We start from the raw sequence: 113,493 nt of genomic DNA, 5'->3' as shown, positions 1-113,493 counted from the left end.
CAGGTCGTCCTCGCCCCAGGGGCTGTACGCCCAGTCCGCCAGCAGCCCCGGGTCGCCGCGTGCGATCAGCGAGGCTCGCAGCTGATCGTCGAGTCGGCGCCGCAGCCGGACGACGGACGGTGCCTGCGAGCCCGGCAGCAGCGGCCCCGCGTACGCGCTGAGCGCCGCCGCCAACGCACCGGACGCCAGTCTGCGCGCCACGCCGTCGAAGTCGGCGTCGACCGCAGCGGCGAACCGGTAGGGGCGGGAAAGCAGCAGTTCGGGGCCGATCAGCCTTCGCAGCCGGGAGAGTTCGGCCCGCAGCGTCACCGGGGTCACCGACTCGTCCTCGTACAGCTCGACGAGCAGCTCGTCGCCTCCGAGGCCCTCCGGGTGACGGGCGAGTGCCACCAGGATCTCGCTGTGCCGCCTGCTGAGCCGGATCTTGCGGCCCCTCGCGACGAGCAGCGCCTCGTCCCGGCCGAGCGCGCTCAGCTGTACGGAGTCCCCAGCTGGTTCGGGTGCGAGCAGGGCGAGCTGGGACTCGGCGGCGCGCGCCACCGCCTGGACGAACGCCAGGCTGTGCGGATGGGCGAGCCGGTTGCCGCCGGTGATGTCGACGGCGCCCAGCACCCGTCCTGTGTGCGGGTCGTGCAGCGGCGCCGCGGCGCAGGTCCACTGCTGGACCGGGCGCAGGAAGTGCTCGGCGGCGAACACCTGGACCGGACGATCCACGGCGATTGCCGTCCCCGGCGCGTTCGTCCCGGCCACGGACTCGGACCAGCGGGCACCCTCCAGGAAGTTCATCCGGCCGGCGCGTCGGCGGGTCGTCGCGTGCCCTTCGACCCAGAGCAGTCGGCCGTGCGCGTCGCACACCGCAAGGAGATGTTCGCCGTCCGTCGCGTACGCACCCATCAGTTCACGGATCACCGGCATGGCGCGGGCGAGGGGATGTCCCTCCCGGTACGGTCCGAGTTCGTCCGGGCCCAGCTCGACCAGGGCCGCACCGTCCGGGCTGACCCGGGCCCGCGCGGAGCGCCGCCACGACTCGCCGACCACGGAGCGTACCGGCCGTTCCAGCCGTCCCGCGGTGGTGAACACCTCGTGTGCTTGGCGCAGTTCGCCGAGCCGTTCGCCGGGGTCCGCGTCGGCGGTCAGCGCCACCCAGGGGTCCGTCAACTCACTCTCCCGTCCGGGGACTCGTGCACCCCCATCGTCGTCGCAGCCGGGCTCCGCGACAACCTCGGTGCGGAGAGTCATCGGATCCGCCGCGGGGTCAGCCGGTGCTGTAGAGGTTGACGAGGCGGATGTAGCGCACCCAGTCCCAGTTGGGGCCGGGATCGGTGTGGTCGGTGCCCGGGACCTGGGCGTGACCGAGAATGTGCGTGCGATCCTTGGGGATGCCGTAGCGGTCGCAGACCGACGCGGTCAGCAGAGCGGACTGCTCGTACAGGGCGTTGGTGAAGTACGTCGGCTGGTCGACCCAGCCCTCGTGCTCGATGCCGACGCTGCGGGTGTTGTAGTCCCAATTGCCCGCATGCCAGGCGATGTTCTGCTCCCGTACGCACTGCGCGACGTACCCGTCCGCCGAGCGCACCACATAGTGGGCGGAGACCTGCTTCGCCGGATTCTGGAAGATGCCGATCGTTTCCGAGAAGGTCTCCTGCGTGACATGGATGATCACGTACTGCACCGGATAGGCCGAAGGGCGCGTCGAGGCCGTGTAGTTGGACGTGGAAGCGGGCGTCCAATGCGCGACCGGGTAGTCGGTGCTGCCCGCCTCCGCTGAAGCCATGGCACGGGTGGAAGCCGGCAGCATAGCCGCCGCGGCGGCCGCCGCAGTACCCTGAAGAATCCTTCTGCGATGCATCGACGCTCCTGTGGGGGAGGGGAACGGGGAGACGGTGTACGGGGTCAGGGGGTGGGGAGCAGGGTAGCGGTTTTGCGGAGGTGTCGGTGCAGTCCACGATGAGGATCGCCCGCCGGCAGCCACTCCTTGCGAATCTTCGAAACGCAGGTGTAGTTGGTGTCGCAGACGTTCGCCAGCGGTGCTTCACCGGCCTGGCTGACCAGTTGGTACGCGTCGGGCTCGGAAAGCCCGTAGTCGCGTGCCAGCCACTGCACCAGGTCCAACTGTGAGATGCGGAAGGCGTTTTCGAGGGGGCGAGCGGAACCGGTCGAGAGGAGATGGGTGTCCGGCTCGATCCGCGGCCACGGCGTCGCCACTCCCTTCAGCAGCTCGACCAGGGCCACGCTGTTCATCGCGCACTCCACCGCGACCCCACAGGTCTCGCCCTCGCCCTGACGGGCGTGTCCGTCGCCCAGACTCAGCTGCGCGCCCTCGACATTGACGCCCAGATAGCTGGTGACCCCGGCCCGCATCTCGGGCGTGTCCATGTTCCCGCCGTGTGCGTCGGGAACCAGCGCGGATCGCACCTCCAGATTGGCCGGAGCCACCCCGACCGTGCCGTGCATCGGATTCATCGGCAGCTCGACCTGGATGTCGCTGTCCCGGGCGCTGAACAGGCAGGTGCAGCGGGCCCGGTCCAGCTGCCACATCCACACCACCTCCGGCAGCGGGGCCTGCAACGACGCCGTCGTATGGGTGGAGGTCAGGGCCCCGAACAGCGGCACGGTCGTGGACGCCGCCCAGTCCCTGGCCGGTTCGATCGACACGAAGTGCACCGCTACGGTGTCGCCCGGCTCCGCCCCCACCACATGGAAAGGACCGGTCTGCGGGTTGAGGAACGGGAACTCGCAGACGGCGGAGACCAGGTCCTTCTCGGAGCGCACCCGACGACCCGCGAAGCAGTCCTCCGTGTACACATCCAGGAAGGTGCCGGGCTCGATCCGGGCCACCGGCGCCGCACCGCCGAAGGTCCAGGCGTACTCGCCCTCCTCGGGGCGCACGGTCAGGATCCGCGGGTCGCTCATCGCTGTTCTGCTCCTGTTCCGATATCGACGACGGCCTCCGGGGCCTCGTCCAGATGGATCCGTCCGGTCTGGGTCACCCGCTCCGGATGTCTGCGCACCAGCACCACCAGTACAACGACGCCGATGAGCATCCAGATACCGACGACCGGCCCCGCGTACGAGACAGGGGCGCTGAGCTCCGAGACGAAGTCGAACGCCGGGATCCCCGCGGCTGTCAGCAGCGCCGGTATGAACGCCGCGATGCCCAGTACCGGGAAGAGAAGATGAAGTACGGGGTTGAACGCCTCGCGACGCCGGCGCAGGAAGTACCCGGCGCAGGCCAGGTTGACGACGATGTACACGCCGATGATCACGGTGACGATGACGGTCGCCAGGAGGACGAAGGCGGTCACCGGGTCATAGCCGAAGCCGAGCCCGAGCGCCGCGCCGACCGCGATCACGAACTGCACGGCCACACCGGTGACGGGCGAGCGGTGGCGCGGATGAAGCCGCGCGAACGCGTGCGGGAACACGCCGATACGGCCGAGCGCGAAGGCCGCGCGCGTCGACACGTTCGCGCACGCATTGGCCTTGGCCACGGTCGAGTTGACGACGGCGAGAAAGAGCAGGACCCAGAACAGCCCGAACGAGGCGCGCGCCACGCCTTCCCATGACGCCGCCCCCGAGGCGCCGAACCCGGCGAACCGGTCGGGCCCGAAGTACACGGATACGCTGGAACGTGCCGATCGGCCCTGGCGGGTGGCGTTCGAAAGCAACAGCCTCGGCGGAGTGCTCGCCGCGGTACGAGCCGGGCTCGGCGTCGCGGCGCTCATGCCCGCGAACCTTGAACCGTTCATGGACTGCCATGACGCGGACGCCCTGCCCACCCTGCCGGACGTCGAGCTCGGTCTCGCACGGCACCCACGGACCGCAGGTGATCCGCTGATCGATGCCGTTGAGACTGCGCTACGACGCATGATCTGAGTTTCGCGGCCGGCCAGCGCGCCGGTTGCCGTCCAACCCACAACAGGAGCTGGCCAGGTGCCGATACGTCGATCGGTACTCGGGGACGCTGAGCTTCCGCTTCTTGAGCACCGCGAGGATGTCGCCGACGGTGCGGTTGCGGTACCGGAGGCCGTGCAGCGCCTACCCGGGGCGTCTGCCTGGGCGGTAGTCTCGTGCACCTCGCCAGACCCGAGCCGTCCCGGCTGCCGCCCGGCCCTGTCGTCAAACCTTGGCGAGCTCAAGCGGTCAGCGCATCGCCGCTGTTCACGAGGTCAGCGTAGATCTCTGCCGGAGTGCGGTAGCCGTGGGTCCGCTGATGGAGACCATGCCGCGGATGACGCTCCGTCCGGTAGGCCGGCGGGCGGCCTACCGGACAGCGCATGGGCCGTGCGGACCGCAGCTGCTGGGTGAGGCTGCGGTCGATCGCCTGGCGGCGGCGCGGATCGTAGAGCGAGAGATAGATCCAATGCCGTGACTCTGTTGGTGATCTCGTGAGGGATGCTGACAGGTCGTCTGTTCGGCGGTTCGCTGGAGTTGGGCGGGGTGGTTCCAAGGAGAGGGGGCCGGAGATGTCCATACGGGCCACGAGCTACCAGCGGATTCCGACGCGGACGGTGTTGACGGCGTGGGCGGCGTGTCCGAAGGGCACGCCGGCGATGCTGATGCGGGACCGGCTGGATGTGGTGTTCGAGGACGATGAGTTCGCGGACCTGTATCCGAAGGACGGGCGGCCGGGCTTGTCGCCGGGGCAGTTGGCGCTGGTGTCGGTGCTGCAGTTCGCGGAGAACCTGTCGGACCGCGCGGCCGCGAACGCGGTCCGCACCAGGATCGACTGGAAGTACGCCCTGGGCCTGGAGTTGGACGATCCCGGCTTCGACCACTCGGTGCTGTGCGAGTTCCGGGCCAGGCTGGCCCAGGACGACGCGGCCGACGGGCTGCTGCAGGTGATGCTGCATCGGCTGACCGAGGCCGGACTGCTTAAATCCGGCGGTCGGCAACGCACGGATGCGACCCATGTGCTGGCGGCGGTGCGCACGCTCAGCCGGCTGGAGCTGGTCGGCGAGAGCCTGCGGGCCGCCCTCGAGCAGCTCGCCCAGGCGGACCCGGACTGGCTGCTGCCGCTGGTCGAGCCGGAGTGGGACAAGCGCTACGGGCGCAAGATCGAGATCGGCAAGGTGCCCGGCGGGAAGGCCGGGGTCACCGCCCTGGCCGAGACCTTCGGCCGGGACGGACACAAGGTCCTGGCCGCCGCGTGGGCGGCCGACGCCCCTCCCCGGCTCCGGGCGTTGGCACAGGTGGAAATCCTGCGCCAGGTCCGGGTGCACCACTACTTCTGGGATACCCGCGGGCGGCTGCGCTGGCGCGACGGCCACGCGCCGCGTCGCAGCCAACCCGCGATCTGCTCGGGCGACCAGCAGAGGGCGAGCTTCGCCTCTACCCGGTATCTGGGGTGCCACGGGATAGCAACATCGACGAGACCCCGAGCTCCTGCTTGGGGCCTCGTTGGGTGACAGGAGGCGGAAATGGTCCCCCGAGGCCTTATGGTGACTGATCAGCTCGCCTATAGGCCGTCACGGCGAATATCATGATGTTCCATTCCATATGGGATCGTCGGATGCGGGACGCCCCCCTAGCCGCTGAACCCCGGCACTTGAATGCGTGATGCATTTGCGGGCCACTGCGGTGAAGGCCTCACGCCGGCGGTCGATCGCATCGCGCAGAGCGAACCAGTCTTCGGGGGCCGCGAGACCTCGCCGGAGCACGATGTGGGTGTTCCAGAACTCCTCGTCGATCGCGTGGGCCGCTTCGACGATCTCGCGGTCGGCGATCAGAGCAACACCTGCAAGCGCTTCGTTCCAGGGCTTCCAATCCACGGCAGCCGACACGGGCGGCTGCTGGAGCGCGCCAGGAAGGGCGCCAGCCAGGGCGATCAGGAGGCCGGAGGACTCACGTAACACCTCAGCACATGCGTCCGCTTGACGACCGTGGGCCCAATGGTTGCGCTGACTCCTGCTGGTCAGGACCGTTCCGGCGGCAACGCCCAGAAGGGTGGTTGCGGCAGTCCCCGCTGTTGTCACGATGAAAACCCAGACGTCTGTCATGTCGTAAGTCTGGACAGGCGGGGGCCGTTGGGGAAGGTGTCTCCGGGCACCGCCGAGTCTTCCGGGCGCGACTGGCGATCCATCCAACAGCGGGGGCGAAAGCGGTCGTTTGGGCCCCCTACTCTTCCGGCTGTGCATTCGTGCAGGTGGGCAGGGAGGCCTCACGACCTTGGGGGAAATTGAGGTCGGGGCGTGTTGGCCTGGCGGTTTGGCTGGTGGGTGATCAGCAGGCCGTGGTGCGGACGGGCAACAGTTCGGTGCTCGTGCGACGTCGGGTCGCTCGTCGGGCTGCGCGGTCGGAGACCAGGCCGGCGATGGCGAGGTGGGTCTGCGCGTAGTCCTCTCGGCGTCCGGTGTAGCGCTGGAGCGGGTGCCACTGCTTGTACTCGGCGTTGGTGTGCTCCACTACGATCCGGGCCGATGACTGTCGGCGTCGTGTCTCACGCCAGGCACGCTTGTCGCCGTCGGGGGCGTCCTTGGCCGGTTTCTTCGGCGGGGCGCTGACCTGGGACGGGAACTCCTTGGCCAGGCCCTGGTATCCGGAGTCGACCTCGGCGCGCACGTCGGGGTGGAGGCGGAACTGTTCGGCGATGCCCTCGGTACGCACAGCGGTCTGGTCGTGTATGCGGCCCGGGCGGACGACGCCGGAGAACAGGGTGCGTCCCTGGTGGTCGCTGAATGTGGTGGTCTTGATCGTGTTCTGCTTCTTCTTGCCCGAGACGAACGCCTTGCGTCCGGGGCGGCCCGCGCGTGGGCGCCTGACCTGGACTTCCGTGCCGTCCCGTCTGATGTCGACGCCTTCGGCGTCCGCGTAGGCGAACAGGTCGTCCAGGGTGCGGATGCGCGGACCGGGGCGGTCGGGGACGGCGAATCCCCGTGCGGCGAGCAGAGGCCTGACCGCACGGATCGCGGCGGAGACAGTGGAGCGGTCCACGTCGAACAGCTCGGCCAGAGCCGCGTGCGGCAACCCGAGCCGCAGGTGGACGAGGGTGACGGCGAGCCGGTCGGTGAAGACCAGCGGTTGTTTGCGTCCGGCACCGGCAGCCCGCTAGCGGGCTCCGCCTCGCATCTCGTGCAGGACGGACTCCCGTGCCGCCGCCCGTTGCGGGGCGAGTTCTTCGAGCAACTCGCCGAAATGTGCCCGGGAGACCCCGGACAGGGCAGGATGGGTACAGGCCGTACGGGCCCAGGCCAGTCTCACAACTCACCCAACTCGTACGGCCCTTCTCATGTCACGGCCGAACCGGGTCCGTATTCCCCCCAAGGTCGTAACCACTGGGCATCCCTATCAGCCCCCGGGCCCCGATGGCCGTGATGGTTGCAGCCTTCTCGTAGCGTGTGGCGATGCCGAGCTACCGCTTTCAGCGGTTGCCGTCTTGCCGCCGAGTCATGAGGAGCTGGAAATCGCATGTCGCAGCCGCCCGTGCCGCCCGCGGCCCCAGGGCCCCGCGCCCCAAGGTCCTCCCGGATTCGGCCCCGCTCCTTACGTGGGCGGTGGATATGGCGCCCAGCCGCCGTACGGTCCCGTGCCGCCACACCTTCAGCAGCCCCCCGGCCCCTCGGGCCGGCCGGGGGGTGGCAGACGTCGCCGGACACTGTCATCAGCTCGGCCGCGTTGCGGGCGAGGCGCTTGAGCTCGTGGACGGTGAAGATGACCGGCGTCTCGGGTGCGGCCTCCTTGAACTGGCGGGCCAGGGCGAGCGCCTTCTCCAGCTCCGGCCGCACCTTGATGCGGGTGCTGATCTGCTCCTTGAAGACCTTGTGGCACTCCGCCCGGTGGAGGGCTTCGAGCTGGCTCGCCAACTCCTGGCGGGCGGTCGACGTACGGGCGTACCCGACTCTCAACGGTCGCTCGGTGCGGGGCGCGGGCACGATGGCGAGCGCGGGGCCCTGCTTCCACGCGCGGCCGGGGAGCCGGTCGGCGGGGACGGGGATCTCCAGTTCCTCGCGGAGCGCGGGTCGAGGACGAAGCGCGGGGACGAGGACGAAGCGCGGGGTGTGATACTTCGCGGCGGTCTTTCCGCCCCGGGTGCGGCAGGCGCTGCCGGCGGGCGCGTCACAGTTCGGGGCCTGTCGCAGAACTCTCACAGATGAACATTTATGAGAATGACGGTGTGTGACGCCCGGGCGGCGGCGGAGATCACCGCCGCCGAGCCCGGCCACCGCGACTCACCCCGGGCCGGGCTGGGACCAGGTTGTGCTGTGACCGGCCGCGGGCCCGGCCGTAATTCGCTTGCCCTGGCCACGGGGCAACGCTGCACTGTGGCCAGACACCACGAGTCGTGGTGCCGGTATTTTGAGGAGGCAGAGGCAGCAATGGAGATTCGTTCCACGGCCGATGAGGACCTTGACGTCTTCGTCGACACAGTCCATGCCGCGTTCGGGCGCTTCCCGGAAACCCCGATCGAGGGCGGCGGACTCTGGTGGTCGGCGCTCGAAATGGACCGCTGCCTGCTCGCCCTGACGGCGGACGGGCGGCCCGTCGGCACCGCCGCCGCGCACTCCTTCGAGCTCACCCTGCCCGGTGAGACCCTCGTCCCGGCCGCCGGGGTGACCGCCGTCGGCGTCCTGCCCTCGCACCGGCGCCAGGGCGTGCTCAGCGCGATGATGCGGCATCAGCTCGCCGAGTTGCGGGCCCGCGGGGAGTTCCTCTCCGTGCTGCTGGCCTCTGAGGCCCAGATCTACGGCAGGTTCGGCTACGGACCGGCGACCTACACGGCGCGGCTGACGGTGCCGCGCCACGAGTCCGCCCTCGCCGTTCCCCGGGCGCGCGGAGTGGCCGACGCCCCAGCGACCGGCTCGGACAACGGCTCGGTCGAGGTGCTGCGGCGTGCCGAGTGCGGCGAGATCCTGGAAGAGGTCTACGACCGGTATCGCCGCGCACAGCCCGGCGCGCTGTCCCGGCCGCACCGCTGGTGGGCCTTGCGCGCGGGGCAGCCCCCGATCTCGCCGGCGCCGCGCTACGTCGCCGTCCACCGTGACGCCGACGGCGTCCCGGACGGGTACGCCAGCTACTCGATCGGCGAGCCCGAGACCTTGACGGTCGACGAGACCATCGCCACCGACGACGCCGTCTTCACGGCCCTGGCCCGGTTCGCACTCGGACACGACCTGATCTCTCAGGTCGTGTTCAAGCACGTCCCGCCCGAGCACCCGCTGCGCTGGCAGTTCGCGGACTTCCGCGCCGGCGAGGTGAGCGGCGACACCGACTGGCTCTGGGTGCGGCTGCTGGACGTCCCGCGTGCGCTGACCGCGCGCGGCTGGTTCATGGACGGCGAGCTCGTCCTCGACGTCGAGGACCCGTTCCTCGGCGAGCATGGCCGCTACCTGCTGACCGTCAGGGACAGCAAGGCCGACTGCGTCCCGACGGACCGGGAGCCCGACCTGTCCCTGGACGTGAGCGACCTGGGCTCGGTCTACCTCGGCGGCACCGCCCCGAGCACGCTCGTGCGTGCCGGACACATCCGGGCCCACCGCCCGGGCGCGGCCACCCTCGCTGACGCCCTCTTCCGCGCCGAGCGCTCCCCGCACTGCCTGCACTGGTTCTGACTGCGCGCTCGCCGACCCTGCACAAGTCTCGTCAGTCGGGCTACAAGCTGGTCGCCCTCCAGGTGCGAGATGCCCGACAATCGCGGTGCGGTCCCGGGCGGCGTAGGCGCGCAGCAGATCGAGTGCCCGCCACACGACCTCGTTCATGCGCGGGTCGGTGAGGTCCTGAAGGTCCTTCATCGTCGCTCCGTGGTGGTGCGGGCGGCGGTGTCCGCCGGGGTTCGGGGGTTGGCTGTGTCGGTTTCTGAGGGAGTCGTTTCGGCGTGACTTCTGGAGTCGTTATTGCGGCGAGAATCAAGATCAATGTCAGTGACTTTCGATGTTCAGAAGTTTTTTCTGTCTCGCTCTCCGGCTCCACCGCGTCTGGGCCTGACGTCCGTGAGAGGTGCCCTTGGCTTCTGAGGCTCGCCCGATCTGAGCAGAACACCGCGTCATCCGAGGGCGCGCGGCCCATACCGCGCGCCCGCCGCGGCGGCTGTGAAAATCGCTGGCCGATTGTCGGAACGCGGTGATAGAGATTCAGGGTGACAACGACACTTGAGTTCGCCGTCCTGCTGCGACTGATCGACGAACGGTCGACCGCCTTCCGCGCCGCGGTCGCCTCCGCGCCCAGCCTCGACGTGCAGGTGCCGACCTGCCCCGAGTGGACGCTGTTCGATCTGGCGCAGCACATCGGCGAGGGGCGCCGCGACTGGGCCGCCACCGTCGCCGCAGGGCCTGCTCCGGCCAAGTCCGCAGCGGAGGGCGCCCCGGCTGCGCCTCGGGAGCGCGAGGCCCTGCTGGCCTGGTTGGCGGAGTCCACGGAGCAACTGCTGGACGCATTGCGGAAGGCCGGCCCGGATCGCGGTTGCTGGACGTGGTGGGGGACGTCGCAGTCGCCGCAGACCTCCGGTGCCGTAGCTCGGCACCAGCTCCAGCAGATGGCGGTGCACACGTACGACGCCCAGATCACCGTGGGTGCCCCGCAGCCGCTGCCGGACGAGGTGGCGCTCGACGGTGTCGACGAGTTCCTGTCCACCTGCGTCGCAACGACAAGTGCCTGGCCGCACAAGCCCGCTGTCGTCGACTTCCACGCCTCCGAGGGTCGCTCCTGGCGCCTCTCGCTCTCCGCCGACGGCGCACGGACCGCCCGCCTCCCCGGGCCCGGCACCATGCTGGCCACCGCTGCCGGCCAGGACCCGGACACGGCCTCCGCCTCCGCTCGGGGCACGGCCAGCGAGCTGGTCCTCATCCTGCACGACCGTATCCCGATCAACTCCCTGAAGCTCGACGGCGACCGACGTCTCTTCGAGCAGCTCAGCGCCTGGGACCCGGATGAGTAGGACGTGACGATGCGCCACCTCGTACGCCCCGGGGCATGCCTCCCGCCAACGGCTACAGCCACGCCGTGGTGGCCTCGGGGCCGCTGGGGGAGCAGACCGTCACGGCTGCGAAGCGGCTGACCAAGGCGGCGGCTCACAAGCTGATCGGTGCGCCTGGTCGGCACCTGACGCCGTCAGTTCTCCGCGTCGTCCTCGTCGTCATCGAGTCCGGCCGCGTCCGGGTCGCGCAGCGGGCGCAGGGTGCCGCCCGCCGGCGGGGTGGGGGTGAAGCTGTAGCGGCCCAGGACGTTGAGGTTGCGGTGCTCGAGCGGGGACAGCCGGGCCATGTCCTCGTCACGGATCTCATGGCCCTCCGCGCGGAGCTGGGCGACGGCGGCGTCGAAGTAGCGGGTCGTCCAGAGCACCACGGCGTTCAGGGCCAGGTGGCGGAGTCTGGAGCCGTTCCCCTCTGGACAGATTCTGGCGAGCGCAGCTGACCTGTCATCAGAACGGCCCGCCACGGGCCCGATAGAGGCATGATACTGGTAGGAGCCGTTGTTCGACTGGTCTGTATCCGTACTTCGTGCTCTTGGATCCCGTCACGGTCCGTAGCGGTCAAGCCGGTGGGAATGGAAAACCCAGTCGCTGTTGACACAAGGTTTCTGAAATCCTGACTGGCATGACCCCGGACCCCGTCGACCAGGCTCGACGTCTTGCGTGTGACCGTTTTCCCGATGCGCTCGTCGTGTTCCTTGCCGGGTCGACGGCTGCGGGGCGAGCTACTGCAAGCAGTGACCTGGACGTCGCGGTGCTCGTCGGGGACGGTGGCGAGACCTATCGGGAGACGATCCGGTTCGAGGGACGTGTTGTGGAGCTCTTTATCCACACCCGTGCCGGTCTCGTGGACCTCTTCGCAGCGGACTTTGCCGCACGTCGTGCTGTCCTGCAGAGCATGTATGCCACCGGTCTCGTCCTGGTAGATGCGAATGGTGAGGCCGGGCGTGCCCGTGCCCTGGCCGATGCGGACCTCCGTGATGGTCCGCCGGCGCTGGAAGCGGAGACGGTCGAAACGAAGAGGTATGGGCTGACGGACGCGCTGGACGATCTCGCCGACGCTGGCGACCAGATCGAGCGCCTTGCGGTGGCCGGGTTCGTTCTCAACGCCGCGGCCGATCTGCTCTGCGACTACCACCACGCGTGGATCGGCGGCGGGAAGTGGCTGCCGCGGCGTCTCCTGGAGGCGGACGCAAAGCGTGGGGCCGCCCTGCTCAAAGGGCACCTGCACCTGTGTAAGTCGGGAGACCCAGGACTCATGATCGACGCGACTTCCGGGATCCTCGACCTGGTCGGCGGGCCTCTTCGCGAGGGCTATCGCAGGACCTGGCGCGGTGTTATCGAATCGGTTGCTGCTGTCTCCGGGCGTTGACGGGCTGAGGCCGTTGACGGCATCGGTGGCTATCGAGTGTGGCCACCGGGGGCGTACTTCTTCCAGGTGCCTCCGGCTTGGGCTGCGACGGCCTCGGCGTGAACGGTGTGGTAACCGAGCATCCCCGCGACGACCGACGGCGGTGCCTGAAGGACGAGTTGCCGCAGGGTGGCGGTCCGGCCGTTGAGGGTGGGGACGCCTGCGGCGGTGAGTCGCTTGCCGAGGGTGGCGGGGTCCACGGGCTGTCCAGCCCGGCGTCCGGGAAAGAGCCAGTCGCTGGCGGGAAGAGTGCCGCCTGGCCGGTTCGGGCGTCAGTCACGTATGTAGCCGAGTAGTAGCTCGGCGAAGGGCTCGGGAACCGGTGTGGGTGTATCACCCAGGAGGAGTGCGACCTGGTCACCATCGTGCTGGACGTCGTGGACGGTGAGCCGGACGAGCCGACGGACGGGCTGGGCATAGAGGAGGATCAGGGCAGCCGCGATCCGTTCAATGAGCGGGAGATCGTCGCTGGTCATGATCTTGCGGATCAGGGCGATGCGGTGGTGCTGGCTGATCGGGGCCGGGTTCTCCGTGCGGATCGTGGGGACCTTCAACCGGGGCATGACCTGGTGGTCCATGCTCCAGCGCAGGAACGCTTGGACGACGCGGCGGGCGGTGGCGTCCTTGGCGAACCAGGCGTCGAGGTCGGCCTGGGTGCACTCGCCGACGACGCGGTCCCGTTCGGCGAGCCAGACGAGGAAGGCGGCTGCCTGGATGAGCTGGGTGCGGGCGGTTTTGACGGCTCCGGGTCCGAGGGGCCGCTTGGCGGCGGTGGCCCGGAGCTTGCGCAGGAGGTGCCAGGTGGCGAAGCGGTTCAGGAGCTGGCGGTGTTCGACGTCCTCGATGGTGTCGAGCCATTCGGGCAGTCGGCGTTCGAACAGCAGGAGGTGCCGGTCGCGGTGCGGCAGGACGCCGGTGTGCATGAGCAGGTCACGGACGTGGGCCACCGACCGCCAGGGCGACAGCGTGCTCAATCCCTTGTGAGTGAGGGGCACTTCGCCGAGGGCGAGGGCGCGCAGGATCTTCTGGACGTGCGGTTTGCCGACCCAGGTCAGCGTTGCTTTGGGACGGGGCACGGACCTAACCTCGTCGAAGAACGACACGAGCTCGGGCCGGACGCGGCCGGCGCCGTCGTCCAGGAGTCCTTCCAGCCGCTCGGCCAGGACGCAGTTCCCGCATACTCCGAGCAGGTGGCGGCGGGCCTCCCGGCCGCAGCGCTCGCAGTGGAACTCGCCCAGGCCGCCCGCGCAATCGGTGCACCACCGGCCGCCGTCCGGTGCGATGCCCGGGGTGAGCCGGTCGACGCCGCAGCCGACGCACTGCCTGTAGGTCTTCGTGCACCGCGGCGCCATTGACTCTGTCGGTGATCTTGGTGTTTCCCAGCGCGCGAGCATGATCGGCGGGCATGCTCAGTGCTGTTTCGAAGGCCGGTACAGCTGCCGAGGTGTCCGTTGTCGCTCCATCCCCGCTCCGGTGAGCAAGTCCCGCCTCCGACCGCGCAGATCGCACGGGCAAGCAATCCGACCGGTACGACGGCGATCTGGGTCAGAGACCGGCTGGACGGGTTGTGGTGCGACGAGGACTTCGCCGGCTGGTATCCGCGCGACGGGCGTCCCGGGCTCTCGCCTGCCCAACTGGCCACCGTCTGTGTGCTGCAGTTCCTGCTTGGTCTGTCGGACCGGCAGGCAGCGGAAGCGGTCCGCTGCCGCATCGATTTCAAGTACGCCATGGCCATGGAGCTGGACGATCCCGGCTTCCACCACAGCGTGCTGGCCGACTTCCGCGAGCGCGTCGCGCAGGACGACCGCGCCGACCGACTCTTGGATCTGGTGCTCGCCCGTCTGAAGGAGGCCGGCCTCGTGGGCGAGCGCACCACGCAGCGCACCGACTCCACCCACGTCCTGGCCGCGGTGCGCGACCTGACCCGGCTGGAACTGGCTCACCGAGGCGGTCCGTGCCGCGCTTGAAGAAGTGGCCCGCACGGCTGGGCATCTGCTGACCGGCCTGGTCGACGAGGACTGGGGGCGCCGCTATGGCCGCCCGGTCCGCCTGGGCAAGAACCCCACCCGGCCCAAGACCAGGATCCTCGCCGCCGGCAACGACGCCTGCCGACTGCTGGAGCGACTCCACCGGGACGGGTCCGCCTACCGGCGCGGCTTACAAGCCGAGGCCCTACGGCAGATCGTGGTGCAGCACTACTACCGCGACACGGCAGGCCGCCTGCGCTGGCGCACCACCGACGACGACGGGCTACCGCCCTCCTCCTCGGCGATCGTCTCTCCCTACGACATCACGGCGCGCTACGTGCGGCACGGGCACATCATCAGCTGGAAGGGCTTCGCCGCCCATCTCACCGAGACGTGTGCCTCTGACAGCGTCAACGTGATCACGGACGTGGCCACCACGTCGGCCGCCACGAACGACGGCCAGGCCCTGCCCGGCATCCACACACGTCTGGCGCGTCGCGGGCTGCTGCCTGCCGAGCACCTGGTCGACGGCGGCTACACCTCTCTGGTCCACCTGGAACGAGCCGACCGCGAACACCAGGTCACCGTCACCGGGCCGCTACCGGGCAACCCCACCCGCCAGCACCGCAGGAACGAGGGCTTCGACCGGGACGACTTCCACATCGACTTCGACCGCCGACAAGTCACCTGCCCCCAGGGCCAGGTCAGCGCGGGCTGGCACGGCCCCTACCCGACTTCCTCGCCCACCGCGGCGCCCCTGATCGTGGCACGGTTCACCAAGAGCCAGTGCCAGCCGTGTCCGGACCGCCCCCGGTGCACCGGTTCCCGCGAGAGCGCCCGCAACGTGGGCTTTCCCCCGCGAGAACTCCGCGACCTGCAAGTCCGTGTCCGCAGCGAGCAGCAGACACCCGAGTGGAAGGCCCGCTACGCGGTCCGCTCCGGCGTGGAGGGCACCATCAACGAGTTCGCCCACGGACACGGCATGCGCCACTGCCGCTACCGACGACAGCCGAAAGCCCACCTGCAACACGTACTCACAGCCATCGCCGTGAACATCGAACGACTCAGCACTCGGTCAGTGACCCAGGAAACCCCTTCACCGAGACCGCCGACCGCCTTCCAGACCTTCCTGGACCAGCAGGGAATTCCCCGATCGAAGTCCTGGCGCACCCTCGGCACCTAACCTCGACCATCCAAGATCACCGACAGAGTCAAGCTGTGGAATAGGCTCGGAGCGCCCGCACACAGCTGCTGGCCTTGCTCCCGAGCGTCGTCTGATCCACCTTCCGATCATGCCCCTCCGAACAGACCCTGGGCTGTCCGCCGACGCGGAGCCTCGTCATCGGGGACGTCCGGGAGGCGAAGTGGAACGGCACCCCAAGGCGGTCGGTCAGGGCACGGCCCGCCTCAACGGCGGCGGTGCCCGGCCGCGGGGTCGCCAAGGCGGTGGTGGACGGTCGCCGGGTGGCCTTCTCCGAACGTCGTCAGTACGCCCCGAACGACCAGAAGACGCCCACCTCGTCGTCGGTCACCGCGATCAGGCCCAAGTCCTCGAAGAAGTCGAGGCCGTTGAGGTACTCAGAGGTGAGGAAGCCATGGGATTCCGTGCCCTGGAGGCCTGCTGCGAGGAAGTCCTGGGCCGGGTCAGAGGCGGCGGCCGTCGCGTTGGTCCAGTAGCGCGTGGTGGGCCCGTACCGGTCGAGCAGGGTTCGGGCATCCGCCAGCACGGCGTCCCGGTCCGGGCGGGAGCGGACGGGGGCGGGCTCCGACTGCCATTCCTCGGCCATGATGGCGAGCGCGGCGACCGCCGCCTCCGCCTCCACGGGGTACAGGCGGTCGGGGAACTCTGATGCGTCCGGGGGGTCGAAGGGGTACGCGGGCACCACGTGGCGGGCGGCGTTGGTGCGGTCCCAGTCCAGTCGGACCCAGCCCCGGGGGTCAGGGACCGACCGGTGCAGCACGGCGTGGACGTCGTGCGCCCAGTCCTCGTGCCGCCGGGGGCCGGTAGCCGCGAAGGTGTACGTGTCGTTGAGCAGCCGCAGCGCCGCCGCGTTCCAGGGACAGCGACGGCAGCGGAACTCCGCCAGCAGACCGCCGACTTGGCGGGCAAAGGTGTCCTTCGGCTCGCAGGGGATGCGCTGGAGCTGGTCGAGGGCCCAGTGGGCGAGCTCGCCCCCTCCTTCCGCTGCAAGACAGACCGGCCCCTGCGGGAGCGGGAGGTCCGTTCCGTCCCAGAGCGCCTCCAGGTGCGCATCGAGCAGGTCCAAGGCGGTCCGGTCGGCAGGCAGTGACATTTCGCCACTCTAGGCCGTCTCTTTCGGGCTGTGCCGGCCCGGGGTGATCGGCAAGACACGCGCTGCGGCGAACGATCCGGAGGAGCGACGACACCGTGTCTCAGCCGGCCCGAGGCAAGCACGGTGCTGTCGAAACTCGGGTTCTGGCTCACGTTTTGTGGAATCGGCGGTGATGGTGCGGAACGACCTGGAGACGCACGGAACATCGCAAGTCACGCGGTCGACCAGCAGCCGTGTGCGGGCGCTCCGAGCCCATTCCACAGAACTTGAGCCAGATCCAAGTGGGGCTCTGGCTCAACTTCCGTGAAGTGCTGACTGACCGTGATGTCAGCGGTGTGTGGTGGGATGTCCAGACTCTGTCGATGACCTGCTGGGAGACCTCCTGATGTCCGCGTACTCGTCTTTGGCCCATGCTCTGGCCGAGGCTTTGGTCGACGTCCTGTGGTTCATCGAAGGCAGCGAAGACGAGGAGATGGACCCGGACGACGCCGTCAAGGTGCTGGAGGGCGTCGCCCACCTGGTCAGCAAGCTGTCGAGTGACCAGCGGGGCGAGTTGATCGACCTGCTCGGGACAATGGCCGAATCCGAGACCGATCCGGCTCGGCGCGAGTTCCTGGAAGGGTTCCCGGAGGGTTGCGTGCTCCTCTGAGATGTCACCTGACCTGAGCGCTATGAGTAGAGCAGGACGCGCTTTCGAAGGAGATGGAACTCGGCGCGACCGAACATCTGGGTTTGAGCATCTTGATCCGGTTGACGTGCCCTTCGACGACGCCGGAGTTCCAGGACAGAGTGAGGCCGGCTATCACGGCGTCGCGGTCACGGTCGATGCCAGCGGCCAGTGTATGGAGGCTGGGTAGGTCGTCCTGCCTGACCGCGTCGAGCCAGTCCGGCAGCCGCTCGACTTCGCGCTCGGTGAGCATGGTCGCGAAAGAGCGGACGTGTCTGGTGAGAGCGTCGAGCTCGGGACAGTTGGCCAGGACAACTTTGAGCCGTAGGTGTTCAATCTCGGTGAGGGATTCCGGACCGCTGAGATTACGTGATCGTCAACACCGACCACCCGCGGGGACGGTATCTGCGGATCGGGCAATGCGTGGACCAGCCGCAGCAGGGTGCTGCGGCTGACGGGCACACCGAAAACGCGGGCTATCCGGGCGCCGGCCCGGCCGGCGAGGGCGAGACCGATCGAGGCCAGCGTCGAGCGCAGGCGTTCAGTCCACCGGCTGTGCCTCCGGGTCAGCCCTGACAGCTGCTCGACGAACGTACGCCGCCGTCCGCACCCAGCGTTCTGGCAGAAGAACCTGCGGACTCGCAGGCAGAGGACCACTCGCCGCCCCGCGCTCGACATGTCGGCAGGGAACCGCAGGTAGGAGCTGTGTAGTGGGCTCGACCGCCTCCCACAGTCGGGCCACTCCGCCCCAGCCGCTGTGCTGTGTGCGTCGATCCGTACCGCCTCGTTGTTCACGTCCACGGACAGCACCGCTATATCCGCGATCGACGGGAACAGCAGCTTCTCCAGCCGGAGCGTCGTCTCCTCCACGGCCCTGAACCGGCACCCATGCCGCGACTGGTGCTGATCATTTTCAGGCAACATCCCAGGGACCGATCCGATCGGCAGATGTCACTCAGCGTGCTCGCTTCACTCAAGTTGAGCCAGAACCGCGACTCGTGTACAAAATCACTCCCGGTGCGCCGTTGATCTGCGGCGGGAGTGCTGGCCCGCCTCGGCTTGCTGCGCGGGGCCTGCCTATGCTGCCGCTATGGGTCTGGATCTCACGCTGTTCATGGCGGACTGGGAGCAGTTGAGCGCCATCCCCGTCGAAAACCGGGTCCAAGCACTGGACGACACGACTTGGTCACCGGAGCTCGACGTCGAGTACCAGCGGTATGGACTGGCCGGCGGCTGGCTGTGGCCCCCGGATCGGGGGTCTGCATGGTGCGCCGAGTACGACTTCTTCACCACCACCGGCGCCTATGTCCCGCATGCCAGAGTGGGCGATGCATGGGCCGACATGCGGCTCCTCGTCGACGCATCCGTGCGCGAGGTGATGGACACCTTTCTCGTCGGTCTGATCTGGGATGCGGATCCGGCCGACGATCCTGCGCTGACTGGCGGCGGGGGCTTCTTTCCGCCGGCCACCGACCGCGGGCGCCTGCGCGTCCTTCTGGTGTGCCCGCCTGAGGCAGTACCCGGCAAGGCCCGTGCCTGGGGGCGAGTGGAGTCCCACCTCGAGGAATTGCGCGAGCCGTTCGCCGCCGAGTGCGAGGGCTGGGCAGGCCGCCCGGACACCTTCGAGGAGTTCACCGCGCTTCTGCGTGAATGGGGCGACGTGTCCACGGAGGCTGCCTGCCGCGGTTGGGGGCTGGTGGGTCTGCCCTAGCCGTCAGCAGTGAGGGGCAGTCAGGGTTCGGAGCATGCCCCGGATCACTGCCGGCGGCGGGGGCTAATCTTGTGAGTTCTTCCCTGAGCGCCTTTCTGCTCGACCCCACGGTCACCCGCGCCTTCGCCGGCTCCCGCGACGACGAGTTGATCCAGGCCATCCTCGGTAACTTCCGAGACGACATGGCATCGGACGACGATTGGTTTTCCTCCGCCATCGCAAACGGCGCCCCAACCGCCGCCGAGGCGCTGCACGCGGTGGTGTACGGCGGGCCTTTTGACGAGAACCGGCAGCATGCCTTTTGTGGTGCAGCCGCACGTTCGGTGCCGCGTCCGAACGGAGATCAGCTCGTCGATCGTCGTCATCAGGCGATCACCTGTCGGCGTACACGTCGAAGTGCCCAGGCAGGTACACACGAACATGCCCACCACGTCGCACACGATGACAATCCAGGGGCCGCCTTCGTGGCCGGCGAAGCCGGCACCGTCCTACGGCTCCGGCGGTATGGCCGGCGCGGGAAGGTCGAGAACGCGGGCGAGGGCGGCTGTGACGGGAGCGCAGTGGCCAGGCAGGTGCCTGGAGGCCCAGTCGGCTGCCAGCGTGAGGAAGCCGGCCAGGTCGCGCTCGGCACCGGTGAGCAGGTGGCGCAGCTCGGTGACGCACAGCTCGATCACCGGACTGTCGCCCTGCTCGGCGTTGACAGTGAGCCGGACGGTGTCGCCGAAGCGCTCCGCAACCCGTGACACGGGGTCGTGGCCGAATCCGAGCAGGCTGCCGTCGTCGACGAACTGGTGCCAGTCGCGCCAGTCCTCCAGCCCATCGCAGCAACCGGGCAGGAAGGTGATGCCTGTGGAGTTGTCGGTGACCCGCAGGCCGCCGGCCGCGAAGAGGTTGTCGAAGGTCAGCAGTCCGTGAAGGAACGAGTCAAGTGCGGCGGCCGGGCGAGGCGAACGATCGGCGTCGGGGTCGATGTCATTGCAGCTGGCGATGCGCATCACCGCCGTCCCGACCTCAGCGCGTGAGAGCTCACCGCTGAGAGGCAGGAAGCCGAACGACTTGATCTCGGCGACAGGCCAGAGGTCGAAGCCGTCAGGTGCGTATATCTCCAGGACGGGCTGCAGCACGATCACTCGGCGAAGTGTTCCGCACCCCCGCCCCTATCGCCTCCCGATTACGCCGAGCACCCTCGTCTCGGCCATGGGAGCTGAGCACCTTCGCTTGTACCGTCCTGAGCAGACGCGGGTGTACGCCGACATCACCGTCCACGACAGCTGTCGCACAGCGATCCGGCCGGTCGCAGCAGTGCTGATCAGGGACGACGCTGACTGACAGACAAGTCGATCCACAACCAACCAGACAGAAAGGCAGTGCCATGCGCATGCCTTGATGCCGTCGACCGTGCCGTGGACGGTCGGCTCGTCGTCCGGGCCGGCAGCGAAGTGGACGGGCTTGTCGTCGGTGGCGCCCTTGACCCGGGCGCAGTACGTAGGTGTCGGGGCTGGGCTCGAAGCCCTTGTCGCACGGCTCGCAGCAGCCCTGAGTGCGCAGCGGTACTGGCGCAGAGCACTTGTTCCGTAGCTGTCGTATTCCTGGGAACAAGCAACGCAGAGTGGCGATGCAGCCCAGCCTCAACGGCTGGACACTGGCAAGCGGGCTGTCTCGAACTCGCTGTGTGCCTGCGGCAGACGGATAACCAGTGGAGCACTGGTCAAGCTGATGACAAGGTGACGCTTATGCCGTCGCCCGTGGTCGAACAACTGCTCCGTGAACTGCACGCATCACTCACACTGCGCAAGCGTCCTGAGGATGTGGCCCGGCTCATCCAAGATCTTCACGCCGCACAGGGCACCGATCTCGATACAGCGACCGAGGCGGCGCTCGCCAAGGCCGCCGAGCACTCGCTGCGCAACCTCTGGCACGGCTATACCTCCATGCTGGAAGAGTTCGCCCGTCCCGTCGGCGCGCAACGCCAGCTCGCCCGAGCGGCGAGCCTGTTCACGAGCGTGCCGGAACTGTCGGGCAGCGCCGGGGACGATCCCGCCCGGATCGAGGCGGTGATCCGGCGTGCAGGCGAGGAGATCGGCCGATCGTACGGACAGAACGACTTTGGCATGGACCGCCTCAACCGGGTCGAGCGCACGGCGGCGGGCCTCGGCGCGATCTCAAAACGCCAGTACAACAAGCGCTTCCGGCTTCTGCGCCGGATGGAAGCCAAACTGGCCCGACTCATCCACGAGCAGCACCGCCGCGAAGTGACGATGACCGGCAAAGGGGCGCTTGCTCACGCCCTGCCGTACGAGCTGTTCGCCACTGACTTGGACACGGCAGCCTTCATCGCCTACATCACGGCGCGTGGCTACATGCGCAGTGTCTTCACCAACGGCCGGCAACGTCAGGCCTACGACGAGGTCGCAGAGGCCTTGTTCCAGCGCCTGCGGGACGTTCCCGAGCGGACTTGCTGGCACGCGGTCGCGCATGTGTACCCTACGGCCGAAGTGCTGGCTCATGTGTCCGACCAGGACCTTACACAGTTGCTGGTTCGGTGGAACCGTTTCCTGCGCCAGGTCGCCGACCTGCTGGAAGACGCCTGGGACCGGCACCCGATGGAACGCGACACGATGATCGTGCGCCGCGGCAACGACTCGTCGACGTGGAACCAAGCTGCGCAAGCATGGAACACGGCCCGGGCACATTGGTTCGCGCTGCTCAGCGAGTTGGGCCAAGACGAGATCCTGGATCGTGTCTGCCCTGGCAAGGTGCCCCGCCTCATGGCTGCCGATGTCGCGTACTGGCACCGCATGAGCGGCGGCGGACTGCACCCGGACACCTACGTCTGGGCGGAGCTTCCTCTGCCCTGGGAAGTCCTCCGGGCTGAGAAGGAATGCCCACGCTCACTCGTCGAAGCAGTCTGCGCCCGGCATCGGGTGGACCCGGTGGCCAGCGCCTGGACCGTCCCCAGGCTGGCAGCTGAAGCCGTGTCTTTTCGGCGCACGCCCGAGTTGGTGCACGGAGTCGCCGTGGCGGACCCACTGATGGCCAGCGCGCTTCGGTCAGCAGGAGTCTTCTCCGGCAAGGACAAACGTGCTGCCGCTCACGAGTGGTGGTGATCGACGGCAATGAACGCACGGGGCTGGGCCTGCAAATCAGTTGACCCAGGCGGCAGCCCCAGCAATGATCACAGCGGCGACGAGGAAGCTCTGCGGAGGAGCGCCCGGCTCTGATCCCGGGTGGACGCAGGTTCGAATCCTGCCCTCGTCGCCCCTTCGCGTACTCGCCCCAAACAGCCTGACCAGCCGATTACTCCAGCCACTGTTTGTTGGCGGAGTGCACTTGCTCCGTGGGTGCGGTATTCCGGTACGGGCAGCGGCAGAGGCCCTGACGGCCGGGAAACCTGTTGGGCGCTGTTCGAGTCCGTGGGGGATGCTGCACGCGTGATTGAGCGAGATGCTGCGGTTCGGATCGTTGAAGAAGAGCTGGAACGCGACTATCAGCGTGAGCTGGCGGCGGGACTAGATCCGATGTGCATGGCTGTGGCGCACGTAGAGCAGCACGAGCTGGTCTGGGTGGTCTCCTGGACGTCCGAGGAGTACCTGCGGACCCGGAATCCTGACTTCATGCTCGCCGGGAATGGGCCGTACTTGGTTGACCGCCTCGACGGGGGTCTCCACCAGATCGGTGTCGTCTCTGCGGTAACTGAGGCCTGGGAGGTTGACTACCGAGTTCGCATACGAGGTCAGGCCGTACGGACCGCGGTGGACGACCTGCATGATGAGGTTCGGGCAGTGGCGGTTGCTCGCGGACGGATCCATGCCATGCACACCTTGCGACAGAGGCTGCCGGTGCTGACGCACACCCAGGTCATCCAGTATGTGACCGCCTTGCAGGACGGAGAGGCTCCGGAAGATCTCGTCGAAGTCGCTAGCAGAGAGCTGGTGCCGCCTGTCGATCCGGTTCTGTCAGTGCGGACCATCCGCAGGCCTGAACAGTGCTGAGGCACGCTGGCCTCACAGCGGCGTTTCAGGTCTCCTTGCGGCACGCGATGTAGTCGAACCAGTCGCGCTTCGCGTAGGCGGTCCATCGCGTGGCGTTGCTGATGCTCGTTCCGGTGAGGTCCGCAAGCACGGATGCGGGCGCTGCCGGCGGAGCCAGGCGATGTCGACTATCGGCAGACCCTCCGTCTTCGGGGGTCGTAGGCGGTCAGTCAGCGCTACTGCTCGGTTACGGTGAACTCGCGGAACGTGGCCAGGCCGGTGGCGCCGCTGCCGCCGTTGGCCGCAGTGAAGAAGACACCGATGTCCTGCCGCGCGGCGGCGGTGGGCACGGTCACGCCGGCCACCGCGGTCCACGTCGTCCGATCGGCGCTGCACTCCGCGTCGAACCGGTCTCCGGTCCGGCTGAGACGCAGCCAGACCGGCGCGGTCCAGCCGGCGGAGGCCAGGACCGTTTCCAGCTTGCCGTCTCCGTTGCGGTCGGCGCTGACCGCGCAGCCGTGCGCCGGTGTGACCGCGAGATTGAGAAAGCCGGTGGATCCATTGGTGGCCAGGGAATTTCGCACCACGATGCCGGCTCGGGCCCACTGCCCGGTGGAGTCTTCGGTGGTGACGAGCACCGTCGCGGTCGCCCCGTCGGCGAAGCCCCCGGGCAGGTAGATCGCGCCGAACTGATGGGTACCGCCCCACATGTCACGGCCACCACCATGGATGCCGAGCTCGTCGCCGGCGGCCACGAACGTGGCGGCGTTGAAGTTCGCGACGGCGTACGGGGCGCCGACCGGCGCTCCGACAAGGATCCGCTTCGGCACTGTGACCCGCCCGCCGCGCAGGCCCACCCGATAGTCCGCGGTGATGGAGAGGGTTGTCGCGACGCCGTCCGGCCGCCAATCGGCCGGCGCGGTCAGTCGCCACGTGACGTCGGCGCTCGCCCCACCGGCGAGAACGGGCGATGTGGTCGGGCCGGCCGCGGCGACCGTCACCCCGTCGGGCGCCGTCGTACTGACGGCGAGACGGTCCGCATCGGACAGCCCACTGCGGTTGGTGACTGTGCCGGAAGCGGTCAGCTCGCCGCCGGCGAGCAGAACGGGCCGGTCGGTACTGAGCTCGGCGTCGACCTGATGGGTGTCTGCGGCCAGGACCCGCCACACCTCGGCGGCCAGGCCGTACTCGTCGCCCCGCGGGTGCTGCGGGTAAACGGTGTGGTCGCGCGCCCAGGCGTCAGCGAGCGCGAACCAGTCGGGCGGCACCGGCGGCCGGCCGGTGCGCAGCGCGGTGCGCAGCACGGTGAAGTACGCCGCCCAGCGTGGCCGGTACACGTCGCGAATCAGGCCGTCCCACTCCCGGTTCGCGTAGTCGTGCAGGCCGCCGGTCACCGAAGCCGACCGGTCGCCCCAGACGGTGAGGATGCTGCGCTGGTCGAACTCCAGTTGATCGGCCTCGGCCTGATCGAGGCCGGCCTCCCGGGCCCGGGCGAGCCTGGGGCCGAGCAGGTACTCGGGCCGGGTGGACACGAGCCGGGCGAGCAGGTTCATGAAGCCGAGCCAGGTGTCGGTGAGTTCGTCGAACGTGGCCCGGTCAGCGTTCTGGTACGCGCCGTGGATCCGCGGCAGCAGGATCCGCGCGCGGTTGGTCAGAGCCTGCCGGGCGACGTCCACGAGGTCGTGGCGGTAGGCGTCGGAGCGTCTCAGCGACGGCGAGACACGCAGCAGCGCGGTCAGCGCGGTGTCGAAGTCGGCGCCCTCGTAGGTCATCGTGGTCGGCGACCAGCCGGCGCCGGTGGTGGCTGACAGGGACGGCTGCGCGCAGAACAGGCTGTCCTGCGGCTCACCCTTGTTGCTGGTGCCGGCGTATGCGGTGCGCGCGAGCGCCGACCAGGCGGCGGCGGCATGCGCGTCGTGACCGCCGTACCGGCGGGCGGCATAGTCGGTGAAGTAGTTCTGCGCGTCGACGCGTTGCGTGGTCCAGGCAAGTGAGGTGAACACGTCGAGGGCGGCGTCGTTGTTGTCTGCGGCCTCCGGCATCAACGCGATACCGGCGAGCGCGCTGTTCGGCTTGTCGCGCCAGTCCCGGTACTTTGCCAGCCAGCGGTCCGCCGCGCCGCCCAGGGTCGTCTTGCCGCCGAAGTTGAAGATCGTACCGAACGCGTACGGAGTGCCGGACCAGTCTTTTTCCCGGTCCACCGCGGGCGGTCGTTCGCTGAGCCCGTCGACGATGAGCATGCGCGAGGTGTCGACCGCGGCGAGCGTCTCGGTGCGTGGATTGTCCTGCCAGCCGAGGATCACCCAGATGGCGTCCGGGTGCGCGGCCCGCAGTGCGGTCTCCACCGCGGCCGACGCTTCGCCGACCGGTACCGGTCCAGGAGTGCCACCTTCGTGCAGCAGGTCGAGCTTGTACATCGAGGTGGTGCCGTAGCGTCGCGCGGAGTGTCGGTAGAACGCTTCGGCGATTCGGGCGAAGTGCTCGTCTCGCGGATCGATCCAGTCCGGGCGCTTGAAGCCGCACCAGGTGCCCTGCGGCACGATCGCCGCGCCGGGGTTTTTGTCGGCGAACGACGGTGGCACGGTCCCGTAGTAGCCAGGCAGTACCGGGGCCATGCCCAGGGCGCGAACATGGTCGATGATCTGTCGGCTCAGGGCGGCCCGCCGTTCGCGCAGTCCGCCGGAGACGGGACCTGCGAACCCGGTCATGTTCTGCAGCAGCCACCATGGCTGGTGTGCCGCTCCGGGTATCCAGGCCCGCAGTTCCGCGTCGGTGTAGCCGAACTCGCGGAACGTGTCGTGGTACACCGCGTCCGCGCCGAGATACAGCAGCACCTCGTTGCAGCCGTGAAGGGCGAGCAGATCGATCTCGCGTTGCCAGTACGTGAAGTCGCCGTACGGTTCTGTGTAGCCGTCGTTGGTGTCGTTGAGGGCGAACCGGTGCGGGACATCGGCGCGGCCGACGAGGGGCTCGGCGGGCGCGGGGAGCTGCCCCGGCAGATCGAGGTTGTCGGCGACCCACCAGGCCCCGCGGTACTGGCTGCCGAGGTAACGCTGGAAACCGGCGAGCATGGTGGCCGGGCTGGTGCCTTCGATGACCAGCGCGCCTGTCCTCCCGCTGACCCGGTACGTGTCGGCGCTGTCGCTGATCGGCCGGAGGCTGATCTGGTCGGCACGGTTGCCGATGAGCCGGCGCAGCGCCGCGGCGGCCGGAGCAGGGTCGAACGGGCCGTCGGCCGCGGCGGCGGCCGGACCGGGAACGAGGCCGGCGCCCAGAGCGGTTGACATGGCGAGCAGGAATGTGCGGCGGCGAGTCATGCAAGGGCTCCTCGGTCTGCGGCAGGGAGGTTGGCGGGAGGCGCAGACTGATTAACGTCGGCGCGGGGGTCGGGCCATCCGGACGAGTCTTTCCGTATGCGTTGAGGGGGAGCCGCTGCTACCGCTAGTCGGCCGGCCAGGGCACCTGCGCCGACTTGTAGTAGTTGACGCCGAGCGCGTCCCAGCGCGGGCCCTGTGCCGCGAGGCGCACCTTGTACGTGTCCCAGTCGTGCGTGGCCTGCGGCGACCAGCCCAGCTCGGCGACGCCGGGCAGCCTCGGGAAGGCCATGTACTCGACCTGCGCGGAGGTCGAGAGGGTCTCCGACCACAGCGGCGCCTCCACGCCCTGGACGGACGAGGCGGGCGCGCCCGGGATGTAGCTGCCCGGGTTCCAGTCGTAGGACCGCTGGACCTCGACGTAGCCGGCCCAGGCGAGGCCGAGTGGGGTGTCCTTGTTGTACTTCATGTCGAGGTAGACCCGGTCCGCGGGCGAGAGGACGAGCCCCGTCCCGTTCTGCGCCGCCGCCGCGACCTGTGCCTTCTCGGCGGCACTGGTCCCGTCGAGGCCCCAGTACTGGGCGATGGCGCCCTTCGCCGGGTTCGCGCCCGTCAGCTGGTGCCAGCCGATCACGGTCTTCCCGTACGTGGCGACGATCGGCTGCACCTTGTCCATGAACGTGACGTAGTCCTCATGGCTGGTGGAGTGCGCTTCGTCTCCGCCGATGTGGAGGTACTTGCCAGGGGTGAGGGCGGCCAGCTCGCGCACGACGTCGTCCACGAAGTCGTACGTGATGTCCTTGTTGACGCACAGGGAGCTGAAGCCGACGTTCGTGCCGGTGTAGAGCGGGGGCGCTACGCCGTCGCAGTTCAGGTACGCGTAGGAGGCGAGCGCGGCGTTCGTGTGGCCCGGCATGTCGATCTCGGGGACGACCTCCAGATACCGCGAGGCGGCGTACTGGACGATCTCCGTGTACTGGTCCTTGGTGTAGTAGCCACCCTGCCCGCCGCCCACCTGGGTGGAGCCGCCGTACTCCGCGAGGCGCGGCCAGGAGTCGATGGCGATGCGCCATCCCTGGTCGTCGCTCAGGTGCAGATGCAGCTTGTTGATCTTGTAGAGGGCCAGCTGGTCGATGTAGCGCTTGACCTTGTCGACCCCGAAGAAGTGCCGGGAGACGTCGAGCATCGCGCCGCGGTAGCCGTACCGCGGGCTGTCCTCGATGGTGCCTCCGGCGATCAGCCACGGGCCGGGCTGCTTGCTGCTCTTCTCCACCGCGGCGGGCAGCTGCTGACGCAGGGTCTGCACGCCGTGGAAGAGGCCGGCGGGCTTGTGCGCGGTGATGGTGATGGAGCCGCGCCCGGACTGGAGGCGATAGCCCTCGGCCCCCAAATCCTTGGCGTCGCGGCTGAGTTCGAGGCGGATGCCGTCGTGCCCGTCCTCGTCCGTGACCGGCAGCCGGTAGCCGGTGGGGGGCCGCAGGACCCCGGCGAGATAGGCCGCGACCTGCCGCGCGTCCCGCGAGTCGTCCTCGACCCGGATCAGGGTGTTCGAGGTGATCGCGTACGCCGGTCCGCCCGCCTCGACGGACGCGGGGGCGGGCACGACCTGGCCCAGCGGCGTGGTGGCCTGTGCGGCGGATCCGTTCTGGGCGGGGGCGGCGCCGACGGCGGACACTCCCGCGGCCGCGACGAGCAGCATCGAGCCGAACAGCCGGGTGGCCCTGTGATGCTGCTTCTGGTGCTGTCTCACAAACGGTCCCTTCGACGAGCGACGAGGTCGTGCTTCGCGGGGGGTTCACATCTGTGGTGCCGAGCAACCGAACAGTCACCATGGGTACCGTCCGCCCCATGAGCAGGTCAAGGGTGTAGACCAATTCTTACGGGGGTGGGTGACAGAATCCCAGCATGGCGGACATCATGTGCCGCGTCGGCCGGCAAGCCGACCGACGCGGCACCGTGATGCCGAAGGCACCCTCCGCGCCTTGCTGATAGGTGCTCAAGCCGGTGCCCGAGGCGGTTCGGCGGGCCTCCCAGAAGGTGGTGAAGGTGTGGTGGGCGGGGGGCGGCAGCTGCTGGTCGTCCGTCGGGGCCGGGGTGATGTCCCGGCAGTGCGCGCGGAGCGCCGTGGCAACGATGGTGGTGGCGGTGTGGGGCTGGGTCGGCTGTCCGTGGAACGTGCGGGCGACGTACCGGCGCGCTTCGGTGAGCAGATGGCGGTGCGAATCTTCCTGGGGTGAAAGGCGGAAACGGTCGCGACGACGTCCAGGGCTGCGATGCGCGACGGTGTACTCGAGGAGGGTGCGGGTGTGGAGGGTGCTGTAGGTTCTCGTCTCTGATGTCCCGTGGCACGGCGTTGACGTGCATCGATGCGGCTGTCCCACTCGGTGTCCTCCCGGTCTCCGTCTCACTTCCGTGTCCTTTTCGCACTGCCCGACGACAGTTGGGACAGGCCTCGGCCGCTCCTTCGGTACCTTCCAGACCGCATCTGGCCAGAGGCACGTCTTTGGGCCGGGCCCGTCCAACCCGCCCGAAGACCGGTCCGTGAACCAGTTCCCCAGCGTTGGTTCCACCTGTAGGGGAAACCCCCTCGCCGAGAGGGGGGTCTGCCCCAATGCACCGCGCGTGCCGGGAACGGCAGAGTCCAGCCATGACCTTCACTCGAATTCGTGGACGCCTCTCCGCCTCCACTGCACTCGCCCTGACGTGTGCGGGTGCCGTCCTGGCAGGGGCAGGGGCAGGGTGTGCCGACAATGAGAGCTCCTCCTTACCTGCCGCCCTGGCCGCTCACCAGCAGCCCACGGAGCGCGGCTCGGTGATCTCCGCGACCCCTGTGGTGGACATGGACGCCAAGGAGGTCACGGCCCGCCTGGAGAAGACCGGTATCCAGGCGGCACAGGTCCGCTACGGCGTACGGGCCCACCGAGTCGTGTACCGCACGGTCGATATGAAAGGCAGGCCCACCACGGCCAGCGAGCTGGTCGCGATACCCAAGAACGGCGAACCCGGCCTACGGGTCGTCTCCTGGCTGCACGGCACCGAGGTGTACCGGGGAGAAGTGGCCTCGGTGAATGACGAGTCCACAGACCGGGCCACGGCGTTGCTGTTCGCCTCGACGGGCCTCGCGGTGTCCGCCCCGGACTACCTCGGCCTCGGTGAGGGCCCCGGATCTCACCCGTACGGGGACCCTGAGGCGACCGTCACGGCCTCGGTCGATGCGCTCCGGGCGGCTCGTACGTTCGCTCAGCGCAACGGTCGCTCCCTCGACCGGCGAGTACTCATCAGCGGGTTCTCCCAGGGCGGACCCGCCACGATGATGGTCGGGCGGGCCCTGCAGCAGGGCACCGACCGGTACTTCCGCCTGGGTGCGCTCGCCCCGATCGCCGGCCCGTTCGATCTGAGCGGTTTCGAGGCCGCCGCAGCAGACGACAAAATCGCCCGGTCATCGCTTTACCTCGCCTACTTCGCGACCGCGTGGAACCGGATGTACGGCCTGTACGACACGCCGGGCCAGGCGTTCCGCGCCCCGTTCGACAAGACGGTGGAAACGCTGTTCGACGGCGACCACAAGGCGTCGGAGATCGCGGCCGCACTCCCGATGACGTCGAAGGAACTGTTCACCGACGAGTTCCTCCAGAGGGTGCGCAACCCCACGGGAAAACTGCGCCACAGGCTCCAGGCACTGGACACCACCTGTGACTGGCGGCCAGAAGTCCCGGTGCACCTCTTCCACGCCAAGGGCGACAAGGACGTCTCCGTCACGAACTCCCAGTACTGCCAGCGCCAGTTGACCGCCAACGAGGCCGATCAAGAGCTCAGCGACGTCGGGGACTTCGACCACGGCACGACGGTCCTAAAAGCTGTGCCACAGGTGGTACGCGAGTTCAACACCGCCCGCTGAACCAGATCGGCGGTGGGTGACGTCCAAACTGTCATACGACGGGCGAACGATAAGACAGGAGTTCGTCTCACTGCCTTGTCCTTAGTGCTCCAGCTGTAGATACCGATCATGCTTGGGTCGCGGCCTGACGTTTGTAGTGGCTGGCCTGGGAACGGGCTTGATGACGACGCCTCCAGTGGGACCAGCGAAGCCAGTGACCAGCCTCGTGGACGGGTCGGGCGACAAGGGTCAACGCACGGCGTTCGAATGGGACCTGCAACGCGACTTCCACCAATGGCTGCTGTCCGGCCAGCTGCAAGGCATCGTGCAGGTAGAGCCGACCGACGTCGGCATGGGGCGAGCCGACGTCATGGTCGTCTTCGGATCCGCGGTCAACACGGGTGGACATGAGGCCTCCTGAGGCATCAGCAGCTGACGGCGGTCAGGCTCTGCCCACGCGCAACGCCCGGTGACGTCGAGCTGAACACAAGGGAAGTACGCGACGAAGTGCAGGAGCGATCCCTGTCCCCGAGCGGGCTAGACTCTGGCCGACGGATCTCGGCTGACAGCCGCCAGGAGGCCTGTGACCAGAGGGTTCTGGTCGCTACGTCGCCAGGCGACGGCGACCTGCGTGCGGGCCGTGCGGGGCTCGATCCTGCGGAAGGCGACGCCTTTGAGACGGATGCGCCCGATGCTCGCCGGGGCCAGTGAGATGCCCAGGCCGGTTTCCACCAGGGCGCAGACGGTCTGCCATTCCACCGCGTACTGGGCCACGTCGGGCGTGAAGCCCGCGGCTGCGCAGAGGCCGGTGATTCGGTCATGCAGGCGTGGGCCCACCTCGCGAGGCAGGAGTACGAAGGGCGAATCCGCCAACTGCGCAAGCGGAACCGTTCGTTGATGTGCGAGAGGATGAGCGGACGGGAGCACCGCCACGAAGGGTTCGGTCAGGACCGTCCTGAAGCCGAGCTCCGACTCGTCGGCGGGGGGCTCGCGCAGCAGACCGATGTCGATGGCCTTGTCGCGCAGGGCGGCGATCTGCGGAGCCGTGGTCATCTCGTGGATGTCCAGCCGCACGTCGGGGAACCGCTCCCGGAAGGTGCGCAGCAGCCCCGGCAGAACGGTCAGGGCGAGGGAGGCGGAGAACCCGATCCGCAGGCGGCCGGCTCGGCCGCCCCCTACAGCCCGGGCCGCGGCCAGGCCGTCCGCGAGGTCGCTGAGGGCCCGTCGGGCGGCGGGCAGAAGTTCCCGCCCTGCCGGGGTGAGGGTGACGCGTCCCGGTTCACGGCTGAACAGTGCGTGGCCGACCTTGTCCTCCAGGCGTCGGATCTGCTGGCTCAGCGGCGGCTGCGCAATCCCCAGGCGCACGGCCGCGCGGCCGAAGTGGAGTTCCTCGGCGAGCACGAGGAAGGCGTGCAGTTGGGGCAGGGGAAGTTCGGGTCTCTTCATACGCCTAGAGATATCAGGCCATGCCCATCGTCGTATTAGACGTATCCGTGCTGGTCACTTAGCGTTCGGTGCATGACAGAGCGACGTGTGATTCTCAGCGGCTCGACCTTTGAGGAGCAGATCGGCTATGCCCGCGCAGTGATCGACGGCGACTGGGTGCATGTGTCCGGGACGACCGGCTTCGACTACACCACCATGACGATCTCCGACGACGTGGTGGAGCAGGCGGAACAGTGCCTGCGCAACATCGAGGCCGCGTTGGCCGAGGCGGAGTGCACCGTCGCCGATGTCGTGCGGGTGCGGTATCTGGTGCCCGAGCGGGCCGACTTCGAGCCCTGCTGGCCGGTTCTGCGCCGGTATTTCGGCGAAGTCCGGCCGGCCGCCACGATGCTCATGTGCGGCCTCGCCGACCCCCGTATGAAGATCGAGGTCGAGGTGTACGCGCGGAGGACCACCGTCTGACCGCCCGGGGAATGATCGGCAACCGGTCCGTGGGCGTCGGTGTCCGGATCTCACTGGGCGCTGGGTGTGCGCGGAACGGCAGCGGTGCCGGGGGTGCCGACGGCCAGCTCCCGAGCGGGGCCAGTGACCGGGCGGAGCCGGAACCCGGCTCGGCGTGATGGACGACCAGCAACTGGCCGTCGGTGCCGGAGACGGCGAGTTCGGCGCGGTACAGATCGAGGTCGCCCACCTCGGGGCGGCGCGGGTGGGCGACTGCCGCATCGCGTCGGCGCACCTTGTGGTGTGCCCACAGGCTCCGGAAGTGATTGCTCTCGAGAGAGAGCTCCTCGACGAGGGCCGCCAGGCGTGGGTCGTCGTCACCGCCGCTACCTGCGCAGACGCCCGATCAAGCACACGATCCCCGGGCCGAAGGACCAGCGGGCCGTGGCCACGGCGGCGTCCGATCATGGCTCTGTCAATGACCCGCCGGCCAGGACCTGACCTTCGCCGAGCGCGCCCGCCAGCACTGCCGCAGGATCGTCGTCCGCCGGGCCCGCCGGGTTCCAGCGACCACGCTCCTTGCGGTACGGCCACCAGCGACCGTCCCGTCCGTACCGCAGCTGTACGCCGCCACCCGCAACGGTCCAGCGGTTGCCCGCCGCCCGCAACTGCGGGCGCTCGCCGTCCTCCCATCCCTCGGCGAGCCGCGCACGGGCCTTGGCGAGGGACTCCGGATCGGGCGCCCATTTCTCGTCGAGCACTGCGAGTGCGGCCGCCCCGCCATAACCCCAAGCTCGCACCGCCGCGTCGAGTTCGGCCCGCTGCCGCCCCGATCCGGTGCTCAGCCGTGTCACGATCCAGGTCTCGGGACGAGCGTCGGCGATCAGCCGTACCGCGTCCTGTTCAGGCGTCAACTCGTGCTGCACCGGCTGCTGTTCATGGCCCCACGCAAGGGCGTCCGCCAGCATCCGGTAGGCACGTACCGCACTGTCCGTCACCAGGACTTCCAGTGCCGCCGGGTCGAGACCGGGCTCCGGTTCGGTCTCCGTGTGCAGCGACGGGGCGGGACCGGGCTCCGCGGGCAGCGGCGGGGGAGCGGGCAGCGGGGGCAGGATGTCTCGCGCGGCGAACGTCTCGTCCGCCCGTACGCCGCGCACCCTACGGTTCTCCGCAGCGGAGGACTCCGCGGGTTCCCGCTGCGCGGCACGGACCGCGATCCGCACCTGGAGCTCGTCGAGCAGCCGCCGTTCGCCGCGCCCGCGGATCAGCAGGAGTACGAACGGATCCTGGTCCAGCAGCCGCGCGACCTGGTAGCAGAGGGCGGCGGAGTGCGGACAGTGGTCCCATGCCTCGCACGTGCACTCAGGATCCAGATCTCCGATGCCCGGCAGCAGATCGACTCCGGCCGCCGCCGCGTCCTCCACCAGATGCGGTGGCATCTCCCGGTCGAGCAGTGCGGCGATGTGGCCGGCCCGGTCGACGGCCATGTCCAGGAACCGGTCCCATTCCTCCTCGCTCAGCTGCTGAAGCAGCACATCACTGCGGTACGCGGTCGAGTCCCGGTCCTGGACGACCGCGGTGATCCGGCCGGGCCGTACGGAGACCGCGCCGACCCGCCCCTCGCGGGCGAACCGGCGCCCCTGCTTGACCTGTTTGCCGTCCAGTGCCGTGTCCTCGAGGGCCTTCAACCATGCCCGGCCCCACCAGGACCCGGCGAAACCGCGGCCCCCCGTCGGCGACAGGGCGGCGAAGGTGCGTTCCTGAGCCGGTGCCGACTCTTCATCGGCCATGTCGTCGGACTCGTACCCGTCGATCCCGTATGCGTCGTTCTCATAGCCGTCACTCATCGCGCGCCCCCTCGCAACTCCACCAGATTCGCCAGTTCCGCATCGGTCAGTTCTGTCAGCGCCGACTCGCCGGAACTGAGCACCGCATCCGCGAGACCCTGTTTGCGGGCCACCATGTCGGCGATCCGGTCCTCGATCGTTCCCTCGGCGATCAGGCGGTGCACCTGCACCGGCTGGGTCTGCCCGATGCGGTACGCGCGGTCGGTGGCCTGTGCTTCCACCGCCGGGTTCCACCAGCGGTCGAAGTGCACGACATGGCCGGCCCGGGTGAGGTTGAGGCCCGTCCCCGCCGCTTTCAGCGACAGCAGGAAGACGGGGGCCTCGCCGGCCTGGAACCGGTCCACCATGGCCTCGCGTTCGGCGATCGGCGTGCCGCCGTGCAGGAACTGGGTACGCACTCCGCGCGCTGCCAGATGCTGTTCGAGCAGCCGTGCCATCTGTACGTACTGGGTGAACACGAGCACGCTCGCATCCTCCGCGAGGATCGTGTCGAGCAGTTCGTCCAGGAGCTCCAGCTTCCCCGAACGGTCCGCGATCCGCGGCCGCTCCTCCTTGAGGTACTGCGCCGGGTGGTTGCAGATCTGCTTCAGCGCCGTCAGCAGTTTCATCACCAGGCCGCGCCGGGCGAACCCGTCTGCGCCGGAGATCTCGGCCAGGGTCTCCCGTACCACCGCCTCGTACAGACCGGTCTGTTCCGCCGTCAGAGACACCGCACGGTCCGTCTCCGTCTTCGGCGGCAGTTCCGGAGCGATGCCCGGATCGGACTTGCGCCGCCGCAGCAGGAACGGCCGGACCAGCGCGGCGAGCCGTTCGGCCGCCGCCGGGTCGCTGTCGCCCTCCACGGCACGCGCGTACCGGGTGCGGAACGTGCCGAGCCGGCCCAGCAGCCCGGGCGTCGTCCAGTCGAGGATCGCCCACAGTTCGGAGAGGTTGTTCTCCACCGGGGTGCCGGTGAGTGCCACCCGCGCTCGCGCACCGATCGTCCGCAGCTGCTTCGCGGTCGTCGAGTACGGGTTCTTGACGTGCTGCGCCTCGTCGGCGACCACCATGGACCACCCGGCCTCGGCGAGCCTCGCCGCGTCGAGCCGCATCGTGCCGTACGTGGTGAGGACGAACTCGCCGTCCACCAGGCCCTCCAGGCTGCGGGACGCGCCGTGGAAGCGGCGCACCGGCGTGCCGGGAGCGAACTTCTCGATCTCCCGTTGCCAGTTGCCCATCAGCGAGGCCGGGCAGATCACCAGGGTCGGTCCGGCAGCCTCGTCGACGCTCTGCCGGTGCAGATGCAGGGCGATGAGCGTGATGGTCTTGCCCAGACCCATGTCGTCGGCCAGACAGCCGCCGAGGCCGAGCGAGGTCATGGTGTGCAGCCAGTTCAGACCGCGCAGCTGATAGTCCCGCAGCGTCGCGGCGAGCGCGGCGGGCTGACCGACCGTCTGCTGCTCGCCCGACTCGGGATCGGCGAGCCTGGACCGCAGCCGGGCGAGCCAGCCGGTCGCCTGTACGTCGACCCTGCGGCCGTCGACCTCGGTGGAACCGGTCAGTACGGCGCCGAGCGCGTCGATCGGGGTGACCTTGCGGTCCTGCGCCTCGCAGGCGCGGCGCGCCTCCTCGGGGTCGATGAGCACCCACTGGTCGCGCAGCCGGACGATCGGCCTGCTGGCCTCGGCCAGGCGGTCCAGTTCGGCGCGGGTCAGCTTCTGGTCGTCGAGTGCGAACCACCAGTTGAACGCCAGCAGCGCGTCGGCGGACAGGAACGACGGGGTGTCCGACGCGGACCGCCCGTTGCGGGATTCGCCGTCGCCGTCGCCGTCGCCTCCGTTCTCGTCGTCCGGCGGGCCGATCACCGCGCGTGCGGTGAGGGTACGGGCGAGCTCCTTGGGCCAGTGCACCTGGACCCCGACCGCGGCGAGCGCCCGCGCGGCAGGGCCGAGCAGTTCGGTGATCTCCTCATCGGCCGGATCGACGGAATCCGGTACGGCGGCGGACAGCAGCGGGGTCAGCGGCGGCCAGGCGCGGGCGGCGCGGCGTAGCGAGAGGAGGGCGTCCATCCGGGCCCGAGGACCGAACGCCGCCGCGGTCGGTGCGTTGCCCGCCCAGACGTCGGCGGCATCGGCGACCAGTGTCGGATCGCTGACGCTGTGGATCTGCAGGACCGCACGGAAGGACGGCCCGACGCCCGGCTCGGTGTCCTTGTGGGCCCCGGGAGGACCGGTGAGCTCGATGTGGGCCCCGGGAGGACCGGTGAGCTCGATACGCAGCGAGAGCCGCACTCCCGCGTCGTGCCCGGCCGCGACATCAGCGGCCCAGCCACGACGGTCCGGCAGCTGCTGCGGCGTGTCGACAGCGAACGCCGGGCTGCCGGTGGCGAACACCGCTGCGGGCGTGCGCGGCAGGCCGTCCGCGACCGCGTCCAGGAATGCGCGCAGCAGCCGCTCCGGCTCCGGCAGCAGCACGGGCTCGGCGTCCTCGTCGAGCGGCACCGCATGGGCGGCGGGGGGCATGGAGGCCGCGAGGTCGCGGATCCGGTCGAGATCGGCGGCCGTCAGGGGACCGGTCCGCCAGGCGTCGTGGTCCGTGGCGCTCAGCCCCGGCAGCAGCAGTCCGCGGGCGGCGAGTTGGAGGGCGAGGAGTGCGGCAGCGCCCCAGAACGCCGCCGCGGGATGGGAGTGCGCGGCCGCCCGCGCACGGGTCAGAACGGGCAGGGAGTCGCGCACGGGCAGCAGCAGGGCCGGAACACGGTACGGGCGGGCATCGGCCCCGACGACGGTCAGTTCCCCGACCGTCCCCGGGGCATCGGGCGGGCTGCTGCCGTCCGGATGGCAGAAGGCGACCCGGCCGGTGCGGGCGGGGTCCGAGGGCAGGAAGACGACGGAGCAGCGGGAGAGCGCGGAGATCTCGGCGGGGGACGGCGCGGGAAGCCTGTGCACGGCGATGTCGGATTCCTCAAATTTGACTAGTGGATGCCAAGGTCGCCGAGGATACCCCACGACGGCGGTGTCCGGGGGTGCGGTCGCCGTGATCCACGTCACTTCCATTGAGTTGGTTTCAACCTGAAGTTGCTGGTCACGGGGCTGGCGTGGGACGTGGCTGGGGTGCTCGCACCGGTCGGAGCCTTGATCGGCAGTGGGTGATCGTCGGTCAGCGCTGGACCACGGCGCTCGTCAGCACGAGGAGTGCCCGCAGTAGCGTGGTCGCGTGTCGGGCGTTCATACGGATCTTGGTGAGGATCCGCCAGTTCTTCAGGTCGGCGAAGCCATGCTCGTTGGCCGCACGTTCGCGGCTGACCAGCCGGTTTGCTTTTTTCTGGGCGTCGGTGAGTGGGTGGCCGCGGGGCGCCCGGCGACCAGTGACGATGACCGGGTCGTCGGGGTCGTCGTCCAGGCCGACGAAGGCGAGGTCGGCCAGAGCGCCCAGGCTGGCTTCCCGCAGGCTCATTCGCACGGACACCCCAACTCCCGCCGGGTCCCGTGCGTTACGCCTCGATCCGGACGCGGCCGGTCATCGGGGCGGCCTCGCCGGGGCGGTGAACCGGCCGGCGGGGGTACGGTGCAGCCAGCCCCGGTCCGCCGGGCGCTTGAGCTTGTCGCGCACCGGCTCGACCTGCCCGGGCAAGGTGCCCTTGCCGAGCTTGACGCTGACGTCCTTGGCCGGGACCGGCTCCGACGCCGCGGACACGATTGTCACGATCGCCTGGTAGTCGGCGGGCAGCGCTCTCTCGGTCATGCCCGGCTCGCGGTGCGGGACCAGCAGCATGCCGCCCGCGCCCGGAGCGGTCGTGACCCGTTCCAGCTCCTCGGCCATGGCCGGGTCGTCGGCCTGCCCACTCTGCTCGGCCTCGATGAACTGCCCGATCACTACCTCGGCGGCCTCCAGCCGGGCCACCTCGGCATCGATCTCGGCGAGCTCCTTACGCAGCCGCTCGGCACGGTCCGCCAGCACGACCTGGCGCTGCATCACCCACACCAGCACATCCGCAACAAGCAGCCCCTTCCCGCCATCGGCTCTCTTCGGAGCCTATGAGGCACTCGGGGGCCCGACCCGGCGTAGCTTCACTGGATTTTCCCCACCTTTCGTGTCTGTCGGCTGTCGGGTGCAGCCAGCCCCCCTCTGTGAGGAGGGGGCCTGCCCCCCGGAATCCCGGGTGGTGGCGCCATGGTTGGCGTGCGGCCCCTGCCCGTACGTTTCAACAGGTCAGAGCAGATTTCAAGCCTCCCAGAGACCGGAGACGCCATGCCCGAGGCCGTAGTCACCGTCGCGGACCGCACCCGCGACCGTGCCCGCAGTGCGGACAGCGCCGGAGGAGCGCGAGACGCCCCAGGCACCGGAACTGCCGCACCGGCGGGATTCGAGCGGGGCGCCGGAGCTTCCGGGAGCGACTTCGCGCCTCTCCTGCGGGCCGTCAAGGCACACGGACTCCTGAAGCAGCGCACCGGTTGGTACGCGGCACGCATCGCGGCCAACCTCCTCGCCCTGGGCGCCGTGACGACCGGCCTGGCCCTCCTCGGCAACACCTGGTGGACCCTGTTGCTCGCCCTGCCGTTTGCGGTCTTCTGGGCCCGCACCGCATTCGTCGGCCATGACGCCGGCCACGCCCAGATAACCGGCGACCGAAAGACGAGCCGGTTCATCGGCCTGATCCACGCCAATTTGCTCCTCGGCATGAACGAGGCCTGGTGGAACGACAAACACGTACGCCACCACGCCAACCCCAACCACATCGACAAGGACCCGGACGTCGGCGTCGGCGCCCTCGTGTGGACCCAGAAGCAGGCGGCTCAGCGCGAAGGCTTCGCCCGCTGGCTGACCCGTAACCAGGCCCGGCTGTTCTTCCCGATGCTGCTCCTCGAAGGCATCGCCCTCAAGATCTCCGGCTTCCAGTACCTGCGGCAGCAGCCGGTCCGTGAGCGGGCCCTCTCGGCAGCCCTCCTCGTCACCCACCTCGGGTTGTACGCGACGCTGCTCCTCACCGTCATGTCTCCCGGCAAGGCAGTCGTCTTCGCACTCGTGCACCATGCACTCTTCGGGCTCCACCTGGGCATGGCCTTCGCGCCGAACCACAAGGGCATGGAGATGCCCGATCCCGACGGCGAGCGCTGGGGGCATCTCCAGCGGCAGGTCCTCACCTCGCGCAACGTGCGCGGGGCCGCCCTCACCGACTGGTTCCTCGGCGGGCTCAACTACCAGATCGAGCACCACCTCTTCCCGAGCATGCCCCGCCCCCATCTGCGTCGGGCACAGCCCCTGGTACGCGCCCACTGCGAGGCGCTCGGTATGCCGTACGCGGAGACCGGACTCGTCGAGTCCTACCGGCAGGCGCTGCAGCACATGCACGAGGTCGGCGAACCGCTGAGGTGACGCGGCGGGAGGCCCGTCGCTGCGGGCTGGAACCGATGGGGACGCGGAGGCGTTCTCACAGCAGGAGCGGCGTGAGCCGCGTAGGAGGCGTGGACGATGTCGAAAAGCGCAAAGATTGCCATCGGGGGAGTCGTCGCGGCAGTCATCCTGATGCCGTTCATCGGGTTCTGGCTGTCGCTGCTGGTGCTGATCGGAGTGCCTGCGGTGGCCTACCTGATGCTGGATCCCTCCCAGCGGCGCAGGCTCCGCAGGATCACCCGTAAGGAAATAGGCCGCTGAAAGGGATTCTTCGTAGATGAGCGGGACCGTCACCGTGGTGAGCAGTAACGGGGTGTACTCATTCACCAAGCCGAACCGCCAGACCATCACCCTGCTGACCGGACTCGGAGTGGAGGGAGATGTGCATGCGGGAGTCACGGTGAAGCACCGCTCCCGCGTCGCACAGGACCCCACCCAGCCGAATCTGCGCCAGGTTCATCTCATGCACGAGGAACTCTTCGACGAGCTGCGTGCAGAGGGCTTCGAGGTCGCTCCCGGTGACCTTGGGGAGAACGTCACCACGCGTGGCGTCGATCTCCTCGCGCTGCCCGTCGGCACGCTGCTGCGCCTCGGCGACGAGGCCGTCGTCGAGGTCACCGGCCTGCGCAACCCGTGCCTGCAGATCGACACCTTTCAGGTAGGGCTGCTCAAGCGGGTCGTCGGCCGTGACGAGGCGGGCAACATCGTGCGCAAGGCCGGGATCATGAGCATCGTCAGGACCGGCGGGGTGGTCCGGCCAGGCGACCCGGTCGAGGTCGAACTGCCCGCCGAACCGCACCGGCCGCTGGAGCGCGTGTAGCGGCCGACGGGGCGCCGCGGGCAGCCGGGCCGCCAAGGAGGACGGCGGAGCCCCTGGCGCAATCGCAGGCGACTCGCGAGCCTGCGGCGCAGGCCGAGACGGAGTCGGCGCTGCGGGCCCTCGGCCTCGGCCCGGCCGCGGAGCGGGCGCCGAGAATCAGGCCGGTCGCACGGCGAGCGCGTCGAGCGCCTTCAGCAGACCGGGCAGCTCCGCCCCGCGGCCGACAGGCAGGACCTCGCCGGGTTCCTCGTCCAGCAGGATGAACGCGATGTCGTCCGTCCGGGCGACCAGGGACCAGCCGGGGCCGTCGGCTCGCAGGGTGCGGGCTTCGCCGGGGGCGAAGGAGGAGCGGATACGTCCGGGCGGCGGCGGGTTGTCCACGTAGGCGTGGGCTTCTGCCAGCGCGCGTCGGACACCGGGATGGACGCCGGAGGGCGCGGCGTCGCCGGCGTCGGTATCGGCAGCGACAGTGGCAGCGGTGTGGGCGGAGGCGTCCGCGTCGGCAGTGGCAGTGGTTTCGGCGGAGGCGTCCGCGTCGTTGGCTCCGTCGGTATCCAGGTCGCCTGCGCCCTCCTCGTCCGCAGAGTCCGCAGGGGCCGACGCGTCCTCGCCCTCTGCGTCATCGGCGTCGCCCGCGACATCCGCCTCCGCGAACGCTGTGGCGTCGTCGATCTGCTCGCGCCACGCCGCCCACTGCAACGCGATCTCGTCTGCGCCCAGCCGCCGCTGCGGAGGCCCCCACGATTCCGTGTCGGGAGGGCTCAGCGGTGGCAGCTCGGTTCCCTCGGCCTCCGGGTCCGGCAGCGGGTCGTGCGGCGCCGGCACCCCCGGCGCGGCGACCGCCAGCGCCAGCGGCCAGCCTGGGAGCGCGCAGACCACCGAACGGTCGTCGGGGGAGAGGTCGTACTCCATACCGCAGTCCCAGGAGGCGATCGCGACGGCAACCAGGGACACGTCATCGACGACGACGGTCCACCGGGCCCCGCCGTCGTCCTGCCCGAGGACCAGCCCGTAACCCTCGGCGTACGGTTCGAGGCCGAGTGCCGCGCAGGCCGCCGGGTAGTCGTCCCCGAGCACGCTCGGGAACTGCGCGGGTGTCAGCAGCACCGCGGTCAGCACATACAGTGCGTCTTCGTCGGCGACTGTGTCGTCCGTCCCGGCCACAGCACCCTCCTCGTCCCTCATCGTTTTCCGTCGGCGCACCTTAACCAGTGGGTAACGCGGCCGTCGAGGCCCTGACAAGGCAGGACCCACCGCGCCGTCGGCAAGCGGACGTCGCGGTTCAGTCGGCGGGGAGGCCGAGCAGCGTACGCGCCACGGACTGCGGCGACTGGCCGGTCTCCCGCGCCAGCGCGGTGACCGCCCGGCAGGCCAGTTCGTTCACGCCGAAGGAGAGCGCCTCGGGTGACACCCAGCCGCTCGCTTCGTCCATCCGGTCCTGGTCGTCGTCCACGCAAGCCGAGACATAGGTGGCGGCCGCGTCGAACAGATTGTGCTGTTTGCGCTGCCGTTCCTCGCGCGGCGGCGCGGGCCGCTCACCCTTCCGGCCGGTTGACACGGCCTTCCGCAGACTGCTGAGCATGTCGATCACGGGGGACCGCCTTCCGGGGGGTCGTGCACGCATGGTGCGGTCGTACATATTTACGGTCTTCCCCTTCCGCGTAAAGTTTGACCTTCGATCGAGGAATGGGGGCAGCGCGGTGAAGCGATACGACCGGCTGCAGGAGATCAGGCGGCTCGATCCGGAGCAGGACTTCCTGGAGATCTACCGGCTCGCGGCGACGTACGAGTTCCCCTGGGACATCACCCGTGCGCTCGAACTGGCCCTGTATCGCACGTATGCGGTCCCCAGCGTCGGCCGACTCCTCGCCGAAACGGCTGAGCTGACGGATCGTTCGCAGAAACGGTACGACGACACCGCGCTGCTCCTCGACACCGTGGTGGAGCACGGCTTCGACAGCGACGCGGGGCGCACGGCGATCCGCCGGATCAACCAGATGCACCGCAGCTACGACATCAGCAACGACGACATGCGCTATGTGCTGTGTACGTTCGTCGTGGTCCCGAAGCGCTGGATCGACAGCTACGGCTGGCGCCGCCTCTCCGGTCACGAACTGCGGGCGTTCGCCGTCTACTACCGCACTCTGGGCGCGCACATGGGCATCAAGGACGTGCCGCAGACCTTCGAGGAATTCGAACGCACCCTCGACGCGTACGAGGACGAGCACTTCGGCTGGGACGAAGGGGCGCGCAGCGTCTCGGACGCCACGCTGACACTGATGGGCTCCTGGTATCCGGGCCCGCTCGCACCCGTCGTACGCAAAGCCGGCCTCGCACTCCTCGACGATGCGCTGCTGCGGGCGTTCCGTTACGAACGACCGGGCCCCGTCGCACGCCATCTCACCCGCGGCGCGCTGCGGCTGCGGGCGAGGGCCGTGCGACTGCTGCCGCCCCGGTCCACCGCGCACTATGCGCGCCAGAACCCGGAGATCAAGGGCTATCGGGACGGTTACGAGGTCGGCGAGCTCGGTACCTTCCCGACCCCCGGCGTCGGCGGCTGTCCGATTCCGCACAAGCGGAGGCCGGGCGCCCCGGTCGAGTGAGCGCGTGCGTATGTGAGCCGGGCCCAGGTCAGCCCGTCCGCACGGCGAGTGCGAGGAACCGTGTGTCCTCATCGGTGTACGAGACCAGTTGCCAGCCGGAACGTGCGAGCAGCCGCCGGAGGTTGGGCTCGGCCCGCAGATCGTCGTCCGTGATCTGCCGGCCGTGGCGTGCGGCCAGCGCGGCCCGGCCGATGGGGTGGAGCAGCGCCAGCTGCCCTCCGGGACGTACGACGCGGGCCAGCTCCGTCAGGCCTGGCCCGGGGTGCGACAGGTGCGAGATCAGCCCGGCACCGAACACCGCGTCGAGCACCCCCGCCCGCAGCGGCAGGCGGGCGACGTCGGCGAGTAGCAGCTGACCACTGCGGTCGCGTCCCGCCTGTACCGCCGCGTCCAGCATCGCCGGTGTGAGATCGGCGCCCAAGACCGTACCGTGCGGCCCGACGGCGGTCCGCAGGGCGGGCAGCGCACGTCCCGTACCGCAGCCCGCGTCGAGGACGGCGTCGCCGGGGCGCAGCCCGAGGGCTTCGACGGCGGCGGCGTAGGCCGGACCGTCGTCCGGGAAACGGGTGTCCCAGTCCGCGGCGCGGGCGGTGAAGAAGTCCTGGACGTGTGTGTGGTCATCGGCCATAGGGACATGATCGCGCACCGGCAACCGGAGTGAAACGGAGTGAACTGGACGGAAGTGGCGTGCATGTTCGAGCACGGCCCGATCGTTCGGGATCATCTCTCTGTCATATTCCGGCAGCTTTCGAAATGCGCCCCGAACGTGCGCCGCCATGGCGACTAGCGTCCCCGATCCATGGGACACCTGGACCACGCCACCTTCGGCTGGCTGACACCTGCACTGTCGTACGCGATGGCAGCGATCGGCGCGGCGCTCGGACTGAGCTGCACCGTGCGCGCACTGGACACGAGCGGCCGTTCGCGCCGCAACTGGCTGTTCACGGCCGCCTCCGCCCTTGGCACCGGCATCTGGACGATGCACTTTGTCGCGATGCTCGGCTTCGGCGTGACCGGCACCGAGATCCGCTACAACGTGCCGCTGACCTTGCTCAGTCTGCTCGGCGCCATGCTGGTGGTCGGCTGCGGCGTCTTCGCCGTCGGTTACAGCCGCGACCGGACCCGGGCGCTGGCCGTCGGAGGGTTCGGTACCGGCCTCGGCGTGGCCAGCATGCATTACCTCGGCATGGCGGCGCTGCGGCTGCACGGCACGATCCACTACGACCCCCTGCGGGTCGTCCTTTCTGTGGTTATTGCCGTCGTTGCCGCGACGGCGGCTCTGTGGGCAGCCCTCAACATCAAGTCATCGCGCGCGGTCGCACTGGCCTCGCTCGTCATGGGCGCGGCGGTCAGCAGCATGCACTACACCGGAATGATGGCCGTCGGCGTCAGCGTCGCCCCCTCCGGCAGCGAACTTCCCGGGGCCACGACGATGCAGTTCATTTTTCCCCTCGCCGTCGGCCTGGGCTCATACCTCTTCCTGACCTCGGCGTTCGTCGCCCTGTCGCCGACGGCCCGGGAGCACGCCGCCTACGTCTCCGCCGAGCGCACCACGGAACCGGCGGCCGACGCGGCCTCGACGCGCCTCGCGCAGCGCGGACGTGATCCCCGCCCACGGCGCGGCTCCCGCGGCCCCGACGTCTCTCCGTCCGCGACGCCCTGACGCCACAGCACAGTCCCCCTTTCGCCCCTGCCCAGCTCCACACCCGGAACGAGGAGGCCATGCGCCCACCCCGCACGACCCCGGACCCCGGCACGACGACCGCCGCCCGGCCCGGTTCCGCGCCCGCGGCGCGCGGACGCCGCGCGCACGCGGGACCGCCGGCCGACGAGAGCGCCGAACGCGACGCACGTCTGCTGCTGACGCAGCAGACGTCCGGGCCACGTGGACGCCGGACCCTGCGCCCCAGGACTGTACGCGCGAAGATCATCTCGCTGCTGGTGGTGCCCGTCGTCTCGCTGCTGGCTCTCTGGGGCTTCGCCACGGTCAACACGGCCCAGGACGTGGCACGGCTGCGGCACCTGCAACTCGCGGACGAAGAAGTGCGGGCCCCGATATCCACCGCTGTCACCGCCCTCCAGGCCGAACGCAGAGCCGCCCTGATCCAGACCGCAGAGCCCAGCAGCGCCCACGCCACCGCACTGGAACAGCAGACCAAACGCACCGATACCGCGCTCGCCGCGCTGCGACTGGACAAGGACCACACCATCGCCGATACCGGCCGCCTCCCGGCCGGGGTCGCCGACCGGCTCCACCGGTTCCTCGACCGTACGCACGAACTGCGCGCGGACGGGGGCACTGGGAGCCAGGAGCGCGACGAGAGCGCCGTGTACGACCGGTACACCCAGGCAGTCACCGCGGGCTTCGGCGTCTCCGGCGCCCTCACCGGAATCCAGGACGCCGCGCTCGGGTCCGACGCCCGCGTGCTCCTCGAACTGGCCCGCGCCGACGAGATGCTGGCCCGCGAAGACGCACTGCTCGCCACGGCCGCCCTCACCAAACGCCTCGACGGCCGCCAACTGGTCCAGTTCACCGGGGCGGTGGAGACCCGCAGGAACCTCACCGAGACCGCGGGCGCCGATCTCCCGGCCACCGAACGCACGGCCTGGCAGACGGTCACCGCCCGGTCTGCCTACCACCGGGTCGAGGGTGCCGAGGACACGGTGCTCACCGCGCGGCCCGGCCGGGAAGCCGCCCAGGCAGTGCCCGCCGCCGACTGGGATCCGGCCGCGGCGAGCGTACGGAGCCAATTGCGCACCATCGGCACCGGAGCCGCAGAGCGCGCTGCGGACCGCGCCGACCCGCTCGCCCGGGGACTGTTCAGCCCGTCCGGAGCGGCTGTCCTCTTCGGCTGCGTCGCCGTCGCGGCCTCATTAGTGATCTCTGTGCGCATCGGTCGTGAGCTCGTCGTCGAACTCGTCAGCCTGCGCAACAGCGCCCTGGAGATCGCCCGCCGCAAACTGCCCCGTGCGATGCAGCGGCTCAGGGCGGGCGAGGAGCTCGACATCCAGGCCGAGGCACCTCTCGGTCCGGCCTCGCACGACGAGATCGGCCAGGTCGGGGAGGCCCTCGGCACCGTGCACCGGGCCGCCCTCAGCGCCGCCGTCGAACGCGCCGAACTTGCCGACGGCATCTCCGGGGTCTTCGTCAACCTCGCCCGCCGCAGCCAGGTGCTGGTCCACCGCCAGCTCAACCTCCTCGACAGCATGGAGCGCCGCGCGGACGATCCCGGCGAACTCAGCGACCTGTTCCGCCTCGATCACCTCACCACCCGGATGCGGCGGCACGCGGAGAGTCTGATCATCCTGTCCGGTGCGGCCCCCGGGCGCGCCTGGCGGATGCCCGTACCGCTGACGAATGTCGTACGCGCGGCCGTCTCCGAGATCGAGGACTACGCCCGGGTGGAGGTGCGGCAACTTCCGGATGCCGCGGTCAAGGGCACGGCGGTCGCCGACCTCACCCACCTCCTCGCGGAACTCGTCGAGAACGCGGCGCAGTTCTCGCCGCCGCACACGAAGGTCCGGATCACCGGCGAACCCGTCGGCAACGGCTACGCCCTGGAGATCGAGGACCGCGGACTCGGCATGGGCAACGAACTCCTCGGCGAGGCCAACCGGCGCATCGAGCAGGCGGAGGCACTCGATCTTTTCGACAGCGACCGGCTCGGCCTCTTCGTGGTCAGCAGGCTCTCGGTCCGGCACCACATCAAGGTCGAGCTGCGCACGTCGCCGTACGGCGGAACGACGGCAGTGGTCCTGCTGCCGACCGCACTGCTGCAGGGCGCGCTCCCGGCGGGCGGGGAAGAGGCCGTAGCGGACAAGGCATCGGTCGAGCCCCAGCAGGAAAGCGACGGTGTGGCGTTCGGAACCGGTCCGGGCCCCCGTGCGGTGCGTTCGAAGGCGGCGACCGCGTTCCCCGCCCCGGTTCCGGTGCCGGCGCTGGAGTCGCGGACGGGTCCCACCGCCGGAGTCACCACGCTGCGCCAACGCTCCCGCAGAGCGGTCGAGGACCGGAGCGATGAGCAGGCCGAGGCCGGAACCCGCGGGATCCGGGAGAACGCGGAAACCCGCCAGAACCTTGAAGCCCCCGCGAGCAGGGAAGCCCGGGTAACCCACAAGACCAAGGGAGAGGGCGATAGCTCACTTCCCCGCCGGGTCCGGCAGGCCAACCTCGTTCCGCAACTGCGGGAGGAGCCCCGGCCCGAGCCGACCCGAATCGACGACGGAAACGGCATGGACGGACCGGCCGAGCGCACTCCGGAACAGGCCAGGGACCGCATGACCGCCTACCGCAACGGCTGGGTACGCGGCGGCGGCGCCGCCCCAGGCACGGCGGCGCCCCGCCGAACCACCACCGAACTCCGTCCCCGCAGCGAAGGAGACCAGGCATGATCGCGAACGAGCGGACCGAGGCGCGCAGGCACTCGGGCGAACTCGACTGGCTGCTGGACGATCTGGTGGCCCGGGTCGGCGAAGTCCGGCACGCCGTGGTGCTCTCCAGCGACGGTTTGGCCGTGGGTGCCTCCAGTGCCCTCAGCCGCGAGGACGCCGAGCACCTGGCCGCGGTCGCCTCCGGTTTCCACAGTCTCGCGAAGGGCGCCGGACGGCACTTCCAGGCCGGGGAGGTGCGCCAGACGATGGTTGAGATGGACGAGGGCTTCCTCTTCGTCGTAGCCGCCGGGGACGGTTCCTGCCTCGCCGTTCTGAGCACAGCCTTCGCCGATATCGGACTGGTCGCCTACGAGATGGCCCGGCTCGTCAAACGGGTCGGCGAGCACCTGCGTACCCCGCCGCGGTTCTCCGTGCCCCCGTCCCCGGCCGGCTGAGAGGGCGGAGACAGCAGTGGACATGACCAGCGAGGGCCCCGGATTCATCGAGAGCTTCCCGGACCCGCCCGAACTGCCAGGCAGCCAGTGGTACGACGCCGAAGCAGGGCCCTTGGTCCGCCCGTACGCCATGACGGGCGGGCGGACCGAACCGGGCCCGGGCGGAGTGCACTTCGACCTGATCGCACTCGTCTCCGCCGCCGACCAGGCATCGGACAGCTCCGAGGATTCCCAGCTGGGCCCCGAACACCGCGCGCTGCTCACACTGTGCCGCTCCGAGCAGTCCGTCGCGGAACTCTCCGCCGACGCCGACCTCCCGGTCGGCGTCGTCCGGGTACTCCTCGGAGATCTGCTCGAAGCCGGCCATGTGCGGGTCAGCCGCCCCGTACCGCCCGCGCAGCTGCCGGACGAGAGGATCCTTCGCGAGGTGATCAACGGACTACGGGCACTCTGAAATCGCCGCTCAGGAGCGCGACTTCGAGCGATCAGACATTGACGCCGTAGTCGGACGCGATACCGGCCAGCCCCGACGCATACCCCTGTCCCACCGCGCGGAACTTCCACTCCGTACCGTGCCGGTACAACTCGCCGAAGACCATGGCCGTCTCCGTGGAGGCGTCCTCGCTCAGGTCGTAACGGGCCAGCTCCACGCCGTTCGCCCGGTTCACCACGCGGATGAACGCGTTGCGGACCTGGCCGAAGCTCTGCCCACGGCTCTGCGCCTCATGGATGGAGACCGGAAAGACGATCTTTGCCACGTCCAGCGGTACGCCGGCCAGGTCCACGTTGATGGACTCGTCGTCGCCGTCGCCCTCACCGGTCAGGTTGTCACCGGTGTGCTGCACCGAACCGTCCGGGCTGGTGAGGTTGTTGTAGAAAACGAAGTGCAGGTCCGAGAGGACCTTTCCGGCGTCGGAGCACAGCAGCGCGCTGGCATCCAGGTCGTGATCGGCGCCCGTCGTCGTCCGTACGTCCCAGCCCAGGCCGACCGTCACTGCGGTCAGCCCCGGTGCCTCCTTCGACAGGGAGACGTTGCCGCCCTTGGCCAGGGTCACACCCATGAACTTCCTCCGTTGGTCCAGTGATCCATTGATCAGCGCTTCATCCGCCGTTACCGCGTCAACGGCGGTTCTTCACCCAAGGTTCCCTGATTGCGCAAGCCATGAAATGACGGGCCCGGCGCGTACCGACCTTGCCGCACCCCCGGCTCACTGCGGGTCGGTCTCCTTCATCGCCTTCGCCTCACTCTTCAGGATCCGCAGGGATTTGCCCAGGGCGCGGGCGGTGTCCGGCAGTTTCTTCGATCCGAACAGCGCGATCAGAACAACCGCGACAATCAACAGGTGCCAGGGCTCAAGGCCGTTGCGCAGCATCTGGGTTCCGTCCTTCTTCTCGGACTCCCGGAATTGGTAGATCCGGTCGGCTGTGGGTAGGTCTGGTGATCCATTCGCGCAGCGATACTTGCTACGTTGCGCAACTGTACAACCGTGGGGCGGGGTCGGACGTCTTCCTCCATGGAAGCCGGAACCGAACGGACGAGGTGACCAATGACAGACAGTCGCAAGGTGGCGGCGGGCGGGGGACGGGGCAGCAGGCTCCGGCGCACCGCCATGATGGGACTGTCGTTCCTCGTCCTGCTGGTCGCGGGGGTCGGCTGGGGCTACCTCAAACTGACCGGCCAGATCGACACCTTCGGCGCTGACGGGATCTCGGGCGACCGGCCACCCGCCTCGTCGAACGGGCAGAACGTCCTTGTCATCGGATCGGACACACGCTCCGGCGCCAACAGGAAGCTGGGTGGCGGGAAGGGCACCGTGGGGCGCTCCGACACCGTGTTCCTGCTCCATGTGTACGCCGACCACCGGCACGCCGTCGCCGTGTCCATCCCCCGTGACTCCATGGTCGACATCCCTGCGTGCAGGACACCCGGTGGCGAGTGGACGGCACCGCAGCACCACGTCATGTTCAACGGGGCGTTCTCGGTGGGTGAGACTGCCGAGGGAAACCCGGCCTGCACCCAGAACACTGTGGAACACCTCACCGGCCTGCGCGTCGACCACACCGTCGTCGTGGATTTCTCCGGCTTCTCCGCACTGACCTCCGCCGTCGGCGGAGTCCCGGTCTGTCTGCCGCAGGACATCTACCAGCAGGACCTCAGCCCGAACCGGCCCACGCGCGGCGCACTGGTCTTCGCCAAAGGGCCGCAGACCGTCTCCGGGCACCGGGCACTCGACTACGTGCGGATCCGGCACGGCATCGGCGACGGCTCCGACATCGGACGGATCAAAAGGCAGCAGGCTTTCATCGGCTCTCTCATCAAGAAGGTCAAGTCCCAGGGACTGAACCCGACCACCCTGCTGCCGCTCGCCGACGCGGCGACCGACTCGATGACTGTGGACCCCGGACTCGGATCGGCCGACCGGCTGCTGAAGTTCGCCATGTCGATGAAGAACATCGATCTGCGCAACACCCGGTTCGTCACCGTACCGTGGCGTTACGAGGGCGCCCGCGTCGCGATCGTCGAACCGGAGGCCCACGCTCTCTGGGCGGCGCTCAAGGCCGACCGGACGATCGACGGCCAGGACGCCAGCGGTCAGGGCAAGGGCGGCCGCAGCGCCAAGAGGCCGGACGACGCGTCACTGTCGCCCGCCGCCCCTGCCCCCGTCTCCGGTACGGGCATCAGCCTTGCCGTCTACAATGGCACCACGGTCAACGGCCTTGCGGCCCGCGCCGCCGAACTCCTGCGCGCCCACGGCTTCACCGTCACCGGTACAGCCACCGCGAGCAACCAGGACCGCATGTCGACCGTCATCCAGTACGGGCTGGGTCTGGAGGCCGAAGCGGAGACCACCGCGCGCCTCTTCGCCGGGGCACGGACCATGGCGTCCGGCACCGTGGGCATCCAAGTGATCCTCGGGACCTCGTACGCAGAGAATCCGTCGCCCGCTGCCGAGGCCACGCCGACACCCAGCGCAGCTCCTTCCACCGTCGGCGACGGGGCGCGGTCGGCCGACGAAGACCTGTGCAAGGACCTCTCGTACGGCTGACCGAGCGCGATCAGGCTCCCGTCCGGAGCTGCAGGGCGGGGTGACGCGGCGGTGCGAAGCCGAATCGACGGGATGCTTCTCGACCGGCGAGGACTCCCCGGTGAGAGCGGACTGATACACGGTCAGCCCGCTCGCGCGGAGCAGCCGCACATCAGCGGGCACGAGATCTCCCGGGCCGAGCCTGATCACATCGCCCGGCACCAGTTCCGCGACCGGCAGCTCGCGGGCCGACGGCGCCGCCTCCGGACCGGTGCGGCGCAGTACGGTCCCGGTGGTCGCCACCAGCTTCCGCAGCGCCGCCATCGCCCCGTCGCCCGGTGCTCCTCCGTGGAGCGCAGCAGACAGCTGACCACCACGAGCACCAGAGCCACGGATGCGGTGCCCCACGCGCTGACCGCGGCGGAGAGCAGACCCAGACAGAGCAGAACCGAGGTGAACGGGTCCCGCAGGCTGCGGACGAAGCGCTGCGACCAGGAGGCCGGACGCCAGGCCGGAAGGGTGTTGTCGCCGAGCCGCCCGAGCCGTTCCTCCGCCTGCGTCTCCAGAAGTCCGCGCGGTCCGCTGTCCAGAGAACGCAGCACCTGCAACGACGTCAGCCTCGTCCGGCCCTGCCGCAGTCGCGTCGGTGGAGGCGATCCGGCCGACGCCGTGCTCGCTGTCGGTACGGCGAGGGACGGGGGAGAGCCGTCGAGATCGCTGTGGCCGGGCCCTGCGGCGGCGCTGCTCTCAGGCACCGAGCTCACGGAGGCGTACCGGCCGCGCAGGAGCGTGCCCGGCCCGTGCAGCGAGCTGGCCGACCATCAGCCGCACCACCGTCACCACATCAGGATCGTCGACCAGATACACCTGGCGGCGGCCTTCGCGCCGCGAGCGTACGAGACCAGCGAGCTTCAGTTTTGTCAGATGCTGGCTGACCGAGGGCAGCGTCCCGCCCACCCGCTCCGCCAGCCCGGTCACATCGCTCTCGCCCTGGGACAGCGCCCATACGATGTGCAGGCGCGCAGGCGTCGCCAGCAGACCGAAGGCGGCGGCCGCCTCCGCCAGCACCTCCGCGGGCGGATCCACGAAGTTGCCGCCGGCACCTGTCGACACTCTTGCTCTCCTGTCCACCCGGACCGTTTCCCGCGCCCCGAAGCGACAGTGTAGGCGGCAGTCGTGGTCGGCCCCAGGATCGAGGCCCCGACCCCCTGGATCGGTTCCGGCGCGAACCCGGTTCGAATTCGGCTCGAATAGTGACCTCATGCAGACATCGAACGATCCTTGTTCGGCCACTAAGGTCAAAAACCGATCACGTTGCTCGGGACGGACGGCTGCTTGCCATGCTGTCCACCGTACTGCTGCCCACAGATACCGAACCGAGCCCGTTGAGACGGCTCTGAACTGCGTTTTTACGTCTTGAGGCTCACGGGTGAGAGAAGTGATCGATGCCTTCCGAGCACGCTGGCAGAACGGGCGGGGAGACCGTCGAGGGAACGGCCGGAGAGGTCGTGGACACCGACGCGCTCGCATTGAAGATATTGGTCGCCGGCGGATTCGGGGTCGGCAAGACGACTCTGGTCGGTGCGGTGAGCGAGATCCGGCCGCTGCGGACGGAAGAACTCCTCAGCGAGGCCGGACAGTCGGTCGACGACACCGGCGGAGTCGATCACAAGACCACCACCACCGTTGCCATGGACTTCGGACGTATCACCATCCGGTCCGGTCTCTCGCTCTATCTGTTCGGCACACCGGGACAGGACCGCTTCTGGTTCCTCTGGGACGAGCTCTCCCAGGGAGCACTCGGAGCGGTTGTCCTCGCGGACACCCGGCGGCTGGAGGACTGCTTCCCAGCCGTCGACTACTTCGAACACCGCCGGATCCCCTTCGTCGTCGCCGTCAACTGTTTCGCGGGCGCCCGCGCCTACGGCGAGCGTGAGGTGTCCCGTGCGCTCGACCTGGACCTGGGCACACCCGTCGTGCTCTGCGATGCACGGGACCGCGACTCCGGCAAGGAAGTTCTCATCCGCATGGTGGAGTACGCGGGCCGCATGCACACAGCCCGGCTCCTCGACTCGGTCGGCTGACCCCTGTCCGGACGATGAGCCCGAAACGGAGGGGCGGTTGCCCCAACGTGCCGTGTGCGCAAGGCTTACGCGTAAACATGGGGCACGGGCAACGTATGAGCGGGGAGGAGCGGGGAAATGGCGCTGGACAGGGAACTTGACTGGCTCCTCGACGATCTCACCGGCCGGGTCGAGCACATACGGCACGCGCTGGTGTTGTCGAACGACGGCCTGGTGATGGGGGCGAGCACGGGCCTGGCACGTGAGGACGCGGAGCATCTCGCCGCGGTCTCGTCGGGGCTGCACAGCCTCGCGCGAGGCTCGGGACGGCACTTCCGGGGAGGAAGAGCCAGGCAGACGATGGTGGAGTTCGACGAGGCGCTTCTCTTCGTGACGGCCGCCGGAGAAGGCAGCTGCCTCTGCGTGCTGACCGCGGCCGAGGCCGACGTCGGTCAGGTTGCCTACGAGATGACACTGCTCGTGAACAGAGTCGGAGAGCACCTGGGGGTCACCGCGCGTCAGGGCGCCAGCGGAGAAGTCAACCGGCTCTGACGGTTCGGGTCCCCTCTCGACTGCGCCTTTCGCCCGGCTGTGGAAGTTGTCCACAGGCCGGGCGAAAGGCGTTCTCCCCGGTTACTCTGATCACAGAGAGTCACCGCAGCTATACGGGGGGATGGCCATGGCCATGACGGACGCGACGCGCGCCGCAGCACCGCACGCAGGATCTCGGCGTTCACAGAACGCCCCGACGGACATCGACCTGACGGACATCGACCTGACGAGGGTCGATCCGTCGAAAACTGATGCGACAGAAGTCGACCGGACGGAAGTCGGCGCGACGGTGGCCACAGGGAGGGCGGCGCAGGAGCTGAACCTGAAGCGCGGGGAATTCGAGCTCGCCGTGCACCTGGGCATCGTGCGGATCGCGGCGGAGGAGGCTGGTGGCAGGCCCAGGGTGAGTCGGGAGGAGATCGACCGGCTGCGGTCGGGGGACGGGTTCCCGGACGCACTGCGAGAACGGGTGCGGACGGTGGGGACAGCGGAGGGCGCGCGGCTCCTCGGCATCAGTCCGGTCCGCTTTACCAGGCTGGCCAGGGCCGGATGCATCACGCCTGTCGCGTTCTACCTCAACCGGTACCGGGCGATTGTCTGGCTCTATCTCGCCCAGGAGCTCCTCGGGTTCGCGGCCGGGGCACCGCAGCTGCTGACCGGGAACAGCCCAGCCTGGATGCGGACATGTCTGGGCGCAGGAACCGACTGGCGGACGCGCAACTGGCGCTCGCACCGGATCGAGCGCCTGCTGAGCCGCACGGAGGATCCCTGGGCGCGGGCTGCGGTGCTTGCCTGCGCGCTGGACCCGGTGCAGCTGGCAGAAGTGGTTGACGATCCGTACGAGCGTGCGTACCTCAGGAAGGTCCAGCCCGGTCCGGTCTTCGGGCCACCCGGATCCGTCGCCGCTCGCGACACCATGACGCACCTGATGCGCGCCGACGACCCGGACGAGATCCTCTGGCGCCGGGTCAATCTCGTCCTGGAGCTGGACAGCGCGCGCGAGGCCCGTCCGGCACCTCATCCGGGGGACGACCGGCGACCCGAGCGGGACTGCTCGGTCCCCGGCCCTGTCTCTGTCATCGTCCCTCCTCCTATGCGTGATTCCGGCCCTGTCCAGGTAGCCGGACTGCTCGCCCGGCTTGGCCTGCGGAGGCGTGAGGCCCTGCGCAGGGGAGGCGAGGAACGAAGCTCGGGCGAAGACCGTTGAACGAGTGGGCAGACGCGGATCACGGAGACGGCCGAGGAACATGTGGGGAGGGTCATGGCGGAGAACAAGCAGCGGATGCTGGCCGGCGACTGGTACATCGCGGACGATCCGGAACTGAGGGCGGACACCGAACGGCGGATCGAACTCTGCGAGGCGTTCAACGCCGCGGCGCGGGCAACTCCCGCCGCACGGCGGAAGATCCTTGAGGAGCTGCTCGGTTCGGTGGGTGAGGGGGTCACCATCCGGGCACCGTTCCACTGCGACTACGGTTCGTTCATCACCATCGGACCGCGCACGTTCATCAACTTCGGAGCGGTCTTCCTCGATGCCGCGCCCATCACGATCGGTGTCGATGTGCAGATCGGCCCCAACGTGCAGCTGCTGACCCCCAGCCATGAACTGGACACCGAGCGCCGCAGAGCAGGCTGGGAGAAGGCGGACCCCGTGACGATCGGGGACAACGTCTGGCTCGGCGGAGGCGTGATCGTGTGTCCCGGCGTGACCATCGGGGCGGACACTGTTGTCGGTGCAGGATCCGTTGTCACCAAGGACCTTCCGTCGTGCGTGCTGGCGGTGGGAAATCCGGCCCGAGTCATCCGTTCTCTCGCACGGGGCGAGGGAGCGGCGGAAGGAGAAGGAGGCGTGGCTGCCGGGCTCGGCGGATAACGGCTCGCGCAGGGACGCCGGTACCGGCCGCGGCCACCCTGGCAGCGTCCGGCGGCACCGCGGCGGAACCCGTCACCGAGGGCGCCGCGACCCCGTCGTGACCGGCAGGTTCACCCGGCCGGAAGAAGCAGCCGATCCGGTACTGCCGCCGACGAGCGACCGGCCGGGCAACGTCACCGGATCGCGGACTTCGTCATCGACGGGGTACTGATCACGACACCGGGCGACGCTCTCCAGGCCGGGCGCCGATGCACCGCCGCGGCCCACCGAGCGGCGCGAGCATCGAAATCCATGAGGCTCAGCCATAGAAGAATGCGCTTTTGTGACCCCCGTGCAGGCCGCAGGATGGCTGCGAGCCGGCTTCCGGGGAGGAACGCATGACGTCAGCCATCGAAACGGGTTTGCTGCCCTGCACGTCCGAGGTCCGTCCAGAAGGGTTGGCTGTCGGAGGGGTCCTGCTCGCCGACCTGGCACAGCGCTTCGGAACACCCCTCTTCGTGTACGACGAGGAGCATCTGCGCCGAAGTTGCCGGGAGGCGATCGCCGCCTTCGGCCGGGACAATGTCGCCTACGCCTCCAAGGCGTTCCTGTGCACGGCCATGGCTCGACTGGCCCATGAAGAGGGACTGTTGCTCGATGTCGCCTCCGGTGGTGAGCTACGGGTCGCGCTGCACGCGGGTGTGCCGGCCGGGCGGATCGTGCTGCATGGGAACAACAAGGACGAGGCGGAGCTGCGCACGGCCATGTCCGCCGGGGTGCGACACGTGGTGGTCGACAGCTTCGACGAGATGGACCGCATCGAGCGCCTGCGGGCCAATGAACACCTGCCACCGGCCCGAGTGCAGTTGCGCGTGGCGCCCGGTGTCGCCGCCGGCGCTCACGAGGCCGTCCGGACCGGTGGCAACGACTCGAAGTTCGGCTTCGGCCTCGCCGGCGGAACCGCCGCGGCCGCCGTACGGCGGGCCTCCGGCTCCTCGGCGATGATCCTGGAGGGCGTCCACGCACATGTGGGTTCCCAGGTCCTGGACACGGCGGAACTCGCGGCGGGCGCCGCGGCCGTCGCACGGTTCGCTGCGGAGTCACGGGTGCGCCGGCTCACCGTCGGCGGCGGCCTGGGCGTCGCCTACGAGGCGGGGCAGACCCCACCGTCGTTCGCTGACTGGGCGGCCCGGGTGCGCACCTCGGTGCGCGACGCGGGCTGGGGCGACGAGGTGACCGTGGAGCCCGGCCGGTCCATCGCCGCCCGTGCGGGGCTGACCCTCTACCAGGTGGGCACGATCAAGCACATCGCGGGCGTGCGGACCTATGTCAGCGTCAACGGCGGTATGAGCGACAATCTGCGCCCCGCCCTGTACGGCAGCCGGTACGAGGCGTTCCTGCCGCGCTGCCCGCACGCGCCTCGACCGTTGCGGGCACGGCTGGTCGGCAAGCACTGCGAGAGTGGCGACGTGATCGCCGACATCGCCGCCCTGCCCGCCGATGTGGGCGTGGGAGATCTTCTGGCCACGCCGGTCACCGGCGCGTACGGATACGCCATGGCCTCCAACTACAACAAGTTGCCGCGCCCCGCTGTCGTCTTCGTGGCGGACGGGCGTGCCCGCACCGTGGTGCGCCGCGAGACCGAGGAGGATCTGCTGCGTCTGGACGTTGACGTGGACGTGGACGAGGACGCCGGGCTCCTGGCGCCTGGCGCCTGCGGCGACGGTGCGGTCCGGTGCCGTGGCGGCGCAGTGCGTCGGCACGGCCTAACCTGACCCGATGCTGAACAGTGCCCGCCTGCTCGTCCTGCTGGAAATAGCCCGCACCGGCACCATCGTTGCCGCGGCCCGGGCACTGCATCTGAGCCCGTCCGCGATCTCGCACCAACTCGCCCGGCTGGAGCAGGAGCTCGGGGTGGCGTTGGTGGAACGTCAGCCGCAGAGCCTGCGGCTGACGGCAGCCGGTGCGCGACTGGCCGAGCACGCGCAGGCCGTCGCCGACCTGATGGCCGTCGCACAGGACGACCTGCGGGCGCACTCCGAAGGCGAGGCCGGTCTCCTGCGGCTGGGCTTCTTCGCCTCCTCGGGCCTTGAGCTGCTGCCCCGGGCGCTGTCGGCGTTCGCGGCGAAGCGGCCCCAGGTCGAACTCGAGCTGATCCTGGGGCAGCCGCACGAGCTGGTGCCCGATCTGGAGGCGGGCCGGCTGGATGCCGCGGTCGTCTTCGAGCATCCGATGGACCCCTGGTGCCGACAGGCGACCGTGAGTGTGGAGATGTTCTTCGACGAGCCGCAACTGGTGGTCCTCCCCCTGCGGCACCGCCTCGGGCGGTGCCGCGCGGTCCGGCTCGCCGCCCTGGAGGGGGAGAGCTGGATCGGCACGCACGGCGGCCACACGGGCGAACCGGTTCTTGAGCGCGCGTGTGCGGCCGAGGGGTTCCGGCCCCGGGTCCGCTGCCGCAGCGATCATTACCAGGTCACGATCAACCTGGCTCGCGCGGGCATGGGTATCGCACTCGTCCCGGCTCTCGGGCTCGGCGACACCACGGGCGTGCACGTCTGCCGACTGGACCACCCCCAACTGCACCGGCGCATCGGGGTCGCCACCCGGCCCACCAACCGCAACCCGCTGCTGCGGATCTTCCTCGCGGAGCTGCGCTCGGCCGCAGAGGAGATCCGGTCACTGCTGGAGATGCAGTGGTCCTGACCGGCGGACCGTGCTGCCGGCTGCTCCCGATGGGCGGGGCCGCACCCCCTGTGCCGGCGGGCGGGGTGTGCCCCGCACCTCACTCGGCAGGCCCGCGTCGGGCACAGGAAGCGAGAGTCCGGCCGACGTCCCGTATGGCATGCACCGCGGCCCGCTCGGTGCTCGGGCCCAGCACCGTGTCCCAATGCGCCACCACCGCATAGGCCAGTCGGCGCCGCCCGACGATGACACCGGCGTCGGCGCGCACCCCGGTGTCGGTGCCGGTCTTGTTGGCGACCAGAAGCCCGTCGGGCAGCGGGTCCGGGAAGCCCGGGGCGTAAGGGTCGTGATCCACCAAGGCGGGGACCAGGCTGTGGTCGGTGTTGGCGCGCATCCAGTGCAGCAGCCCGGCGGAGGCCGCCGGGGAGCTCATCGTGCCGCGTACCGCATGGGTCACCAGTCGCGCCAGGTCCTGTGCGGTGCCGGTGGCGAAGACGGGGGGCACGTCCGGGCCCCGGATGTCACGGACCTTGTCGTGCAGCGCGAGGCGGTCGAGCCCGAGATCCTCCGCCAGCCGGGCCGTGGACTCGCGCCCCACCAGGCGCAGCAGTGCGTTGGTGGCGGTGTTGTCGCTCACCGAAGCGGTCAGCCAGGCCAGGTCCTCGACGGTCCAGCCGCGCCTGCTCATCCGGCGCAGCAGACCGGTACCGTCCGCCATGTCCTCGTCGAGGACGTCCACAGTTCGGTCGGCGAGCAGCTCCCCGGTGTCCAGCCGGCGTGCGACCTCGGCGAGCAGCAGCAGTTTCGAGGCGGACGCGACCGGCAGAACGGTGCGCTCGTCGACCCCCACCGTCTCGCCGCCGTCGATGTCGACGGCGGCGACAGCCAGGGTGAGCGGCAGCGCGGCCGAGCGCCGCGCCGCCGCGGCCACTTGGGCCAGACTCATCGGATCCTCACCACTTCTCCCGCCCGCACCGCGGTCGGGCAGCCGCCTCTTGCTGCGACCCGTCCCGCCACCACGACGGCATCGATGCCTTCCGGTGCCAGCAGGGGACGGTCGAAGGTGGCGGTGTCGCGCACCGACGCCGGGTCGAGCACGACCAGATCGCCGAGGGCGCCGTCGCGGACCACACCGCGGCCGGTGAGTCCGAACCGCCGCGCCGGCAGTCCGGTCATCTTGTGCACCGCGCTCTCCAGCGGGAGCAGCTGCTCGTCGCGGCCGTAATGGCCGAGTACGCGGGCGAAACTCCCCGCCCAACGAGGATGCGGCCGACCGGGTTTGGGGACGCCGTCCGAGCCGATCATCGACAACGGGCTGGCGAGCACCCGTCGGACGTCGTCCTCACGCATGGAATGGCTGATGATGGTCACTTCGCCCTGTTCGGCAAGCAACAGGTCGCACGCGTAGTCGACCGGGTGGACGCCGCGCTCGGCGGCGAGGTCGGCGATGCTGCGGCCCTCCGCCTCGGGGTGCGCCTGCGCGGCGGCCACCGTGATGAGATCCCAGCCACCGTTTCCCACAGTGTTCTCCCACCCTTTGACCCCCTGAGCGATGTCCGCCCTGATCCGGTCGCGCGTTTCCGGCCGGCGCAGCCGTTCCAGCAGAGCGCCGACACCGCCCTCGCTCGTCCACGGGGGCAGCATGGCGTGCAGGACGGTGCTTCCCGCAGTGTACGGATAGACGTCGCACAGCACGTCCACGCCTTCGGCTCGGGCCTGTTCCAGCCGGGGCAGGGTGCGCAGCGTGGCGCCCCAGGCGTGCCGGCCCGCGGTCTTGTGGTGGGAGATCTGCAACGGGGCGCCGGAGCGGACCGCGATCTCCAGGGCCGCCTCCAGGGCCGACTCGACCTGTGACATCTCGTCGCGCAGATGAGTGACGTAGGGCTTGCCATGACGGGCGGCGACCCTGGCCAGCGCGACGATCTCCTCGGTGTCGGCGTAGGTGCCGGGTGGGTAGATCAGCCCGGTGGACAGGCCGGCCGCTCCCTGGGTCAGCGCCCGGTCCAGCAGCGCGCACATGGTGTCCAGTTCCTCGGGCCCGGGCGGGCGGGCCTCGAAGCCCATCACTCCCGCGCGCAGCGTGCCATGGCCGACGAGCGAGGCGATATGGGTGCGACGCAGGGCGGGGTCCTGTCCGGTGGCGAATGTGTCGAAGTCCACCGCGGGCCGGACGGGGCCAAGTCCGAACGTCACCCTGAGATGTTCGGCGAGTATCGGCACCCGTTCCGGGAGCGAGGGGAACAGGCTGGTCCCGCAGTTGCCGCAGATCTCCGTGGTGACGCCCTGGAGCAGCGGCGCGAGGCGGAGATCGTCCGTCGGCTCCGTGGCGCCGGCGCTGCCGTGGGGTGCCGCGAGGGCATCGGAGTGCGTGTGTACATCGATGAAACCGGGTGTGACGACGCGGCCCGTCACATCGAGGGTCTCGGCCGCCGCTGCCGGGGTACCGGCGGGGAGCACGGCGATCCGCCCGTCCACCACCGCGATGTCCGCCTCCCTGGCGGGTGCGCCGGTTCCGTCGACGAGCGTGCCGCCACGCAGCAGCAGATCGAGGGGGCGGCCCATCACAGCACCGTCGACAGGAAGGCCCGCGTGCGGTCGTGCCGCGGGTCGGTGAACAGAAGCTTCGGGCTCCCCGCCTCGACGACGGCGCCCTGATCCATGAACAGGACACGGTCGGCGACCTCGCGGGCGAAGCCCATCTCATGCGTGACCACGACCATCGTCATACCGCTGCGGGCCAGGTCGCGCATGACGCCCAGGACCTCGCCGACGAGTTCGGGATCGAGGGCGGAGGTGGGTTCGTCGAAGAGCATGAGCATGGGCTCCATGGCCAGTGCGCGGGCGATCGCCACGCGCTGCTGCTGCCCGCCGGACAGCTGCCCCGGGTAGTGGTTTGCCCGGTCCGCGAGACCGACGTCGGCCAGCAGTTGCCGGGCCTGCTTCTCGGCCTGCGCACGGGACCGGCCCTTGACGGCGACCGGCCCTTCCATCACGTTCTGCACCGCTGTGCGGTGCGGGAACAGATGGAACCGCTGGAACACCATGCCGATCCGCTCGCGCTGGCGTCGGATGTCGCGGGCGCGCCGTTCCCGCAGCACGCGGCCGGACGGGCCGTGCTGCTCGTAGCCGATCAGTTCACCGTTCATCCAGACCCGCCCCGCGTCGATCTGCTCAAGGTGGTTGAAGCACCGCAGCAGCGTGGACTTCCCGGACCCGGAGGGGCCGATGACACAGAGCACCTCACCGCTGCCGACTTCGAGATCGATGCCCTTGAGCACCTCGGTGTCACCGAATCGTTTACGGACCCCGCGGGCCCTGAGGATCACGTCATTCATGCTGCTGCCCCTTCTTGGCGCGCCGGGGTACGAGATTGGTCAGGACCCTGCTCCGCAGCCCGGGAGCGGCGCCGGGGCTGTAGCGGCGTTCGACGGCGTGCTGGCCGATGCTGGCGATCGTGGTGAGCACCAGGTACCAGAGCGAAGCCACCAGGAGCAGCGCGACCACCTCGAAGTTGGCGAGGTAGAGGTGCTGGGAGACGGTCATCAGATCGGCGCCGGCGATGACCGAGACCAGCGAAGTCGTCTTGAGCATGGAGATGAACTGGTTGCCGAACGGCGGGATGATGACCCGCATCGCCTGCGGAAGAATGATGCGGGACAGGATCTGACGGTTCGACATGCCGATGGACGCGCCTGCCTCGCGCTGGCCGGGGTCCACGCTCTGAATACCGGCCCGAACGATCTCGGCCATGTAAGCGCCCTCGTTGATGGACAGGCCGAGCAGTGCGGCCACGAATCCGGTGATGACCTGGTTGGACTGCCAGCTGATGAGTTTGGGGCCGTCGAAGGGGATACCGATGCTGATCACCGGGAACAGCAGGGCCAGGTTGAACCAGAAGATGAGCTGGACCAGCAGTGGGGTGCCCCGGAAGAACCAGGTGTAGGCGCCGGCGGTGAGACGCAGTACGGGACTGTCGGAAAGCTGCATCACCGCGACGACGATCCCGATGGCGATGCCGAGAGCCATCGAAACGAGGGTGAGCTGAATGGTCACCCCGAGGCCTTTGAGGATCACGCCGTCGAACTGGTACTCGGCGACGATGTCCCAGTGCAGGTTGGGATTGACGATGACGGTGTAGGCGAGCCACACCGCGAACAGCGCCGCGGCGAGGACCGCCAGCCAGCGCCCGGGACGAGGGCGTTTGGTCACCTGGAGGGACAGGTCGTCCTCCTGCGGTCTCGCGTTTGCGGGGACCGGGTCCGGCGCCGCACCGAGGGAGGCGCCGGGCATCTTCTGGTGGCTCATGTCCGCTCTCACTGCCCGTCGTTGACGGTGGCTGCGCGTACGGCGCTGTCGCCGACTCCCCAGGTGTCGAGGATCTTCTTGTAGGCGCCGTCGTCGATCAGTTCCTGCAGGGCCTTGTGGACGGCGTCGCGCAGTCCGGCCTGGCTCTTCGCGGCCGCGATGCCCCACGGGGCGGTGCCGTACTGCTCCGGCAGGACCTCGTACGCGCCGCTCTTCTTGGTGAACATCTTGGCGACGGGATAGTCGACGATGGTCGCGACCGCACGTCCGCTGTCCAGCTGGAGCAGCCCGGTCGGTGCGTCCTCGCTCTGGGAGATCCGCATCTTCTTCTGGCACTTGGCGTTCTGTTCCTCGCCGATCTGGAGGTTCGAGCTGCCCTTGGCGAGGACGACGGTCTTCCCGCACAGGTCCGCGAGTGAGTTGATGCCCTGCGGATTGCCCTTCTTTGTCATGACCACGCCGCCGGTGCGGAAGTAGTCGACGAAGTCGACCGCCTGGCGCCGCTGAGCACTGTCGGTCATGGATGACATGACCAGGTCGAACCGTCCGGATTCCAGCCCGGGGATCAGTCCGTCGAAGGCGGCATTGGTGAGTTCGAGCTTCAGTCCGAGCCGCTGGGCTATGGCCTTGGCCAGGTCGGGGTCGACACCGGTGAGCCGGGTGGTCCCGGGCTCGTACATCTCCATCGGCGGATAGCCGACCGCGGTGGCCACCCGCAGTACACCCTTCTGCCGGTACTGAGCAGGGAGCAGCTCGGCCGCGGTCCGGCCGGCGGTGGCCTGCGAGGCACTGCCGGACGGGGCGTCGCCCTGATCGGAGCGTCCACAGGCCGTGGCCGCGAGGGCCAGGACGGCGAGGGCTGCCAGGCAGCGCAGAGAACGGGGACGATTCATCGGATTCTCCCTCACGGGGTGGCGGTGCGCCGATGCTGGCAGTCGCACCCGGGTGAATGGAAGATGATGAAGCTATTCATGCCTGACCATCGAAATCTGTACGGGTCGGAGTCCGGGCGAATCAGTCCCCGAACGGGCACGGGGCATCGCATGCGACAACCGCTCGGCCGACGCGCACTGCTGTTCGGTACCGGTGGACTGCGCGCTGGCACCACGGGCTCCGCGGCAACTTCGCGGGCAGCGGCCGGCCGTCCACGTCCGGGTCCCTGGCCGCATCGGAATCCACGTCGCCGTCTCCGCCTTCGCCCTTGCCCGCGACCACGGCCTGGCGCCCCGACCGTGACGACGTGGAACCGCCGTGAAACTGCGCGCCGTACGGGTGGTGGAGGCGATCGGTGCCCGACACGCCGATCGGGGCGGGTGTGACAGCGGCGAAGAGGCGCATGGCCGCGCTGCGGCCCCGCCGTCGCTGGTGGACCGGGCAGGCCCGCTGCACGCCGCCGCGGACGAGGCCGCGCTTCGGGTGATCGACGCGCAGTACGGCGGGATTCCGGCGGACACGGTGGCGGATCGACGGGCACATGGTCGTCGATCCGGCCACCTCGCGCCAGTTGGGCGACTCGTTCCTGCGCGCTGGGGCAGCGGCCGGCTCCGTACGACGTCGGCGTGCCGATCCGGCCCTCCGGGGGCGCGAGGACGAATCAGTTCCTCACCGACGACACCCATCACGGCCATGTGCATGTGGGATTCGTGAGCCGACGCTCGCGACGCGGCTCAGCCGCGCTGGTCGAGACCGGCGCTGAGCGGCGGCTGCGGGGCGTCGAGCAGCGAGGTGTCCACCTCACCGACACCCCAGCCGTACGCCAGCTTGTGCACTTCCAACACGAAGAACGAGTCGGTCGAGACGACTCCGTCGATGTGATGCAGTCTGCGGTTCATCAGGTCGGTGAAGTGGTCGGTGTCCCGGCAGATCACCTCCGCCATCACGTCGTAGGTGCCTGCCGTCATGATGACGTACGAGGTCTCGGGCAGCTCCCGCAGCCGTCGGCAGACCTCCTGGGCGCTGCCCGGCCTGACCCGGATGCCGACCATGGCGAACCGGTCGAAGCCGATGGTGAGCGGGTTTGCGATGCCGACGATCTGGAGGGTGCCGTTCTCCTCCATGCGCTGGACGCGGTATCGCACGGAGGAGGCGGGGATGTCCAGTTCGTCGGCGATCTGGCTGTACGGGCGGCGGCCGTCCGCTTGGAGTGCGGCGATGATCTGGCGGTCCGTGTCGTCCAGGGGGCTGCCACCCAGCGTGCTCATGCTGTTGCTCCGGTCTCATGTACGGCCCGCCACGGTGTGCGGGCCTGGATCTTTGGTCGTACGTGCCTATCCTGCCCGGCTCAGGAGTCGAAGCCGAGGCCGAGTCGGTCCAAGGTGCGCAGCCACAGGTTGCGATGGCCATGCGTGTCCTCGCGGGCCATGGACCACCGGGTGGCCTCGACGCCGAGATACCGGACCGGCTCCGGGGGGAAGGGCACCGGAGGGCGGCGGATCATGGCGGGTTGGAGCCGTTCCGTGCGCCGGCCGGAGAGCAGGTCCAGCATGACCTGGGCGCCGTAGCGGGTGGCGCCGACGCCGAGTCCGGTGAAGCCGAGGGCGTAGGAGATCCGGCCGTGCGCGGCGGTGCCGGCGAACATGCAGAAGCGGGTGGTGGAGTCGATGACACCGCCCCACGAGTGCGAGAAGCGGACGTCGGCGAGGGCGGGGAAGGCTTCGGCGAACTGGGCGGCGAGGGTGTCGAACGTCGCGGGGCGCTGGGTGAGGCGCTCGTCGACCGGGTTGCCGTAGTGGTAGATGGCGTCGTAGCCGCCGAACAGGATGCGGTTGTCGTCGGTCTTGCGGAGGTAGTGGAACTGGTTGCCCGCGTCGGTGATTCCGTGCTCGCCGCTCCAGCCGATGGCGGCGAGCTGCTCAGTACTCAGGGGTTCGGTGGTCAACGCGTAGTCGTAGACCGGAATCATGCTGAGCGAGAGGCGCTTGAGCAGGGGCCGGTAGATATTGGTGGCGAGGGCGACGTGCCGGGCGCCGACCGCGGCATAGGGGGTGGCGAGGCGGACCCGCCCGGTGTGACGGGTGGTCAGGGCGGTCACCTCGGTGTGCTCGGCGATGCGGACCCCGAGGTCGAGGCAGGCGGCGCGCAGGCCCCAGACAAGCCGGGCAGGGTCGAGGAGCGCGTAGTCGGGGGACCAGAGGCCGGCGGTCCACATGGGGGAGTCGACGTAGCTCCGCAGTTCGTCGCGGTCCAGCAGCCGGGTCTGTTCGCCGTACTGGTGGGCGAGCGCGTGGGCTTCCTTGAGCCCTTCCGCCTGCCATGGCGTGGCGGCGACGGTGACCTTGCCGCTGCGTACGAATCCGCAGTCGATGCCGTGGGTGTCCAGATCCCGCCGGAAGGCATCGAAGTTGTCCATGCCCAGGCGGTGCAGCAGCCGGGCCTCGGCGGGCCACCGGTCGGCGCCGTTGGCGAGCCCGTGGGTGATGCTGGGGGAGCAGAATCCGCCGTTCCGGCCACTGGCCGCGTGGCCGCAGGTGTTCTGTTCGAGGACGAGAACATCCCGTTCGGGGTGAGCGCGTTTGGCGAGCAGGGCAGTCCACAGCCCGGTGTAACCGCCGCCGACGACGGCCAGATCGCAGGTGGTGTCGGCGGTCAGCCGGGGCAGCGGTGCGGGGTGCTCGGGACGGTCCAGCCAGTAGGGGGCGGCCTTCGTGTCACGCAGTCGGCTGCGGTGGTCGGTGGGGCGCGGGGCTGCGGTGGTCATGTGGCGGGTACCTCGTTGCCGGCTTGGTGGGGCAGTGCAGGCCGGGGCCCCGACGCTGGTCGGGGCCCCGGGGCGGCGGACGGTCGGTTGAGCGGGGCGGTCAGAGACTGATGACGCCGGTACGGGTGTCAGTCATGTCCATGAGCGTCCACTTGCCTCCGATGCGGCCCCAGCCGGTGGAGCGGCTGCCGGCGCCGCCGAAAGGCATGTTGATGTCCCACCAGTTGTTGCTCTCGTTCACGACGACCTGGCCGACGGCCATTTCCTCGATGAAGCGGAAGGCGGAGGTCATGCTGCGGGTGAAAACGGCACCCTGGAGGCCCAGTTTGTCGTCGTTGGCGATGCGCAGAAGGTCGTCCTCGTCCTGCCCGGTGATGATCGGGACGACCGGGCCGAAGGACTCCTCGCGGGACAGCAAGCTGTCCTCGGGCACCCCGTCCACCACGGTGAACTCGTAGTAGAGGTCCGTGGGGTGCCCTGAAGCGCGCTTGCCGCCGAGCAGGATGCGTGCGCCGCGCTCGCGGGCGTCGGCCATGTGGCGGTCCATCTTGGCCGCGACGCCCTCGTTGTTGAGGGGGCCGAGAACCGTCTTGGGGTCGAACGGGTCGCCGAGGGTGATGCGCTGGGCCTCGCGGAGCACGGCCTCGACGAACTCGTCGTGGATGTCCGCGTGCACGATGACGCGTTCGGTGGCGCAGCAGACCTGTCCGGCGCACGGATAGGCGCCGTCGACAGCGGCCTTGGCGGCGGCCTCGACATCGGCGTCGGCGAGGACGACGAGCGGCCCGTTGCCCGAGCACTCCATGATGGAGCGCTTGAGTCCGGCGGCGGACTGGATCTTCGCGCCGGTCGCGGTGGAGCCGATGAACCCGATCGCGTGGATGCCCTCGTGGCGTACCAGCGCATCGCCGGTGTCGCCCTCTCCGGGCACGATGTTGACGAGGCCGTCGGGCAGTCCGGCGGCAACGAACGCCTCCATCGCCTTGAGGACGGTGAGCGGGGTGTTGGCCGGCGGCTTGACGACATGGGCGTTGCCGGTGGCGAGACCGGGTGCGACGAACTCCGCGAGCATCAGCAGCGGGAAGTTCCACGGTGTGATGATGCCCCAAGTGCCCACCGGGCGCTGGAAGGTGAACATCCGCTTGGTGTTGTCGGTGGAGGGCAACGTCTCGCCGTGCAGGCGTACGGCGTCCTCGGCGTGCAGGTGGAAGAGCTTGGCCGCCTCTTCGATGTCGGCGACGGACTCGGCGAGCGGCTTGCCCTGCTCCAGGGACTGGAGGCGGGCGAGTTCGTCCACGCGCTTGCCGAGTTCCGTACCGATGCGGTGGCAGAGCTCGGCGCGGGTCCACACATTGGTCGAGGCCCAGGCCGGCTGGGCCTCGTTGGCGGCACGCACCGCGGCGTCGACGTCGGCGGCCGCGGGCAGCGGGAAGGTGCCCACGAGTTCGCCCGTCGCGGGGCTGATGACCTCGTGGGTGGTCCCGGAGGTGCCTTCGGTGTACGCGCCGTTGATGAAGAGCTGGTGCCGGTCGGCGGTCGGGGTGGTCATGCGTTGGCCTCTCTGTCCTGTCCTGACCGGGAAAGGGCGCGTCGGCTCTGGGCCGCGCCGGCCCGGGTCCGGTGCGATGACTGGAGACTCGCTGAGCAATCAAGAACTGTCAAGACTGCGGAATAAGCAAAAGTGAAAGTCGATCACTGCTTGTTCGTGAGTATTGACAGGTGTTTTTCGCTTCATCTATAACCAGGCCTCATCGACTCTCCTGTCTGCGCCCACCCTGAGGGGAACGCCATGTCATCCCAGCCACAGATCCCAGCCCCGTCCTCGTCGGACCCTTCGGACTCCTCGGGATCGGCGGGTGCGTCCGCTCCGGCACTGCCGAAGAAGATGAGCTGGTTCGACGGATTCGCGATGTCGCTGACCATGCCGGCGGCGCTCATCGCCTCGCTCGGCGCCTCCATCGGCGGGCTCGGCGCCTGGGGTGCGATCGCCCTGTGGGCAGCCTCGATGGTGCTGGCCACCGCGACCAACTGGATCTACACCGAGATGGCCGCGATGTTCCCCGACTCCTCCGGAGGGATCGCGCACTACGCGACCGAGGGCTGGAAGAAGCGGGCGCCCGTGGTGGGTCCGATCGCGAGCATCGGCTACTGGTTCCCCTGGACGACGGCCCTCGCCGTCTACTCTGGACTCATCGGCTCGTTCGTCCGGGCCCAGTGGTTCCCCGGCCAGGACTGGAGCGTGGAGTTCGGGCCGGTGAAGGTGGACTTCCCCATAGCCGTGGGCCTGCTCGTGATGCTGCTGCTGTTCGGCGCGGCGATGATCGGCCTGCATGTCGCCATGTGGGTCGTCTACGTCACCGGCGGTGCGCTGCTCGTGCCGCTCGCCGTATTCATCGTCCTGCCGCTGTTCTCCGGTGACTGGAGCGCGCAGGGCCTGCACTGGAATCTGCACGGCGCTGCGGGGCTGCGCGAGGCGCTGGTGTGGCTGTACGTCATGGCGTGGACGTCGTTCGGTGTGGAGGTGTGCGCGACCTTCGCCCCCGAGTACAAAGACACGGTGCGCGACACCTCCCGGGCCCTGCGCGCCGGTGTGCTGTTCTCCCTCGGTGTGTTCATCCTGCTGCCACTGACCCTGTCGGGGTACGTCGGCGAGAAGGCCATCGGCGAGGAGCCCACCACCTTCTTCATCGGAGCCTTCCAGGACCTGGTGGGCGGCGCCTCCGACCTCATGGTGGTCTTCCTCATCGCCTCACTGCTGCTCATCATGATCACCGGTCTCGCGGACGGTTCCAGGGTGCTGTACGAGATGGGCAAGGCGGGGCTCATCATCAGGCAGGTGGGGGTGCTGAACAAGCGCGGGGTGCCGGCCCGGGCACTGCTGGTGGCCCTGGTGCTCAATGTCTTCGTGCTGACGGTGCTTCAGACCCCGCTGGCCATCATCGTCACGGGCAACCTGGGATACATCCTCACCCATGTGCTGGCGGTCTCCGGCTTCGCGCTGCTGCGCAAGGACCGTCCCGACGCCGTGCGTCCCATCCGGCTGCCCCGTTTCTTCGTGCCCCTGGCCTGGACGCTGGCCGGGTTCCTCACCGTGGTGCTGGTGGTGGGCGCGACCGGTTTCTCCATCACCGGATACGGCGGCTACACAGAACTGGGAGTGGCACTCGCCGTTCTGGTCGTGGCGGTACTGCTGTGGCTGTACCGGACCAAGGTGCAGGACCGGCACATCACCGACGACCGCCCGGCCTGACCCGGCCGGCGCACAGGCTCCAGAAGCCGTTTCTCAACCGATCTTGGAACGGGCGGGTCGAACGGGGGTCCTGGTCGGGTGATGTTTTGGCGGTACGCGCGTGAAGGCGCCCGACACGTCGCCCAGCGCGACCCCGCTGCTCGCGGCGGCGCTGAACCGCTCACCTCAGCCCGTCGTCGTTCAACGTCGTCGGAAAGCCTGGAGAGCGAATCCCAGAGCTGACACGATCAGCACCTATGAATCAAGAGACTGCTCATGCTCAAGCTTTGCGCTTGGTCACAGAGCGCTTCCCGCACGCTGTTGGCGCCATCCTCGGGGGGTCGGCTGCCCAAGGCAGGGCGACCCCGACCAGCGATCTGGACGTGGCGATCCTCCTCCCCGACTCGGACACCGGCCGCCGGGAGGTGATCCGCCACGAAACGGCCGCCTGGCCGAGCTGTTCCTGCACACCGTCGCGGACATACCGGAATTCTTCGAATGGGACAGAGCCCGCCGCCGAGGCACGGTCCTGTTCATCTACGACCGAGGTCTGCCCCTGACCGACCCGTACGGGCATGTTGCCCGTACACGCGAGCTGGCCCGCGAAGTACTCGCGGGCGGACATCCCCCGCTCACGCCGGCGGAGTGGCGACACGGGCGGTACGTCCTCACCTGCTACCTGGACGACCTGGTCGACACCCCACCGGCCAGCCGATACGAACAGCTTTCGCTGGCCGACCACACCCTGCGCGAAGCCGCACACCTGGTCACCGCCCACCACCGCGCATGGACGGGGATCGGCAAATGGCTTCCCCGCAGACTGCTGAGCGCGGACGCCACCCTGGGCAAGTCCCTGTTGGACGGCCATCAGGCCGTGGCCGAACGAGCCGACGCCACGCCACTGGCGACTGCGGCACAGCAGGTACTCGACCTGATCGGCGGACCGCTACGGGAGGGACACGCACACCGCTGGCCCACCTGATCCGCTGATGAGCCTGTCGGCCCACTTCGGAGCGGCGAGGACCTGCTGCATCAGCAGCGTGTTCACCTGTTGACTGAACTACCGATGGGGATTGCGCAGTTCAGCGGACAGGCTGTGAGGCGGCTATGGTCCATGCTCCGCCGCACCACCCGGGCCAACACCGCCTTCACTGACCCCGACCACCTCATCCGAGCGATACGAACCGGCCTCCGCCAACTTCAATACCGCAGCGACATCATCGACGGATGCCTCATCGAGACCGAACTCAAAGTGACGACACCACGCTTGCAAGCTCAGTAACGCAACGGCATGGTCAACTGATCGGCAGGCAGCAACAGTCATGCCGGGCACGGAGGCCAACGGCCCTCTTGCAGGACCGCGAAAGACAACAGGGCAGCGCGGCAGATAGCCCCGAAGCCGGTCAGCGTCCAGCAGCGGCGGAACGGTACCGGTTGTCATACGGCGGACCAGCGTCGGCTCGTCCGGCAGCAGCGTCGAAAGGACAGCGAACCGCGTCGGCTGCCCAGCCGTCGTACCGACGCCGTGGGACCTTCCCTCCGCAAGGCCGTGTCCCCGTGCCGAGAACCACCAGGGGACACACCACCGCTCTTGCCTGGCAGCGACAGAAGGCCAGGCAAGAGCGGTCTGCAGAACATGTGCGGCGCACCCCACCCCCCTGCTTGACCGTGCACCCCATGACAGCCAGGCTGTACCCCGCTCGTGCTCCGGGAGACGGACAGGGCAGCGGTGCCACTCTGTGAACGGGGGAGCGGATGGAAGCCCGACCGCAGTCGGCACGGGAGCTGAAGTTCCGGCAATTGGCCGCCGAGCTGCGGCGGAGGGTTCTCGACGGCACGTGGCCCCAGGGCAGCAAGCTGCCCACGGAGCAGTCGCTGGCGGCCGAGACCGGTCTTTCGGTGACCACGGTTCGGCGTGCCTACGAGGTACTGGTCGAGCAGCGGCTGATCGAGCGGCGGCAGGGCGCAGGGACCTTCGCTTCCGTACGGCCGGGCGAAGCCCGTTCCCCGGGGCGGGTGGTGGGGGTGCTGGTCCCGACGACGTCGTTGTACTACCCGCGGGTACTCCAGGGCGTCGAGATGACGCTGGCGACGGCCGGGGCGCGTATGGTGCTCGCCTGCTCGCAGTACGACCAGGGCATCGAACGCGAGGCGATCGAACGTCTCGTCAGTTCCGGCGTCGACGGGCTCCTCCTGGTACCGCTCCTTCACGAGCTGACCGACCCGCTGGAGCGCGCGGCCGAGCTGGTGCGGCTGCCCGTTCCGGTGATGTTGATGGAGCGTCGGCTCACCACGGCCGGGTCGCGTGACACCACTGAGCATGTGTGCACGGACCACGAGAGCGGTGCCTACGACGCCGTGCGACACCTGTACGACCTGGGGCACCGCAGGATCGCGCTGGTGCTGCGCGGCGACGGTCCGCACGCCGTCGCGATAACGAGCGGCTTCGACGAAGCTGCGGCGGACCTCGGTCTGCCGGAGAACATTCGTGTCAGCGAGTCCACGGACGACTGGGATGCCGAGCAGGCCGACGCGGCCGTTGCCGCCCTGCAGGCCGACGGAGCGACCGCCGCACTGTGCTTCGGCGACCGGGAGGCCGCGCTGCTGCTCGGGGCTGCGCGCCGGGCCGGGATAGGGGTCCCGGAGGACCTCGCGCTGGTCAGTTACGACAACGAGTTCGCGGACGTGGCCGAGATACCGCTCACCGCCGTCTCCCCGCCGAAGTACCGCCTGGGACGACTCGCCGCCGAGATCCTGCTGCAGCGACTCGCCGACGACGGAACCGGGCCCGTGCACCAGGTGCAGTTGCGACCGAGGCTGGTCGTGCGGGCCTCCTGCGGCGGCAGATTCTCTTGGTCGTCGCGCAGTTCTTGTTGATTCCTCTCTTTCACGCCCAGCAGCATGGGCCGCCATCCCCAGGAACGGAGGATTCCCCCATGCCCCGAAGAGCACGACCGCGCATACCCCGAAGACTGGCCGCGGCGGTGGCCTGTCTGGCCTTGACCGCTCCGCTGCACACGGCGACAGCAGGTATCGCGCACGCGGACACCGGCTCGCTCTCCCTCTCCACGCCCGAGATGACCGTCCAGGTCGACCCGGCCTTCCCTGCCGTCCAGCGCTACACGTGGAGGGCCGACGGCTCGGTCCTGCACGGCCGCACCACCGGCGCCAACCAGATCGTCGTCAACGGGAAGGCGTACACGCCCACCGTGCAGAGCACGGTTGACGCCGACGGCGTCGACTATGTGCTCCAGATCGGCGAGCTGAGCCTGACGCTCCGGGCGCGTCTGTCCGTCAGCGGCCACGTCCTGACGTTCAAGGTCACGGGCATTGAGGAGAACGGCACCGAGAAGCTCCGTACCCTGGCCATCCCCGACCAGGGCCTGATCTCCGCGCGCGCCGACCAGCCCGGCGCCGAACTTGCCGACGCGGCGCTTTCGTTCACCACGGCGTACAACACCGAGACGAACATCGACAAGCACACCGCGCTCGTCGACGCCCCGCTCGACACGGCCCCGCACGGCACCAGCTACGCGATCCTCACCACGGACCGGCTCGCAGCCTCCGTCGAGACCAACTCACTGGAGGACCAGTCGCGTCTGCTCGTCCGCACGACGCAGACCGACGGGACGAAGTCGACGTCGGTGTCCAGCGGCACCTGGACTTGGCGGCCGGATCCCGTTGCCGGCCAGGACCCCGAGCCCACCGAACTGCCCTACGCCAAGGTTGTCCTCACCGGCGACCGCAACGCCGATGCGGCCGTGGACTGGCAGGACGGCGCCATGGCGTACCGGGAGATCATGTACCGTCCGCTGGGCGCCGAGAAGACCAAGAACTACGTGGTCTCCAATATCGAGTACAACACCAACAGCTTCGCCAGCCACCCCTTCACCCGCGTCCTCGACGACATCAAGAAGGGCAGCCTGCTCACCGACGGGCTCGGTCAGCTCGTGCAGTTGAAGGGCTATCAGGCCGAGGGGCACGACAACGCGCATCCGGACTACGGCGGGCATCTGAACGAGGGCGCGGGCGGACGCAAGGACCTCAACCTCCTCGTCGAGAAGGCCAAGAAGTATGGTGCTGCCGTCGGCGTGCACATCAACTCCACCGAAGCATATCCGGACGCCGAGAGCTTCCGCTGGGACATGACCAACGGCGAGAAGGACACCGGCTGGATCTACCGGGACGTCTCGTACCACATCAACCGTGACAAGGACGTCCAGTCGGGCGCCTTCGCCAAGCGCCTCGACGCGCTCGCCGCCGACGTGCCGGGCCTGTCGTTCATCTACAACGACGTGTACTTCGGCCGCGGCTACAACGCCTACCAGCTGGCCCGTCTCCAGCACCGCAACGGCTGGATGGTGCACACCGAGTTCGAGGACTTCCTCGACCGGGACACGCTCTGGTACCACCGCTCGGGCCAGTACGAGGAGAACGGCGTCCGGTCGCAGATCGTCCGCTTCATCCAGAACACCGACCGCGACATCTGGTACCGCAAGGACGCCACGCTCCTGAAGGGCCTGTCGAACCTCTCGTACGGTGGCTGGATGGGGCAGACCGACCTCAACGCGTGGCAGCAGAAGGTCTTCACCAACAACCTGCCGACGAAGTTCATGCAGCACTTCCCGATCACCAAGTGGACCGACCACCGGGTCGACTTCACCGACGGGGTGTACTCGACGGACGCGACCGGGACCTGGCAGCTCTTCCAGGGCGACACCAAGCTCGCCGAGGGCGACAAGCTGTTCCTGCCCTGGGATCCGCAGAAGCAGGACAAGATCTACCACTGGAACGACGCGGGCGGCACCACCACGTGGAAGCTGCCTCCGGCATGGCGGGGCCTTGACTCCGTAGTCCTTTACCGCCTCACGGACACCGGTCGCCAGGACCGGAAGGTCCTCAAGGTCACAGACGGCACGGTCACCATCACGGCTGACGCCCGCACCGCGTACGTCCTCTACCGGCACGAGGCTGCTCGACAGAAGACCGCCTGGGGCGAGGGGGCGATCGTCAAGGACGGTTCCTTCAGCAGCCACACCTTCGCACGGTGGTCGCGGGAAGGTGATGCCCGGATCGAGACCAGCGACAAGGGCTGGCAGTTCGCACGCTTCGGCGGCTCCGAGGCCGGCCGGCTGACGCAGACCGTGAAGGGGCTGGCGCCCGGCACCTACACGGCCTCCGCGTACGTCCGCGTCACGGGCGGCCGGACCGCCACGCTCGGGGTGAACGCCGACGGCGGCGCACCGGTGAGCCGGTCCACCGACACTTCGCCCGCCGACCTGAAGGACCCGGTCAACGTCTGGGCGGGCACGCGGTTCCAGAAGATGCCCCTCGTCTTCACCGTGCCGGAGGGACACAGCACCGCCGTGATCAGCCTGTCGGGCGCCGCGGGCGCGGACGGTACGGCGGCCGACTTCGCCGACGTACGGGTCACCCCCACGCACGTCTCACCGAAGACCGCGGAGCACTACTTCTACGAGGACTTCGAGGCGGCCGACCGCGCCTGGGGCCCGTTCGTCAACAGCGAGGGATCCGGCAGCGACAACCCTCACAGCCACCGCGCGGAACGCCACGAGGGCTACACCCGGGACACCATCAGCGGCGACTTCTCGTTCAAGTCCTTCCGGATCGGCAAGGGCGAGGTGTGGCGGACGGTGCCGCAGACGCTGGAGTTCAAGCCCGGCCGCACCTACCGCGTCGGGCTGAAGTACCAGTCGGACATGGCCGGCCAGTACCGGCTGCAGGTCCGCTCGGGCGGCGCGGGCGCGGAGGACCGGGTCCTGGTCGACGACCCGCTGCCCACCACGACCGACCGCGCGCTCGACAGTTGGCCGTCCGCCGACGACCCCCGGCCTGCGGGCTGGGACGACAGCGCGCCCCCGCAGGACCGCGCGCCCGACAAGGAGTACGGCACGGTCTTCTCCACCGGCGCCGACACGTGCGGTGACGCGTACCTGGCGCTGACCTCAGCCGGTGGCAAGGGCGCGGTGACCGTGGACGAGCTGGTGGTCGACGACCTCGGCCCGGCCCCCGAGGCCGGCTCCGGATGTCCGCAGACGGGGGCGGTGTCTCTGTCCGTCGACGGCGTCAAGGCAGACCCGGGACATGAGCTCCCCGTCACGGCGACGTACACCAACCACGGCGCCGCCCCGGCCGACGACGTCAAGGTGAAGCTGACGGCGCCCGCCGGGTTCACCCTGCAGCCGACGTCCCCCACCACCGGGCGGAGCGTGGCGCCCGGCGAGAGCCTGAAGGTCTCGTACACCCTGCTGGCCCCGGCCGATCTGCTGCCCGGCTCGTACGACATCACGGGTGAGGTGACGGCCGGCTACCTCGGCCGGCCTGTCACGGCCCTGACCCACCACCGGCTCACGGTCAATTGCCGGCCGGGCATCCGCTGCGAGGCGGAGGACGCGAGGCTGACCGGTGCGTCGGTCGAGACGCTGGCGCGCGGACAGAGCGGCGACGGCTACGTCAACTATCCGTCCGGGTCGGGAAGCTCCATCGAGTGGACCGTGGACGCGGCCAAGGCCGGCGACCACACCCTGGCGATCCACTACGCCCTGCTGTCCGGCGTCCGACCGCTGACCCTGTCGGTCAACGGCCAGAGGATCAGCACGACCGCCTACCCCGTCACTGGATCGTGGTCCACTTGGTCCGACGCGACGGCGACGGTGCCGCTGAAGGCGGGCACCAACACCATCCGGCTCACGGCGGCCGAGAACGACGGCCCCAACATCGACTACCTGACGGTCACGGCCATCGGCAACGGCTGAGCCTCGGCCTCCTCACCGAGGGCCCGTGCCCGGCAGCGGAGACTGCCGGGCACGGGCCCTCGGTCGTTCGATGGGTCCTGCGGCACCGCACGCGCCCTCCGCATCAGGTCGATCGAATGATACAAATTGATCCGGTAGGGACCGCGCACCGTGACAGGACCGCGCACCGCGCATGCGCACCAGGTAGGGGAAACGATGACTCTCACAGCCGAGGAACGTCGGGTGCGGATCCTCGAAGCCGTCCGCGAACTCGGTACGGTCCGGGTGGTGGACCTCGCGCAACGTCTCGAGCTCGCCGCCGTCACCGTACGCCGAGACATCGCCGCGCTCGCCGACAACGGGCTGCTGCATCGCTCGCACGGTGCCGTGTCGCTGCCGCGCGGAGAGGCAGCCCCCGCCCCTTCGGGCTGCGACCGGGTGATCGGCATGCTCGTCCCCACCGTCGGCTCGTACTTCGATGAGATCATCGACGGCGCCCGCGCGGCCGCGACCGCCGCCGGGGCGCGCCTGGTGCTCGGCATCGCGCCGTACGGGGCCGCCGAGGACCGCGCCCAGGTCGAGCAACTGCTCGAGTCCGGCGTCGACGGTCTCCTGGTCACCCCCAACTGGACCCCGGAGGGCCCGAGCGGCGTCGGCGCCTGGATCAGCGAACTCCCCCTGCCCACCGTCCTGGTGGAGCGCCGCGCCCCCGCCGACAGCGTCGGTGCGGGCCTGGACTCGGTGGCGTCCGACCACCGCCACGGCGTCATCCTCGCGCTGCGCCACCTGGCCGGACTCGGCCACGAGGCGGTGATGCTCGCCGCCCGGCAGGACACCTGGACGGCGTTCCAGGTACGGGCCGGCTACGCCGAGGGCGTCCGACTGCTGGGCCTGGAGCCGCAACCGGTGATCGACATCGAGCACCCCGGCCAGGACTCCGAGGCCATCGCGGCGCGGATCGCCGAGGGCGTCGCGGCAGGGGTGCGGGCGGTGCTCGTGCACAACGACAAGGAGGCCATCCAGCTCGTCCCGATCCTGCGCGCCCGTGGCCTCCATGTGCCCGAGGACGTGGCGATGATCTCGTACGACGACGTGTTCGCGGCCCTGGCCGCGCCGCCGCTGACGGCCGTGGCCCCGCCGAAGCGGGCGGTCGGCGGGGCGGCGCTGGAGTTGCTGCTGCGCCGACTGAGCAGCGGCGACGCGGGGCTGCCGGTGCACCATGTGGAGCTGTTGCCGGAGCTCGAGATCCGCAGCTCTTGCGGCGGCGCCGGCTGATCGCCCGTCAGGTGAGACGGCCGAAAATCTCCGCCCCGGGGCCGAGCAGGCCCGGAAGCGGCGCGGCATCAGGGAACCAGGGCGCCTCGTACTCCCAGGAGGCCCCGCGGTCCGGCGGCAGCAGGTGCAGACGCGCGCCGATGGGCAGCACGCCCGCGCCGAGCTGCAGCGGGGGGCGTGCCGTCCCACGATGTCCCTGACCTGGACGTAGGTTGGGCCGGAGCGCGTTGAGCGTCACCGACCGGGTCTCGCCCGGCAGATGAGTGTGCATCAGGTCCCCCAGCGCGCCCACGGCCGGGCGTGCCACCAGGTCCAGGACCGGGGCCACGCCGCAGCCTGCGCGATGCGAGCCATGGGTCTCCACGGACGCGCACGCCCAGGGAACGAGCCTCTTCGGCGACGCCCAGCGAGGTGATGCCGGTGACGTCGAAGCATCGGACGGCCGCGCGGTGCTCGGCGGAGGTCATGCCGGGGTGGACCGGTTCGCCGGGGCGCAGCGCAGCTCGAGCCCCTCCCAGCCGTGCTCGGCGGCGAGCACGAGCACGTGGGCGAGTGGGATGCCGGGCGGGCCTGGGGTGAAGGCGGCGAGTCGCACGGCGGTCACCCTGCTGTACGTACGGTCACGGTGACGGCCTCGGGTGCGAGCAAGGCCTCCAGTTCGCTGTCATCGGGGCAGCGCACGCGGATCCGGGTTCCCTCGACGTGCACGTGGAGTGCGGCGTGGGGCTGGAGGTCGGCTCCGGTTCCGGTGACGGCTCCGGACAACCTCACCGTGCCGACGAACAGCGAGTCCCGGCCGCTCGTGCGGCCGCCGAGAGCGGGTACCGCGCCCACCGTTCCGTAGGCGGTGCCGCTCGGCAGTGGGTGGGTGCCGGCCTCGGTGAAGCCGTGGACGTTCTCCATCGACGAGAGCAGCCGCGCGCCGTCCGGGGTGGTGGCCAAGACCCGGGCGAACAGGCCGTCCGTGCTCTCTTCGATGGTCGCGCCCGCCGCCGCCCAGCCACTGTGTCGCATCTCGATGCCGGGGCCGGCCCCGGCGACCAGGTGCGCGTGGACTTCATCGGCACCTGCGGCCAGGACCACGGAGGTGACGGTGACTCCGGGGAGTTCGGCGCCTCGAATGCGGGGAGCGTGGACGGAGGCGGCCCAGCCGTCGCCCGCGCCGAGGGGCCGGATCCGGCCGCGCTCGCTGAGCTCGCCCTCGACCAGCACGCCGACATGGTTGTCGGGGGTGCCGTCGAGGACCGGACCGGTGGCGGTGGAGTGGGCGAGGCGGGCGTACAGCGGGTTGTCGGGCTGCACCCGGTCGGCGGGCTGGTCGTCGCTGCCGTGGTTGTGGAGTCGGGCGATCCCGTCGGCGGCGGTGGACTGGATCAGCCATCCGGGCCGCGGAAGCGGGACGACGACGTCGGCGCGCTCGACCGGGGCTGGCTCCTCGACCGCGGTCCACGCCGGATGGTCCGGGGGGAGGAGGAGCCCGAGGAATCCCTTGCTCGCCCAGTACGGCGAGGCGGGTCCCGAGTACTCCTGGACGAGCGGCAGATGGGGACCGTGCCAGCCCAGGGTGAGCAGACCGTCCGCGTCCAGGGCCCCGCGGTCGACGAAGTGGCGCAGCACGCCGGAGGCGATACGGCGGGTCGCGCCCGGTGTCAGCGGCGTGTGGCCGGTGAGTGCGCCGGCCCACAGGGGTGCGGTGGTGGCGAAGCGATAGGTGAGGGAGCGGCCCTGGTGCATCGGGGATCCGTCGGCGCCGAAGGTGCGGGCGTAGCCGTCGAGATGCGTCGCGAGGCGGGGACCGTACACCTCGAGCAGGTGGGTGTCGCCGTCGAGGTGGGCGTGCAGGACGGGGTAGAGGTGGAAGGCCCAGCCGTTGTAGTGGTCGAAGGCGCGCGGACGGCCGTCGGTGTACCAGCCGTCGCCGAGGTACCACTGCTCGATCTTCGTCAGCCCGCGCTCGACGGCAGCCTGCGCCGCACCGTCCCGGTCCGCGCCGATGTGGGCGAGAAAGCCCCCGACCGTGAACGGGAAGAGCCACCAGTTGTTGTCGACGGGGGTGTGGTGCAGGGCGTCGGTCAGCCAGACCCGGGTCCGCTCGCGCACCTGCTCGTCGAGCCGGTCCCAGAGCCAGGGGCGGGTGAGCCGGAGGGCGAGCGCGATCGACGCGGCCTCGACCATGGGTTGGTTGCGGTTGCCGATGGCGAGCCAGGAGACGGGGTCGCGTCGGGTGAGGTCACGGTCGGTGGTCGGGGTCCGGGTCCCGGCCGCCAGGCCCTCGGCGTAGCGCTGCAGGAAGCCGTGCGGGTCGTCGCCGCCGGCGCCCGCGATCCGGAAGGCGGCCAGCAGGAAGGTGCGGGCGAACCCTTCGAGCGCGTCCGAGCGTGTCCCCGAGAAGCTCGGGCGGGGGCCGGGCAGGGAGATGAGGGCATGCTCCGGACCGGTGTGGCGCAGGGCCGCCGTCAGCAACCCGTCGGCGACCGCCTCCCAGTGCGCTCTGGTCCAGCCGGTGTACGGGCTGAGCGCGCGGTCTTCCGGCGGAAGCGGGATCGAGGACATGACGGGTGCTCCTTGGTCCGATCAGGCGGACCGAATCTAGGGATGGCTAGATCGAACGTCAAGAAGATCCGACCGAATGATCTGCGTTCCACTCCCAATTTGCCTTCAATCGCCTGAATTATGGGAACCTCCCCACGGGCGACCATCAACCATTGATCACATTGGATCATTTGATCGAAATCTCTTGACTGTGATCGGAGTCGGTCGCACTATGGCGTCACCCTCACCGGTCAGCGACCGTCCGCCGATCGGGACCCTCCCTTTTGGGCACGCTGCCCCCTGCACAGGAGCCGAGCCATGTCCTTCAGAAGCACCCCTCGCCGCGGCCGCAGAACCCTGCGGCTCGCTGCCGCCCTCACCGTCTCCGCACTGTCGATGTCGCTCCTCGCGGCCTGCGGCGGTGGTGACTCCAGCAACGACAGTGCGGACAGCGGCCCGGTCACGATCACCTTCTGGGGATGGGCCAAGGGCACCGAAGACGTCGTGAAGGCGTTCAACACCTCGCACAAGGACGTCCAGGTCACCTTCGAGCAGATCCCGTCCGGCAACGCCGGCGGCTATGCGAAAATCTCCAACGCGGTCAAGGCAGGCAACGCCCCGGACGTGTTCAACGTCGAGTACGGCGCCCTGCCGGACTTCGTCAGCCAGGGCGCCGTCCAGGACATCACCACGCTCGTCCCGGACACGCTCAAGGCGAAGTACCTGCCCCAGTCGGTCGAGCTGACCACCCTCGGCGAGCGCACCTGGGCTCTGCCGCTGGACGCCGCCCCGCAGGCATTCTTCTACCGCAAGGATCTGTTCGCCAAGGCGGGTATCGCCGCCCCGCCGAAGACCTGGGCCGAGTACCGGGCCGACGCCGAGAAACTCAAGGCCGCGTCACCGAACACCCGGATCGGAACCTTCTTCCCCGACGACCCCGGCGTCCTGGAGGCACTGGCCTGGCAGAACGGCGCGCGCTGGTTCGGCACGTCCGGTGACACCTGGACCGTCGACCTTGATGGCCCCGCGACCAAGCAGGTCACCGACTTCTGGCAGCGGCTGGTCTCCGACGACCTGGTCCGCTCGCAGACGTCGTTCAGCCAGCAGTGGACGGCCTCGCTGCAGAAGGGCGAAACCGCCGGCTACGTCGGTGCCGCCTGGGGCGGCGGCGTGCTCAAGAGCACGCTCGACAACACGCCCGGCGCGAAGGGCAAGTGGGCGGTGGCCCCGGTCCCGACCTGGGACGGAAAGCCCGCCAGCGGCATGCTCGGCGGCTCCACCTTCGCCGTCTCCAAGGACAGCAAGAAGGCCAAGGCCGCGGTCGACTTCGCGACCTGGGCGACCACCACCCCCGAAGGCATCAAGGCCCGCATCGCCTCCGGTACCTCCTCGACGTTCCCTGCCTCTCCTGACCTCGTGCCGGTCGCGAAGGCCGCGTTCAACACCGACTTCTACGGTGGTCAGGACATCTACTCGGTCTTCATCGACGCCGCCAAGTCGATCAAGCAGAACTGGCAGTGGGGTCCCGCCATGGGCACCACCAACTCCTCGATGAAGGACGCCTTCGGCAAGATCGGTGCGGGCGGCACCATCCAGTCGGCCGTGGACGCCTCCCAGCAGGCCACCCTCGCCGAGATGAAGACCCGCGGACTCAAGGTTTCCCAGTGAACCACCGCGACACCACCGCCTCCCGCGCCGCCGCCATCGGGCGGCAGCGCGGGAGGCGCGGCGCCCCGGCACTGCTGCTCACCCCGTTCTTCGTGCTTTTCACCGCGGTGATGCTCGTCCCGATCGGCTACGCGGTCTACCTGAGCCTGTTCACCGAGCGCCGCTCCGGTCTGGGATTCGGGAACGCCGAGACGATCTTCGCCGGCCTCGGAAACTACGCCCGGGCACTCGGGGACGGGGCTTTCCGGGCTGGCTTTCTGACCATCGCCCAGTACTGCCTGATCTACATCCCGCTCATGCTCGGCCTGTCGCTGATCATGGCCCTGCTGCTGGACTCGGCCCTCGCCGCGGCCAAGCGCTTCTTCCAACTGGCGCTCTTCCTGCCGCACGCCGTACCCGGCATCATCGCCGCCCTGATCTGGACCTATCTCTACACCCCCGGAATCAGCCCGGTGATCAGCGCGCTCGACTCGGCCGGCGCCGGGCTCGACCTGCTCGGCCACCCCCTGCCCGCCGTGGTGAACATGGCCGTGTGGGAGTGGACCGGCTACAACATGGTCATCTTCTACGCGGCGCTGCAGGCCATCCCTCGCGAGGTACTGGAGGCCGCGGTCGTGGACGGCGCGAGCCCGCTGAGGACGGCCCTCAGCATCAAGATCCCGCTGATCCGCGCCTCGATCACCATGATCGGCATGTTCACCGTGATCGGCTCGCTGCAGCTCTTCACCGAACCGATGATCCTGCACGCCACCGCCCCGGCCGTGGTCAGTTCCTGGACGCCCAACATGTACGCGTACACCGCGGCCTTCGAGCGCAACGACTACGGCCTCGCCGCCGCCGCCTCCGTGCTGCTCGCGCTCGTTGCGGCTGCCCTGTCCTTCATCGTCACCCGGGCCACCCGAGTCCGGTCCGAGCGTCGCGCGGAGGCCACGGCATGACCACCCTCTCACCCCCGAAGCAGACCGTCGCGCGCCCCGCCCGGCCGGGTCCCGTCCCCGGCACGAGCGCACGGCGGCCCTGGACCCTCTCCAAGACGGCCGTCAACGGGACGCTCCTGCTAGCCACCCTCTACACCCTGCTGCCGCTCGGCTGGCTGCTCACCGCCGCCGCCAAGAACACCCCCGACCTGCTCGGCGGCAACGCCCTCACCCCGTCCACCTTCCGCCTCGGACAGAACCTGCACGACCTCGCGACCGCGGACGGCGGCATCTACTTCCGCTGGTACCTCAACTCCCTGCTCTACGCCGGACTCGGCGCCCTGCTCTGCGCGTTCATCTGCGTCTGCGCCGGCTACGCCTTCCAGGTCTACGCCTTCCGCGGCAAGGAGAAGCTGTTCGGGCTTGTGCTGCTCGGCGTGCTGGTGCCCACCACCGCGCTCGCCCTGCCGATGTACCTGCTCGCCTCCGAGGTCGGCATTGTGAACACCTTCTGGGCCGTCTTCATCCCTTGTCTGGTCAACCCCTTCGGGGTCTATCTGGCACGGGTCTTCTGCGCCGGATACGTGCCCAGCGAAGTCCTGGAGGCGGCGCGCGTCGACGGCGCCGGCGAGCTGCGCACCTTCTGGTCGATCGGCCTGCGCATGGTGATGCCCGGCTACGTGACCATCTTCCTGTTCCAGTTCACCGCGATCTGGAACAACTTCTTCCTGCCGCTGGTGATGCTCTCCGACAACCGGCTCTTCCCGGTCAGTCTCGGCCTCTACTCCTGGAACGCCGAGACCCGGGCCTTCCCCGACTTCTACCCGCTGGTCGTCACCGGCTCACTGCTCGCGGTCGTCCCGCTGGTGGTCGCCTTCATCGCCCTCCAGCGGCACTGGAAAGCCGGCCTCACCGCGGGCAGCGTCAAGTGACTTTCCCTCCCCGCCGCTTCGACCACCATCGGGAGAACCGAGTGCCCCACCGGACGACCGTGCCCGACGCGGCCCCGCGCGCCCCCGAGACACCGGGCCATCGCCCCCGAGCCGTGCTGGCCATGCACTCCCGGCTCGCGGCCCGGCTGATCGACCGCGCCACCCTGGGCCGCCTCACCCAGCTGGCCGACCTCGACCCGTCGCTTGTCCTCGACGACTTCACCATTCCCGAGGCGCTCACCGCCCTCGCCGAGACCGAGGTCATCATCAGCAGCTGGGGGTGCCCGCCGATCACCGAGGACGTGCTCGCCGCCGCACCCCGGCTGCGGGCCGTGCTCCACGCCGCCGGATCCGTCAAACATCACATCACCGACGCCTGTTGGGAGCGGGGCGTCCAGGTCACCTCCGCCGCCGCGGTCAACGCCCTGCCTGTCGCCGAGTACACCGTCGCCGCCGTGCTGTTCGCCAACAAGCGACTGCTGCGGATCAGCGGGGACTACCGCGAGCGGCGGGGCGCGTTCGACTGGGAGTCCGAGTATCAGGACATCGGCAATTACCACCGCACCGTCGGCATCGTCGGCGCCTCCCGGATCGGCCGCCGGGTGATCGAACTGCTCCGCCCCTACGACCTCCGGCTGCTGCTCCACGACCCGTACGTCGACGAGGACGAGGCCGCCGCCCTGGGTGCCCGACTGGCACCGCTCGACGAACTGTGCGCACAGGGTGACGTGGTGAGCGTCCACGCCCCGCAGCTCCCCGAGACCCGGCACATGATCAGCCGGGATCTGCTCGCCCTGATGCGTGACGGCGCCACCCTGATCAACACCTCGCGCGGATCCCTGGTCGACCAGGACGCCCTGGTCGAGGAGTTGGCCTCCGGCCGGCTCGACGCGGTACTCGATGTCACTGAACCCGACGTCCTGCCGGCGGACTCACCGCTGTACGACCTGCCCAATGTCCTGCTCACCCCGCACGCGGCCGGCTCGCTCGGCAACGAGCTGCATCGCATGGCCGCGGCCGCCGCCGACGAGCTCGCCCGCTACATCGCCGGTCAGCCCTTCGCGCACCCGGTCCAGTGTGAGGAGATCCACCGGACCGCCTGATCACGCGCCGGGCCGCGACGAGAATCCGCCGGAGCTCTTCACGAGCCCCGGCGGGTTCTTGGTTTCGCCCCCGGTTTCGTTCTCCGTGTCGCCGTCGTACGTCAGAGGCGCGTTGTCTTCCGTGCCCGCGGCGCCGCAAGGATGCCGAGCAGACGGGTGACCTCGCGGGCCATCCCGACCGTCTTCCCCCGCCAATTCCCCCATCGCCACACAACGAGTCTGGCCCCACCTCTCACGCGGCGGGGCCAGAACCCAAGATCTGCATCCGGCGTCTAGCCGGAGTAGGCCCCAGTGGCGAAGGCCTGGACCTCAGCGAGTGACAGGTAGTTGGTGCCCGTCAGCTGGACCCGTACGTACCGGCCCAACCGTCCGACCGAGACCCTCGACTTCGGCGCCGGTGCCACCGTCTGGTGGTAGGCCGACACGCCTGGCTGCGCAAGTGCCTGGTCCAGCGTTCCGGTGATCGGGTTGTCCGAGACCAGCACGTAGTAGTCACCCAGCCTGCTGACGCAGCACGTGTCCGTGCGGTTCCACGCCAGGACATCACCGATGTCCCGGCTGGCACCCAGGTCGACCTGCCACCACGGCTGCGACTCGGAGTTCGTGTGGGTGACCGAGCCGTTGTCGAAAACGCCGTCGACTTCGCCGTCGACAGCACGCGAAGCAGACGCGCCGTTGTAGGTGCTGGACTGGGTGGCAGTCTTGCCCGCCGCAAGGTTGGCCAGCAGCCGCACCGTGGTCGCGCCCTGGCTTTCCCGGCCGTCGGAGCCGACCGCGACCACCCGGTGGGTGGCCTGGTTGGTTATGGGCAGGCCCGCGTCCTCGTGTGTCCAGGTGGTGCCGGTGAGGCAAGCAGGGTGTAGCCCGGCTCGTCGCCGACCGCCCGGTAGACCGAGTACGACGACGCGTTCGGGCTCGCCGTCCAGTTCAGGGTGACCCGGGCACCGGTGTCGCCGCCGATCGCCAGGCCAGTGGGCGGCGCCACGTCCTGGTGGGTCGGGATCGAGGTGACCACGTAGGTCTGCCCGGCGGTGGTGGCGATGGTGATCCGGTCACCGGAGGCGTCCTTCACGAACGGCACGACCGTTCCACCCGCGGTCTTGACCACCGCGTTCCCAACCTTGGGGTAGGCCAGCTTCAGCTCACCACCGGACTTCGAGAGCACCTCGAAGCTCTGGGCCTGGCCAGCGGACCAGGTCGCCGAGACTTCGAAGTTGCCGCGCGCGGCCATCGTGCGAGGTCGGAGGGCCGTGACGGGCGTTCTTCCTGCTCGTGGCCGGGATCGATGTCGTTGCAGGCGACGATGTGCATCACCGCTGTCCCGACCTCGGTGGGGAGAACTTGCCGCTGAGTGACAGGTCGCTGAACGGCTCGATCTCGGCGACAGGCCACAGGGCAATGCCGTCAGGGACGTAGATCTCCAGGACGGGGTGCATCACGATCACCTGGGGAAGTGTTCCGCATCCGCTGTCCAAATCGCCTCCCGATTACGCCGCGACTCCTCGTCCTCACCAGCCTGAACAGGGATGGAGACTGGGTACCGATGAACGGGCACTGCCGTTGAACTTGTGACGCAGCGTGGGCGGGGCCGGCTGCCGGCGGTGGCTCGACCATTGCTCAGCCGGGGTGGCCGTCCGCCCCGCGCTGCGCAACGTGAGGCGGCGGTGCGGGGAGGCGCGAGCGGCCGGAGGCGACAATCGTGAGACACCGGGCCAGTCCCCGGCGCTTCTCACAGAGTGCGGTGCATGATGTGCAGCCCGACGTAGCCCTTTTCCGGGTGGCGGAAGCCCTCCGGCAGTGTGCCCAGTACCTCGAAGCCGAGTGCCCGGTACAGGTTCACCGCATGGACGTTGGTCTCCACAACCGCGTTGAACTGCATCGCCCGGTAGCCCGCAGCACGCGCCCACTGCATCGTGTATTCGCATAGCGCGCGCCCCACGCCCTGCCCGGAGTGCGCCGGGTCGACCATGTAGCTGGCGCTCGCGATGTGCGATCCGTTGCCCATGTGGTTGCGGTTCATCTTTGCCGTGCCCAGGACCGTGCCCGAGTCGTCCACCGCGACGACGGTCCGGTTGGGGGATGGCAGGATCCACCAGTCACGGCCTTGGTCCTGGCCGAGATCCGTCGGATAGGTGAAGGTCTCACCTGCGGCGACGATGGTGTGGAAGAAGGGCCATATGGCGGCCCAGTCCTCGGGGTTGGCTTCCCTGATCAACATGCGGTCAGGATGCCTGAATGGGAACGCGACCTCCAGCACTTTTCCCGCCCCGAACATCGTCGGATTCCGCGGGTGACCCCCATCTGGCGGGGGCTCGGGTACAGGAACTGGTGTGCGCGCCACGCCGAGCCATAGCTCCCCCGAGACCACGCCTGCCGCGGCCTCGCCGAGCCCCAGCTCGCCCGACCTGGCCGAGACGGGTTCGTCGTCCACCACGCCCATCATCGGTGGTGCGGCTGTCGCCGTGCTGCAGGCCGGTTGCGGCATGATGTGGTCCGTGCGCAAGCGTCGCGCCGGACTTACGTAGCTCAGTAGTCCGCTGGTTCGGGCGCTGGACCCCGCAGGGACCGCCGGGCGAGGGGCGTGCCGCGTCACGCATTGCGTGACGGCGCGCCCCTCACTGCTTCCTCAACGTCGTTCCTCCGTGGGCTCGGATGGATCCGGGGTCTCCGCAGGCTCTGCGGACTCATGGGCCTCCGTGGCAGTCGCCGCGGCAGCGACCGGGGGCCCGGAGGCGGGCGGTGTGGCAGGTCCGATCTCGCACCACACGGCCTTCCCCTCGCCGCGCGGCTCGACGCCCCAGCGGACGGCGACGGCGTCGAGGAGCAGCAGACCGCGTCCCGATGTCGCTGTCTCGCCGGGAGTCCGGCGCCTCGGCCAGGCACTGGAGCGGTCCTGCACCGAAAGCCGCACCCGGCGGACAGGCTCCGGAAGGACCTCCAACGTGAGCACTGCCCCGCCCTCGGTGTGCAGAAGCACATTCACCAGCAGCTCACCGGTGACCAGTTCGGCATCGTCGGCGAGATCGGCCATGTTCCAGTCCCGCAGTGCCTGCCGCACGATGGAGCGGGCATCGGAGAGACCCTCGGGATCCGCCTGGTGGATGTACTGGTGCAAGCGCGGCGCCCGCCGCGAACCCGGGTCCGGACTGCGCCGGAGGATCAGCAGCGCCACATCGTCCCCCGCGCCCCAGCGCTCCCAGAGCCGGTCGGACAAATGGTCGGCCAGTGCCTGCGCACTCGCGGGCCCCGTGCTCACCTCGTGGATCAGCGCACGGACACCCGATTCGATATCGGCACCTGGTTTCTCCACCAGCCCATCGGTGTACAGGACAAGGGTCCCGCCGGGCACCAGGTCGAGACGTGTCTCCGGGTACTCCTCGTTCTCGAAGTCGGTGGAGAGCCCCAGGGGCAGACCGCCCCGTATCTGCGGAGTGCCGACCCGGCCGTCCATGTGCCGGATCAGCGGACCGAAGTGCCCGGCGCGGACCACGCGTACGGTACCCGCGGGGAGGTCGACCTGGGCGTATGTGCAGGTGGCGAAGCGGTCCGTGTCCAGTTCGGCGAGAAAGCGCGAGGCCCGGGCCAGCACCGTCGCCGGCGAGTGCCCCTCGCCCGCGTACGCGCGCAGGGCGATGCGCAGCTGGCCCATGATGGCGGCCGCATGGGTGTCATGTCCTTCCACGTCGCCCACGACGATGCCGAAGCGGTTCTTGGGCAGGGCGATCACGTCGTACCAGTCGCCGCCGACCTGCCGCCCACTGCGTGCCGCGTGGTAGCGCACCGCGATCTCGCCGCCCTCGATCTCCTGGATCCGCCGGGGAAGCATCGCCGACTGCAGCCCGGTGGCGAACTCCCGCTCCTCGTCGAAGAGGGTCGCCCGCTGCAGTGACTGGGCCACGATCGCCGCGAGCCCCAGACACAGGTTGCGTTCGTCGGCGTTGAAGGCCGTCCGCTCGCAGTAGAAGAGCGCGAGACTGCCCAGTGATCGCGCCTGCGCGACCAGCGGAAGATAGGCGGCGGCGCGGAACTTCAGCTGGTCCGTGTACGGCTCGAGGGCCGGATACCGCCGCAGGAGGCCGACGATCGAGGTCACGAAACGGGGCCGACCGCTGAGGACCGTATCGGCCAGCGGGAACCGCGGATCGAGGTTCCCGGACCCGACCTCGATGATGTTCTCCGGCGCGACCCCGCTCACCGCGATGACACTCAGAGAGGTGTTCTCCACCAGGCCGAGGGCGAGTCCGTCCGCGCCGAGCATGGCCAGACCGCTGGGACCGGTGAGCGTGGCGGTCACGTCGTTCACGCTCACCGCACGCGACATCGCACTTGTTGTGAGTTCAACGATGCTGGTCTGCCGTTGGCGGCGTTTCTCCAGGTCCAGCACGAAGGCCGAATGGCTGACCTCCGCCGTCGCATCCCGCACGACCCCGATGACCCGGTGCGCCCGCCCGTCGTCCCTCCGCAGAATCCGCGCCTGGACATGTGTCCACTGGTGGGTGCCGTTCGCACGCGGAACCTGGAAATGGACGCTGTACGAACTGTGGCCACCTGTGATGGCCTCGTCGATCACAAGTTCCAGCCGGGCCCGTTCCGCCGGTTCGAGCCGCGAAACCAGAATTCCCGGGTCAGGGGTGAACTCCTCCGGGTCCAGTCCGAGGACGAGCAGACCTGCCGCGTCGATGTCCAGTGACCGCCCATCCAGGTCCCACTCGAAGCTGCCCGTGCGATTCAGGGCAAGCCGCTCCTCCGTCCCGGTCTCGCCGCTGTACGGCCGGTCGATCTGCAGGCGGGGCGTATCGTCGGAGTCTGGCTCCCGGTCGTGGTCGGTCATTCCTGCTCCGGAGATCGTCCGGCGGGATTGGCGGACAGTACGGCCTGTATGTGTGTCTTGTGCGCGTCTCAATTGTCGAACCCGTCCCCGAGTACTGCCACAGCGGACCCCGAGCTCCCACCAGCCCGCCGAACGCGTCCCTGCGGGTCCTCGGTACCCCTGCTGCCCCGACCTGCGGGCCGCCACCGCAGAATGAGCAACGGAAGATCGTCCGCGACCGGCGGGCGGTACAACCCAGGGGCTGACCGGAGCGCACTGATGAACAACGAAGACCCCGTCCTGCTGCACACCGAGGGCCGCACCCGGCACATCACACTCAACCGCCCACGCGCCCTGAACGCGCTGACCCACACCATGGTGCTCCGCGTCGACGAAGCCCTCACCAGGGCAGAGCACGACGACGCGGTGACCGCGGTGCTGATCAGCGGGACGGGGGAGCGTGGCCTCTGCGCAGGCGGCGACATCCGCGCCGTTTATGAGGACGCCCGCGCGGGCGGCTCCGCATCGCTGGACTTCTGGCGTGACGAGTACCGGCTCAATGCCCGTATCGCCCGCTTCCCCAAGCCGTACGTTGCGCTCATGGACGGCATCGTGATGGGCGGCGGAGTGGGCATCTCGGCCCACGGAAGTGTCCGTGTCGTCACGGAACGCTCCCGCGTCGCCATGCCGGAGACCGGTATCGGCTTCGTACCCGACGTGGGCGGGATCCATCTCCTCGCCTCCGCACCAGGTGAACTTGGCACCCACCTGGCGCTCACCGGGGACGCCGTCGGAGCGGCCGACGCCCTGCTGTGCGGGCTCGCGGACCATTTCGTACCGTCGCGGCACCTCGCGGAACTGACCCGGGAGCTGGCCGGGGCCGCCACGCCCGCCGACGTCACAGAGGCGGTGCAGCAGTATGTCACCGAGGCGCCCGTCGCCGAACTGGCCGCGCATCGCGACTGGATCGACGCCTGCTATGCGGCGGACTCGGTGGAGGAGATCGTCGACCGGCTCCAGAACTGCGGCGTACCCGCCGCGAAGGAGACCGCCGAGACGATTCTGGCCAAGTCGCCCACCGCACTCAAGGTGACCCTTGCCTCAGTGCGCAGCGCCCGGCTCCTCAACAGCTTGGAGGAGGTGCTCGACCAGGAGTTCCGCGTCTCCTGCACCGCCTTCACCCGGCCCGATCTGGTGGAAGGTGTGCGCGCCCAGATCATCGACAAGGACCGCAACCCGCAGTGGAGCCCGGCCCGGCTGGACCAGGTCACGACGGCTGACGTGGCAGCGTTCTTCACCCCCTTGGGCGGCCGCGAACTCGGACTCGCCCGTTGGTTGCCGTTGACGTCGTAGGCGTAGGAGAAGCTCTTCTTCTCCGTGTCGGCCGGATCGGCGGAGATGTCCCTGACCAGCTTGACGCCGTCCGCGACCACGACGCCCGCGCTGTTCAGCTTCAATCTGGCGCCGGTAGCGCAGCCCACACGCGCCACGCGGATCACTGATCGACTCCAACTCGTGCACCAGCGTGCTTACTTGTACTTGAACCTACTGCTCACCCAGCTCATCGAGACGGGGGGCCGACCCCGACGGATCGGCGGTGCGAGATGATGGCGGGACGAACACGGCACCCTCGTGGATCTTGAAGCGTAGAGAACTCCGGCCCAGATCTCGGGCACAGCCACCTCCGTCAGCTCGTCGTACACCAACCCAGCAGACGACCTCGCCGACGTTGTCCTACGAAGCGATCGCGTCGCGTCTCCCAATTAGCGGTCGAGTCGTCGCGGGGTTCCGGGCGGCCAAGTTCTCTGAGCCATCCAGCGGCGACTCCATGACAGCCATACCCGGAACCCCTGGGCCCCGCCGATCTTACGAATGACCAGTTCAGACCCACATCAAGAAAGGTAGGACTCCATGATCCACAGGGGCCGTGTTCGCCTGCTCCCGGGGTCGGCCGCCACCCCCAACCCGCTCAAGATCGGACCAGCCGGACAAACGCCGGAGTCCTGGCCTCGGCGCATACCCGCTGGACGTTTCCGGCGGTGCCGTAGGTGACCTTGGGCTCGCTGGGCGTGCCCTCCGGGTAGCCGCCACCGCTGGTCGGCTTCGAGGGTGCCAGGAAGAGGCTGGTCATCGTGCTGTCCGCGAGGGCGCCGTTGTACCTGTCCCGGGTGGTGAAGCGGTTGAGGCCCGGGTTGTAGTTGCGGAAGCCCATGTCGTATGTGCCGGTCTGCTTACGCCCCCGGAATCCTCGTACGAGCGATCACGTTCGGGACATCGTTCGAGGTCAGACCATAAAGAACAAGCTGAGGGCTTGAAACAATTCATCACGCGTGAGGGAGCTCGGGCGGCCCCGCGCCCCGGCGAGCGGCTACCGCATCGAAGAGATCCCAGCCGTCGAGCTGCTCGGTCGAGGGGGTGTCCGGGTGCCACCCGCCGGACACTGCCTCGTCGAGCAGGGCCCTGACGGTTCCGGGCTTGTGCAGGTTCAACCAGCCGCCCTGCGCGGTGCCGACAGCTCCCGAGGGGAGAAAGCCGTCGGGGACGAGTCGGCCGGTGCCCTCCTGGAACACGATCAGGAGCCGCCCGCGTGCGCGGCAGTGGCGGATCGTGAGGATCTCGCGGCAGTTGCGGTACGTGCCCTCCTCGACATCGTGGTCATGTCCGACCGACCAGAGGAACGTCTCGTCGTTCACCACGAGACGCCGGGCGCTCCTGCTACTTCGAACCATCGGCGGACCGCCGTCCTTGTCGTCGTGCCTGCGGTCAGAAGAGCAGTCTGACCCTTGTCTCGATCAGCAGGGACTCACGGTCCTGCGCCACGCAGCGCAGCGCCTCCCGCACCGCGAGGGCGCCCGGGCGGAGGAACGCCTGCTCGCGGGTGTCGGTCCAGTGACATGACAGGGCGCGCACCACGACCCGGGCACCGACGGGATCGCCACGGCGGACCTCCGGGTCCGTGACCTCCTCGGCGGCCGGCTTTTGCATCACGCCCCGGCGAGGGACTCTTCGTACTCCGCCGCCGGTTCCGGCTCTGCTGTGTAGGCGAACTCGCAGGACGGGACCGTTCCCTCGGGCAGTGGTTCGAAGTCCGGCTCCACCCTTCCGAACGTGGGCACGCAGGCGCCGATCGTCGGGCGTGGGTACACCTTTTTACGCTCCGAAGAGGGCGGGCGAGTGCGAGCGTCCGTGGAGCTGCAGTCATGGCAGCCACCGTAGGGGCGGTGGCACCGTCGTGTCACCGGCATTCCGCCGCGCTGCCTCGGCTTGCCCGCGGGCACCGACCGAGGCGGCCGCCTGTTCCTTCCCTTCGGGAACGAAGCGGCCGCCGCCGCGTGCACCGCAGCCCGGGCCGCCACACTGAGCGGTATGCAAATTTCCGTGCTGCTCAGCGACCGCTGCCGGACATGCTCGGCTGCAGGGTCCGCACGAGGTCGAAGAACCGGGCCTCATTGCCGCAGAGCCCTGCACGTTGCAGTGCACCGTCGGCTTCCGCCATCGGCGAGGCGAGCAGGGGCAGGTACAACGGCGCCTCGTCCGGGTCCGCGAGGGCGGCCCGAGTGGCCTCCAGCAGCCGGACGTACGCCTGGGCCGCGACGAGTTCGTCATTGCGCATCTCAGCATCTCCTGGTCAGAGGTGTCGGACCATCAAGCATCTCTCATGGGTCTGACATTGATACTCGTAGCCGGGTTCCGGTGGCCGTGAGTCTGGGTCTGGCTAACGTCCTGCTGGGCTGTCCTGCGATTGGTTCGTCCGGCTGCCGGGACCCGTTCTTCTGCCAGAAGCCCCCTCAATGTCCTGTCTTTCCCACCCGGCCGGGCGTTGGAGCGTGGTCGCCCCGGCGAGGTCGACGTCGACGGGGCTCGCCGGCTCAGTGCAGGTCAGGAGCGGCTCCTCCACACTTGCTTGCCGTCCGCCCAGACTTCGAAGACCACGCTGCCGCCGGCCGCGACCTCCGCGTCGACGCCGACGGCCGCAGTGAGCTTGGAACACTGCGTGCCGAGGTAGAGCCCGACGTCGGAGGCCGCGTGCACGCCGAGGCCCTTGGTATAGGCAGTGGTGCCTATCGTGATGGACCCACGGTCGCCGGCGGCCTGCTCGCCGTTGCTGTGGTCGCGTTCTACGGGGCCCCAGCCATTGGTCTGGGAGACGAAGGCCAGATCGCTCACCCACGCCTGGCCCGTCGGCGGGTCCGGCGGGGGCGCCACCGATACCGTCACAGGGTTGTACAGCGGTTGGTCCGGCCCGGTCAGATGCGCCTGGAAGGTGGATTCAACCGGTTGTTGCAACACCTTGATCATTGAGGTGTTGCGTGGGAAGACCAGCGGGATGGATGACGACGTTGACGGGGGCGTCCGGGGATGCGCTCGCCAGGGCGGCCTCCGGTCCGTCGGGACGTGGAGCGGGAGTCCACGAGTGCTTCGCCGAGTACGGGGCGCGCTCGCAGGCGGCGTACGAGCACGCGTGGGAGATCCGCGACGAGTGCGGCTGCCGGGACTTTGTTGCGGGCGAGGCGGAGTTGCGGGAGTTCCTGGCGGCGCGGGTGTGGTCGTCGCTGGAGGGGCCGCGGGCTGCCCACCGGGAGAGCGGTGCTGCCACGCGTGGATCCGCTTCTCAGCGTCCTCTCAGCGGACGCCACCCAGGCTGGAGGAGTGACCGGGAACGACCGAGCACCTCGTGGACCGGAAGGATGGAGCCCATGGCCCCGCGTACCGTCGCCCTCCCCGTCGGTCCGGCCCGGGGCCGCACCGCCCCGAGGGCTGCGGACACCACCGGCAGACTGCACTGTTTCTTCGAGGACGCCTGCGACCGCACACCGTCGGCCGTCGCCCTCGAATGCGGATCACACCGTCTGACCTACGCCGGCCTCGACGCCCGAGCCAATCGAGTCGCCCACCGGCTGCGCAGTATCGGCATCGGTCCGGGCAGGCGCACGGCCCTGCTGCTGCCCCGGTCCGTGGACATGTACGTGTACATGCTGGGCGTCTGCAAGACGGGTGCGGCATTCGTGCCGATCGACCCCGCGGCGCCGCCCGACCGGGTCGCCTTCATCTTGAGTGACGCGGGCGCCACCGTGGTGCTGACCACGTCCGCTCTCGCGACCGACGCCACCTGGGCGGGGCCGCGCCGGGCGTGCCCGGTGATCGAGATCGACGCGTACGCCGGAGATCTGCCACCAGTGGCGTCCTCGCGCCCGCCTGCCGAGGCCCGGGGCGCGGATGATCCTCTCGCTTACGTCATGTACACCTCGGGGTCCAGCGGCCGGCCCAAAGGCGTGGAGATCGCCCAGTCGAGCATCTGCAACTTCCTGCGCGTCGTGTCCCCGATCTACGGCGTCCGGCCGCAGGACCGGGTGTTCCAGGGCATGACCATCTCGTTCGACTTCTCCATCGAGGAGATCTGGCCCACCTGGGCGGCCGGCGCCACGCTCGTCGCCGGACCGGACGGCTCGGGACGGCTCGGCGACGAACTCGCCGACTTCCTCGAGGAGCACGACGTGACCATGCTGTACTGCGTACCGACGCTGCTGGCGACGATCCCGCGCGACCTCCCGCGGATCCGCAGCGTCGTCGTGGGCGGCGAGGCGTGCCCTGCCTCACTCGTCGAACGGTGGAGCAGGCCGGGACGGCGCATCCTCAACACATACGGGCCGACCGAGGCCACCGTCACGGCGACCTGGCAGGAACTTCTGCCGGGGCGACCGGTGACCATCGGCCGCCCCCTGCCGACCTACTCGGCGGTCCTCCTCGACGAGCGGCGTCGGCCGGTGCCGCACGGCGCCGTCGGCGAGATCTGCCTGGGCGGTCCCGGCCTCGCCCGTGGCTACGCGGGCCGGCCGGACCTGACCGCCGACCGCTTCGTCGAGCACCCCCTGGCGCCCGGCGGCGGCCGCCTTTACCGCACCGGAGACCTCGGCAGGATGACCGACGAAGGGGAGATCGAGTACCTCGGCCGGGCCGACGCCGAGGTGAAGATCCGCGGCTACCGGGTGTCGCTGGACGAGATCGACAACGTACTGCTGGAGGACCCCGGCGTGGCCCAGGCGGGCACCGCCCTCGTGGCCGCGCGCAACGGGCACGACGGCGAGCGCGTTCTCGCCGCCTACGTCGTGCGCACCAAGAACGGCGCGCTTCCCGACGACGCCCTCGCCGCCCGGCTGCACGAGCGCCTGCGTCGCTCGCTGCCCGCCTACATGGTGCCCTCGGCGCTGGACTTCCTCGACCGTCTGCCGGTCATGCCGAGCGGCAAGACCGACCGCACGCGGCTGCCCGCACCGACCGGCCGCCGGCTCGTCGGCACCGGCCACGTGGCGCCGGCCCGCGGCGAACTGGAGACGAGGGTACGCAGCGCCTGGGCGCAGGCGCTCGGCATCGCACCTGAGGAGCTGTCGGCGGAGGCTGACTTCTTCACCGATCTCGGCGGTCACTCCCTGCTCGCCGCGCGCGCCGTGTCGCTGCTGCGCGGCCGGGACGGTGGGACCGGCCCCACGCTGCGCGACCTGTACGAGAACCCGACCGTGCGCGCGTTCGCGGCACGCCTGCGTGCCGCCGCTGATGCCCCTCGCCCGTCGGAGCAGCCCCGCCCGGCGCCCCTGCGGCACGGCCGCGCGAGGATCGCGCGCGCCGGCCTGGCCCAGGCGGCGGCCTTCTATGGGCTGCTCTTCCTGTTGACGGGACCGGTGGCCGTCCCCTACGCACTGCACCACGGTCAGGTATCGGGCCTGGGGGCCGTGGCACCGACAATCGCCGTGCTGGCCGGTTACGCCGCCGTACGCTGGCTCGTTCCCCTCGCTCTCGCGCGACCGCTGGCGGCGGGCATCCGGCCCGGCCGGTACCCGCTGTGGGGAGCGACCTACCTGCGTCTGTGGGCGCTGGACGTGCTGCTGCACGGGATCAGCCCCGTGCGGATGCTCAGCGGGTCCCCTCTGATGGGTCCCTACCTGCGGCTCCTCGGCGCGCGCATCGGCCCCAACACCACCATCGCCACCAGCTTCGTCGGCCTGCCCACGCTGCTGCGCGTCGACCGCGACGCCGCGATCGGCTACGGCGCCACGCTTCGCCCCTGGCAGGTCACCGACGGATGGGTCATGGTCGCCCCGATCACCATCGGCGAGCGGGCGTACGTCGGCGCCAACGCGGTCCTCGAACCCGGCGCGTGTCTGGGCCCCCGGTCCGCGCTCGGCGAGCAGTCCGTGGCAGGCCCTGACGAGGCGGTCCCCGCCGGTGCGCGCCGCGCCGGATCGCCCGCACGCCGGGTCGAGGCACTCTCCCCGCTCGTCGAGACGATGCTGCGAAGCCGGGCCGAGACGGACCGCTGGCGGCCGCGGCAGCTGGCCGCCGCCCTGCTCGGCCTGGCCCTGCTGGAAGTGGCCGTGATCGCCATGCCCCTGCCGAGCTTCGCCGTGTTCTGGTGGGCCTGGCTGTACGGCGGTACGACCGCCGGTCTGGCCGCCACCGCGCTGTCCGGCCCGGTCTTCGTGGCCACGGTGTGCCTGGTCGTCGCCGTCGGCAAGCGGCTTGTCCTGCCGAGGACACCCCTGGGGATCCACCCGGCGCGCTCGGCACTCGGCGTGCGCAAGTGGATCGCCGACAAGCTGCTGGAGCACAGCCTGCTCTTCACCAGCTCGCTCTACGCCACGCTCTACACGGCTCCGTGGCTGCGGCTGCTCGGCGCCCGCATCGGCCGGCGCGCCGAAGTCTCCACCGCGGCGCACATCGACCCGGACCTCCTCACCCTCGGTGACGGCAGCTTTGTCGCCGACATGGCCGGCGTCGGCGTCGCCACCTTCGCGGCCGACCGCATGGCGTTCCGGTCCACGGAGGTCGGCAGACGCGCGTTCGTCGGCAACTCGGCGCTCGTTCCCGCAGGAACGCGGCTCGGCCCGGGCAGTCTGATCGGAGTGGGCACGGTGCCGCCCCCGGACCGGGTGCCCGCCGACAGTACCTGGCTGGGCTCGCCCGCACTGCGGCTGCCGGTACGCCAGGCCAGTGGTCCGTACCCCGAGGAGCTGACGTTCCGGCCCACCCGTAAGGCCGTGCTCGGCCGCCTGGCCATCGAGTTCTTCCGCGCCACCGTGCCCGCCTCGGTGCTCGCCACCAGTGCCTTCCTGTACTTGCTGGCCCTGACCGGCACTGCCCGCCGTACAGGGCCGCTGGTGCCGCTGCTCGTGTCACCGTTCCTCTCCATGGGCGCGGTGCTGGCCGTTATCGGGTACTGCGCGCTGGCCAAGTGGGTGGTCGCCGGAAGGTACCGGCCGCACGTCGAGCCCCTGTGGAGCCTGTTCGTGCGCCGTACGGAATTCGTCACCGGTCTCTTCGAGGCGGCCGCGGTCCCGGCAGGCGTGGCTCTCCTGGTGGGGACGCCGTTCCTGCCGCCGGTGCTCCGCCGGTTCGGCGCCGACATCGGACGGCGCACCTGGATCGGAACCACGTACCTCACCGAGTTCGACCTGGTGAAGGTGGGCGACGATGCCGCGATCGGCCTGCAGGTCTCACTGCAGACCCACCTGTTCGAGGACCGCGTGATGAAAATGTCGACGGTGACCGTCGGCCCCGGCGCGAGCATCGGCCCGCGGGCGATCGTGCTCTACGACGCGGTGGTGGGCGCCGATGTCCGGCTCGGGGCACTGTCCCTGGTCATGAAGGGCGAGCGGCTGACGCCGGGAACGAGCTGGCAAGGGCTCCCTGCCGAAGGGCTCACCGCAGCGGCCACCGGGCGGCGTACGAAGTCCGAGCCGACGAAGCATGCGAGCTGATGCAGCCATGGCGCACTCCGACACCACCGCGGGGCGCCGCCCCCTCGCCCTCGTCTACCAGGGGCCGGCCTCGCTGCCCGGCTGCCCCGAGGCGGTCGCCAGACTTCTTGCCTCCGGTACGTGGGATCTGGACGTCCGCTTCACCGGCCCGGACGAGGCACTCCCGCTGTCGGCCGAGTCCCTGTCCCACGCCGTGCTGTACGCCCAGCCCGGGGGCGGCACGCTCTCCCGCGCCTACCGGAAACTGCGGCGGCAGCGCCGGGCGATCCGCGACTTCGTCCACGACGGCGGGCGCTATCTGGGATTCTGCCTCGGCGGCTACCTCGCCGGGGCCACCCCGGGCTTCGGTCTCCTTCCTGGCGATACCGACCAGTACATCTCCTCCCCAGGGGCCACCATCCATGACGAGGGCAACACGCTGGTCCGGGTGTCGTGGCGGGGCCGCCCACGCACCGTGTTCTTCCAGGACGGCCCCCTCTTCGTCCTCGATGAGCACGCCGACGCCCGGGTCCTCGCCACCTACGACAACGGCACCCTCGCCGCCCTCGTGGCCCCCTTCGGCAGCGGCCGCGTGGCGGTCACCGGGCCGCACCCGGAAGCCACGGACGGCTGGTACACCGACCACGGCCTGCCGGTTCACCACACCCGGGATCTGGCCCTGAACCTGGTGGAGGCGGTGATGCAGGGGTGACCTCGCCGCCCGCCCTGTGGCTCGTGCGCTCGGACCCACGGATTGCACCGACGTCGCTGCACGCCGAAGAACGGCGGCGGGCTCTCGCCTTCGCCCAGGCGATGATCCACGACCGGTACGCCGCCGCGCACACCGCACTGCGCCTCCTCCTCGCCGCCCGGCTCGGCGTCGCGCCCCGGCAGGTGGCGCTCACCCGGGAGCCGTGCCCGGTGTGCGGCGCATCGCACGGCCGGCCGGTAGTGGTGGGCGGCACACCGCACTTCTCCCTGGCCTACAGCGGCGACCGCTGCCTGCTCGCGCTTGCCGACACGGCTATCGGCGTCGACATGGAGCGCATCCCCGCGCGCGGCGTCGTGACCGGACTCGTCCCTGACCTGCACCCGCGGGAGCAGGCCGAACTCGCGGCCCTGCCCGAGAACGAGCGGCCCCTGGCCTTCGCCCGGACCTGGGTGCGCAAGGAGGCCTACCTCAAGGGCCATGGCACGGGCCTGACCCGGGGGCTGTCCACCGACTACGTCGGCACCGGCACCGCACCGGCCGGGGGGCTGCCGGGCTGGACGATCGCAGACGTCACCATGGACGGAAGCTGCACCGCGGCGATCGCCATCCGTAGCGGCTGACGGCACATGCGGCCGGTCCGTGCCCCGCGGAGCACGGACCGGCCGCATGTGCCGTCAGCCGAACGGCTGATCGGCGACGCGCGACGTGCGCACCAGGCGCTGCCGCTCGTCGAGGTCCGCCTCTCGCCGTCCCTCGGGCCGCCCGCCGACTCGCCGGACGTCGGTCGCCCGCCGGTCGCGGTCGTCGTCGTGCCGCATGCGCTCCCAGGTATCCCGGTCCCGGCGCTCGTCTCGGAGGCCCTTCATCATTCCTCACCTTGCCCGGCCGTGCCTGTCTGACGATTCCAGCCTGTGACCGGGGCACTGAGAGGAGGCTGAGAGCCGAACCGATCCTCAGGGTCCTCTCAGTAAACAGCCGCGGTCCGGAGCTACGGTGGACGGAGAGAGAGGCTGCCATGCGGATGCTGATCATCGAGGACGAGCAAGCACTCGCCGAGGCGATCGCCGACGGACTTGCCGCGGAGGGCTTCGTCGCAGACGTCGCACACGACGGCGCGGACGGACTGTGGCGGGCTCTCCACGAGCCCTACGACGTCATCGGGCTGGACATCATGCTGCCCTCCATGTCGGGGTACGAGGTCCTGAAACGGCTGCGGACGGCCAGGGTCTGGACGCCGGTGCTGATGCTCACGGCGAAGGACGGGGAATACGACGAGGCGGACGCCCTCGACCTCGGCGCCGACGACTACCTGAGGAAGCCGTTCTCCTACGTGGTGCTCGTCGCCCACCTGAGGGCCCTGCTGCGCCGCGGAGCACCCGCCCGGCCCGCCGTGCTCACCGCCGGCGACCTCAGCCTGGATCCCGCGCGCCACCGCTGCCGCCGTGGGTACCGTGACATCGACCTGACGGCACGGGAGTTCACACTCCTGGAGTACCTGCTCAGGCACCCCGACGAGGTGATCAGCAAGACGGACATCCTCTCCCACGTGTGGGACGAGCACTTCGACGGCGACACCAACATCGTCGAGGTGTACGTCGGCTACCTCCGGCGCAAGATCGACACCCCGTTCGACCGCCGGACCATCGAGACCGTCCGCGGTGCCGGCTACCGGCTGCGCAGTGGCGCGAGGTGACGGATGTCCGCCGTCGTTCGGTCCTGGTGGGCCTGCCGGTCGTTGCGGCTGCGGCTGACCGCCGCCGCGGCCGTGGTCATGACGGCCGGGCTGGCCGGAGCCGCCGTGCTGCTCGTCGTCTGGCTGCACGCCAGCCTGATCAGCGGTCTCGATCAGACCGCCCTGCAGCGCGCCCAGGTCGTGGCATCGTACGAGGACAGCGACCGGATTCCCGCGGAGGTGCCCCTCACCGACCACGGGGAAGTCGCCGTACAGGTCGTCGACGCAGGGGGAAAGGTGAGCTCCAGTTCGGCCAATCTGCGCGGCCGGCCGCGGGCTTTCACTTTCCCGGCGAGCGAGTCCAGCATTCCGCGGGCCCACACCGTCCACGACATTCCCGTGGGGGGCAGCGGGACGTGGCGTGCCGTCGGTGTCCCCGCGGGCACGGCCCGCAATCCCCTGACCGTGTACGTGGCCGTGCCCACCGAAAGCGTCGACCATGGTCTGACCCAGCTCGCCGCCGGTCTGGCCACCGGCGTGCCGGCGGTCGTCGCCCTGCTCACCGGTGTCGTGTGGCTGCTCACGGGGCGCGCGCTGCGCCCCGTGGACGCCATGCGTGCCCAGACCGCGGAGATCACCGCGTCCGACCTGAGCCGCCGCGTCGACGTACCGCCCGCCGACGACGCGCTCGGCCGGCTGGCCAAGACCTTCAACGACCTGCTGGCCCGTCTGGACACAGCGACCCAACGGCGGCGAAGGTTCATCGCGGACGCCGCCCACGAACTGCGCACCCCCCTCAGCACCCTGCACACCCGCCTTGAAGTCGCCGCCCATCACCCCGGCTCCGCCGACTGGCAGACCCTCGCCCCCGGCCTGCTCCGGGAGACCGAACGGCTCGCCCGGCTCGTCGACGACCTGCTCCAACTCGCGCGACTCGACGCCCGGCCCCGGCTGCGCACCCGTCCCGTCGACCTGGACGAGATCGTCTTCACCGAGGTGCGCCAGGCCCGCCGCCGCACCCGGCTCGTCATCGACCAGCACGCCGTCGGCGCGGCACGTGTGGAGGGCGACGAGGACGCCCTCGCCCGTGTCGTACGGAATCTGCTGGACAACGCCCTGCGCCACGCCACCACCCGTATCGACGTCAGCCTCCGCATCCTCGACGGCACCGCCCGGCTGGTCGTCGCCGACGACGGCCCCGGCATCCCCGAGGCCGACCGGGAGCGCGTCTTCGGACGCTTCACCCGCCTGGACGACGCCCGCGCCCGGTACACCGGTGGCAGCGGCCTCGGCCTCGCCATCGTCCGTGACACCGTCACGGCCCACCACGGCAGCACCCGCATCGAGGACAACCGACCCGGCGCCCGGCTGGTCGTCCTGCTGCCGGCGGAGGACCGGTGATCGCCGTCGGGGCGGTGCACTTCGATGCGGCCGGTGCGGGCGAGTCCGTGCTGGAACAGCGTGGGGACAGTTCAGGCTTCACACGGCGCGGAGCGACCAGCCCCTGGTGTGGCCCGCGGCGATGGGGATCCGGGATCCCACATCCCTCCCCGGGGTCAGCCGACGTAGGCCCCGCTCGCCGTCAGCCGCAGCGCCGTGTCGATCAGCGGCACATGGCTGAACGCCTGCGGGAAGTTCCCCACCTGTCGTTGCAGCCGCGGATCCCATTCCTCCGCGAGCAGCCCCAGGTCGTTGCGGAGCGAGAGCAGCCGTTCGAAGAGCTGGCGTGCCTCGTCGACCCGTCCGATCATCGCCAGGTCGTCGGCCAGCCAGAACGAGCACACCTGGAACGCGCCCTCGTCGCCCTCCAGGCCGTCGACGCCCGCGTCCTCGCCCTTGGTGGGGTAGTGCAGCGCAGGATTCGGTATGGCACCGCGTGGCTGGGATGCCGCACTGCTGTACGCCTGCACGCTCACCGCCCCCGCCACCGCCTTCTGCTTCGACAGGGCGCTCGCAGACGTCCTCGACACCGATGCGGGCCGCCATGCACAACTCATCGTCGCGGCCGACCTCCTCCAATCTGCCTCACGCGGAGACCACGCCGAGCTCATCGGACCGCTCCGGGAACTGATTGCGGCGCTGCCCTGGCGCGTGCTTGCCGCCCGATTCGAGGCCGTTGAAGAGCCCATAGGCGGCGTGACCGGTGCCTCCCAGCTCGTCGTCCGCGACCACGTGGGGCGCAGCATCGTGAACGCGACGGCGAACGCGGCGACGAGGAAGCCCGCGACTACGGTGAAGTCCAGGTGGTAGCCGCCCGTCAGTGCCCTGGCCCGGTTCTCTCCGTTCGTGAGCAGTCCCTGGGTGCGGGAGGCCGCCAGCGTGGACAGCAGGGCGACGCCCACCGCCATACCGATCTGCTGGGTGGTGTTGCACAGCCCGGACGCGAGCCCAGTGTCATCGGCCTTCGCATCGGACATGCCGAGCGTGGTCAGCGCCGGGAGGGCGAGGCCGAAACCGGCCCCGAGGAGCATCACCGGGAGCAGATCGGTGAGTTAGTGCGCGTGTACGGGCACGCGGGCGAGCAGTCCGAGGACCCCGACCAGCATGACGAGCCCGGTCAGCAGGACCCGGCGTTCACCGAAGCGCGCATTGAGGCGGGCCGAGACCCCCAGGGATACCGCGCCGATCGCCACGGCTGCCGGAAGCATCGCGAGTCCGGTCCGTGCGGAGCCGTAACCGAGGACCTTCTGCAGGTACAGGGCGACCAGGATCTGGAACGAGAACAGCGCCGCGACCATGAGCAGTTGGACCAGATTGGCCCCCGCGACCGTACGCGATCGCAGGATGCGCAGTGGTATGAGCGGGGTTCCGGCCGTGGCCCGGCGGGCGACGAATGCGCCGAGCAGGACGGCGGCGAGGGCGCCCAACCCGAGCGTGTGCGCGGAGGAACGTGTGACATTTCAGGGCTCGACCTCCAGGAACCGTCGGCGTCGGGGCCCGCGGTACAGCAGCGCCGTCCAGCCCAGCTGCCCCAGCGCGGCCGCGCACCGGGCCAGTTCCGCCTCCTCCTCGTGCGCAGCCCCGCTGCCGGGCGGACCGAGCCACTCCACCCGTACGGTGCCGGGCGTCCCGCCCTCCTGCACGCGGTACCCGGAAGCGACCCGCTGCCCGGACGCATCAACGGCCGATGAGGGCACACCGGCCGCCTCCAGCGCCAGCGCGACCGCCCGCACGGTCCGATGGAGCTCCCACTGAGCCGGTACGGTCTCCGGATCCGCCCGCCCGGTGTTGGTCAGTCGCCGGATCTGCAGCAGCCCCTCCCACGCCGTCCGCACCGACGCGGCACGCTTCTCCGCCGGCCCCGGGGCCAAAGGGCCGTCCCCGGTAGCCGGTTCGAAACCGGTGTCGTGCTCGCTGACCATCCGCGTCCCCTTTACCCGTCCCGCACTCCTGCCAGTGTGCGTCGCCCCACTGACAAGGGCCCCGGACCACCCATCCGACCGGCGACGACACCCAGGAGCTACGCCGAAACGCCCGGCCCGGCGCCGAGAACCTTTCCGGGATTCAGGATCCCGTGCGGATCCAGCGCCGCCTTCACCGCGTGATGCATGCCGAGCACCGCGGGCCCCGGTTCCTTGTTCATGCCGCGCATCTTCAGCAGCCCCAGCGGGCCTCGAAGACCATGCCGACGTACGCCTCCCGACGCTCCCCGAGCACGGTGGCGCCACGGTTCTCCGGGCTCCAACACCCCATCGCTGGAGGGTCGCTGAGCTGCGCGTACACCATAGAGGGAGCAGCGGCGATCACGACGCTGTCCGACACGGACATGGTGCGGGACATGGCAGCTCTCCTGTCCACGGACGGCGAAGCGAAGGGATGCGGACGGGCGTCGCGAACGGATCACGTCCGTGGTTCGTTGCACAGTGTGGCGTACCCGGAAGAACATTTGACGACCGGACCGAGGAGCCCCGTACATGCCCAGCCGTACCGACACCGGCCGCAACGACCCCAGCCGCACCCACCTGATCGAGCGGCTCATGGAACGGTTCCCGCACGTGCCGCGGGAAGCCGTCATCAAGGAGGACCTGCTCCGCGGCGGCGTCGCGTTCGACGAGTCCGCGCTCAGTGACAACGAGGACGGCAACGTCAAGCCGAAGTCGTACTTCATCTTCTCCTTCGACCACGGCACCCTGCCGGAGCTGGGAGCGGCCGCACTGCGACGCCCGCCGGAGGAGATCGTGCTCACCGGAGGCCCGTACGAGCTGCGCCGCACGGTTGTTTCAGTACGGGTGAACCCGGCATCGCCCTACCGCGTCGCGGCCGACGAGGACGGCGTCCTGGGGCTGTACCTGGACGGCAGGCGGATCTCGGACGTGGGCCTGCCGCCGATGCCGGACTACTACCGGCACACGCTCGCCAACGGCAAGTCGGTGATGGAGGTCGCGCCCACCATCCAGTGGGGCTACCTCGTCTATCTGACGGTCTTCCGCGTCTGCCAGTACTTCGGTGCCAAGGAGGAGTGCCAGTACTGCGACATCAACCACAACTGGCGCCAGCACAAGGCGGCGGGGCGTCCCTACACCGGGGTCAAGCCGGTCGAGGAGGTGCTGGAAGCACTCGCCATCATCGACCGCTACGACACCGCGAAGACCTCCACCGCCTACACCCTGACCGGCGGCGCCATCACCTCCCACATCGGGGGGCGCGACGAAGCAGACTTCTACGGGCAGTACGCCAAGGCGATCGAGGACGCCTTCCCCGGCCGCTGGATCGGCAAGGTCGTCGCGCAGGCACTGCCGAAAGCCGATGTCCAGCGCTTCCACGACTACGGCGTCCAGATCTACCACCCCAACTACGAAGTGTGGGACCGTCGGCTGTTCGAGCTGTACTGCCCCGGCAAGGAGCGCTACGTGGGCCGCGACGAGTGGCACCGCCGGATCCTGGACTCCGCCGAGGTCTTCGGCGCCAGCAACGTCATTCCCAACTTCGTGGCGGGCGTGGAGATGGCCGAGCCGTTCGGCTTCACGACCGTCGACGAGGCCATCGACTCGACCACCGAGGGCCTGCGGTTCTTCATGTCGCACGGCATCACCCCGCGCTTCACGACGTGGTGCCCGGAGCCCACCACGCCCCTGGGAAAGACCAACCCGGACGGTGCGCCACTGGAGTACCACATCCGGCTGCTGGACGCGTACCGCTCGACGATGGAGGAGTACGGGCTCAGTTCGCCGCCCGGTTACGGCCCGCCCGGACCCGGTCGCGCCGTGTTCTCCGTCAGCTCGTTCATGGACAGCTTCCCGGCCGCACCGGACGACGCACGGTAGTCAGTCGTCGGACAGCCCATGCGTCGGCCGCGAGTTCACAGGTCAGCCGCAGCACGGGCTTCGACAACTGAGCGCGAGCCACAGGACCGACGAGGGGCGGGTCCGGGCGGAAATCCGACCGGAACCCGCCCCGTCGCCGATGGACGGAGCTGCGCGCCGATCGGGTCAGGCGCGCCACTCCGCCGTACGCTCCGGGGACGCCTCGGCCAGCGCCTTCGCGATGATCTCGACATCGCCCTGGTTGCCGTAGACGGGCGTGCCGGGCTGCTGGCGCCACGACTCGTCCAGACCGCCCGCGTCCACCGTGTCGAAGCCCAGCTCGTCGATGAGGTCGCGCACGGTCTGCTTGGCGGCCGCGTCGTCACCGGCGACCGGCAGGGCCTGACGGCCGGGGCTGCCCTTCGGGAGCGGCTTGGCGAGGATGTCCTCCGCGTACGTCCCGTTGAACGCCTTGATCACCGGGTGACCGATCTGCTCCTCGGTCCACCTGCTCTCCGGCAGGCCGTCCTCGATGGCGGCGATACGGCCGTCGCGCTGCTGCGGGTAGTAGTTGCCGGTGTCGATGACGACCACACCCTCCGCAGCCCCGTCGAGGAACCCTGCGGGCAGGCCGGGGACGGCCTTGACCGGGATGGTGACGACGACGACGCGCGCCCCTCGTGCCGCCTCCGACACGGTGACCGGGGTGGCTCCGGTCTCCTCGGCGAGCGCCGTGAGCGTCTGCGGGCCACGGGAGTTGGCGACGGACACCTCGTGGCCGAGTGCGGTGAGACGCCGGGTCAGGTTGCCGCCGATGTTGCCCGCTCCGATGATGCCGATCTTCATGAATCCGACCTTCCGATGGTGCCTGCGATGTGCAATGCCGTCTTGTCCCTTCACCAACTCGTCGATGCGGAGACCTATTCCGGGTGGCCGGAAGAACGTTCCTCCTGGGGAGGGACGGATGGGAACCGGGGACTGCGGGCACGTACAGAAAGAGAAGCGGAACCACAGAGCCCACTTGAAGGCGGTGCCCATGCTGCATGGCGTCGATGTCAGCTCGTATCAGTCGTCCTTCAACACGGACGGACTGGACTTCGTTTTCATCAAGGCCACCGAGGGCCGTTCGTACGTCAACCCGCACCTGTCCGCACAGGTCAAGCGAGCCAGGGACGCACAATGCGTGGTCGGCTTCTATCACTTCCTGTGGCCGGGAAACCTCACCGCGCAGGCAGAGTACTTCGTGAGCAAGGCCCCGGAGAAGGCGGGCGATCTGCTCGCCGTGGACTGGGAAGTGACCGGTGACGGAACACGGGCGAGCGATGCCGAGAAGGACCGCTTCATCCGCGAGGTCAAGCGCCTGAGGCCGCACCACCGGGTTCTGCTCTACTGCAACCGGCACTTCTGGCTGAACTACGACACCACGTCGTATGCCGGTGACGGTCTCTGGATCGCCGACTACGTGACCGCCGGCCAACCCCGTATCAACGCGACCTGGTGCATCCATCAGTACGCCGACCACCCGCTCGACAAGGACGTGGCCGCCTTCGCCTCACGCAGCGCCATGCGCACGTGGGCGCGACCATGACCGCTGCCTGCCTCAACGGCGTGCCGCGCCCATGACGGGCTGCGATCGCCGGACAAGCGCATACCGGACATTCGGAATACTCTGTTCCGAGGCTTCTGCCACTGAATGAGGCGCATGGTCCGTATCCGGCGCGGTGACATCGGTCCGACGCGCCAGCCCGAAGCGGAGGAGTGTCCATGAAAGCCGCTGTTGTCCGCGGCTTCGCCGAACCCCTCGTCGTCGAGGAGCGGCCGGTACCGACCCGGCCGGGCACCAGGTTCTGGTGCGGATGGAGACCTCCGGTCTGTGCCACACCGACATTCATGCCGCGCAGGGCGACTGGCCGGTCAAGCCGAGCCCGCCGTTCGTGCCCGGACACGAGGGCATCGCCATTGTCCAGGCCGCCGGTGACCACGTCACCCGCCTGAGGGTGGGGGACCGGGTGGCCATCCCCTGGCTCGGCGAGGCGTGCGGACATTGCGACCATGGTGTCTCGGGCTGGGAGACACTCTGCCTGCAAGCAGCAGAACAGCGGCTAATCCGTCGACGGGAGCCACACCGAGTACGCACCGGCGCACGGCAGCTATGCGGTGCCCGTTCCCGACGGGATCGACCCGCTCGATCCGGCGCCCCTGACCTGCGCGGGCGTCACCACCTACGAGGCGGTCAAGCTGTCCGGCGTACGCCCGGGCACCCGCGCCCTCGTCTCCGGCATCGGCGCGCCTCGGCCACCTCGCCCTGCAGTACGCGCGGATCTTCGGGGCGGAGACCATCGCCGTCGACGACCTGGCGGTCGCAGGCCTGGTGGACCGCGCCCGCGACGCCGGCGACCGGCGCCGCGTCACCGTCACACCGACACCGGCGGGCCGATCCGTGCTCGCAGAGATCCAGTCGGACACCCGAAACGTGCAGGAAGAGCTTCTGGCGCCGCTGACCGAAGACGAACGCACGCAGCTGGAAGACCTGTTGAGGCGCGTCTACGTGCACCGCAACCATGAAGAGGACGGACAACGGCCAAGTCGTTGACCGAATCCAGGGTTCCGGTGCGGCAGACTTCTACAGTGACCACAGCAGCTCAACCGCCCCGCGACCGTGCGCTCGGGCGCGGCATCACCCCCCTCATCCCGCAGGCTGCGAGCGTGACCCCGGCGGAGCAGGCGGCCGCGGTACTGGCAGGAATGCGGAGTGTTCCGGTGCGCATCGGGGTCCTCCAGGCGGCCGTTGTGCTCCTGGAGGAGCGTGTGCGTACGACAGGGGACGACACGGAGCGTCGGGCGGCGGCCACGACCGTGGCCATGCTCCGCGGTGCGATCGCCCAAGCGGGCTGAACCGCCACCGCAGCGAGAATGCGCCGCTTGAAGTCCGGCCGCGGATGCAGGGCGACAATCTCCGCCCGGTCGGCCTTCGCGATGTCCTCGTAGCCGATACCGAGCACGTCGTATTCGACCCCGGTCGTCACCAGGGATACTTCCACCTCCATGAACTGCGGGATGCCAGGCGTCGTGTGCAGCGCAATGGCGGTCCACACGCGCCGGATGCTGTCCTCCGGCACATGGTGCGACTGGAGGAATCGCCGGGCCTCGTCCGCGCTGTCCACCTCGAACCGCCGGCCGCTCCCGTGGAAGCGTTCGCCGAGCCCGAGGTCGTGGAAGAGAGCGCCGATGCAGAGGAGTTCGGGGTCGAACCTCAGATCGCGACGGCGTCCCTGCAGGGCGCCGAACCAGAAGACGCGCTGTGAGTGGTGGTAGACGAGCTCACTCGTGGTGTCCCGGACCAGCTGGTCCGCTTCCCGCGCGATTCCGGACCCTGGCGACTGCTGCGCAACTCTCGTGCAGTGCCACCCCCATCCCTGGCCCTCCCATGAGCAGCACGGACCTGTGCTGAAAAGGAGATCCGTGCAGGGCACTGCGTCACGTGTCCTGCACGTGCCATCGACAGTGGGCGTATTAGCGTGGCAGCGATGGGGGTGGCCGTTCTACCAGGGAGATGCACCGATGACCACGCTCGTCGCGGTGAATGTCGGGATGCCCCGGGATGTTCCCTGGAAGGGCCGAGAGACGCATACGGGCGTATGGAAGCATCCAGTCATGGGCCCGCGGATGGTCAGGAAGCTGAACATCGACGGAGACGGCCAGGGCGACCTCGCCGGTCACGGCGGGCCGTACCGGGCAGTGCTGGTGTACCAGGTGGACTCCTATCGGTACTGGCAGGACCACCTGCACCGCAACGATTTCACTCATGGCCAGTTCGGTGAGAACTTCACCGTGGACGGCCTGCCCGACGACGAGGTGTGCATCGGCGACCAGTACCGCATCGGCGATGCGTTGTTCGAAGTCACGCAGCCCCGGGTGACGTGCTATCGCGTAGGTCTTCGCATGGACGAACCACGGATGCCGGCCCTGCTGGTTGCCCATGGACGCCCCGGCTTCTATCTGAAGGTGCTGGCCGAGGGGGTCGTCCAGGCCGGAGACGAGATCGTCAAAGTCTCCACGGGGCCGGAAGCCATGACCGTCGCGGAGATCGACGCTGTCCTCTACAGACCCGGGCGTTCGCGCTCCCAGGTGGAGCGGGCGCTCCGCATTCCCGCGCTCAGCCCCGGCTGGAAGACGTCCATGCAGTCGCTCTTGGACGACTACGACTCGAAGGGCTGGTCAACAGGCAATACGGGAGGCAATACGGGCCTGACTGCCGCCGCAAGCAGCCCGCCGCCGGCCTGGCCGGGCTTCCGTCCCCTGGCGGTCACGCACATCGCCCCCGAGAGCAGGAGTATCTTTTCCCTCACTCTCGCCGCCACCGACGGCAGTCCGCTTCCACCAGCACTGCCAGGCCAGTTCGTCACGGTCAAGATGCGTCCCGACCCGCAGGGCGCGCCGGTTATTCGCAGCTACTCCCTGTCCGGGCGCCCGGGGGACGCTCACTACCGGATCAGCGTCAAGCAGGAACCCCATGGCGTGGGCAGCAGCTATTTGCATCAACACGTCGTGGTCGACGACGTCCTTGATGTGGCTGCCCCGCGAGGCACGTTCACCCTCGACAACAACGAGGCAGCCATCGTGCTGGTCTCCGCCGGCGTCGGGGCCACCCCGGTGCTCGCCATGCTCCATGCGCTGGCCGACAAGCGTGATCCCCGCGCGGTGTGGTGGGTGCACGGAGCTCGGGACGGCGCCGAGCATCCTTTCGCCGACGAGGTGCGCACACTGCTGTCACGCCTGCCGACCGGCCGACGGCATGTCTCGTACAGCCGCCCACGCGACGACGACCGTCTCGGCGACGACTACACCTCCACCGGTCGGCTCACCGCCCAGCTTCTCGAGGACCTTGGAATTCCGGAGGACGCCAACGCCTACATCTGCGGTCCGGTGGCGTTCATGGACGACATGACACAAGCACTGGTGGACTGCGGCCTGGCCCCTGGGCGGATCCACACAGAGACCTTTGGATCCGTGACTGCGATGACGCCCGGAGTGGTTCCGACCGATGCGCCGGCTCCTCATCTGCCCGCCCATCCGCTCGGACCGGGTACTGGCCCCTCCGTCACTTTCGCCCGCAGCAGCCTGACCGTTCCCTGGGACCCCGGTTACGGCACACTCCTGGAACTCGCCGAGGCATGCGACGTCCCAGTGCGGTGGTCGTGCCGTACCGGTGTCTGTCACACCTGCGAGACTGCAGTCGTCTCCGGCGGTGTCGACTACTCTCCTGACCCCATCGACCTGCCGGCCGAGGGCAACGCGCTCATCTGCTGCTCACAACCACCCGCGGATCTCATCCTCGATCTGTGACTCCCTCTCCTGCGGCCGCGGTTGCTTCACCGTTGCGGGCCACCTGCGCGTCGGCACCGATCAGGGCGTGGGGCATGTCGGCCCGCACCCTGGCAGATATCGACCGGGTGAGCGGGTCCTCCTCACGTCGGCTGCGTGTATGCCGTGTACGACCCGCTCACCGAGACCTGCACGATTGCCCGGGCCGACCACCCCGCCCCGGTCGTCGTCCGCCCCGACGGCACCGTCGACCACCCCGACACGCCGGCCGGGCCATGGCTGGGCAGCACCGACGTGCCGACGGCGAAGGCAGCGGCTGCAGGGACGAACCCGGCCAGCAGTGTGAGTGAGCCGAGCAGCGCGACGACGTCACGCCGGTTGCCGACCAGCATGCCCGCCAGCACGATCAAGAAGGTCACATTCGAGACCGCGGCCGCGGTGGGGTGCCGCGCTTGTGCGCTGAGTGCCGCGTAGCGGCGCAGCAGCAGGCCGATGACGAACGGAACGAGCTTGCAGGAGTGCCACAGTCTGTACCAGCGCCCCCACGTCGAGGGAGATGCCTTTGCCGACCTTGGCGGCGGTGAGGATGCCGTTGACGGTCGGGGCGAAGGTGAGGCTGCCGATGGCGGCAAGCAGCACCTGCACGGCCCCCGGCTGCGACGACGTCGCTTTTTTTGCACCATGGCCGGCTTCGCGCCGAATGGGCCGCCCGGGGAGGAGGCGACCAGCACGAGCGCGATGAACGACGTGGTGGGCAGGCCGAACAGGACACCGATGCCCCAACCGAGCAGTGGGATGGCCACCATGTTGGCGATCAGGGACAGCGTCAGCAGTGGGACGTCGGTGAGAACGCCCCGCAGTGCCGCAACGGTGGCCCCCAGGCCGGCGGTGAACATGATGGCCGCGATGAAGATCACGGTGACGGCGTTGAACAGCAGGTGCAGGGTGCCCATGAGGCATGTCACCTCGGGCGGCGGAGCGCCTCGGAGCGGTGCCACCGTGCGCGTGACCGCAGTGTCAGTCCTGGAGATTGCCGAGCCAGCGCAGGGCGTTGAGGCCCGGCAGGAAGCAGTACTCGCCGCCGCGGGTAACGACGAACCGCGGCAGTGGGGACAGGCGTCGTCGCACCGGCCGCCGGGGAATGGTGTAGCCGGTCACGCCGTCGTGGGATCCCGTGACGGGGTCGCCGGCGTTGCCCCCGCCGAAGAAGACACTGTCGTTCATCCACTCGGACTGCACGAATTCGAACTGACGCCCGAGGTGGGCCCCGATGAACGCGAACATCAGGCCGCGGTCGGCCCCGTCGTCTTCCAGCACTCCTTCAGGCAGCGGCGGACCGTAGGCGGCGCCGCGTCTGATCATGCGGTGGAGTCGTACTTCGCCCGCCACCGACGCGTCGCGGGGGTTGGCCCGCCGGATGTGGCAGCCGCTGGGCGTGGTGAAGCCCACCGGATCGTCCCGCTCGTACAGGAAGGTGTTGCGGCGCTGCGGGTCGGCGCCGAGAGCGGGGTCGTCGTGCTGCGGACTGAGCGCCAACGGTGCACCGCTGCGCCAGCGTCCCATGATCTTGGCTGCCAGCAGTTCCTCGTCCTCGGGGCCGGTGGCGTTGTCCCGCAGATAGCACCGGAAGAGGGCGACCCGCTGGTGGAGTTTGCGGAAGACCGCGTAGCTGCCGTTGCGTCCCAGTACCTCCGGCTGCAGCGTGTGGATGCCGCCGATCTCGTCCCGGTAGCCGAGCACGAACTCGCCGGCCTTCAACGGCACCTCCAGTTGGTTCGACCCGGCGATGCCGCTGCCCTCGACGGCAGGATGGCTGACGCCGTCGCAGTAGCCGAAATGCTCGGTCCCAGTGGGCAGCGCGTAGCAGTCCTGCCGCCAGATCGCGGTCACCCCGGGGAGCCGGTCGTAAGCGGGGCGGGCTCGATCGAGGGCCTCCTCCAACCGCGTGGTATCGGGTGCGACCGCCGTGAGCACGACATGGACATCCGGCGTGCCCAGCGGCGCTTCCCAGTGCTCGGGGCCGCTCTGGCCGACATCACCCAGCGCCTCGGCGCGGGCTGCCATCCCCTGGCGGAACTCCCAGGCGAACGTGTCCACCGATGCGCGCGGCACACCCAGCGCCTTCAGCCCGTGAGTGGTGACCGCGACACTCACCCACGTCTCCCCCAGGGGGCTGACCGAGGCGGCGGCGGAAGTCACCACCGCGCTCGCGCGCCGCATCAGCTCCCGTCCATGCGCCCGGTCATCGATACGGAACACCACATAGGTCGCCGCGTAGGGCGTAGGGCGAGGGCTGAGGACCCCGCGCTGAATGTCGTCGAGCTCCAGTGCGGCTCGCGCGTTCGTGCTCACACTCGCGCCTCCTTGCGTCACTACTTCGTGACGAGGTTCCGCCAGAAATTCCGCAGGCTCTCGTCGCCGCCGAACAACGAACTGAAAATCGTGGAGTCCGCCAGCAGCACATCGCCGGCCCGCTCACCGCTCGGCGGCATCCACAGGAACATGTTGAACTCGGTGTTGCCTGCCTCGATGAACGGATGCGGCCTGGAGGTGTCGATCGGCTGCCGGGCCAGCAGATGAATGACATCCGGCTCGTCGCTCGTCACGGCGTAATGCGGAAGGTGCTGGTGGAAGTTGAAGTTCGTCACCCCGTCCAGCCAGCCTCTCGTATCCGCATCCCGGACCGGGGAGAACGGGGCGATTCGGTTCGGCCCTTGCACGGCGGGACGCAGTCCGTAGCGGTTCTCGACGGGTACCCCGAGGCCCTGCATCAAGCCCCGGACATAGGTGGCGAACCGCTGCTGGCGGGGAACCAAAGGATCGCCGTGATGGCGGTATTCGATCTCCCGCACTGTCAGATCGTCCGATGCCCCGACGTCATGGTGAGGTCCCAGGACCAGACGGGCGTCCTCCCGTCCAAGGAAAGCGCGCAGTGCCTCG

Annotated in this window: 104 protein-coding genes, 1 tRNA gene and 10 pseudogenes (2 of these 115 running past the window's edge); 52 read left to right on the top strand and 63 right to left on the bottom strand. The window is 69.5% G+C overall.

Annotated elements, in window-relative coordinates; translation table 11 throughout:
* The 4 genes from OH809_RS02685 to OH809_RS02670 all read right to left on the bottom strand — a co-directional run.
* Positions 1-1,158, bottom strand: partial view of a GAF domain-containing protein gene (locus OH809_RS02685; protein WP_406424367.1) — the 5' portion only. Its footprint begins 93 nt before the window's first position; 1,158 of the gene's 1,251 nt are visible here — the first part of the coding sequence; the start codon lies at positions 1,156-1,158; its stop codon lies beyond the left edge, outside the window.
* 97 nt (positions 1,159-1,255) lie between these two features.
* A complete protein-coding gene (locus OH809_RS02680; RefSeq protein ID WP_406424369.1) occupies positions 1,256-1,849 on the bottom strand; it encodes an N-acetylmuramoyl-L-alanine amidase in 594 nt (197 codons plus the stop codon).
* A 44-nt stretch (positions 1,850-1,893) separates the two neighbouring features.
* Positions 1,894-2,913, bottom strand: a complete 1,020-nt coding sequence (locus tag OH809_RS02675; protein ID WP_406424371.1) for an acetamidase/formamidase family protein — start codon at positions 2,911-2,913, stop codon at positions 1,894-1,896.
* Positions 2,910-3,617 (bottom strand): hypothetical protein, encoded by a 708-nt coding sequence (locus tag OH809_RS02670; RefSeq protein WP_406424373.1) that lies wholly within the window; start codon positions 3,615-3,617, stop codon positions 2,910-2,912. Before OH809_RS02670 ends, OH809_RS02675 begins: the two co-directional genes overlap by 4 nt.
* A gap of 34 nt (positions 3,618-3,651) precedes the next feature.
* Here OH809_RS02670 and OH809_RS02665 point away from each other — a divergent pair, with 34 nt between their 5' ends.
* The gene (locus OH809_RS02665; RefSeq protein WP_406424375.1) at positions 3,652-3,876 is read left to right on the top strand and encodes a hypothetical protein; all 225 of its coding nucleotides are present in this window, start codon (positions 3,652-3,654) and stop codon (positions 3,874-3,876) included.
* 590 nt (positions 3,877-4,466) lie between these two features.
* On the top strand, positions 4,467-5,408 hold the full coding sequence (locus OH809_RS02660; RefSeq protein WP_406424377.1) for a transposase: 942 nt from the start codon (positions 4,467-4,469) through the stop codon (positions 5,406-5,408).
* 72 nt (positions 5,409-5,480) lie between these two features.
* Here OH809_RS02660 and OH809_RS02655 read toward each other — a convergent pair whose 3' ends face one another.
* From OH809_RS02655 to OH809_RS02645, 3 genes are all read right to left on the bottom strand, one after another.
* Positions 5,481-5,999: a hypothetical protein gene (locus OH809_RS02655; protein WP_406424379.1), complete on the bottom strand. Its 519-nt coding sequence runs from the start codon at positions 5,997-5,999 to the stop codon at positions 5,481-5,483.
* A 223-nt stretch (positions 6,000-6,222) separates the two neighbouring features.
* On the bottom strand, positions 6,223-7,017 hold the full coding sequence (locus tag OH809_RS02650; protein ID WP_406425418.1) for a transposase family protein: 795 nt from the start codon (positions 7,015-7,017) through the stop codon (positions 6,223-6,225).
* Positions 7,018-7,226: 209 nt separating this feature from the next.
* Entirely contained in the window at positions 7,227-8,087 is an 861-nt protein-coding gene (locus OH809_RS02645; protein WP_406424381.1) for a recombinase family protein, read from the bottom strand.
* A gap of 228 nt (positions 8,088-8,315) precedes the next feature.
* Between OH809_RS02645 and OH809_RS02640 the strand changes: the two genes are divergently transcribed.
* On the top strand, positions 8,316-9,548 hold the full coding sequence (locus tag OH809_RS02640; RefSeq protein WP_406424383.1) for a GNAT family N-acetyltransferase: 1,233 nt from the start codon (positions 8,316-8,318) through the stop codon (positions 9,546-9,548).
* A gap of 524 nt (positions 9,549-10,072) precedes the next feature.
* On the top strand, positions 10,073-10,870 hold the full coding sequence (locus OH809_RS02635) for a maleylpyruvate isomerase N-terminal domain-containing protein (RefSeq protein WP_406424385.1): 798 nt from the start codon (positions 10,073-10,075) through the stop codon (positions 10,868-10,870).
* Between the two features lie 173 nt (positions 10,871-11,043).
* On the opposite strand, the pseudogene OH809_RS02630 reads toward OH809_RS02635, so the two are convergent.
* Positions 11,044-11,292: pseudogene (locus tag OH809_RS02630) on the bottom strand (Tn3 family transposase); the annotation flags it as partial.
* Positions 11,293-11,528: 236 nt separating this feature from the next.
* Between OH809_RS02630 and OH809_RS02625 the strand changes: the two are divergent.
* Complete coding sequence (locus OH809_RS02625; RefSeq protein ID WP_406424387.1) at positions 11,529-12,275, top strand: nucleotidyltransferase domain-containing protein; 747 nt, start codon at positions 11,529-11,531, stop codon at positions 12,273-12,275.
* A gap of 29 nt (positions 12,276-12,304) precedes the next feature.
* Here OH809_RS02625 and OH809_RS02620 read toward each other — a convergent pair whose 3' ends face one another.
* On the bottom strand, positions 12,305-12,514 hold the full coding sequence (locus tag OH809_RS02620; RefSeq protein ID WP_406424389.1) for a hypothetical protein: 210 nt from the start codon (positions 12,512-12,514) through the stop codon (positions 12,305-12,307).
* 72 nt (positions 12,515-12,586) lie between these two features.
* The gene (locus OH809_RS02615; RefSeq protein WP_406424391.1) at positions 12,587-13,666 is read right to left on the bottom strand and encodes a hypothetical protein; all 1,080 of its coding nucleotides are present in this window, start codon (positions 13,664-13,666) and stop codon (positions 12,587-12,589) included.
* 99 nt (positions 13,667-13,765) lie between these two features.
* Here OH809_RS02615 and OH809_RS02610 point away from each other — a divergent pair, with 99 nt between their 5' ends.
* Both OH809_RS02610 and OH809_RS02605 read left to right on the top strand, forming a co-directional pair.
* Complete coding sequence (locus OH809_RS02610) at positions 13,766-14,281, top strand: transposase (RefSeq protein WP_406424393.1); 516 nt, start codon at positions 13,766-13,768, stop codon at positions 14,279-14,281.
* A 4-nt stretch (positions 14,282-14,285) separates the two neighbouring features.
* Entirely contained in the window at positions 14,286-15,464 is a 1,179-nt protein-coding gene (locus tag OH809_RS02605) for a transposase (protein ID WP_406424395.1), read from the top strand.
* A 301-nt stretch (positions 15,465-15,765) separates the two neighbouring features.
* On the opposite strand, the gene OH809_RS02600 is transcribed toward OH809_RS02605, so the two are convergent.
* Positions 15,766-16,575: a hypothetical protein gene (locus OH809_RS02600; RefSeq protein WP_406424397.1), complete on the bottom strand. Its 810-nt coding sequence runs from the start codon at positions 16,573-16,575 to the stop codon at positions 15,766-15,768.
* A 385-nt stretch (positions 16,576-16,960) separates the two neighbouring features.
* Between OH809_RS02600 and OH809_RS02595 the strand changes: the two genes are divergently transcribed.
* Entirely contained in the window at positions 16,961-17,224 is a 264-nt protein-coding gene (locus OH809_RS02595) for a hypothetical protein (RefSeq protein ID WP_406424398.1), read from the top strand.
* Positions 17,225-17,228: 4 nt separating this feature from the next.
* Here the strand turns inward: OH809_RS02595 and OH809_RS02590 are convergent, their stop codons facing one another.
* Positions 17,229-17,552 carry a hypothetical protein gene (locus OH809_RS02590; protein ID WP_406516226.1) on the bottom strand — a complete coding sequence of 108 codons (324 nt, stop codon included), beginning with the start codon at positions 17,550-17,552 and terminating at the stop codon, positions 17,229-17,231.
* A gap of 780 nt (positions 17,553-18,332) precedes the next feature.
* Between OH809_RS02590 and OH809_RS02585 the strand changes: the two genes are divergently transcribed.
* Positions 18,333-18,953, top strand: a complete 621-nt coding sequence (locus tag OH809_RS02585) for a hypothetical protein (protein ID WP_406424400.1) — start codon at positions 18,333-18,335, stop codon at positions 18,951-18,953.
* Between the two features lie 44 nt (positions 18,954-18,997).
* On the opposite strand, the gene OH809_RS02580 is transcribed toward OH809_RS02585, so the two are convergent.
* Together OH809_RS02580 and OH809_RS02575 are read right to left on the bottom strand one after the other, a co-directional pair.
* Complete coding sequence (locus tag OH809_RS02580) at positions 18,998-19,318, bottom strand: hypothetical protein (RefSeq protein WP_406424402.1); 321 nt, start codon at positions 19,316-19,318, stop codon at positions 18,998-19,000.
* Positions 19,319-19,441: 123 nt separating this feature from the next.
* Positions 19,442-20,083: a hypothetical protein gene (locus OH809_RS02575; RefSeq protein WP_406424404.1), complete on the bottom strand. Its 642-nt coding sequence runs from the start codon at positions 20,081-20,083 to the stop codon at positions 19,442-19,444.
* A 615-nt stretch (positions 20,084-20,698) separates the two neighbouring features.
* On the opposite strand from OH809_RS02575, the gene OH809_RS02570 reads away from it, so the two are divergent.
* The 3 genes from OH809_RS02570 (at position 20,699) to OH809_RS02560 (ending at position 22,945) form a co-directional block, all read left to right on the top strand.
* Positions 20,699-22,060 carry a hypothetical protein gene (locus tag OH809_RS02570; protein ID WP_406514825.1) on the top strand — a complete coding sequence of 454 codons (1,362 nt, stop codon included), beginning with the start codon at positions 20,699-20,701 and terminating at the stop codon, positions 22,058-22,060.
* 78 nt (positions 22,061-22,138) lie between these two features.
* Positions 22,139-22,211: transfer RNA gene (locus OH809_RS02565), tRNA-Gln, on the top strand.
* 173 nt (positions 22,212-22,384) lie between these two features.
* Entirely contained in the window at positions 22,385-22,945 is a 561-nt protein-coding gene (locus OH809_RS02560; RefSeq protein ID WP_406424408.1) for a YrhB domain-containing protein, read from the top strand.
* Positions 22,946-23,160: 215 nt separating this feature from the next.
* On the opposite strand, the gene OH809_RS02555 is transcribed toward OH809_RS02560, so the two are convergent.
* Complete coding sequence (locus tag OH809_RS02555; protein WP_406424410.1) at positions 23,161-26,241, bottom strand: alpha-N-acetylglucosaminidase TIM-barrel domain-containing protein; 3,081 nt, start codon at positions 26,239-26,241, stop codon at positions 23,161-23,163.
* Positions 26,242-26,365: 124 nt separating this feature from the next.
* On the bottom strand, positions 26,366-27,937 hold the full coding sequence (locus OH809_RS02550; protein WP_406425422.1) for a beta-N-acetylhexosaminidase: 1,572 nt from the start codon (positions 27,935-27,937) through the stop codon (positions 26,366-26,368).
* 1,113 nt (positions 27,938-29,050) lie between these two features.
* Here OH809_RS02550 and OH809_RS02545 point away from each other — a divergent pair.
* Entirely contained in the window at positions 29,051-30,136 is a 1,086-nt protein-coding gene (locus OH809_RS02545; protein WP_406514824.1) for an alpha/beta hydrolase family protein, read from the top strand.
* A gap of 106 nt (positions 30,137-30,242) precedes the next feature.
* On the opposite strand, the pseudogene OH809_RS02540 reads toward OH809_RS02545, so the two are convergent.
* A pseudogene (locus OH809_RS02540) lies at positions 30,243-30,380 on the bottom strand (IS701 family transposase); the annotation flags it as partial.
* On the opposite strand from OH809_RS02540, the gene OH809_RS02535 reads away from it, so the two are divergent.
* Complete coding sequence (locus tag OH809_RS02535) at positions 30,330-30,536, top strand: hypothetical protein (RefSeq protein ID WP_406425510.1); 207 nt, start codon at positions 30,330-30,332, stop codon at positions 30,534-30,536. The pseudogene OH809_RS02540 and the gene OH809_RS02535 sit on opposite strands and share 51 nt — an antisense overlap.
* Before the next feature lie 116 nt (positions 30,537-30,652).
* Here OH809_RS02535 and OH809_RS02530 read toward each other — a convergent pair whose 3' ends face one another.
* The gene (locus OH809_RS02530; RefSeq protein WP_406424414.1) at positions 30,653-31,561 is read right to left on the bottom strand and encodes a LysR family transcriptional regulator; all 909 of its coding nucleotides are present in this window, start codon (positions 31,559-31,561) and stop codon (positions 30,653-30,655) included.
* 72 nt (positions 31,562-31,633) lie between these two features.
* Here OH809_RS02530 and OH809_RS02525 point away from each other — a divergent pair, with 72 nt between their 5' ends.
* A complete protein-coding gene (locus OH809_RS02525) occupies positions 31,634-32,023 on the top strand; it encodes a RidA family protein (protein WP_406424416.1) in 390 nt (129 codons plus the stop codon).
* Here the strand turns inward: OH809_RS02525 and OH809_RS02520 are convergent.
* From OH809_RS02520 to OH809_RS02500, 5 genes and pseudogenes are all read right to left on the bottom strand, one after another.
* Positions 31,953-32,369: pseudogene (locus OH809_RS02520) on the bottom strand (hypothetical protein); the annotation flags it as partial. The gene OH809_RS02525 and the pseudogene OH809_RS02520 overlap by 71 nt on opposite strands.
* A 97-nt stretch (positions 32,370-32,466) precedes the next feature.
* Entirely contained in the window at positions 32,467-33,849 is a 1,383-nt protein-coding gene (locus OH809_RS02515; protein WP_406424418.1) for an SWF or SNF family helicase, read from the bottom strand.
* Complete coding sequence (locus tag OH809_RS02510) at positions 33,846-36,776, bottom strand: DEAD/DEAH box helicase (RefSeq protein ID WP_406424420.1); 2,931 nt, start codon at positions 36,774-36,776, stop codon at positions 33,846-33,848. The genes OH809_RS02515 and OH809_RS02510 overlap by 4 nt, the downstream gene beginning before the upstream one ends.
* 211 nt (positions 36,777-36,987) lie before the next feature.
* Complete coding sequence (locus OH809_RS02505) at positions 36,988-37,284, bottom strand: transposase family protein (protein ID WP_406424422.1); 297 nt, start codon at positions 37,282-37,284, stop codon at positions 36,988-36,990.
* A gap of 63 nt (positions 37,285-37,347) precedes the next feature.
* Positions 37,348-37,803 carry a hypothetical protein gene (locus OH809_RS02500; RefSeq protein WP_406424424.1) on the bottom strand — a complete coding sequence of 152 codons (456 nt, stop codon included), beginning with the start codon at positions 37,801-37,803 and terminating at the stop codon, positions 37,348-37,350.
* A gap of 276 nt (positions 37,804-38,079) precedes the next feature.
* Between OH809_RS02500 and OH809_RS02495 the strand changes: the two genes are divergently transcribed.
* From OH809_RS02495 to OH809_RS02485, 3 genes are all read left to right on the top strand, one after another.
* Positions 38,080-39,204: a fatty acid desaturase family protein gene (locus OH809_RS02495; RefSeq protein WP_406424426.1), complete on the top strand. Its 1,125-nt coding sequence runs from the start codon at positions 38,080-38,082 to the stop codon at positions 39,202-39,204.
* A gap of 96 nt (positions 39,205-39,300) precedes the next feature.
* Positions 39,301-39,483 (top strand): hypothetical protein, encoded by a 183-nt coding sequence (locus OH809_RS02490; RefSeq protein ID WP_406424428.1) that lies wholly within the window; start codon positions 39,301-39,303, stop codon positions 39,481-39,483.
* A 16-nt stretch (positions 39,484-39,499) separates the two neighbouring features.
* On the top strand, positions 39,500-40,042 hold the full coding sequence (locus tag OH809_RS02485; RefSeq protein WP_406424430.1) for an MOSC domain-containing protein: 543 nt from the start codon (positions 39,500-39,502) through the stop codon (positions 40,040-40,042).
* Between the two features lie 156 nt (positions 40,043-40,198).
* Here the strand turns inward: OH809_RS02485 and OH809_RS02480 are convergent, their stop codons facing one another.
* Positions 40,199-41,206 (bottom strand): hypothetical protein, encoded by a 1,008-nt coding sequence (locus OH809_RS02480; RefSeq protein WP_406424432.1) that lies wholly within the window; start codon positions 41,204-41,206, stop codon positions 40,199-40,201.
* 118 nt (positions 41,207-41,324) lie between these two features.
* Positions 41,325-41,624 (bottom strand): hypothetical protein, encoded by a 300-nt coding sequence (locus tag OH809_RS02475; RefSeq protein ID WP_406425424.1) that lies wholly within the window; start codon positions 41,622-41,624, stop codon positions 41,325-41,327.
* Between the two features lie 118 nt (positions 41,625-41,742).
* On the opposite strand from OH809_RS02475, the gene OH809_RS02470 reads away from it, so the two are divergent.
* The gene (locus OH809_RS02470) at positions 41,743-42,645 is read left to right on the top strand and encodes an oxygenase MpaB family protein (protein WP_406424434.1); all 903 of its coding nucleotides are present in this window, start codon (positions 41,743-41,745) and stop codon (positions 42,643-42,645) included.
* Between the two features lie 28 nt (positions 42,646-42,673).
* Here the strand turns inward: OH809_RS02470 and OH809_RS02465 are convergent, their stop codons facing one another.
* Positions 42,674-43,273 (bottom strand): class I SAM-dependent methyltransferase, encoded by a 600-nt coding sequence (locus tag OH809_RS02465; RefSeq protein ID WP_406424436.1) that lies wholly within the window; start codon positions 43,271-43,273, stop codon positions 42,674-42,676.
* A gap of 171 nt (positions 43,274-43,444) precedes the next feature.
* Between OH809_RS02465 and OH809_RS02460 the strand changes: the two genes are divergently transcribed.
* From OH809_RS02460 to OH809_RS02445, 4 genes are read left to right on the top strand one after another with little or no spacing between them, the layout of a single operon-like run.
* A complete protein-coding gene (locus tag OH809_RS02460; RefSeq protein WP_406424438.1) occupies positions 43,445-44,308 on the top strand; it encodes an MHYT domain-containing protein in 864 nt (287 codons plus the stop codon).
* Positions 44,309-44,367: 59 nt separating this feature from the next.
* Complete coding sequence (locus OH809_RS02455; RefSeq protein ID WP_406424440.1) at positions 44,368-47,037, top strand: nitrate- and nitrite sensing domain-containing protein; 2,670 nt, start codon at positions 44,368-44,370, stop codon at positions 47,035-47,037.
* Complete coding sequence (locus OH809_RS02450) at positions 47,034-47,471, top strand: roadblock/LC7 domain-containing protein (RefSeq protein WP_406424442.1); 438 nt, start codon at positions 47,034-47,036, stop codon at positions 47,469-47,471. The genes OH809_RS02455 and OH809_RS02450 overlap by 4 nt, the downstream gene beginning before the upstream one ends.
* Before the next feature lie 22 nt (positions 47,472-47,493).
* Entirely contained in the window at positions 47,494-47,925 is a 432-nt protein-coding gene (locus tag OH809_RS02445) for a DUF742 domain-containing protein (RefSeq protein WP_406424444.1), read from the top strand.
* A 31-nt stretch (positions 47,926-47,956) separates the two neighbouring features.
* On the opposite strand, the gene OH809_RS02440 is transcribed toward OH809_RS02445, so the two are convergent.
* Both OH809_RS02440 and tatA read right to left on the bottom strand, forming a co-directional pair.
* Positions 47,957-48,532 carry a TerD family protein gene (locus OH809_RS02440; protein ID WP_406424446.1) on the bottom strand — a complete coding sequence of 192 codons (576 nt, stop codon included), beginning with the start codon at positions 48,530-48,532 and terminating at the stop codon, positions 47,957-47,959.
* 147 nt (positions 48,533-48,679) lie between these two features.
* Positions 48,680-48,844 carry a Sec-independent protein translocase subunit TatA gene (tatA, locus tag OH809_RS02435; protein WP_406424448.1) on the bottom strand — a complete coding sequence of 55 codons (165 nt, stop codon included), beginning with the start codon at positions 48,842-48,844 and terminating at the stop codon, positions 48,680-48,682.
* 237 nt (positions 48,845-49,081) lie between these two features.
* Between tatA and OH809_RS02430 the strand changes: the two genes are divergently transcribed.
* Entirely contained in the window at positions 49,082-50,518 is a 1,437-nt protein-coding gene (locus OH809_RS02430; RefSeq protein WP_406425426.1) for an LCP family protein, read from the top strand.
* Positions 50,519-50,569: 51 nt separating this feature from the next.
* Here OH809_RS02430 and OH809_RS02425 read toward each other — a convergent pair.
* Positions 50,570-51,261 (bottom strand): annotated as a pseudogene (locus OH809_RS02425) (cation-transporting P-type ATPase); the annotation flags it as partial.
* Positions 51,245-51,610, bottom strand: a complete 366-nt coding sequence (locus tag OH809_RS02420) for an ArsR/SmtB family transcription factor (RefSeq protein WP_406424450.1) — start codon at positions 51,608-51,610, stop codon at positions 51,245-51,247. The pseudogene OH809_RS02425 and the gene OH809_RS02420, both read right to left, overlap by 17 nt.
* A gap of 332 nt (positions 51,611-51,942) precedes the next feature.
* On the opposite strand from OH809_RS02420, the gene OH809_RS02415 reads away from it, so the two are divergent.
* From OH809_RS02415 to OH809_RS02390, 6 genes are all read left to right on the top strand, one after another.
* Positions 51,943-52,581, top strand: a complete 639-nt coding sequence (locus OH809_RS02415; RefSeq protein WP_406424452.1) for a GTP-binding protein — start codon at positions 51,943-51,945, stop codon at positions 52,579-52,581.
* A gap of 117 nt (positions 52,582-52,698) precedes the next feature.
* Positions 52,699-53,112 carry a roadblock/LC7 domain-containing protein gene (locus tag OH809_RS02410; RefSeq protein ID WP_406424454.1) on the top strand — a complete coding sequence of 138 codons (414 nt, stop codon included), beginning with the start codon at positions 52,699-52,701 and terminating at the stop codon, positions 53,110-53,112.
* A gap of 133 nt (positions 53,113-53,245) precedes the next feature.
* On the top strand, positions 53,246-54,319 hold the full coding sequence (locus OH809_RS02405) for a DUF6397 family protein (protein WP_406424456.1): 1,074 nt from the start codon (positions 53,246-53,248) through the stop codon (positions 54,317-54,319).
* A gap of 54 nt (positions 54,320-54,373) precedes the next feature.
* Positions 54,374-54,985 carry a sugar O-acetyltransferase gene (locus OH809_RS02400; RefSeq protein ID WP_406424458.1) on the top strand — a complete coding sequence of 204 codons (612 nt, stop codon included), beginning with the start codon at positions 54,374-54,376 and terminating at the stop codon, positions 54,983-54,985.
* Positions 54,986-55,362: 377 nt separating this feature from the next.
* Positions 55,363-56,739, top strand: a complete 1,377-nt coding sequence (lysA, locus tag OH809_RS02395) for a diaminopimelate decarboxylase (protein WP_406424460.1) — start codon at positions 55,363-55,365, stop codon at positions 56,737-56,739.
* A 4-nt stretch (positions 56,740-56,743) separates the two neighbouring features.
* On the top strand, positions 56,744-57,667 hold the full coding sequence (locus OH809_RS02390) for a LysR family transcriptional regulator (protein ID WP_406424462.1): 924 nt from the start codon (positions 56,744-56,746) through the stop codon (positions 57,665-57,667).
* Between the two features lie 79 nt (positions 57,668-57,746).
* On the opposite strand, the gene OH809_RS02385 is transcribed toward OH809_RS02390, so the two are convergent.
* The 8 genes from OH809_RS02385 to OH809_RS02350 all read right to left on the bottom strand — a co-directional run bounded on the left by OH809_RS02385 (position 57,747) and on the right by OH809_RS02350 (position 67,197).
* Positions 57,747-58,592, bottom strand: coding sequence for a serine hydrolase (locus OH809_RS02385; RefSeq protein WP_406424464.1), 846 nt, complete (start codon positions 58,590-58,592; stop codon positions 57,747-57,749).
* Positions 58,589-60,208, bottom strand: a complete 1,620-nt coding sequence (locus OH809_RS02380; RefSeq protein ID WP_406424466.1) for an amidohydrolase family protein — start codon at positions 60,206-60,208, stop codon at positions 58,589-58,591. Before OH809_RS02380 ends, OH809_RS02385 begins: the two co-directional genes overlap by 4 nt.
* Positions 60,208-60,981, bottom strand: coding sequence for an amino acid ABC transporter ATP-binding protein (locus tag OH809_RS02375; RefSeq protein ID WP_406424468.1), 774 nt, complete (start codon positions 60,979-60,981; stop codon positions 60,208-60,210). Before OH809_RS02375 ends, OH809_RS02380 begins: the two co-directional genes overlap by 1 nt.
* Positions 60,974-61,951, bottom strand: coding sequence for an amino acid ABC transporter permease (locus OH809_RS02370; RefSeq protein WP_406424470.1), 978 nt, complete (start codon positions 61,949-61,951; stop codon positions 60,974-60,976). Before OH809_RS02370 ends, OH809_RS02375 begins: the two co-directional genes overlap by 8 nt.
* Positions 61,952-61,959: 8 nt before the next feature.
* The gene (locus OH809_RS02365; protein WP_406424472.1) at positions 61,960-62,844 is read right to left on the bottom strand and encodes an ABC transporter substrate-binding protein; all 885 of its coding nucleotides are present in this window, start codon (positions 62,842-62,844) and stop codon (positions 61,960-61,962) included.
* 774 nt (positions 62,845-63,618) lie between these two features.
* On the bottom strand, positions 63,619-64,152 hold the full coding sequence (locus OH809_RS02360; RefSeq protein ID WP_406424474.1) for an Lrp/AsnC family transcriptional regulator: 534 nt from the start codon (positions 64,150-64,152) through the stop codon (positions 63,619-63,621).
* An 80-nt stretch (positions 64,153-64,232) separates the two neighbouring features.
* Positions 64,233-65,648: an NAD(P)/FAD-dependent oxidoreductase gene (locus OH809_RS02355; protein WP_406424476.1), complete on the bottom strand. Its 1,416-nt coding sequence runs from the start codon at positions 65,646-65,648 to the stop codon at positions 64,233-64,235.
* Between the two features lie 100 nt (positions 65,649-65,748).
* The gene (locus OH809_RS02350) at positions 65,749-67,197 is read right to left on the bottom strand and encodes an aldehyde dehydrogenase family protein (protein ID WP_406424478.1); all 1,449 of its coding nucleotides are present in this window, start codon (positions 67,195-67,197) and stop codon (positions 65,749-65,751) included.
* A 240-nt stretch (positions 67,198-67,437) separates the two neighbouring features.
* On the opposite strand from OH809_RS02350, the gene OH809_RS02345 reads away from it, so the two are divergent.
* The 5 genes from OH809_RS02345 (at position 67,438) to OH809_RS02325 (ending at position 76,907) form a co-directional block, all read left to right on the top strand.
* Complete coding sequence (locus tag OH809_RS02345; RefSeq protein WP_406424480.1) at positions 67,438-68,898, top strand: APC family permease; 1,461 nt, start codon at positions 67,438-67,440, stop codon at positions 68,896-68,898.
* A 236-nt stretch (positions 68,899-69,134) separates the two neighbouring features.
* Entirely contained in the window at positions 69,135-69,437 is a 303-nt protein-coding gene (locus OH809_RS02340) for a nucleotidyltransferase domain-containing protein (RefSeq protein WP_406424482.1), read from the top strand.
* Between the two features lie 1,195 nt (positions 69,438-70,632).
* The gene (locus OH809_RS02335) at positions 70,633-71,754 is read left to right on the top strand and encodes a substrate-binding domain-containing protein (protein ID WP_406424484.1); all 1,122 of its coding nucleotides are present in this window, start codon (positions 70,633-70,635) and stop codon (positions 71,752-71,754) included.
* A gap of 59 nt (positions 71,755-71,813) precedes the next feature.
* Positions 71,814-75,653: an endo-alpha-N-acetylgalactosaminidase family protein gene (locus tag OH809_RS02330; RefSeq protein WP_406424486.1), complete on the top strand. Its 3,840-nt coding sequence runs from the start codon at positions 71,814-71,816 to the stop codon at positions 75,651-75,653.
* A 195-nt stretch (positions 75,654-75,848) separates the two neighbouring features.
* A complete protein-coding gene (locus OH809_RS02325; RefSeq protein ID WP_406424488.1) occupies positions 75,849-76,907 on the top strand; it encodes a substrate-binding domain-containing protein in 1,059 nt (352 codons plus the stop codon).
* Positions 76,908-76,914: 7 nt separating this feature from the next.
* Here OH809_RS02325 and OH809_RS02320 read toward each other — a convergent pair whose 3' ends face one another.
* From OH809_RS02320 to OH809_RS02310, 3 genes are all read right to left on the bottom strand, one after another.
* Positions 76,915-77,235, bottom strand: a complete 321-nt coding sequence (locus tag OH809_RS02320; RefSeq protein WP_406424490.1) for a hypothetical protein — start codon at positions 77,233-77,235, stop codon at positions 76,915-76,917.
* A 135-nt stretch (positions 77,236-77,370) separates the two neighbouring features.
* Complete coding sequence (locus OH809_RS02315) at positions 77,371-77,511, bottom strand: hypothetical protein (RefSeq protein ID WP_406424492.1); 141 nt, start codon at positions 77,509-77,511, stop codon at positions 77,371-77,373.
* A complete protein-coding gene (locus tag OH809_RS02310) occupies positions 77,508-79,460 on the bottom strand; it encodes a DUF2264 domain-containing protein (RefSeq protein ID WP_406424494.1) in 1,953 nt (650 codons plus the stop codon). The genes OH809_RS02315 and OH809_RS02310 overlap by 4 nt, the downstream gene beginning before the upstream one ends.
* A 297-nt stretch (positions 79,461-79,757) precedes the next feature.
* Here OH809_RS02310 and OH809_RS02305 point away from each other — a divergent pair, with 297 nt between their 5' ends.
* The 4 genes from OH809_RS02305 to OH809_RS02290 all read left to right on the top strand — a co-directional run bounded on the left by OH809_RS02305 (position 79,758) and on the right by OH809_RS02290 (position 84,059).
* A complete protein-coding gene (locus tag OH809_RS02305) occupies positions 79,758-81,107 on the top strand; it encodes an ABC transporter substrate-binding protein (protein WP_406424496.1) in 1,350 nt (449 codons plus the stop codon).
* A gap of 35 nt (positions 81,108-81,142) precedes the next feature.
* Positions 81,143-82,045: a carbohydrate ABC transporter permease gene (locus OH809_RS02300; RefSeq protein ID WP_406425428.1), complete on the top strand. Its 903-nt coding sequence runs from the start codon at positions 81,143-81,145 to the stop codon at positions 82,043-82,045.
* The gene (locus OH809_RS02295) at positions 82,042-82,956 is read left to right on the top strand and encodes a carbohydrate ABC transporter permease (RefSeq protein WP_406424498.1); all 915 of its coding nucleotides are present in this window, start codon (positions 82,042-82,044) and stop codon (positions 82,954-82,956) included. Before OH809_RS02300 ends, OH809_RS02295 begins: the two co-directional genes overlap by 4 nt.
* Positions 82,957-83,078: 122 nt before the next feature.
* Positions 83,079-84,059, top strand: coding sequence for a hydroxyacid dehydrogenase (locus OH809_RS02290; RefSeq protein ID WP_406425430.1), 981 nt, complete (start codon positions 83,079-83,081; stop codon positions 84,057-84,059).
* A gap of 272 nt (positions 84,060-84,331) precedes the next feature.
* Here OH809_RS02290 and OH809_RS02285 read toward each other — a convergent pair whose 3' ends face one another.
* The 4 genes from OH809_RS02285 to OH809_RS02270 all read right to left on the bottom strand — a co-directional run bounded on the left by OH809_RS02285 (position 84,332) and on the right by OH809_RS02270 (position 86,277).
* Entirely contained in the window at positions 84,332-84,841 is a 510-nt protein-coding gene (locus tag OH809_RS02285; RefSeq protein ID WP_406424500.1) for a discoidin domain-containing protein, read from the bottom strand.
* Positions 84,842-84,861: 20 nt separating this feature from the next.
* Positions 84,862-85,290: a glycoside hydrolase family 95-like protein gene (locus OH809_RS02280; protein WP_406424502.1), complete on the bottom strand. Its 429-nt coding sequence runs from the start codon at positions 85,288-85,290 to the stop codon at positions 84,862-84,864.
* A gap of 79 nt (positions 85,291-85,369) precedes the next feature.
* Positions 85,370-85,504, bottom strand: coding sequence for a hypothetical protein (locus OH809_RS02275; protein ID WP_406424504.1), 135 nt, complete (start codon positions 85,502-85,504; stop codon positions 85,370-85,372).
* Between the two features lie 284 nt (positions 85,505-85,788).
* Positions 85,789-86,277, bottom strand: a complete 489-nt coding sequence (locus OH809_RS02270; RefSeq protein WP_366138046.1) for a GNAT family N-acetyltransferase — start codon at positions 86,275-86,277, stop codon at positions 85,789-85,791.
* 112 nt (positions 86,278-86,389) lie between these two features.
* On the opposite strand from OH809_RS02270, the gene OH809_RS02265 reads away from it, so the two are divergent.
* Positions 86,390-86,584, top strand: coding sequence for an LAETG motif-containing sortase-dependent surface protein (locus tag OH809_RS02265; protein WP_406424506.1), 195 nt, complete (start codon positions 86,390-86,392; stop codon positions 86,582-86,584).
* 101 nt (positions 86,585-86,685) lie between these two features.
* Here OH809_RS02265 and OH809_RS02260 read toward each other — a convergent pair whose 3' ends face one another.
* Positions 86,686-88,890: a SpoIIE family protein phosphatase gene (locus OH809_RS02260; RefSeq protein WP_406424508.1), complete on the bottom strand. Its 2,205-nt coding sequence runs from the start codon at positions 88,888-88,890 to the stop codon at positions 86,686-86,688.
* Positions 88,891-89,148: 258 nt separating this feature from the next.
* On the opposite strand from OH809_RS02260, the gene OH809_RS02255 reads away from it, so the two are divergent.
* A complete protein-coding gene (locus tag OH809_RS02255; RefSeq protein ID WP_406424510.1) occupies positions 89,149-90,222 on the top strand; it encodes an enoyl-CoA hydratase/isomerase family protein in 1,074 nt (357 codons plus the stop codon).
* Between the two features lie 616 nt (positions 90,223-90,838).
* Here OH809_RS02255 and OH809_RS02250 read toward each other — a convergent pair.
* The 6 genes from OH809_RS02250 to OH809_RS02225 all read right to left on the bottom strand — a co-directional run bounded on the left by OH809_RS02250 (position 90,839) and on the right by OH809_RS02225 (position 93,168).
* Entirely contained in the window at positions 90,839-91,081 is a 243-nt protein-coding gene (locus OH809_RS02250) for a hypothetical protein (protein ID WP_406424512.1), read from the bottom strand.
* A gap of 112 nt (positions 91,082-91,193) precedes the next feature.
* Complete coding sequence (locus OH809_RS02245) at positions 91,194-91,598, bottom strand: hypothetical protein (protein ID WP_406424514.1); 405 nt, start codon at positions 91,596-91,598, stop codon at positions 91,194-91,196.
* A gap of 34 nt (positions 91,599-91,632) precedes the next feature.
* Positions 91,633-91,857, bottom strand: a complete 225-nt coding sequence (locus OH809_RS02240; RefSeq protein WP_406424516.1) for a hypothetical protein — start codon at positions 91,855-91,857, stop codon at positions 91,633-91,635.
* On the bottom strand, positions 91,854-92,015 hold the full coding sequence (locus tag OH809_RS02235) for a hypothetical protein (protein WP_406424518.1): 162 nt from the start codon (positions 92,013-92,015) through the stop codon (positions 91,854-91,856). Before OH809_RS02235 ends, OH809_RS02240 begins: the two co-directional genes overlap by 4 nt.
* Before the next feature lie 239 nt (positions 92,016-92,254).
* Positions 92,255-92,482 (bottom strand): hypothetical protein, encoded by a 228-nt coding sequence (locus tag OH809_RS02230; RefSeq protein WP_393309660.1) that lies wholly within the window; start codon positions 92,480-92,482, stop codon positions 92,255-92,257.
* A 266-nt stretch (positions 92,483-92,748) separates the two neighbouring features.
* Entirely contained in the window at positions 92,749-93,168 is a 420-nt protein-coding gene (locus OH809_RS02225; protein ID WP_406424520.1) for an NPCBM/NEW2 domain-containing protein, read from the bottom strand.
* Positions 93,169-93,566: 398 nt separating this feature from the next.
* Here OH809_RS02225 and OH809_RS02220 point away from each other — a divergent pair, with 398 nt between their 5' ends.
* From OH809_RS02220 to OH809_RS02210, 3 genes are read left to right on the top strand one after another with little or no spacing between them, the layout of a single operon-like run.
* Positions 93,567-97,622, top strand: coding sequence for a Pls/PosA family non-ribosomal peptide synthetase (locus tag OH809_RS02220; RefSeq protein ID WP_406514823.1), 4,056 nt, complete (start codon positions 93,567-93,569; stop codon positions 97,620-97,622).
* A gap of 7 nt (positions 97,623-97,629) precedes the next feature.
* Entirely contained in the window at positions 97,630-98,313 is a 684-nt protein-coding gene (locus OH809_RS02215) for a BPL-N domain-containing protein (RefSeq protein WP_406424524.1), read from the top strand.
* Positions 98,310-98,933 carry a 4'-phosphopantetheinyl transferase family protein gene (locus tag OH809_RS02210; protein ID WP_406424526.1) on the top strand — a complete coding sequence of 208 codons (624 nt, stop codon included), beginning with the start codon at positions 98,310-98,312 and terminating at the stop codon, positions 98,931-98,933. The genes OH809_RS02215 and OH809_RS02210 overlap by 4 nt, the downstream gene beginning before the upstream one ends.
* Before the next feature lie 54 nt (positions 98,934-98,987).
* On the opposite strand, the gene OH809_RS02205 is transcribed toward OH809_RS02210, so the two are convergent.
* The gene (locus OH809_RS02205; RefSeq protein WP_406424528.1) at positions 98,988-99,179 is read right to left on the bottom strand and encodes a hypothetical protein; all 192 of its coding nucleotides are present in this window, start codon (positions 99,177-99,179) and stop codon (positions 98,988-98,990) included.
* A gap of 149 nt (positions 99,180-99,328) precedes the next feature.
* Here OH809_RS02205 and OH809_RS02200 point away from each other — a divergent pair, with 149 nt between their 5' ends.
* Positions 99,329-100,006, top strand: a complete 678-nt coding sequence (locus OH809_RS02200; RefSeq protein WP_406424530.1) for a winged helix-turn-helix domain-containing protein — start codon at positions 99,329-99,331, stop codon at positions 100,004-100,006.
* A 3-nt stretch (positions 100,007-100,009) separates the two neighbouring features.
* Complete coding sequence (locus OH809_RS02195) at positions 100,010-101,386, top strand: ATP-binding protein (protein ID WP_406424532.1); 1,377 nt, start codon at positions 100,010-100,012, stop codon at positions 101,384-101,386.
* A 155-nt stretch (positions 101,387-101,541) separates the two neighbouring features.
* On the opposite strand, the pseudogene OH809_RS02190 reads toward OH809_RS02195, so the two are convergent.
* From OH809_RS02190 to OH809_RS02170, 5 genes and pseudogenes are all read right to left on the bottom strand, one after another.
* A pseudogene (locus tag OH809_RS02190) lies at positions 101,542-101,898 on the bottom strand (glycoside hydrolase family 15 protein); the annotation flags it as partial.
* A 264-nt stretch (positions 101,899-102,162) separates the two neighbouring features.
* Positions 102,163-102,873 (bottom strand): annotated as a pseudogene (locus OH809_RS02185) (MFS transporter); the annotation flags it as partial.
* Positions 102,874-102,885: 12 nt separating this feature from the next.
* Positions 102,886-103,347, bottom strand: a complete 462-nt coding sequence (locus OH809_RS02180) for a hypothetical protein (protein WP_406424534.1) — start codon at positions 103,345-103,347, stop codon at positions 102,886-102,888.
* 98 nt (positions 103,348-103,445) lie between these two features.
* Positions 103,446-103,592, bottom strand: a pseudogene (locus OH809_RS02175) (FAD-linked oxidase C-terminal domain-containing protein); the annotation flags it as partial.
* Positions 103,592-103,765: pseudogene (locus OH809_RS02170) on the bottom strand (SRPBCC family protein); the annotation flags it as partial. The pseudogenes OH809_RS02170 and OH809_RS02175, both read right to left, overlap by 1 nt.
* A gap of 134 nt (positions 103,766-103,899) precedes the next feature.
* Here OH809_RS02170 and OH809_RS02165 point away from each other — a divergent pair.
* Entirely contained in the window at positions 103,900-105,249 is a 1,350-nt protein-coding gene (locus tag OH809_RS02165; protein ID WP_406424536.1) for a radical SAM protein, read from the top strand.
* Between the two features lie 165 nt (positions 105,250-105,414).
* Here the strand turns inward: OH809_RS02165 and OH809_RS02160 are convergent, their stop codons facing one another.
* Complete coding sequence (locus OH809_RS02160) at positions 105,415-106,266, bottom strand: NADPH-dependent F420 reductase (RefSeq protein ID WP_406424538.1); 852 nt, start codon at positions 106,264-106,266, stop codon at positions 105,415-105,417.
* On the opposite strand from OH809_RS02160, the gene OH809_RS02155 reads away from it, so the two are divergent.
* The 3 genes and pseudogenes from OH809_RS02155 (at position 106,265) to OH809_RS02145 (ending at position 107,821) form a co-directional block, all read left to right on the top strand.
* Complete coding sequence (locus OH809_RS02155; protein ID WP_406424540.1) at positions 106,265-106,816, top strand: glycoside hydrolase family 25 protein; 552 nt, start codon at positions 106,265-106,267, stop codon at positions 106,814-106,816. The genes OH809_RS02160 and OH809_RS02155 overlap by 2 nt on opposite strands.
* A gap of 176 nt (positions 106,817-106,992) precedes the next feature.
* A pseudogene (locus OH809_RS02150) lies at positions 106,993-107,578 on the top strand (alcohol dehydrogenase catalytic domain-containing protein); the annotation flags it as partial.
* Between the two features lie 21 nt (positions 107,579-107,599).
* Positions 107,600-107,821 carry a hypothetical protein gene (locus OH809_RS02145; RefSeq protein ID WP_406425512.1) on the top strand — a complete coding sequence of 74 codons (222 nt, stop codon included), beginning with the start codon at positions 107,600-107,602 and terminating at the stop codon, positions 107,819-107,821.
* Positions 107,822-107,870: 49 nt separating this feature from the next.
* Here OH809_RS02145 and OH809_RS02140 read toward each other — a convergent pair whose 3' ends face one another.
* Entirely contained in the window at positions 107,871-108,593 is a 723-nt protein-coding gene (locus OH809_RS02140) for an HD domain-containing protein (RefSeq protein ID WP_406425432.1), read from the bottom strand.
* Between the two features lie 97 nt (positions 108,594-108,690).
* Between OH809_RS02140 and OH809_RS02135 the strand changes: the two genes are divergently transcribed.
* Together OH809_RS02135 and OH809_RS02130 are read left to right on the top strand one after the other, a co-directional pair.
* Entirely contained in the window at positions 108,691-110,574 is a 1,884-nt protein-coding gene (locus OH809_RS02135) for an MOSC domain-containing protein (protein ID WP_406424542.1), read from the top strand.
* 135 nt (positions 110,575-110,709) lie between these two features.
* The gene (locus tag OH809_RS02130) at positions 110,710-111,027 is read left to right on the top strand and encodes a SpoIIE family protein phosphatase (RefSeq protein ID WP_406516225.1); all 318 of its coding nucleotides are present in this window, start codon (positions 110,710-110,712) and stop codon (positions 111,025-111,027) included.
* A 242-nt stretch (positions 111,028-111,269) separates the two neighbouring features.
* Here the strand turns inward: OH809_RS02130 and OH809_RS02125 are convergent.
* The 3 genes and pseudogenes from OH809_RS02125 to OH809_RS02115 all read right to left on the bottom strand — a co-directional run.
* Positions 111,270-111,506 (bottom strand): annotated as a pseudogene (locus OH809_RS02125) (hypothetical protein); the annotation flags it as partial.
* Between the two features lie 64 nt (positions 111,507-111,570).
* The gene (locus OH809_RS02120) at positions 111,571-112,905 is read right to left on the bottom strand and encodes a Dyp-type peroxidase (RefSeq protein ID WP_406424544.1); all 1,335 of its coding nucleotides are present in this window, start codon (positions 112,903-112,905) and stop codon (positions 111,571-111,573) included.
* Positions 112,906-112,925: 20 nt separating this feature from the next.
* A protein-coding gene (locus OH809_RS02115; protein WP_406424546.1) for a hypothetical protein crosses the window boundary here: on the bottom strand, positions 112,926-113,493 show its 3' portion. Its footprint extends 446 nt past the window's final position; only the last 568 of its 1,014 coding nucleotides appear in the window; the start codon falls outside the window, past its right edge — the gene reads right to left on this strand; the stop codon is at positions 112,926-112,928.

This window comes from Streptomyces sp. NBC_00873 (assembly GCF_045207415.1).
GTDB lineage: Bacteria > Actinomycetota > Actinomycetes > Streptomycetales > Streptomycetaceae > Streptomyces.
The sequence above is the reverse complement of the archived record's forward strand: the minus strand, read 5'-3'. Positions and strand labels throughout refer to the sequence as shown.

Coding starts and splice junctions, on each gene's coding strand:
- OH809_RS02340 (WP_406424482.1), top strand. CDS start 69,135: ATGAATCAAGAGACTGCTCATGCTCAAGCTTTGCGCTTGGTCACAGAG.
- OH809_RS02595 (WP_406424398.1), top strand. CDS start 16,961: ATGTCCGCGTACTCGTCTTTGGCCCATGCTCTGGCCGAGGCTTTGGTC.
- OH809_RS02450 (WP_406424442.1), top strand. CDS start 47,034: ATGATCGCGAACGAGCGGACCGAGGCGCGCAGGCACTCGGGCGAACTC.
- OH809_RS02195 (WP_406424532.1), top strand. CDS start 100,010: ATGTCCGCCGTCGTTCGGTCCTGGTGGGCCTGCCGGTCGTTGCGGCTG.
- OH809_RS02455 (WP_406424440.1), top strand. CDS start 44,368: ATGCGCCCACCCCGCACGACCCCGGACCCCGGCACGACGACCGCCGCC.
- OH809_RS02205 (WP_406424528.1), bottom strand. CDS start 99,179: ATGAAGGGCCTCCGAGACGAGCGCCGGGACCGGGATACCTGGGAGCGC.
- OH809_RS02280 (WP_406424502.1), bottom strand. CDS start 85,290: ATGGCCGCGCGCGGCAACTTCGAAGTCTCGGCGACCTGGTCCGCTGGC.
- OH809_RS02305 (WP_406424496.1), top strand. CDS start 79,758: ATGTCCTTCAGAAGCACCCCTCGCCGCGGCCGCAGAACCCTGCGGCTC.
- OH809_RS02680 (WP_406424369.1), bottom strand. CDS start 1,849: ATGCATCGCAGAAGGATTCTTCAGGGTACTGCGGCGGCCGCCGCGGCG.
- OH809_RS02385 (WP_406424464.1), bottom strand. CDS start 58,592: ATGAGTCTGGCCCAAGTGGCCGCGGCGGCGCGGCGCTCGGCCGCGCTG.
- OH809_RS02370 (WP_406424470.1), bottom strand. CDS start 61,951: ATGAGCCACCAGAAGATGCCCGGCGCCTCCCTCGGTGCGGCGCCGGAC.
- OH809_RS02445 (WP_406424444.1), top strand. CDS start 47,494: ATGACCAGCGAGGGCCCCGGATTCATCGAGAGCTTCCCGGACCCGCCC.
- OH809_RS02290 (WP_406425430.1), top strand. CDS start 83,079: ATGCACTCCCGGCTCGCGGCCCGGCTGATCGACCGCGCCACCCTGGGC.
- OH809_RS02600 (WP_406424397.1), bottom strand. CDS start 16,575: ATGTCACTGCCTGCCGACCGGACCGCCTTGGACCTGCTCGATGCGCAC.
- OH809_RS02655 (WP_406424379.1), bottom strand. CDS start 5,999: ATGACAGACGTCTGGGTTTTCATCGTGACAACAGCGGGGACTGCCGCA.
- OH809_RS02460 (WP_406424438.1), top strand. CDS start 43,445: ATGGGACACCTGGACCACGCCACCTTCGGCTGGCTGACACCTGCACTG.
- OH809_RS02350 (WP_406424478.1), bottom strand. CDS start 67,197: ATGACCACCCCGACCGCCGACCGGCACCAGCTCTTCATCAACGGCGCG.
- OH809_RS02325 (WP_406424488.1), top strand. CDS start 75,849: ATGACTCTCACAGCCGAGGAACGTCGGGTGCGGATCCTCGAAGCCGTC.
- OH809_RS02165 (WP_406424536.1), top strand. CDS start 103,900: ATGCCCAGCCGTACCGACACCGGCCGCAACGACCCCAGCCGCACCCAC.
- OH809_RS02525 (WP_406424416.1), top strand. CDS start 31,634: ATGACAGAGCGACGTGTGATTCTCAGCGGCTCGACCTTTGAGGAGCAG.
- OH809_RS02375 (WP_406424468.1), bottom strand. CDS start 60,981: ATGAATGACGTGATCCTCAGGGCCCGCGGGGTCCGTAAACGATTCGGT.
- OH809_RS02500 (WP_406424424.1), bottom strand. CDS start 37,803: ATGCAGCGCCAGGTCGTGCTGGCGGACCGTGCCGAGCGGCTGCGTAAG.
- OH809_RS02465 (WP_406424436.1), bottom strand. CDS start 43,273: ATGGCCGATGACCACACACACGTCCAGGACTTCTTCACCGCCCGCGCC.
- OH809_RS02180 (WP_406424534.1), bottom strand. CDS start 103,347: ATGGTCAGCGAGCACGACACCGGTTTCGAACCGGCTACCGGGGACGGC.
- OH809_RS02335 (WP_406424484.1), top strand. CDS start 70,633: ATGGAAGCCCGACCGCAGTCGGCACGGGAGCTGAAGTTCCGGCAATTG.
- OH809_RS02330 (WP_406424486.1), top strand. CDS start 71,814: ATGCCCCGAAGAGCACGACCGCGCATACCCCGAAGACTGGCCGCGGCG.
- OH809_RS02495 (WP_406424426.1), top strand. CDS start 38,080: ATGCCCGAGGCCGTAGTCACCGTCGCGGACCGCACCCGCGACCGTGCC.
- OH809_RS02225 (WP_406424520.1), bottom strand. CDS start 93,168: ATGATCAAGGTGTTGCAACAACCGGTTGAATCCACCTTCCAGGCGCAT.
- OH809_RS02355 (WP_406424476.1), bottom strand. CDS start 65,648: ATGACCACCGCAGCCCCGCGCCCCACCGACCACCGCAGCCGACTGCGT.
- OH809_RS02390 (WP_406424462.1), top strand. CDS start 56,744: ATGCTGAACAGTGCCCGCCTGCTCGTCCTGCTGGAAATAGCCCGCACC.
- OH809_RS02260 (WP_406424508.1), bottom strand. CDS start 88,890: ATGACCGACCACGACCGGGAGCCAGACTCCGACGATACGCCCCGCCTG.
- OH809_RS02475 (WP_406425424.1), bottom strand. CDS start 41,624: ATGCTCAGCAGTCTGCGGAAGGCCGTGTCAACCGGCCGGAAGGGTGAG.
- OH809_RS02380 (WP_406424466.1), bottom strand. CDS start 60,208: ATGGGCCGCCCCCTCGATCTGCTGCTGCGTGGCGGCACGCTCGTCGAC.
- OH809_RS02585 (WP_406424400.1), top strand. CDS start 18,333: ATGGGTCTGGATCTCACGCTGTTCATGGCGGACTGGGAGCAGTTGAGC.
- OH809_RS02400 (WP_406424458.1), top strand. CDS start 54,374: ATGGCGGAGAACAAGCAGCGGATGCTGGCCGGCGACTGGTACATCGCG.
- OH809_RS02360 (WP_406424474.1), bottom strand. CDS start 64,152: ATGAGCACGCTGGGTGGCAGCCCCCTGGACGACACGGACCGCCAGATC.
- OH809_RS02230 (WP_393309660.1), bottom strand. CDS start 92,482: ATGCGCAATGACGAACTCGTCGCGGCCCAGGCGTACGTCCGGCTGCTG.
- OH809_RS02415 (WP_406424452.1), top strand. CDS start 51,943: ATGCCTTCCGAGCACGCTGGCAGAACGGGCGGGGAGACCGTCGAGGGA.
- OH809_RS02430 (WP_406425426.1), top strand. CDS start 49,082: ATGATGGGACTGTCGTTCCTCGTCCTGCTGGTCGCGGGGGTCGGCTGG.
- OH809_RS02410 (WP_406424454.1), top strand. CDS start 52,699: ATGGCGCTGGACAGGGAACTTGACTGGCTCCTCGACGATCTCACCGGC.
- OH809_RS02615 (WP_406424391.1), bottom strand. CDS start 13,666: ATGGCGCCGCGGTGCACGAAGACCTACAGGCAGTGCGTCGGCTGCGGC.
- OH809_RS02675 (WP_406424371.1), bottom strand. CDS start 2,913: ATGAGCGACCCGCGGATCCTGACCGTGCGCCCCGAGGAGGGCGAGTAC.
- OH809_RS02550 (WP_406425422.1), bottom strand. CDS start 27,937: ATGCTGCTCGTCGCGGCCGCGGGAGTGTCCGCCGTCGGCGCCGCCCCC.
- OH809_RS02215 (WP_406424524.1), top strand. CDS start 97,630: ATGGCGCACTCCGACACCACCGCGGGGCGCCGCCCCCTCGCCCTCGTC.
- OH809_RS02505 (WP_406424422.1), bottom strand. CDS start 37,284: ATGAGCCTGCGGGAAGCCAGCCTGGGCGCTCTGGCCGACCTCGCCTTC.
- OH809_RS02555 (WP_406424410.1), bottom strand. CDS start 26,241: ATGACTCGCCGCCGCACATTCCTGCTCGCCATGTCAACCGCTCTGGGC.
- tatA (WP_406424448.1), bottom strand. CDS start 48,844: ATGCTGCGCAACGGCCTTGAGCCCTGGCACCTGTTGATTGTCGCGGTT.
- OH809_RS02160 (WP_406424538.1), bottom strand. CDS start 106,266: ATGGGCACCGCCTTCAAGTGGGCTCTGTGGTTCCGCTTCTCTTTCTGT.
- OH809_RS02440 (WP_406424446.1), bottom strand. CDS start 48,532: ATGGGTGTGACCCTGGCCAAGGGCGGCAACGTCTCCCTGTCGAAGGAG.
- OH809_RS02295 (WP_406424498.1), top strand. CDS start 82,042: ATGACCACCCTCTCACCCCCGAAGCAGACCGTCGCGCGCCCCGCCCGG.
- OH809_RS02270 (WP_366138046.1), bottom strand. CDS start 86,277: ATGTTGATCAGGGAAGCCAACCCCGAGGACTGGGCCGCCATATGGCCC.
- OH809_RS02345 (WP_406424480.1), top strand. CDS start 67,438: ATGTCATCCCAGCCACAGATCCCAGCCCCGTCCTCGTCGGACCCTTCG.
- OH809_RS02310 (WP_406424494.1), bottom strand. CDS start 79,460: ATGTCCTCGATCCCGCTTCCGCCGGAAGACCGCGCGCTCAGCCCGTAC.
- OH809_RS02580 (WP_406424402.1), bottom strand. CDS start 19,318: ATGACGACGATCGACGAGCTGATCTCCGTTCGGACGCGGCACCGAACG.
- OH809_RS02485 (WP_406424430.1), top strand. CDS start 39,500: ATGAGCGGGACCGTCACCGTGGTGAGCAGTAACGGGGTGTACTCATTC.
- OH809_RS02365 (WP_406424472.1), bottom strand. CDS start 62,844: ATGAATCGTCCCCGTTCTCTGCGCTGCCTGGCAGCCCTCGCCGTCCTG.
- OH809_RS02530 (WP_406424414.1), bottom strand. CDS start 31,561: ATGAAGAGACCCGAACTTCCCCTGCCCCAACTGCACGCCTTCCTCGTG.
- OH809_RS02220 (WP_406514823.1), top strand. CDS start 93,567: ATGGCCCCGCGTACCGTCGCCCTCCCCGTCGGTCCGGCCCGGGGCCGC.
- lysA (WP_406424460.1), top strand. CDS start 55,363: ATGACGTCAGCCATCGAAACGGGTTTGCTGCCCTGCACGTCCGAGGTC.
- OH809_RS02490 (WP_406424428.1), top strand. CDS start 39,301: ATGTCGAAAAGCGCAAAGATTGCCATCGGGGGAGTCGTCGCGGCAGTC.
- OH809_RS02625 (WP_406424387.1), top strand. CDS start 11,529: ATGACCCCGGACCCCGTCGACCAGGCTCGACGTCTTGCGTGTGACCGT.
- OH809_RS02640 (WP_406424383.1), top strand. CDS start 8,316: ATGGAGATTCGTTCCACGGCCGATGAGGACCTTGACGTCTTCGTCGAC.
- OH809_RS02155 (WP_406424540.1), top strand. CDS start 106,265: ATGCTGCATGGCGTCGATGTCAGCTCGTATCAGTCGTCCTTCAACACG.
- OH809_RS02250 (WP_406424512.1), bottom strand. CDS start 91,081: ATGGGCTTCCGCAACTACAACCCGGGCCTCAACCGCTTCACCACCCGG.
- OH809_RS02405 (WP_406424456.1), top strand. CDS start 53,246: ATGACGGACGCGACGCGCGCCGCAGCACCGCACGCAGGATCTCGGCGT.
- OH809_RS02245 (WP_406424514.1), bottom strand. CDS start 91,598: ATGGTTCGAAGTAGCAGGAGCGCCCGGCGTCTCGTGGTGAACGACGAG.
- OH809_RS02515 (WP_406424418.1), bottom strand. CDS start 33,849: ATGAGTGACGGCTATGAGAACGACGCATACGGGATCGACGGGTACGAG.
- OH809_RS02255 (WP_406424510.1), top strand. CDS start 89,149: ATGAACAACGAAGACCCCGTCCTGCTGCACACCGAGGGCCGCACCCGG.
- OH809_RS02200 (WP_406424530.1), top strand. CDS start 99,329: ATGCGGATGCTGATCATCGAGGACGAGCAAGCACTCGCCGAGGCGATC.
- OH809_RS02660 (WP_406424377.1), top strand. CDS start 4,467: ATGTCCATACGGGCCACGAGCTACCAGCGGATTCCGACGCGGACGGTG.